This window comes from Pseudarthrobacter sp. TE3704, from assembly GCF_056279405.1.
Map to the genome: position 1 here is coordinate 115,343 of NZ_JBWCCJ010000007.1, position 115,343 is coordinate 230,685.

A 115,343-nucleotide genomic window follows, 5' to 3' on the forward strand; every position below is an offset into this window, starting at 1 on the left:
CTTTATTAAATGAAAGCCTGGGTCGAGCATACGCGTGGAATACAAGGCTCTCAAGGTCTTTTATTGAACTTTAGTAGACCAGCTGGATAGCGGGTTTCGGATGGGAGTCGGTCCAACTAAGACCTCTTCTGGGTGACGACGGCGCGCTTCCACTGGCTTAGGCAAAATTTAAGCTGGCTGTCGAACTTTGACCAAGTCAAGTGCGACATCGACGATCATGTCCTCCTGTCCTCCTACCAGGCCGCGCTCACCGAGCGCGACGATGACATCTCGGGTGTCGAGCCCGTAGCGGGAAGCCGCCGCTTCGGCATGACGCAGGAAACTGGAGTACACACCTGCATAGCCCAACGTTGATGTTTCTCGGTTCACCTGGAGCGGGACCGTCTGGAGCGGGCGCACCAGGTCATCGGCTGCGTCCTGCAGCTTGAACAGGTCGGCGCCATGCTCGTAACCGTAGAGGTTAGCCACGGCGACGAAGGGTTCGATCGGCGCGTTTCCGGCCCCTGCCCCGTGTCCGGCAAGCGCAGCATCTACGCGATATGCGCCTGCGTCGACAGCAGCCAAGGAGTTCGCCACCGACAGGGAAAGATTTTCGTGCGCGTGAATTCCGATTTGGGTCTCCGGACGAAGTGCCTGCCGCAGAGCATCGACGCGGGCGGTCACATCTCTCGGAGTGAGACGTCCACAGGAGTCGGCGATGAAGATGCACTCGGCGCCCGCGGCTTCCATGATTTTGGCATTCTGCGCGAGCTGCTCCGGGTCGATGGCGTGGGACATCATAAGGAAGCCTGAGGTGTCGAGGCCGAGCCGGCGGGCGTGCTCAAGGTGCTGGATCGCAACGTCCCCCTCGGAACCCAGCACCGATACCCGGATCGAAGTAATGCCGCAGTCGCGTGCGGCGTTAATGTCGTCGATCCGGCCGATGCCGGGCATCACGACAGTGGTGAGGCGCGCCCGCTTCACGACCGATGCCGCGGCTTCGATCCATGCCCGGTCGGTCGAGCCGCTGACTCCATAGGTGAGGCTGGATCCGCCAATGCCGTCCCCGTGGCCAACTTCGATGGCATCGACGCCTGCTTCATCGAGTGCTGCGGCGATCGCCGCGACCTTCTCGACCGGGAGTCGATGGCGAAGGGCGTGCATGCCGTCACGCAGAGATACGTCCTGGATGTAGATACGGGTCATCGCGCCGTGACCTCCTTCTGCGCGTCCGCGACGCGCGCTAGCTCTTCTGCAACCTGCACGGCCGCAGATGTCATGATGTCTAGGTTTCCGGCGAATGCCGGTAAATAGTCAGCGGCCCCTTCGACCTCGAGATAGACCGAGACCCGGACGAGGGCCTCGGGAAGATCGGGAGCGAGTGTTTCTAGTTCACTGACGTCCTCGATCCGCTCGAACTGGACAGACTGCTTCAGGCGGTAGCCGGGGACGTATGCAGTCACAGTTTCGACCATACGTTCGACAGCGGCGGTAATCTCCGCTTCGTGACCGGGAGCGACCAGCGCCAGGACGGTGTCGCGCATCAGCACTGGCGGCTTGGCCGGATTCAGGACAATGATCGCCTTGCTCCGCCCGGCTCCGCCGACATCCCTGAGAGCGCGCGCAGTGGTATCCGTGAACTCGTCGATATTCGCGCGGGTACCAGGTCCAGCTGAACGAGAAGAAATCGAAGCGACAATCTCGGCGTAGTACACCGTGGTGACCGAGCTGATTGCGGCGACGACGGGAACCGTGGCTTGACCTCCGCAGGTGACCATGTTGACGTTCTTGGCGCCTAGGTGCTCCTGGAGATTGACGGGGGGCACGACGAACGGGCCGATGGCAGCCGGAGTGAGGTCAATCATTGTGATTCCGAATTCAGCAAGTGCCGTCGCGTTCTCAGCGTGCGCCTTAGCTGAGGTGGCATCGAAGACGAACTCGATCTCATCAAAGCCGTTCATGGCGATTAGTCCTGCCACTCCGGTATCAATGGCGGTCACTCCCAGGTTTCGCGCCCGCGCCAAGCCATCCGAGGCCGGGTCGACGCCGACCAAGGCGATGAGTTCCAACGACCCGCCTCCGCTGAGCAGTTTGATCATGAGGTCGGAACCGATGTTGCCGGAGCCGAGTATGGCGACTTTGTGCGTACTCACGCAGCTTTTCCTTTCGTGAAGCGGCCGGAGTCGACCGCGGATGTGATCAAAGCACCGAGCCGATTGGCCGCATCGACCATCTCGTCGCGCTCGAGGCTTGAGAAACTAAGACGTGCGTGGTTCGGCTCGGCACGGTCCGGGTAGAACGGCCCGCCCGGAACGTAGGCCACCCGACCGTGAGGGATCGCTTCCTCCAGCAGGAAGCGAGCCGCGTCAAATCCCTCGGGCAGCGTCAGCCACGTGAACAATCCCCCGGAAGGCCGGGTGTAGGTGACGCCTGGAGGCATTGCCGAGTCGAAGACGTTGAGCAACAGATCCCGCTTGGCGCTGTACTGGACGTTTACACGTGCCACGTGCGCGTCGAGGTCGTAGCGATCGAGGAACTCGGACGCCACCGCCATGTTGATGGTGCTGGTCTGAGTGTCTGCTGCCAGCTTGAGAAGTCCGAGGTTCTGGATGAGCTCTGGAGTGGCCACCGCCCAGCCCAGACGCAGCCCTGGTGTGAGAATCTTGGAGAAGCTGCCGAGATAGATGACGCGGCCGTCCGTATCCATGCTTTTGATAGTGGGCACCGCGTCGCCCTCATAGCGTAGGTCCCGGTAAGGCGAGTCCTCAACTACGATCACGTCATGCTTCTGTGCGACTTCGAGCAGTCGGCGACGCCGCTCGAGCGTCATGGTGATACCGGTGGGGTTGTGAAAGTCCGGCACGGTGTAGATGAACTTAGCGCGGGGGTTCGCGGTGAGCATCGCATCGAGGGCGTCCGTGCACATGCCGTCCTCATCCATGTCCACCGCGGCGTACGTGGGCTTCATAGGCGCGAAAGCGATCATTGCGCCAAGGAACGTCGGGTTCTCAGTAATGACCACATCGCCGTCGTCCAGGAGCAGTTTTGCCACGAGGTCGAGGCCTTGTTGAGCGCCCTGAAGGACGAGCACTTCTTCCATGTTGGTCGGTGTGCCGTCCGCAGCCATCCGAGCAGCAATCTGTCCGCGCAGCTTCGGCAGCCCATCGGAGACCGTGTACTGGAAGGCACCCGCGTTGCCCGGAACGGCGAGATCTGCATAGATCGCGCCAATCTCATGGATTGGAAAAGTCGTCGGATCCGGGTATCCGCCACCGAAGGAAACGATGTCGGGGTCATTTGCGTATCGCAACAGATCGCGTATTGCTGAAGGTTTGACGCGTTCCATTCGTGCGGCCAGGTTGTAGTTCAAAGCGCGGCTCCTCTCTCGGACGGCGATGCCGTCGCTTGCGTATGCCTCATTGCGTCGCCCTCGGTTGATACCAGATAGCGGTCGGGACGAAAAGATCACGCGGAAACTTCCTGACGCTCCCGCTGCGGAGCAAGCCTCCGGTCTCCCTCAAGCTCTGCTCACACGCAGCCTACAACCTTATTTTTATAGGGTCAATGAATTTATCACTTACATTTTATAAGTCAGTCATCGGGCACTGCCTGATAAAATAGTAACCTCGCTGTGCTGTCTCGCCGATTGCCGGGCGCCATGCAGTGATCTAGCGTAGAGTCCTGTTTCGGCCGCCCTGGCCGAAAAGTCGTTCGTGGAGGACAAGAATGGACCATATGAGCAACGGCCTCGATGACTTGCACCCGCGCGGGACGTTCCGGAACATCGGCACCAATCTCTCAACTCCCTCTGCCCGCGTACAGATCGATCAGGTCGACCTGGAGATCCTTGAGCTCCTCACTGCCGATGGTCGTCTGCCCCAGAAGAAGCTGGCCGAACGCCTAGGCATGTCTGCACCCGCAGTAGCCGATCGCCTCTCTCGATTGGCGCAGAAAGGGGTCCTTGCCGGCTACTCGGCCGTTGTCAACTGGGATGCTCTCGGGTTAGTCACCGTCGTTTATATCTCCGTCAAGCTCTCGATGAAGATCGATCGCGGACCGATCATGAGTTGCCTCGCAGCGAGCCGAGGAGTCGAAGAGGTCACGCTCGTCACAGGCGGGTTCGACCTGCTTGTGCGCATGCGAGTCCGGGACAACATCCATCTTCGCGAGATCCTGATGGACAGCATCTGGCAGATGGAGGGGATCGACACCACAGTGACAATGATCAGCATGGGGCAGCCGCCGGGACTGGACCCTAACCGGCGACTGCTTGACGAGGTTCGACGCGAGCTGCAGGAGAGATCCGAATCAGGCGAGTGAGCCGTCTGATCGCGACCACAGAGGATTCTTGGTTTGACCGGCGGCTCTCCGTATACCGGAAAGCTTCACATTTCCGCAAAGACATTCCACGACACAGGCGTGAAGACCCTCGACCTATCCTAAGGTACTAAACAGCCGGTTGCGCCTCACCGGATCACCCGTTGAAGAACGATATCTCGTCCCGTTCTTGGATCAAGCACCCTCGCCAGCGGGAGTCCCGCGAACTTCGTCGCCCAGTAGATGCCGCCCTTTTCAGGTCGGACAACAACTTACTTCGAAGATCCAAGTCCTTATTGTCAAGGAAAAAGATTTGAGATTGTCAGTCTTTCCCTAGGTAACATCTCGGACATTCCTCAAATTTTGAACCCTGTTGAGGTTGGTGGACAAGGCGTCCTTTGGCCGACCATACCTCCATCTCAGGAGTACGGCGAAAAGGGTGTGAGCCACGCCAGTACGGCAAGTGGCAGTCCCCTAAATTTAGGATGGCCTAACCAGGTACACGCTCAGCGGTCCGTCCCGGGAGTTTTTCCAACTCTCCCATCACCGCAAGGCGCGGGTGATTCCGAGGGCGATGGCATGGACTGTAGGAGCGAAATGTTCAGCCTGGCTTTGTCCCGTCGCTCCCGTTACAGACACGGCTGCTGTAATCAAGCCCCGTGAGTCAAAGACAGGCGAGGCTACGCAAAACAAGCCCTCCCGTGATTCCTCCAAGTCATACGCCACACTGGTTTTTCTGACTTTGCGTGTTTCGGCATTCAGTTCCGCACGACTTGTCATCGTATGGGGTGTCAGGGGCTGGAGTGGTTCGGAAAGAAGTTCCTCGAGAGACACAGGGCCACTGAATGCCAGAATCGCCTTACCCAGTGCCGTCGCGTGAAGCGATCCCCTACCTCCCATTCGTGAGTGGGGAACTTTGAGTGTCCGCGAGCCGATCTTCTCAAGGTAGACGATTGCGTTGCCTTCACGGACGGCGAAATTGGCAGTCAGTCGTGTCACCTCATTGAGCGTGTGCAGGAAAGGCGAGGCGGCCTCTCTCAGGGTGGCATGGGTCGGAGCCAACGTGCCGAGCTCGAACAGTCTTACGCCTAACCGCACACCACCTGGTCCCCTCTCGAGGGCTCCCCAATCCAGCAGCTCAAGGACGAGGCGGTGCGTTGTGGATCGGGATACTCCCGATTGTTGGGCAAGTTCTCTAACGCTCATCTCGGGACGTTCGAATGAGAAGGCCTCCAAAATGGCAAGTGCCTTTCCCAGCGATGTTTCGGTGTCCTGCTCAGTGGGACGCTGCATGAGTAAGCACTATATCGGGTGTCCATAATCAAGTGAAGAAAGAGGAGAAAGTATGCAATCACCAACAAGGGACAGCTATAAATTACTGGGCGCCGAAGAATTGCGGCTGACAGTAACTAACGCGCTCGTTAAGGCTGGAGCGACAGTAAGCGATGCTCAGGTTCAAGCCAACCAGCTCGTCGACGCTGAGCTTAGGGGGCATGCTTCCCATGGAATCCGGCGGGTACCGGTGCTCTGTGACCGCCTTCACGCTGGCCTCATTGTCTCCGGAGCGTCCCCGGACACAACCTGGGTCTCGGAATCCGTGCTCGATGTGGATGGAAATCTGGGGTTCGGTCCTGTTTCGGCGCATGCAGCGATAGACGAGCTTCTACCTCGCGCTGCCAGCACAGGGGTCGCCCTTGCCGCCATCCGGCGCAGTCATCACATCGGGATGCTGGCGCCCTACGTAGAGCGGATGGCGAGTGCTGGCTTTGTGAGCATGGTTATGACTACCAGCGAAGGGTTGGTCCATCCGTGGGGTGGGGCAGGGGCTCTAGTTGGCACGAATCCCATAGGCATCGGCGTCCCCTCCGGAGACACTCCCCTGATTTTGGACATGTCGACGGCGGCTGTGTCCATGGGCAAGATCCTGGACTACAAAGCAAAAGGACTGGAAATACCGCACGGTTGGGCCGTGGACCGGAACGGCCGTCCAACAACGGATGCAGCCGCTGCCTCCGAAGGTGCCATCTCGCCGTTTGGTGGGGCGAAAGGTTATGCCCTTGGGATTGCCGTGGAAGCCATTGTAGGGCTGCTCACCAGAACAGCGTTCGGAACGGAAGTAACCGGAACCTTGGACGCAACTCAGCCCACAACCAAGGGTGATTTGTTCCTTGTGATCTCAACTGACGTTTTGAGAGCCGGCGAGTCTGCTCAGGCCCTTGCCCGCTATTTTGAGCAAATCCGTGGCAGCGGCGTCGATTCCGGCGTGGTCAGCATCCCGGGGGACAGAGCCCGTCGGACACGAACCGAGCGTCTGGAAGCCGGCGTCCCGGTAGATGGTGCACTTTGGGCAACGATTCAGGCCGCCTGTCAGGACTGAAGCTTGGTTCATCCAAGCCGAGAATAGAAAAGGACCAAAATGCAAAACAACATCGGAACGATGCGGCTGCCCGGAAACGTGCTCTTCGGCAATGGGGCCAGTGCGGCAATCGCTGAGACTTTGAAAGAGTTCGGTCAACGAGTCTTCATCGTGGTCGACCCGTTTCTGGCTACTACGGACGCTTTCCAGGAAGTAAAGGCAGCGATAACTGCCGGCGGAACGGCAACTCGCGTATACACGGACATCCAGCCTGAGCTTCCTGTTGACACCCTGACGGCGGCGGCTCGAACCGCGGCCGAATTCGAGCCGGACGTTATCCTCGGCTACGGCGGTGGAAGCGCCCTCGACGCCTCTAAACTTGTGGCGTTGCTTCTGTCCTACCCCGGGCCGCTTAGCAACTACTATGGCGAAAACGCGGTTCCAGGGCCCGTGTTGCCGCTGGTGGCGGTACCTACAACGGCCGGAACAGGTTCAGAAGTTACACCTGTTGCCGTCATCTCGGACCCGGAACGAGAGCTCAAGGTGGGGATTTCAAGTCCCCATCTGGTTCCGTCAGCCGCGATTGTTGACCCACAACTGACCTTCGGGGCGCCGGCCTCCGTCACTGCTCATTCGGGTGTGGACGCGTTGGTGCACGCGATAGAGTCCTACACGGCCGCACCCTTTGTACATGATTGGTCAAAGACCCTGCCCGTTTTTGTGGGCCGTAACCTACTGTCGTCACCATACTCTCTGGAAGCAGTGCGGAAGATCGGCGGGTCGTTGGTAACTGCCGTCACCACCCCGGGAGATGACCTGGCGCGGGCTGACATGGCATATGGAAGCCTGCTAGCGGGAATGGCCTTCGGCGCCACGGGCACGCACTTGTCCCATGCTCTGCAGTATCCCATAGGGGCTTTGACCAAAACGCCGCACGGACTCGGGACCGGCATGATGCTTCCCTTCGTCCTCCAGGCGTGTGCACCTGGAATCCCCAGCGAACTCTCAACCATTGGGGATGCGATGGGCACAGGATGCTCGGGCAGCGCAGAAGACCGTGCGGCTGCAGCCATCGACGCAGTTGAGCGCATCTGTCTGCAGATCGGGTTGCCCAAATCCCTCAGGGAAATCGGAATCGCCCGGGAGGACCTGCCAAGGATCGCGGAGCTGGCCGCGAGCGTAAAGCGCCTCGTTTCGATTGCGCCCGTAGCCGCGGATGTCAATTTCCTCCAAAGGATTCTTGAGGCAGCCTTCGAAGGCAACCGGAATCAGCTGAGCTAACACCAACATTAGACAAAGGAAATGAACTTGACCTACTTCACAGATTTGTACATTGGCGGGGAGTGGCGCCCGGGCAGCGAAGGTCGACGCTTCCCTGTTATCGATCCATCTGACGGGAGCGAAATCGCCCTATTCGCGGCGGCCAGTGAGTCTGACTGCCTTGCCGCAGTCGCAGCCGCTGAAGGCGCGCAGGAAGAATGGGGCGCTACTTCCCCCCGCCAGCGATCGGAAATACTCCGACGCGCATATGAAATTCTGTCCGAGGAACGCGAGCGTTTCGCGGAGATCATGGTCCGGGAAAATGGAAAGGCTTTCCCTGATGCTCTTGCCGAAGCAGACTATGCCAAGGAGTTCTTCCGATGGTTTGCAGAAGAGGCTGTACGGATCCCTGGCGAGTACAGGCTTTCTCCGTCAGGGGATAAGAACATAGTGGTTACCCGCCAGCCGATTGGAGTATCACTTCTAATTACTCCATGGAATTTTCCCGCCGCAATGGCAACGCGCAAACTCGCACCAGCTCTAGCCGCCGGATGTACAACCATCCTCAAGCCGGCCCGTGAAACCCCTCTGACAGCTGCGTACGTGGTCGATGTTTTGCAGCGGGCGGGGGTACCCAACGGCGTCGTCAACTTGGTAACGCCCATACCCACTGGCCCGCTCATCAAGAAAATGCTGGACCATCACGCCGTCCGAAAAGTGTCCTTCACAGGTTCGACAGAGGTGGGCCGGGAGCTTCTTCGCGGGGCAGCAGAAACGGTGGTGAGTGCCTCCATGGAACTAGGCGGGAACGCTCCAGTAATTGTTCTTCCCGGCGCTGACATCGATCTGACAATCAAGGGATCGATCCTCGCGAAAATGCGCAATGGCGGATCGGCATGTACGGCGGCAAATCGTTTTTATGTCCACAGCAGCCTGCACGGAGATTTTGTAGCCCGGATGAAGTCAGCCCTAGCCGACTTTCAAGTGGGACCAGGCCTCGATCGTTCGAACACCCTGGGTGCGCTGGTTTCGGTGGCCGAACGGGACAAAGTCGCCGCGCTCGTCCAGACTGCGCAGGATGAAGGTGCCAGTGTAGAACTTGGTGGCAACAGCATTGGCGGGGGTGCCTACTACCAACCGACACTCCTTGTAGATGTACAGCACGGGAGCACAATAAATCGGACTGAAATCTTCGGCCCCGTGACTGCCGTCACAGCCTATGAGGACGTCAATGAAGCCATACGCATGGCCAACGACACAGAATTCGGTCTAATGGCGTATGTTTTTGGTCCAGACGCGGAAGCGCGCCGCACTTCCCTCAAACTTGATGCCGGCATGGTGGCCGTGAACCGAGGAGTTCTGAGTGACCCGGCCGCACCATTCGGCGGAATGAAGCAAAGCGGGCTCGGTCGTGAAGGCAGTTCCGAGGGAATTCTTGAATTTCTCGAAGAGAAATATATCGCCCTCAACGTTGACTAGATAGACCAGGAAAAACTCAAGGTCAGGGGACGGGTAGCACCATGCCCGTCCCCTGGGCTCAAAAGGCTGCCAGTCCAAGGGACGCAACTTTCGAAAACCAGAACGCCCGGTCATAGTCCCGTCAGGTCCCCAGATACACGTTCGAGGCTAAGTTTGAGCCCGTTCAAGGACGGTAGTTGCCTACCGGCACCATGGTTACCCACGGATTCCCGGTCGCCGAGGCCCCGCGGATGAATGCCAAGAAGAGCCGGGGATTCAGACGTGCCGTTTTGGGTCCAGTCCCCCGAACCTTGGGCGCTGCTGCCTACATGGAGGCGGTGAGCAGATCTTAGCCGTCTAGCTGGGGACTACTTCTAAAAATTGGGAGGAGACGAGCCTATTTTTATTCGGTAACTGACCGACGCAGCCTAACGTTGTGTATCGTTGACGGGGTTGAGGGTAGACAATCTAAGGTGTCTCGTGGCCGGAAGGAAGCTAAATGCAACGCTCGCCAATGCGTAACCTAAAGGAGCGCATAAGAACACCCAGCCCGGCTGTGGAACTCGATGACATCGATATTACGTTGCTGACGGAACTGGCTAAGGATGCAAGAATTCCCCAGCGCGCACTGGCGGCAACACTGGGCCTCTCGGCTCCATCGGTAGCTGACCGGATAGCACGATTGAAGTCCCGGGGCGTTATTCGTGGCTTTCAGGTCAATATTGATTGGGATGCGATCGGTTATTCAACTGTTGCCTACCTGACTATTGTTGCCGCTGCTGGTCAGGAGATAAACGCGGTAATCGGATATTTGGATCAGGTCCGCGGCGTCGAGGAGATTACAAGCCTCACGGGCGCAACAGACTTAATCGTTAAGATACGAGCCCGTGGCTTCGAGGATTTGCGCGCTCTTCTTGCGGAACACATTTGGGATATCGACGGAGTACTTCGCACGGAGACGTCTATAGCTCTGATAAGGATCGAACCGCAGGATTCAATGGTTAAAATGATTGAGCATCTTCGTCCAACACTCGAATAGCCAAGTGAAGAAGTGAATCCAATTCTCAAGGGGCGGGGTACCAGCCAGGCCGTTTGGGGATGCGACAGAAGCCGACTAAGCCAGATTGTCGTAACTGATTCCCATACGATGCCCTATACGCGCCTTCTCGGCATCGGAGATAGGTTTAGGAGGCGGACGCATCTTTTAGGGCAGATTGGACCGCCGCGGCGAGCAGTGCTGTATCTGTTGTGACAGCTACCAGTTGAAAACCCCTTCCGACAAGCTTGCGCGCATTAGTGGCGGACCCCCCAAACCCTCCAATAACGATTCCTGCATCGCTAGCGGCAGTGCGTGCCTTCGTGAGCGCTGACCCTTCGCCAGTGTCATCAAGTATCTCAGTTACTGTCGTGCCTGCATCGATGGACAGGTCCATGGTTCCGACAAAGATGCCGTCGATGCCATCCACTTCGGCTATCTCAGAAACAGCATTTAGACCCGCCACGGATTCGATCATCACGATGCAGTTGACCGATTCGTTCGTCCGGTACATCTCGTCCTTTAGGCCTCCATATGGAACGTGCCGGGGACCCCAGCTTCGGGATCCCCGTGGAGGGTACCTACAGGCACTTGCTGCTTCTCGAGCCTGCAAGGCAGACTCTATTTGCGGCACGATGACCCCTGCCGCCCCGCCATCCAATGCCGCCCCAATTAGTTCGGGCCTGTTGTGGGCCACCCGTATATAGGCCGGAACCTTTACGGCGCGGGCCTGGTCCAGCATCGACAGTATGGCAGCACGGTCCGCATTGCCATGTTGCTCGTCGATCCCCAGCCACCTATAGCCGGCATCAATCATATAGCGAGCGGAGTCGGGGTCAGAGGACATGATCCAGCCGCCAAGGGCCGGTTCCATTTCAGCCTTGAGAAAGTTGTTCATCCTGAGAAATCCTCCTAAATTGAAAGTGCAGTGGCGTGCGCTCCATGTCTTTCCTGGGGAGGAGGGCTCGCAGACGCGTCCTTGACCGAAAAATGCTTTCTTCTTGCGAGGAGATCCTAAGGGGATCTTGAACCGGATGTGCGGCAACCGTCGAACCGGGCTCGCCTTGTTGACGGACCTCGATTAAGCAAGGGTCGAATTGCAGTACCGGCGCTGCAAAGGAGTGTTCGCGAATCTTCTGAATACTCTGCTACAGCTCCCTTGGAGCTTACATTCATAAAGTCCTTTTGCAAAAAAGCTATTTATAAGAAGCCGGACCGTACTTTGGATCCCCGCGTGGTTCCATTTGTCCACCCGGCACCCCCGCCCGCGGCGCGAAATCCCGAGGAGCCGCAGCCAACCAGCACCTCGGGCCGAGAGTTGAGGGCGTGTTCGCCGCGGGTGGCCTAAGGCTGGGGCGATCGTGCCTCTCTTATTGCCGAGGCAAGGGGAGTTGCCCCGGGCACACCTCCACGACCGCCCCGCGAAGACCCGCTCGATCAGGGCCTGAAGGGACGTTACGAGACCAGACTTTCGGTCGCATGTTCCCGGCGAGGACGCCCACGCCGCCCGCCCAAAAAACCGTGCGATCGCAGGCATAAGACATCCAAGCCCTTTTAACATTGACCGCCCGACCACTTGACCATCATAATATTAGCCAGAAGCAAAGAAATACCCTTATTTAGAAAGGCTATTGTCTTGATCTGGCTAGCTTTCGTGAAGGATGAGCGTTCACCCGGCAAGTTTGGTTCCGGGGCTAGCCAGAATCTTGTTCGCGGTTGTATAGCTGATTGTTCCCTACCCGTGAGATACGGAATGTCATTGGCGAACTGCTGCCGTGGAGAACGGCGAATGCGGTATCAGGCAGCAACTAACCGGGAGGATGAGCAGCGCCGGGGGCAGTGCCCCGTCGACGGCATCCTAATTAGTCAAGGCGCTCAGCAGGGCCTTGACCTTGCTGGCCTGCCGGAACAACAACTTGTTGATAGTGCTACCCGCCTCGCCAAAGCTTTTGCCTTCTTTCCAAAAGGACCCATCACACCGTGCACCTTAATATGAAGCGGAGACCTACTCAATGAAGCCCAGGCGCCTGTATCGCCGATCGCCAGTGCCATTCGTTGTGGCGCCAACGGGAACACACTGCCCGAAATCCGGCAGTTGGCAATCACCGACTGACCCCCAAATTTGCACAACCGTGTATGAAGGGCAGATTATGCCGGCAGCGGAAGGACAGTCTATTAACTGGCAATTCGCTGGCGACCCCGTTGTAGTAGCGACACTGGCTTGGTAGCGGGCTAGGGACTGGCCGATAATTGTGATTCTGTCAACCTATAAGCAGGGACTCACTTTGCTTGCTGACGAGGACCACTCGCGCTGCAGCTTTAGCGGGTTGCCTTCCACAGGTCTAGGTCAGACCATCCCACGGGAAAACCCATGCTCACCTCGGGCGATAGGAGTTCGGAGCCGTCCGGCGCTTGAAGTTTGAGATCAAGCTTTCTTACTTGTGTCTTGAAGGTCAAATGCCAGTTGGTGCCACTCATGTGAGATCCGAGCATGTACGCCAAAACGGCCGCGTATATGTAGAGCCTGCGGTTTGCTTTGGGGGTTCTCGTGAAGCCGGGCTCGAGCAAGTGCTCTAACAGCGTGCCCTCGGTGTCGTGCTTGCCGAGGGAGAGTGATCTTTTGAAAGCTCGGTTGAAGAGCCGCGAGCCGTGGGCACACGCGTTTCGAAAGTCCACCATCATACGCACCACAGCGCCGAAACGGCTCGGATGGCTAAACCCGAACATGCGGGCCACCTCACGCGCATCCGGGGTCTGCATGAGTTCATAGAGGAACGGAAGACTCCCGAAGCTCAAAACTTCGGTGACGGCCCAGATGGGCACATCCTGCTCTGGATACTTCAACAGGTGGTGTTTAAGGAAGTCTTCATCCTCTGCAGCGGACGTAACAGCTTCCCGCCACGTCGTAGACCATGCTTGGAACTTCGTTTTCTCGCCGGCGGGTCTATCGCAGCTTTGCGCATCGAGAAACTGCTTAGAGGCATGAGCTGCAACGTCCTTCGAAGCAAGCGTGTGGGCTATAGCTGCCCTCAGCCGGACTTCGAATTCCAGCAGACCCTCCTGGCAGACTCGGGCAAGCTTGAAGTCAAATGCTTCTAGCTTCATGACATGCTCAATGCTCGCGCCAGAGATGTAATCGTCCGAGCGATACTGATGCAGCCGTTCGCTAATTTGGTCCGCCGGGAGCAGACGACGGAAGACGTATCTGTACGCGCCAGAGCGGAAGTAGCCAACGCGGGTGAGGAAGTTCAGCGCAGCATCGCGGTCAGGAACGGCGAGGCCACGGTCTTCGAGTTGTTGAAGCAGCTCGTCGCGCTCTTTGAATTCCTTCGTATACTCCACGCTTCACCGTTTGTCGCACAATGAAAATCGCCCCCTTGAGCCGAGGCTCAGAGGGGGGCGATGTCTGATGAATAAAATCTAGCACAATCAACGTGCGTTACGAGTAGGGCGCAGTCTCCTGGAAGCGAACACCGACCGTGCAATCGCTAAATCAGGTCATCCAATCCCTTGCCACACTCAGTTCTCACGCCACCGTCAGCAGTGAAGGAACCGGTACATCTCGTAGCTACTTCTACTTGTCCCACTCAACCGCGGATAACGGATGTTCGGCCAAGTCGCCAACGGGTTATGCCAGAGAGCGGAAACCGTAAGCGTACCCGGTTTGTCGGCGGTCGCTTTGCCGTAGAGCCGACCGAACGGGGGAGCGGGCAGCGCGGGCAACTTGCGGGCGCCGGTCTGCCGTCCTCATCGAGTAAGCGAATTCGACCCGGCGGTCGGCGTTGGCGTTGGCGTCAGAATAACTCGAAGTTTAGTTTTATTGACACTGGCTCATGATGTTCTCAGATCCAACCCGGACAGTAAGAGGCGCTGGAAACTGAGGTGCGGTAGCCCGGGAATCATCGAATAGTTTTCAAGAAACGGGGGCATGATGGAACTCGCCGGGCGAAAGGCCCGGCGATACCACTTCTGCGGCTCAGCAGGTGTTTGAGAACCAGACCGGAACTCTACCGACAGGTGAGTCCTCCCTTGTCAGCACACCCCGACGTCAGGTTTGGGTGTGCCCTTTATGGACGAACGTCAGGGCCAGCGCAGGTTTCTTCGGACTTCCGCATTCGGGTCCTACCGCGGGAAACGCCGTACAGAGTGCTCCCGGATGTCCAACAATTTACGTTCCCCCATTCCAGTCCGGATCCATGCCACACCGAGCGCCGGCGCGATTTCCTCCACGGCGCCCTGCCACTCGACGTTTCCTCGATGATCGAGCATCTCAACCTGATCTCCCAGGGCCAGCAGTTCCAGGAACTCAACTTCCACGTGTGACAACCCACTTTGCAATCTAAAGTTCCTTCCGTACACAGGGCCCGCTTTAGCCGGCTGTGGCGGCCTTGAGCGGGACGGGTACCAGTTCCTGGAGTTCATGGGTTACTGGGTGATTCGGATACTGATTAGTTCCTCTTCGTATTTGTAGTGGAGCCCAATCCAAGGCGAAGCAGTTAACTCGAACTCCCGCGAGAGTATCGATAATTCTTCATCGTTCCTGGTGTCACTCATCGTCTCAGCAGACACTTCGTTGCCTTCCGTCAGGGGAGTGAAACCTCGGCTGGAACTCCCTTGGTTGGTGTTGGTTCTATGATCCGAGGTCGCTGCGCTTCCCGACTGGCGATGTTCGTTGAACGAGCATCAGACGGCTTTTCCACGTCACTGTCCCGGATCTCCTTCGTGCCGCGAAACCACGGCGGGGCAGGAAACAGCAACGCGATGCCCGTCATCACAATGACTGACCAGGGGACATGGACCCAGAGCCGGATGCCGCCCCCGCACAAGTCCGGATCGAACTTCCTATCAACGGCCCGCTGCAGGGCCCGGTCGTCATCGGGAGACCATTGCTGGTCCGCTTTGGGCCGGCGCGCAGGATCGCGATTTTTCAGAGCTGCAGCGAACGACGTTTAAGGGCGGGTGGGTTGCGGCAGCTGACGCCTCAGCTCTTAACCAGTTGCAGCTGGTGTGATTGGATCCAAACTTCGTAGCCGTCCTGTTTGCCGAGCAATACGCTGTCGACACCCTCGGATGATAGCCAGAGCATTGTTGAATCAGGGGTAGCTGACTCCACAGTTCCGTTTCGGATGAAGACCCCATATCGGCGGATCTCCACGGTGGCGGAGGGCAAGCGGTACCAATCGTCAACTCTGAATCTCGTCACCGTGATTCCCGTTTTTGTGTGTGTCTGCGGCAATGTGATCATCAAGGCGGACAAAGGCCGCTTGTTTGCCTGACTCTGGCCTCCAGGCGCCGCGCGCGTGTGAAAAACGGTCTGAGCGGGCTAGCTACTTGGTGAATGCGCTGCGGCCGGTGATGGCTCTACCCACGACCAGGGTGTTGATCTCTTTTGTTCCCTCGTAGGTGTAGATCGCTTCGGCATCGGCGAAGAACCGGCCGACATCGTTTGAGAGGAGGATGCCGTTTCCTCCGGCAATTTCTCTGGCCGAGGCTACGGTTTCGCGCATACGAGAGCACGTCCAGGCCTTCGCCATCGCGGAGTCCTGGTCCCGGTAGACGCCCTCGTCCTGCTGCTGGGAGAGCCGGACGACCATGCCGAGAGAAGCGATGGTGTTGCCGAGCATGCTGACGAGTTTGTCTTGGACCATCTGGAACCCGGAGATGGGTCTTCCGAACTGTTCGCGGTCCGTGGCGTACTTCAGTGCTGCTTCGTATGCTCCTGCCTGCACGCCGGCGGCGAACCATGCAACCCCGGAGCGCATGGAGCGGAGCAGGTCGGCAACGTCGGCGAAGGAATTGATGCGCGCCAGCCTGAACTCTTCAGTTACTTCAACGTTGTCCAACGAGATGTCTGAGTTCTGGACCATGCGCAGCGACATCTTGCCGCCGATGTTTTTCATGGTGACGCCAGGTGCGTCTGTTTTCACGAGGAAGGCTTTGATTTGGCCGTCGGCGACATCGCGGGCAAGGACTGCGAGGTAGTCAGCGAATGCAGCGTTTCCGATCCAGCGTTTTTCCCCGTTGATGACCCAGGTGTTCCCGTTTCTGCGGGCGGATGTTGTTAGTCCGCCGGCGATATCGGAGCCGTGCTCTGGCTCAGTGAGGGCAAAAACGCCGGTCATTTCAAAGGAATCGATGAGCGGCAACCAGGTCTTGGCCTGGTCCTCGCTGCCGCCGCGCAGCACGGTTGTCCGGAAGAGCCCGGACTGGCCGTTGTAGTACGTTGCCAGCGAGGCGTCCGTGCGGGCCAGTTCGAAGTTGCGGAAGCCTTCGTAGAGGGACCGTGGTTTGCTGCCGTCGGAGGTGAGGGACGCCGGGGTGATGAGGTCCAGCGCTGCCAGGGGCTTGATGAGGTGGGCCGGGAACTCGCCCCGCTCCCAGTAGTCGGCCAGCAGGGGCTTGGCTTCCGTTTCGAGGAAGCCACGAAGTTTGAGGAGTTCTCCTTGCTCGGCATCGGTGAGCAGCGCTTCATAGTTCATGGGATCGCAGTCGCCGTAAAGGCGGGTCCGGGGAGTTGTTTTCTCGGACTGCGCGGTTTCGTGGGTGGCTGCGGTCATCGTGTTTCCTTCTGCATTCGTGTGGCTTGGGGTTAGGGCTGGGCCGGCGGGAGGACGCGGAGCTCGCGCCGGAGTAGCTTTCCGACAGGGCTGCGGGGCAGTTCTTCCCTTCGTTCAATCTGGCGCGGGAGTTTGAACCTGGCCAGATGAGGGCGGAGGTATTCCTGGAGCTCCTTGAGTTCAACGTTGGACTCGGAGACGATCACGGCGGTAATGACTTCACCCCACAACGGGTCGGGTCGGCCAATCACCGCGGCGTCCAAAATTCCGGGGTACCCGGCGATCAGGTGTTCAATTTCTGCCGGGTCAACGTTCTCCCCGCCGGTAATGATGATTTCCTTCGAGCGGCCGGTGATGCAGAGATCACCGTCGGCATCAATCAGGCCCCTGTCACCGGTAATAAGCCAGCCATCGACGAAGGCTGCCTCGGTTGCTTTGGCGTCCCGCCAGTAGGACGATGCGGTATGTGGTCCGCGGACCAGGATTTCACCGGTTTCCCCTGGCGGGAGGTCGGTTCCGTCCGCGGAGACAATGCGGACGTCCGTCAGCAGGGCCGGCGTCCCGGATGATTCTGCTTTGCCCGAGGCGTCGGTCCGCCGCCTGAAGCTGATGGAGGGCCCGGCCTCGGTCATTCCATAGGAAGCCAGCACGGGGACGTTCCGCGCAGACCAGAGGGCGACGAGTTCCGGTGGCATGGGTGCCCCGCCTCCGAGGATCCAGCGAAGGCTCGAGGTATCCGCGTCGGCGAAGCCGGGAGTTTGAGCCATCAGGGTAAGCATTGAGGGAACGGCGAACATGGTGGTGATTCCGTATTCACTGATCTGTTCGAGGCAGCGGGATGCGTCGAACTTGCTGTCAATGATTACGCTGCCGCCCTTGTGCAGGGTCGCGACGGCAATCGTGTTCAGTGCGGCAATGTGGGAAAGCGGGGTGTTCACCAGTGTCACGTCGTCGCTGGCGATGTCCAACCCCAGAAGGGTGTTGACACCGTTGAAGAACAGCGCGCTGTGGGTGAGGAGGACGCCCTTGGGGTGCCCAGCGGTGCCTGAGGTGTAGATGATGATGGCGGGGCTGTCAGCCTCCGGCTGGATTTCTCCGACTTCCGCAGCGGTCTTGACCGGGATGGATGGAAGCCCGTGGCGGGATTGGGCTTCGAGTTGGATAATGCTGACCTCGGTGTCCGTTCCGACGGCTCCAAGAGCCGTCGGAACGGAGCGCTCCGATACCAGGATGGTTGTTGCGGAGAGATCGCGGAGGATGAACTTCACATCCGCGGCGGGAGCCGCGATTCCTATCGGGGTAAAGACCGCTCCGATACGTGAACATGCATAGAGCGCCGTGAGTATTTCCGGGCGGTTCTCGCTGACGCAGACCACTCTGTCGCCTCGCCGGACGCCTTGGGACGTCAGGAACGCGGCTGCCGCATGGATCCGTTCGAGCAGTTCCCCGTAGGTGATGCGCGCCCCGTCGTGGATGATGGCGGTGCGCAGGGGCTGTCGGAGCGCCCGGCGCTCCACCAGCTCCCCGTATCTCAGCCCGGGGAACTGGCCCGTTTCCTGCCCCTGCAGGGCAGGGCCGTCGGAAGCTCCGGCAATACTCACAAGTGTCTCCATTGACTAGATAGGGTAGTGGCGTTCTTCAGTTGAAACGGTAATCCACCGCAGTTCGGTGAATTCTTCCAGGGAAGCTGCGGAACCGAACCGCCCGAAGCCGCTGGACTTTACTCCGCCGAAAGGCATCTGTGCCTCATCGTGGACGGTGGCTCCGTTGATGTGGCAAATACCGGACTGGATGCGACGCGCCAGCCCCAGTCCGCGGCTGACGTCGCTGGTGAACAGGGCCGCGGCCAGGCCGTACTCCGAGTCATTTGCAACTTCAATGGCTTCGTCGGCGCCGTCAACCTCAATGATCGGCGCCAACGGGCCGAAGGATTCCTCGGTGTAGATCCTGGCAGCCTTGGTAACACCCGTGAGGACCGTGGCGGGAAAGTACAGTCCATCGGCTTCGCCGCCTGTGAGGACTGTTGCACCCTTCTCGACAGCGTCGCGAACCAGAGCGGTGACGTGTTCGACGGATGCCTCGTGGACCAACGGGCCGAGTTGAGTCGCCGGGTCTGAGGGATCGCCTACGACCAGCTTGGCGGCCCGCTCAGCCAGCAACTGGCTGAACTCCGCTGCGACGGCCTTGTCCACGATGATGCGTTCGGTGGACATGCAAATCTGGCCCTGGTTCATGAACGCCCCGAAGGAGGCGGCCGCGGCTGCGGCCTCAAGGTCAGCGTCTTTGAGCACGATGAACGGGGCTTTGCCGCCCAGTTCCATGACGGAACGCTTCAGGTTCCTCCCGGCCTTTTCGGCGATGATCCGGCCAACCTTCGTGGACCCGGTGAAGTTGATAACCCGGACCGCTTTATGGGTGACCAGAGCGTCGACGACCTCGGCGGCGTCTTCGGGTGCGTTGGTGATCAGGTTGGCGACGCCGGCAGGAAGACCGGCATCGATCAGGCATTCGATAATCGCGGAGTGCGTCGCCGGAGTCTCTTCGGAGGCCTTCAGTACCACGGTGTTCCCGAAAGCCAACGGCATAGCCACAGCGCGCACTCCAAGGATCAGCGGCGCGTTCCACGGGGCGATACCGACAACGACGCCGACCGGTTCACGTACAGCCGTCGCGGAGAGCCCGGGCACGTCTGAGGGGATGACCTGGCCGACCGTGGAGTAGACCTGGGCGGCGGCTTCGCGGAGCATGTTGGCGGCGAGCATGGCGTTGAAGTGGCACCAGGCAGCTGCAGCCCCCATTTCCTTGCCCATGACGGCGGCAATGTCGTGGCTGCGTTCGGTCAGCAGCGTTGCAGCTGCCTCCAGAATCTTTCGGCGCTGGGCCGGCGGGGTGGCCGCCCATACCGGAGCTGCGGCAGCTGCAGCGTCGACGGCACGCTCTGCATCAGCTCGTCCGGCCGCCGCGACGGTAGCCACCGTCGCCCCGGTCAAACGCTGGATCTTGTCGAAGTAGCGTCCGCTGGCGGGATCGGCGGCCTCGCCGGCGATCCTGAGGGGAACTCTGACAATGTCTGTCGCTGTGGTCATCACGGACTCCTTACTCTGCGGTCGCGGTGGTGTAGGTGCCCAGGCCGGGCCGGTACGTCTTCTCGTCCAGGAACTGCGTCATGCCCTGTTCCCTGGCGTCGGTGTCGAAGAGGATGGCCTGATCGTGCTTGGCGTACAGGAAGTCCTCAGCAGTTTCCCAAGACATGAGCCGGGAGTGCCGGAAGCCCATCTTGGTACCGCGTACGACCCACTGGCTGAGGCTGGTCAGCTGCTTCGCCAGCGCGATGGTGCGTTCGCGCAGCTGATCGGCCGGGACGGCCTCGTTAACCAGCCGCATCTGGGAGGCCCGGCGGCCATCGAACTGTTCGCCGGTCATGATGTAGTACATCGCGTCCCTGGTCGGGATGGTCTCGGCCAGGGCCCGGGTCACCAGGTTACCGGGAGTGACGCCCCAGTTCACTTCGGAAAGGCCGAAGGTTGCATCTTCGGCGGCGATGGCCAGGTCGCAGGAGACCAGGGGCACGAATGCACCACCGAAGCACCAGCCGCTGACCATGGCGATGGTCGGCTTGGGGTAGCTGAGCAGTTTGCGGTACTGCCAGTTCGTCCCCTCGGTGCGGACCTTGTTCTGTATTGAACGGGGCTTGCCGTCCGTTTCGCGGAAATACTCCTTCAGGTCCATCCCGGCGGACCAGGACTCTTCGGTTCCGGTCAGGACCAGGACTGCGCACCGGTCATCCGTTTCGAGGTATTCGAGCGTGGCGTACATTTCACGGTTCAGCGTCGGATTCATCGCATTGCGCTTTTCCGGGCGGTTGAAGCGGATCCAGGCGATGCGGTTCTCGTCGAACTCGACCAGAACGGTGTTGCCCCAGGGCTCCTCGGGGGTGGTGTTTTCAACTGTCATGACAATCCTTCAGCGGAATGGGTGGGGTGGATGTGGTCCCGGCGTCGGCCCATCACAGGATGGGGCGAGCTCCGGGAGGAGTATCAGTGTTTCTGATACAAGTGGTATCAGGCATTCTGATAAGCTGTCAACCATGTCTGCAGAAGTTTCCGGCGCCGGCCGTCACGGGGAGCACATTACTGACGAACCGCACGCCCGTGTGACCTATCTGGTGAAGCGCCTGGAGTCCGCGGTCCGGCGGGACCTGGACGCGATCATGCAGGAACAGGGGCTGACCACCCCGCAATACGCCGCCCTAAGCATCCTGCGAAGAAGTCCGGGCCTTTCATCGGCCCAGCTGGCCCGCCGGTCTTTCGTCACAGCTCAGTCGATGCAGGTAATGGTCGCCGCTTTCGAGCGCAGTGGTTTCATCGAGCGGCGTGCTGATGCGGGGCATCAGCGGATTCTGCGTAACTTCCTCACGGCCGCGGGCGAAGCTGTCCTTGCACGCAGCGAGGAAGCCGCCGACCGAATCGAGAAGCAGATGCTCGCCGGGCTCAGCGACGCCCAGATCAGGCGCCTGCGCGAAACCATGGAGGCCTGCGTCCAGAACCTTCTGGCCGACGGGCCTGAACCGCTGCGGTAGGCGTGCTGCGGCGGCTACCCTGCCCTATACCGCCCGGCTCCCTGCCTGCCGGTGCAGACGGGGGCTGATGGTGGAGGCGGCGTGACTGCCGGCGAGGGCGTGGGAGAGTCCGCGCGCCGCCATCTGCACGAGGAGTTTCATCTCTTTCAGATCCCTGGCCCCTGGTGAACTCAGGAGTGAAACCGCAGCGATACCCACTTCCGGCGGACCGAATACGGGGGCCGCGCAGGAAACTGAACCCGGGGTCAGTTCATTTTCTGACGTGGCCACGCCGTCGCTCCTGATGCGGTCCAGTTCCAGACGAAGGACCTCCGGGTCGGTATGTGTATTCGTTGTGTAACGGGCCAAGGGTGAAGCCAGCACGGCGTCCCGGATCTCAGGTTCGGCGTATGCCAGCAAGACCTTTCCGGAGGAGCTTGCGTGAAGAGGCAGCCTGCCCCCGGCCCGGCCGGCCGCGGGCACACCACGGGTTCCGGCGATCCGCTCTATCAAAAGAGCATCAGTGCCGTCCATGACGGCGATGAGCACATGCGCCTTCGTCGTTTCCCAGAGGCTTTGGAGGAATGGCATGGCCGCCTCCCTCAGGCCATAGCTGCGGTTGGACCTTGCCGCGATCTCCCAGAGCCTGACTCCGATGGCATAGCCGCCGCCGGATGTGCGCTCGAGACCGCCCCAGGTGACCATGTCCTGGATGAGGCGATGGACCGTGCTGGTGGGCAGGGCAGTGAAACGTGCGATGTCGGACATCGACAGCACCGTGCGCTCTCCGGCGAAGGCGTCCAGAACGAGAAAAATTTTCGCGGACACCGACTGCCCGGGAGTTGAGCTGTTGCCCGCCATTGGACGCTCCTTGGATGTCAGAGGATCTTATTCACCTCTTGCAGTTTAGTTTCCCACTGAGTGGGCATGCGTGTCACCCGTCACATCAGAGGCTCTTATATTGAAGTCAACGGCGTGATGCCGGCCCTCAAACATCTCACAGGAGTGAACAGTGACCAGGACAATGATGTCAGCCCGTATGCACGAGGTCGGAGCGCCGATGGTGCTGGAGGAGGTACCCCTTCCCGAGCCCGGCCCGGCGGATGTGCGGGTATCTGTGCAGGCCTGCAACATCGTGCCGAACCTCGCGAACATTCTCGCGAACTGGACGACCTGGTTTCCCCAGAACCCCCTTCCGGCCCTGCCGGCCATTTTCGGCCTCGACCCGGCGGGCGTCGTCGAAGCGGTAGGTTCCGACGTCCACGGGTTCGCGCCGGGGGACCGGGTGTACGTCAACCCGGGTCGCTATTGCGGTGGATGCCTGGCCTGCCGCCGCGGAGACCATATCAACTGCACCAGCTACGCGTTCTCCGGCTACTTTGGCTTCACGCCGACGGCTACCAAAATGTTGGACCGCTACCCTTACGGTGGACTGGCCGAGTACATGATCGCCCCGCAGTATGCGCTTGTTAAACTGCCGGATTCGGTCAGCTTCGAACACGCTGCCCGCTTCGGCTACCTTGGCACCGCGTACTCCGCCCTGCGTAAAGCCAACGTCGGGACCGACACCACCGTGCTCATCAACGGCATCAGCGGAACCCTCGGCCTCGGCGCCGCCCTGTACGCACTCGCCCTCGGCGCCACACAAATCCTGGGCACCGGTCGTGACCACGCCCTGCTCGAAAGGGTCCGCGCCCTGGCCCCCGAACGGATCCAGACGTTCTCCAGCCTCGACGGACCGATCGATGAATGGGTACACAGCGTCACGGACGGCGGAGTCGACGTCCACATCAGCACCCTTGGCCCCGGCACACCCCACGAGCCCTTCATCCAGGGCATGAAATCCCTGCGCCGCGGCGGAAAGGCCGTCAACATCGGAGCCACCGCAGGGGACGTCCCCATTGACGTCCACCACATGATGGACCAGCAGCAGCAGCTGATCGGCTCCGTCTGGTTCACCGCAGGGGAGGGCCAGGACATGGCAGCCATGGCTGCCAACGGCATGGTCGACTTGTCCATCCTCGAAAACGTGGTCTACCCGCTCGCGAAGGTCAACGACGCAATCAACGGCATCGAGAACCGCCACGGCGGCTTCAGCAACTACATCATCAGCCCGAACGAAAAGTAGGACACTGCCATGACCACCAACGAGCTGCAGCTGGATCCCGCCCGCACGGCACTGGTAAACGTGCACTGGCAACAGGACATCGTCACCGCCCACGGGGCGTTCGCTCCCTTCTTCGCCGAGGCCGTCCAACGGCACGGCGTCATCGACAGGACCCGCGCCCTGGTGGAAGCCGCCAGGAAATCCGGCGTGCCGGTCATCTGGGCGCGCGCCGCCTTCCAGGCCGGCTACCCCGAACTCGTCATGAACACCGGGCTCAGCCACGCCATCAAGGACCTGAACGCCCTCGTGGAAGGAAGCCCCGGAGCGCAGATCATTGAGGAGCTGGCTCCACTGGATTCTGAACCGGTGGTCAGCCACCCCGGCACTTCCGCGTTCCCGGTCACGCCCTTGGATTCGATCCTGCGCCGCCTCGGCATCGAGACGGTGCTCTTCACCGGTGTGGCCACCAACATCACGGTCGAAGGAACGGCCCGGGATGCCGTGAATCTCGGATATCGTGCGGTCATCGTCTCGGATGCCTGCGCTGCGGCAACGGATGCCGCCCATGAGGCCACCCTTGAGACCTTTTCGCTGCTGGGGCAAACAGCCACAGTCGAGGAAATCCGGGCCGCGCTGCAGGGCGTCGCGGCACAACCAGTTGGCTCGGCCTCTTAGCCCGCCCCTTCACCCCTGCCGTGTTCTACCGTGCGGTCCCCGGCTGGGGACCGCACACACATCCGCTGCTTCACACCGTCGAAGGAAGAACATGCCCAAAAATCGAATCAGGTCCTCAGCGCTGACGCTTGGGGCCTCCACCGCACTGATCCTCTCCCTGGCCGCCTGCGCAGGTTCCTCTCCCGGCCAGTCAGACCAAGGCCTTGACGGCGCCGGCCAGCAGGCGTTGGCGCAGGCGAAGGACTTTGTCGAAAAGTCCCAGTCGAAAGTCACAGAGGCGACTCTGGCCTCCGACTCACCTGCCATCGCCAAGGACATCTCCATCGTCGTCATCCCCTGCACCTACGCGGCAGAAGGGTGCAAGCGGGTGGCCGACTCCGTACAGGAGGCCGGCAAGACGCTGGGCTGGGACACCCGCATGATCGACCCGGCCGGGGACCCTGAAAAGATGCGTCAGGCCATCCGCACAGCCATGCAGCTCAAAGTCGACGGCATCGTGCTCGGGGCAATTCCGGAAATCCTGGTCAAGGACGATGTTGCCCTCGCCCGGGCCGCCGGGATCAAGGTCGTCAACGCCATGGAACCCAATTCCAAGGAATTCGCTGATGCGCAAACAGGCACGGACAACGTCCAGGCCGGCCGCATGAACGCCGCCCTGCTCACCGTTGAAACCGCGGGCCTCGGCCGCGTCGTCACCATCAATGATCCCCAGTTCCCTGCCGTCATCGGCTGGCATAAAGGCTTCACGGAAGGACTAAAGGAATTCTGCCCCTCCTGCACCATCGTCAAGGAAATGGAATTCCAGTTGTCCGGACTGCAGACCACCCTGCCCCAGGAGTTCCAGGCCACACTGACGGCCAACCCCGACATTAACGCGATCTGGGCAGCCTACGATCCTGTTGTCACCGCGATCACCCCCGTCATCGAACGCTCGTCCAATCCCGACATCAAGATCGTGTCCCACAACGCGGACCCGTCCTCCCTGAAAGACCTGCAGGCAGGCGACAAACCGGTCTCCGGCTCCGTCGGGTACTCCATCGAATGGATCGCCTACAGCGCAGTAGATCAAATGAACCGCTTGTTCAGCGGTTCCCTTGCAGACGCCGAACGCCAGCGGACGGTGCCGAACAAGCTGATCACCCCCTCGAATGTCACTACGGTGCCATGGGATGGCGACGCGGACTGGAAAAACGCGTTCCTCACCGCCTGGAAATCGGCCAAGTAGCAGCCGGCCCCGGATCCAGGACACCAAGATGATCAACTACGCCGTCGCATGCGAGGACCTGAGTATCTCCTTTGTCGCCACTAAAGCACTCAAGTCGGTGACCACCGGCTTCGAACGCGGAAAGATCACCGCACTGCTGGGCATGAACGGTTCCGGCAAATCGACGCTGATCAAGGTCCTCGCGGGAATATACCGACCCGATCCCGGATCCCGGATCACCATCGCGGGCTCCCCGATCGCGGGGCACCTGACACCGAAGCGCGCCCACGCCTTGGGGCTGCGGTTCCTCCACCAGGAAGTCGGGCTGGTGGAGCCCTTGACCATATCGGACAACTTCGCCATGGTCGGGCGCTTCAGAGCCCCCTTCGCACTGGGTCCCATCGCCCAGCGGGAACAGGACGAATATGTCGCCCAGGTCCTGCAACGTTTCGACCTGCCGGTTCACCCGCAAACCAAAGTCGCTGACCTCAGCCCGACCCTACGGACCATGGTCGGGATGGCCCGGGCGTTCCAGCACGACGGCGAAGACGAGGACGTGTTCGCCAGGAACGTTCTGGTCCTAGATGAACCCACGGCATCACTTCCCGCCGATGAAGTCCACGCAGTCATGGCCACCGTTGAGCGACTGCGCGACCACGGGGGCACGGTCATCTACGTCAGCCACCGCACAGAAGAAGTCAAGCGGCTGGCAGACAACCTCATCGTCCTTCGGGACGGGGAACTCGTGGTGGAAGAGGCGGTAGCACACCTGCAGATCCCCGACATCGTCTCCAGGGTCGTAGGACAAACCATCGCAGCCAAAGAACCACGCCGGACCGACCTCAGCGGAACACCCGTCGTGCTTGAGGCCAACAACCTCCAAGGAACCACGCTCCAGGACGTGAGCCTGCAAATCCGGGCAGGTGAAATCCTCGGCGTGGCAGGGCTCGTCGGGTGCGGGCGGAGCGAGCTAATCCGCCTGCTCTCCGGCGCGCAACGCCCACACCAGGGAACAATGCAGCTCAACGGCCAGCCGTACCAGCCCACGCACCCGGGAACCGCGGTGAAACGGGGTGTCGTCTCGGTGCCACAGGACCGCCGGGCCGAAGGATGCATTCTCGGCATGGCAACCAACGACAACCTGACCATGGGCAGCCTGGACACCTTCTTCAAAGGCGGACTCCTGCGCCTGAAATCCGAATCCCTTTCGGCCCAGGGTCTTGCCGAAACCTACCAGGTCAAGACCGGGGACATCCGGTCGCCCATCAGCACCCTCTCGGGCGGTAACCAACAGAAGGTTGTTATCGCCAGAGCAGCCAGCCGGGCAACGGAAGTGCTCCTGCTCGACGAGCCCACGCAAGGCGTCGACGCCCTGGCCAAGCAGGAAATATGGAACATCATCCGCGGATTCGCAGCAACTGGAAAAGCCGTCGTCGTCGCATCGACCGACTTTGATGAGTTCGTTGGCCTGTGCGACCGCGTCATCGTCCTGGACCGCGGAGCCATTGCCGCCTCCGCCGCCGGCCCCGACGAAATCACCGAAAAACAGCTTGCCCTCCTCTGTGCCGGCGCGGACCAATGACGTCCCGCAGCCAGTCACCCTCCACGAAAAGGATCACCACAGCAATGGTTTCCACCATCACGAAAGCCCGGCCGAAGCCGGGCCCGGCTCGTACCCGACCAGGGCCGGCCGCATTTCTCACCCGCTACGGCGTTATCGTGTTCCTGGTTCTCCTCTTCACCATTTTTGCGCTGCTGATGCCCCGGACCTTTCCGACGTCAGGGAACCTCGTGGCAATCGTCGCCGACCAGTCCATACCCATCATCCTGGCCCTGGCGGCCATCCTTCCCCTGGCCGCAGGGGAATTTGACCTCTCCATCGCAGCGGTCCTGGGCTTTTCCTCAATTCTCTCCATCGCCCTATCGAACGCCGGGCTGCCCCTGCCGCTGGTACTGGCAGGAACTCTCGTTTTCGGCCTGCTGGTCGGAGCCGTGAACGCCTTCTTCGTCGTCAAAATCGGCATCAATGCCTTCATCGGAACCTTGGCAATGGCCACCATTCTTGCCGGCCTGAACCTGCTGCTTACCCGCGGATCACTGATGACCCTTGAATCGGACGAGTTCGCCAGGCTCACATCCGTGCCCGGCTCCCGGATCCAGATCGTCATCGCGTACGCCCTCGTTCTCGTGCTCGCCGTCTGGTATCTGCTGGAGCGCACACCTTTCGGCCGATACCTGCGGGCCACGGGCATGGGTCGCCCGGCAGCCCGCCTCAGTGGCGTGCGAACCGAGCGCTACCTCACATCCTCGTTCGTGCTGGCAGCGCTGCTTGCCTCCTTTGCCGGATTCCTGCTGGCATCCCGGTCCGGAAGTGCACCGCCCACCTTGGGGCCGGAGTTCCTCTTGCCGGCCTACGCCGCCGCATTCCTGGGGGCGGCCACCATACGCCCGGGCTTCTTCAACGTATGGGGCACAGTCGTCGGCGCATTTCTCCTGGCCGTGGGCAGCAACGGCCTGACTCTGATGGGCGCCCAGACCTGGGTGGCGAATGTCTTCAACGGGGTGGCCCTGCTCGCAGCAGTGTCGGCCTCCGTGATCGTGGCCCGCAGAGGAGTCAACGGCAGGGCATAACCGGCCAAGGCGTTCCGGATGTGCGAGGCCCCTGCACATCACGAAAAATGATGGGTCAGCTGCATGGGTAAGCGGTCCCCGGGCTAATGCCTTGGGACCGCTTACTTGCGGGCTTTGGGCAGTCCGGGCAGTCCCCGGGGACGTCCGGGCGGCCCCCGGGAATGTGCTCCGGCAGCGGAGTCGGAGAATCCCGCTCGCGCCAACACGCTGCAGATAGTCGGCTTCACCGGAGGATTGGCCAGGAGAAACACCGCCCGGTTCGTATGTAACGGGCGTGGCCGGGAGCGTGTCGCGTAGCCTCTCCAAGGGTTCACGTCCCCGTCGGCAAACCCGTCAATTAAGGCACCCAGCAGGGCCGGACGACCGGCCCCTGCTGGGCAACTGAAGCCGGCCCTGCTGGGTCCGCTGGAAGGTGTCCCTTGTCAGGGGGACTGCAGGCCGCTGGCACGGTAGGCGCGTGCAGCCAGCGGGCCGGATAAGAAGCCAAAGAGGGCTGAGGCCAAGGCATCGTTAAGAGCCGTGCGCGATATCGTCGCAGAGAACGCAGTGTAATGCTGGACGGGGTGGGGGAGTGGGCCAATGACCGCTGCCTCGGGGACGAGCATCAGTTCACTTAGCTGATGGATGGCGATATCAGCCCGTCCGTCGATGAGAGCGTAGGCGGTGGGGCCCTGGTCAACAATGGTGCACCGGGAATTCACCTGGTCCGCTATGCCCAGGTCCCGAAGCAGGCGTGCAAAGTAGATGCCGCTCGGTCCGTGCCGCGAATAAGCGACAGAGCGTGCGGTGGTCAGGGCGCCGATGAGCCCGTCAACTGAGCCGATATCGGGGCGGCGGGCTTCCGGGGGAACCGCCACTCCTATTCCCGACTTCGCGACCGCCTTACACGATGGCAGGTCGAAGATGTCAGTGACAGCAGAGGCCTCCAGCGACCCTGTTGTTCCTACGAAGATCCCTGGCCGCGCGCCTGCTTCAATCCGCTGCAGGAGCAGACCCGTCGGCTCAAAGAGAACATCCACGGTTGTTCCGGTCGCCCGCATGAAGGCCGGCAGGACGTGCTCTTCCACGGCCTTTTTTAGGGCCACCGCACAGAACAGCGATAAGGCGGAGCCGGACACAAGGTCCGGCACCGCCCTATCGGCCGATGAGCTGGTGACGGTCATCTCAGATGTGCACCGGGGCGAGGACGATGTCAAAGCGCGTGCGGGCCCAGGACTGGTTGTCCAGGTCGCGGCCGTCAGGGGTGGGGGTGCCGGCGGGCTGTGTTTCGAATTTCTTGATCAACGAGTCTTTGACGCCGAACACTGAGTCACCAATTTCGATCTGAGGATCTCCCTCGACGAAGATGTGCGTCACCAGGGGCCGCAGGCCGTCAGCGGTGACCATGAAATGCAGGTGCGAAGCGCGTACGGGGGAGCGGCCCACGGCTGCCAGCATTTTACCGACAGGCCCGTCGTGGGGGATGGGGTAGGGGGTAGGAGTGAGGCCCCAGAAGGCGTACTTCCCGTCCTGATCAGCATTCAGGTGTGCGCGGCCTGCCACACGCTGATCGGCGTACTGGACGTCGTAGAACCCGTCTTCGTCGGCTTCCCAGACTTCAATGCGGGCGCCGGGGACCGGGCGCCCCTCGGTGTCCGTAACGGTGCCTTCTACCCAGCATGGCTGGCCGTTGGCACCTCCGGCGATGTCTCCGCCGATGGGGATTTCCGGGGCGTCTGCGACAAAGAATGGGCCGAAGACCGTAGCTTCGGTTGCATCCTTGTATGCCTGGTTGTTCATGGCGATGGTCTGCATGGACGCTCCGAATACGTCGGAGAGGAGTACGAATTCCTGGCGTTTGTCATCGGTGATGTGCCCGGCCGCGGTGAGAAACTCGATGGCTGCATTCCATTCCTCCTCTGCGAGGCGCACTTCGCGGAGAAAATTGTGCAGGTGCCTGGTCAGGGACTGCATGAGCTGCTTCAGGCGCTGGTCCTCGGCCTTGCTGAAGGATGCGGCGACGGTGTCCACGAGTTGTTGCTCGACGGCAACCTGCTCGGCGGAGATCTGCTGTGTTGACGACTGGATACTCATGAGGGGTTCCTTAAAGTCCGGGGGTGGTGCCCGAGTAGGCGGAGCGGAGGAGTTCCTCGAGGTTTTCCTCCGTGACCGGGCGCGGATTGGAGGCGGGGATTGCCGGCAGGATCAGCCGGACCGCTTCGGGAATGTTTTCTTCGGCCAAGCCGTGGTCTTTCAGGGCCTTGGGTGCGCTAAGGGTCTGGCGCAGGGTGTTGAGTCCGTTGAGGGCGTTGTCGGTTCCGAAGGCGGCGGCGATTCTTGCCTCCGCATCCGCCGCGCAGGGTGCGTTGAATGCCAGGACGTAGGGCAGGACGGTGGCGTGTGTTTGGGCGTGGGGCATGTTGTAGGCCCCGCCCAGGACGTGGCAGATTTTGTGGTGCATCCCTGAGCCGGCGGAAGCAAAGGCAACCGCGGAAAGGTACGCCCCGTACAGGGCCTGTTCGCGGCCCAAGAGGCTTGACGGGTCATCCTTGGTCAGCGGAAGGCCCTGGTTCAGCGCGCGGATTCCCTCCGCGGCCAGCGCCTGATTAATCGGGTCAGCACGTGGAGCCCACATCGAATCAACACAGTGGGCCAATGCGTTCAGGCCTGAAGCGACGGACAGGTCCACGGGGAGAGACAGCGTCAGGGCTGCGTCATAAATCACCGTGAGAGGCAGGACCCTGTCGTCCACACCCGTGGTTTTTCGGGATGCTTCGGTCAGTCCCCAGACGTTGGTGGCTTCGGATCCGGCATAGGTTGTCGGGACGGCGATGATGGGCAGCCCGGTGGTCATGGCAATGGCTTTGGCCAAGCCCGTGGTTGAGCCGCCGCCGACGCAGACGAGTACGTCAATGCCTAGCTGTTCGGCTGCAGAACGTGCCTTTTCTGCCTTCTCGATGGGTACGTGGGGTGCGACGTCGTCGTAGAAGGACGCGACGTCGATTCCGGCGGCCACGTCGGCAGCGATCTGTGCCTCGAATTCGGCGGCGATCACCATGACACGCCTGGATCCCAGCCGCGAGACCTCTGCGGCGAGGTTTTCAGCTGCTTTGCCGGAACCGAACAGCACCCGCTGTCCCAGGGTCACATGTTCAAAAGCAGGCATCAGACCAACGCCTCCCTCGCTGCGAGCTCCGCGTCATGACCATAGAGCCAGCCGTTGCTGAGCAGCGGATCGCCTTGGGACAGGGCGTCGTCGCGCTCTCGTTGAGCTGGGCCGTCGGGCAGGTGGTTGATGTGTTTGCGGGCGCGGCTGAGCTGCTGGATTTTTGTCGTCCGGCTGATGCGCACCTGCTCATAGGTCCGAAGGGCGCGGGCCGGGTCCTCTGGGTCGTCAGCCAGGCACTGTGCCAGGGCAGCTCCGTCTTCGATGGCCTGGGCAGCGCCCTGGGCGAAGAAAGGGAACATGGGATGGGCGGCGTCACCGAGCAGGGTGAGCCGGCCATAAGACCACTGCGTCAACGGTTCGCGGTCCAGGAGTGCCCAGCGTCCCGGAGTGCCGGCCGCCCGGATAAGCTCCGTGAGCCGGCCATCCCAGCCGTCAAATTCGGCAAGCAGTTCATCGACCGTCGATTTCGTGCTCCATGATTCCGCAGTGAAGTCCCCGGCGGGACCGAAAGCCACAATATTGACGGCGCTGCCCCCCGATATCGGGTAGTGCACCAAATGGTGGTCCGGACCGATCCACAACGTCTGGGCAGCCCGACGTGCAAATTCAGGCGCATCCTCCATGGGCACGATCGCCCGGTACGCGCACATGCCCGAATATTCTGCCGGTCCGGTGTCAGCAATCGCGTTCCTCACCACCGAGTGGACTCCATCGGCGCCGATAAGGATGTCTGCATCGGCGGTGGTGCCGTCATCAAAGGTGAGCTTCGCGCCGTTCTCGTGCGGGCGAACTTCTACACAGCGTTTGCCCAGACGCAACCACTCGGAAGGGACCGCGGCTTTGACCGCATCCAGCAGATCTGCGCGGTGGGCGACATAGGTGCGTTCGCCGTACAGTTCCTCGCACCTGCCTGTGAGCTGCTCTGCAGAGAGGACTGCGCCGTCCTGCCAGCGACGGAACTCCCATCCCACATCCAGGGGCACGGCAGTCTCCAGGAACGCATCAATGTGACCGAGCCGACGTATCAGACGAACAGCGTTGGGAGAGACAACCAGGCCGGCTCCAACAGCACCCAACTCCGGGGCCTGTTCGTAAACTGTCGCGGTCAGACCGGCACGGTGCAGGAAACCGGCTGCCGCCAGCCCGCCAATCCCGCCGCCCAGAATGACGATGCGGGGACCTCCCGGCTCCGCTGTCCTCTTCGTTTCAGTACTCATGTTTATCGCCTTCCGGGGGGAGTGTCATATCGCCAACACTCGGTGCTGTGAGGTTGGGGTTAATCCATAGTCCGTGCCCCTAACTGGCGTGCGATGATGATGTTCATTCAACGAACAATTAATCGCTGTTGCCACCCCGCCTGGAGGTCTAATGCCGCTCAATACCGAACCCGGACGCAGCGTAGCCTCGCGCCTCAGCGCCCTGCTTTTTGCCTTCAGGTCGGGCGGTGCCAGCCTGACTCTCGCCGATCTCACCCGACGCACTGGAATGCCCCACGCCACCGTGCGGCGGCTCGTACTGGAGTTACTTTCGGAAGGCCTGCTGGAGCGCACTGACGAGGGTAAGTACGTCATCGGTATCCGGGTCTGGGAACTGGGCACACTTGCCCCCCGCACTCTTCCCCTCCGCACCGTCGCCTTACCGTTTATGGAGGATCTCCACGCTGCCCTGCAGCAACACGTCCAACTGGCGGTGCTCGAAGGCGTCGAAGCGGTCGTTGTGGAGCGAATGTCCACATCCAAGGCACTCGGGCTGGTATCCCAAGTTGGCGGCCGGCTGCCGCTGCACAGTTCCGGCGTCGGTAAGGTCCTTTTAGCCCACGGTGGTGAGAGCCTCTTCCAACAAGTCACCGCCGAGGGCCTGAAGGCATACACACCAACCACCATCACCGACCCCGAGCAGCTTCGAACCGACTTGGGCGAATACAGGCGGAAAGGATTTGCGCTGGTAAATCAGGAGACGAGCCGGGACGCCCAATCCGTGGCGACGGCCATTTTCGGTACCTCCGGGGAGTGCGTGGCCGCGCTCTCCGTTGTAGTTGCAGCCGGAACCGTGAACCTAAACTCAGTTGTGCCCGCAGTTGTGGCCGCCGGTAGAGGGATATCCCGCGGACTTGGAGCGGCAATACCCCGGCGCACCCAGTAGCAAGTCCCAACAAACAAAGTCCTGCACAACGCTTGTCCCCGGCGGTGGGCGGCCGAACCGGGCTTCTCGTTCAAACGTGGATTATTTCGGTTGTTCGGACGGCCAGGGAAGGGGCCGTGTGTCAGCTTCGGGTGTGCCATAAACAGGACTGACTATCCGCGCGTGATTTAGGTACTGAACTTGGCGGGCTCGCGTCCGGCTACCAGTAGGCCAGCCCCACATTCACAACTTTAACCAGGCCTGACTTGCGCAATGATTCAGACACGAAGACGTTCAGCCGTTGGTAGTTAACCTCAGGACGTGCAGGGTGAGGTAAAGCTCTTCCTCTCTGCGAATTGACAATCCTGTCGCTTGGGAAATGACCTTGCCGACGTGTACCGCGCAAGAGTGTTCGTTAGGGTGGGCAGTTTTCGCAGCGTTCCAGAGAAATTCTGAAGCGTCTTCGTGCTGGGACGCGGCCTGCAGCCGGGTTATCAGGAACCGAAGGTGTGTGGCGAATCGAGCAACGCTGACTGAGGTAGGGTCCAGGTCCACATCAAAGGTGTCGCGAACAATTTGCAAGGAGTCATGCAGTACCTTTGCGAGCTTGAACGTCGTAGGCATCTCGGTAGTGCTGAATCGTGCGTTGACGATATGAAGGGCAAGAGCAGCAGCCTCCTCATCAGGCAGTTCAACTTTGGTCCGGCAACGGATTAGCTGAAGCACCTCACGTGCGATTCCGGTCTCTGTAGGAAATGCGTAAGGCATCTCTGCCACGAGCGGGATGTCCAGCTCGTACCCGCTGCGAACACGTTCGATAGCCGTGGTGATGTGGTCCGCTATCCCGATGACGAAGGAGTCGGAGATGTCGGCATCGAGGCGGTCGCGGACGAGTTGCGTAATCAGATCAGCAGTTTCCAAATGCTCGCTGGGCAGCTCGGCAAGCAACGCAGCGAACCGCTCGGTCCCTTCGCCATCCATTGGCCTGAAGGTGCGATCTACGTCAGCCGCGGCGATCCGTGGCTTCCGACTGGCATTAAAGCCGATCCCTCTGCCCATTAGGACGTAGTCGCGCCCCGCATCGTCCTTGGCCTCAGCGACGTTGTTGTTGTACGCCCGGACGATCGTAAATTCGGCCAGGCCTGGCCTGTTCGATTCAGGCATGGAGGGAAGCCCCGCGGCTTGTTATGACACCGCGATACCAATCGAAGCTAAGCTTCTTGCGGCGTTCGAGGGTACCGTTGCCGTGGTCGTCCTGGTCGACCCATATGAACCCATACCGCTTCGTCATCTCTGAGGTCGATGAAGAAATTGAGTCGATAGGGCTCCAGGCCGTATATCCGATGACGTTGACTCCATCGTCGAGGGCTTGAAGTACTGCCCGTAGGTGGTCTCCGATGAACTCGATGCGGTATGTGTCGTGGATTGCACCTGTTTCGTCCGGTTCCTCATTGAAGCCGCAGCCGTTCTCCAGAATAAAGATTGGTTGGTTGAACAAGCGCTGCAATTCGTTCAGGGTGATCCGCAGTCCAACAGGGTCAATCTGCCAGCCCCAGTCGTTGGCGGGCAGGTGCGGATTCTTTATCACTGAGTGCACATTTGCGCTCGTAATCTCGAGTCCTTCCGTGCTGGCGGCAGCGATTGCAGAGTTGTAGTAGGACATTCCGACGAAATCGCAAGGATGGGAAGCGATGAGCCGAAGATCCTCCTCGGTAGCCTCCAGATCGATGCCATTTTGGGAAAAGTATCGCGTCGCATAGAACGGATAAGTCCCTAGGTTGAGCACGTCGAGGTAAAGGAGGTTTCGAAGCCGGTCCTCCTGAACAGCCGCGAGGACGTCTTCCGGCTTACTGGACGCCGCGTAGGTGGTGAAGTAGGCGACCATGCTGCCAAAGCGAACATCGAGCTGCTGTTGCTTGGACCATTCGATCACTTTGGCGGAGGCGACGAATTGATGGTGCAGCGCTCGGAACATCGTCTGCTCGAACGCGTCGTCCCCTGTCCGCAGCAGCCCGAGGGTCTTCTCGGGTGCCTTCACGCTCATATTGATCTCGTTGAACGGAACCCAATGCTTGACGCGGTCGCCATACCTCTCCAGGAGGGATGTTGCGTAGGTGACGTAGAGGTCGATGAGTCTGCGGTTGGCCCATCCTCCGTACTTCTCGATGAGGACCATGGGGAAGTCGAAATGACTTATTGTCATGACCGGCGCCATGCCGCGTGTGATGATGGCTTCGATGAGCCTGTCGTAATAGACCAGTGCTTCCTGATTGATTTTCCCGTCCCCGTTGGGCATTACTCGGGCCCAGGAGAACGAGAATCGGAACGTCGTACTGCCCAGTTCGGCAAGGAGATCGAGGTCGGCTTCGAAGCGGTGGTAGAAGTCGATGCCCCTTCGCTTCGGGAATTCGTGCGGCTCTGCGGTCTTTGCATGATCGAGGTACTCCCGATCGAAGCGAACAGTCCTCGTGGGCTCACCTGGAGCCGGCTTAGTCAGCGGGGCGCAATCCGCAACGGTGAGCGATTTGCCGTCAGCGTCCCATGCGCCTTCGGCCTGAGCCGCAGAGAGCGCTCCGCCGATGAGGAAATCGGGCGGAAACAATGTCGATGTCATGCTGACCGACTCCCTACCTGGAACAGGACCGTACCTGCGGTGACGTTACCGCGGGCTTCTTCGGTGACAGGTGCTTTAGCTGGTTTGACGACTACGATCGGGGTGACTGTGCTGAAGCCCGCCTCCTCGATCAGACGAAGGTTGACATCGAGCAGACGCTGACCCGCGGTAACGGTCTGCCCCTTTTCGACCAGCACCGTGAAGGGTGCCCCGTTCATCTTTACGGTGTCGATTCCGACATGGATAAGCAGTTCGATACCGTCCGTCGTACGGATCCCAACAGCGTGACGTGTTTTTGCGACCATTACCACTTCACCGCTGACCGGGCTGACCACGGCTCCGTCGTGCGGAAGGATCGCAATACCATTTCCCAGCACTCCGCCGGAGAAGAGTTTGTCAGGGACCTCGGTGAGCGGGACTACGTCACCCGCCATGGGGCTGAGGACTGTTCCGGCGGCAGCTGGAGGGGCAGCAGTCGGGGAGTCTGTGTCTGTAGTTTGCGTCGGCTCGAAGACGGCGGAACTCGTCTCCGCGAACGTCCGCTCCAACGCGGTGCGCCCAAATGTCTTGCCGTAGGCCAGGGTCAGGGCGAAAGCAAGGGCAGTTCCGCCCAGCAGAACCGCGACGGTTACGACGAGGGCGGCATCGCCTTGGAGTATGCCTGTACTAAGGATGCCGGGCAGGGCAACGGCAGTTGCGGCGGTGTTGAGCAGTCCGAGGACGAGGCCGACTGCTGCGGCGGAAACGCAGGAGACAAAGAAAGGGAATTTATAGCGCAGGTTGTAGCCGTAGATGACCGGTTCGGTGATGCCAAACAGTGCGGTGGACGCGGCCGCCGCAGCACCGGAGCGTTCGTTTCCGCGAACCAGAAGTGCAAGAGCGAGGCCAGAACCGGCCTGGGCGAGGTTGGCGGCAAAGGCTCCAACGAGCAGTGCTGTTGCGCCGGTGGCCGCAACCTCTTGTACCTGGATCGGCACGAACGAGTAGTGGAGCCCGAAGATGACGAGGATGGGCCGCACACCGCTCAGTACCGCTTGTGCCAGCCAGCCGGCCGAAGCGAAAAGCCATCCAACGCCGCCTGCGATAAGTTGCCCGACGTAGTGCCCGATAGGTCCAATGATGACGAAGAGCAGAGGAATCATCACCATCAGCGCGATCGCGGGGACGAAGACGATGCGGATTGCTTCAGGGATAATCCTCGTGAGCAGGTCAGTGACGTGCTTCAGTACCCAGACGGCAAGGATGATGGGAATGACCGTCGAGGAGTACGTGACAAGCAGGATAGGCAGTCCGAGAACAGTAGTACTGGTCGCTCCGGCTTCCTTCGCTTCCGCGACCAGAGCAACCCACGTGGGATGGAGAAGGACTGCAGCCAGGAGCATAGCGAGGTAGGGGTTCGCTCCGAACTTTTTTGCGGCACTAGAGGCCAGCAAAATAGGCAGAAAGTAGAAGACGCTGTCTCCCACTGCCGACAGGATCGCGAAGAGAGTGGTATCCGCCGCGATCATCCCGGTGGATTGGAGCACTGCGACCCCGGCGCGGACCATACCAGCAGCGATCAGCGCCGGCAGGATCGGCGTGAAAACGCTGGCTATCAGCGCGATGAACCGTGAGATGACGTTGGGACGTTTACCCTTCGAGCTCGTTCCCCCGGTTGAAGAGGACTGAAACGTTGAGGAGGTCGTACGCTGCAGCACCTCGCTAATGTCCCGGTAGAAGGCATCTACCTTTCCGCCGACGACGACCTGCGTCTGCCCGCCGGAGTGTTGGGCCCTGAATACCTCGGGGATCCGGTCAAGTGCGGCAATATTCGCTTTCTGCGGATCGTGCAGCTCGAAACGCAGGCGGGTGGCGCAGTGGGTGAGCTGAGCGACGTTCTGGGGTCCACCCACCTCCTCAAGAATCTGCGAAGCGATGCTCGTCGTCGTTGAAGACTTCATTGTGCTCCTTCAGAGCTTTGCTAAGGCAACAAAAAAGACCTGAGACATGGTGCCGACAATGGTCAGCATCTGTCTCAGGTCTCGCCTAGTCGAACTAGTGACAATCCTGGTGCTTCGGGTGTGTCCAACTGCTCGACACTGTTTGGTAGCCTGCAACTGGCATGCAAGCTACGTAACAAAGTATCGGTGCCTCATGCCTACGGTCAAATCGTGAACCTGTTGTCTGGGGGTGGACCAGGCACGGGACGTGTCTTCCCGATAAGGGCACACCCTGCCAGTGCCCCTGCTTTTGCGGATCTAGCCCAGAGTGCTGCTACATATACATGTCGGTGCTGTTGCCATTCGTGTTTGGCCTGTACGTGTCATGGCCGGTTAAAAAGCGGATTCGGTCCTGGTTGCCTGAATCATGGTTGCCGTGGAGAGGATGTGCTGTTCCATCTCTGCCTTGGCACTTTCTGCGTCGCCCATTTCAAGCGCCTTGATGATCCGGGCGTGGTCTTCATTGCGTTCGACGATGGAGGACCCGACCGGGTGGGGGGCGCCGGTGGTGTTGATGAGGAAGTCGCTAAGGTCCCACATGCGGCGGCTCATGTTGCTCATGACTCTTGAATGGGCCATACGATGAATGATTTCGTGGAAGTTCCGGTTTTGGACTCGATACTGTCGGGCACGAATGTCTGGGTCCGGTTCGGTATTTAGACGGTCCATTCTGCGGGCGGCCAAGTATAGCTCATCCAGGTGGTCGTCTGTCCGCCGTTGGGCCGCAGCTGCCGCGATCACGGATTCGAACCCGGCGAACATTCTGAAAAAGTCTTCTACTTCTTCGAGTGAATACTCGGTGACGACACATCCTATTTGGGGGAGGATTTCGACCAAGCCGTCTGCAGAAAGCAAGCGGAGCGCTTCCATGACAGGCTGTTTGCTTACACCGAATTCAGCCCGTATGGACTCGACAGAAAGCTTGGTTCCTGCTGCATATTCGCCTTCGAGCAATCTGCTTTGCACGGCCTCGTATATGCGCCCGAGGAGCCGTCCTCCACCTGCAGAGGAGCGTTGGTTGAGGGGAGCTTGCGGCGGTGTCATGAAACTAGTGTTGCGCATATGGCTCCTCTCCTCAACAACTAGAACGCTAGCATATTCTTTGGGTGCGCCCGGCCGATATTTTGCGGGCCGGGCGCACAAGACTCTTAGGTCAGCTTGGCGTCAGACGGCCTGGGAGGCGGGAGTGCTGGTCATTATGTCGGCGACGCTGGCAATCTCCGCGAGTAGGCCGAGGGATTCGATACTCGCTTGGTGGGCCCCAAGGGTAGCGGCGGAGGAGGCATCCTCTGTGATGATGACGCGATAGCCCGCATCAGAGGCGGCGCGCGCTGTGCCCTCCAGTGATGCGTTGGTGGCTACGCCGGCAAATACGAGAGTGTCGATGCCACGTTCTTCCAGCACAGCCGTTAGTTCGGGCACGAAACCACCAATGCGCTGGTGCGTGATGACCACATCTTCGGCTGCTGGTGCAAGTTCGGGAATGATGTCAGCTAGCGCATTTCCGTCCTTGAGGCAACCGGACTGCTCAACGACCTTGAGCAGGGGAGAGTTCGCGTTGAGGTCACTGAAGTCGGGCCTGAAGGCCACCCGGGTGTAGATCACGGTCATGCCGTTCTTCCTGGCGGAGGCCAACAGTTCGCCGATCTTGCCGATGATGTTCCTGCTGACGATCTGTTCGTGGAAGAAGGGAGCGAATGCTCCATCCCCCGACACGATGTCTCCCTGGCAATGCACCGCAATGACTGCCGTGCGCTCTGGGCTGAGTTCCATTATGGTCTTCCGTTTCTTGCTAGTGGGATCGGGGCCTCGGGCGTTAGTGCCCCCGGCCACGAGAATCATTCTTAGGAGCCGGGGACAACCACGACATTCGTGAAGCCGCCTCGGCGCTTATCCACCGAATCCAATGCCTCATTCACTTCCGAAAGGGGGAAGACTTCGTGTTCAAAGACCGAAAGGTCCAAGGTGCCGGCGTGCGCCATTTCTGCCATATCTTGGCCTTCTGCGACGCTGAACCAGAGTGAGCCGATAACGCTGATCTGGAAGCACATAAGCTTAAACATCTCCAGCGGGAGCGGCTCTGACATGCCTCCGATGTCGACCATGCGGCCGCCACGGCGCAGTGCCTCGATGCCGGCGAGCGTGATTTCGTGCGGAGCGCCGGGGCCAACAGCGTCAATGAAGATGTCGGCGCCGAGGCCGTCGGTGTTTTCCCGAACCCATTCCTCTACGGGCTTGTCCCCGTGGGAGAGGACGTGGACCCGTTTTGGATCGATGAGGCGGACCCGCTCGAGGAGTTCGCGGTCACGTGCCATCGCGAAGACCTTTGTGGCGCCCATGGCCAGGGCATTCAGAACGGCCCCGAGCCCAAGGGTTCCCGTGCCACCGTTGATGAGAACGGACGTGCCGGCCCCTGTTCCGGCTTTGCGGAGAGCGGAGTAGGACGTCCCCAGGTATCCGAAGCGGCAAGCGGCTTCGAAAGAGATTGACTCAGGCAGTATGACCAGCCCGTCTGCGGGGGCCTTCATGTACTCACAGAAACCACCGTGTGGGTAGTCCTCAAAAATCTCCTGAGAGCCTGCCCCAAAGCCGAAGTAGCCCTGGAATGTGTAGGCGGGGTCGTTGATGCGTTCCCCTCGCCGTGAAGCATGGGAATCGCCGGAGTCACGACCCGGGTTGACGTAAACACGGTCACCGGGCTTTACGTTGCGGACCTGAGATCCGACCTTGCTCACCACGCCGGCAGCATCTAAGCCATAAATAGCGGGCAGGGCGGGCAGGGGAAGGTATGGAAACCATTCGGGGTAGGAGGTGATGACATTCCGCAGGTTAGGCACAACGTTGCACGCCTTCACCTCAACGATTACATCCCTGGGACCCGGTTCGGGGACGTCCACCTGGTCGATCTGGAAAGGCTTACCTACTTCGTGAAGTCGTGCGGCCTGCATCAAGCTCATCATCGCGCTCCTTGCAAATGGAATTCAAAAGTGCCTCGATAGCTGGCATGCGGCGATCGATAGTGACGGGAGTCACGTGGCGTGAGCAACGTTACATGCAAGCGTGCAAGCCTGCAAGTGCTGGGCCGCAAACCGCTGGAAAGGCCGGAGGGGCGCCGGTGGAAAAAGGCGAGAGGTCCCTGGGTGCGTGGACTTGGGTTCGCTAACTCTCGATGGCACTCACAGTGTGGGCGCTGCTTGCAGCCAGGGGATACCGGAAATAAAAGGGTCTCCACGACGCACGGAGGCTTGAAGCCGCGAAAACCCGAGGGCCGGGAGCAGGAATCAGCCGCGCATCGTCCCATTCAACGGTACGAATCGTTGCCCAAGGTGGAGGCAGGCTTCAGAATCCAAGCCGGGGGCGCCACTGTTTTTCGTCAGATGAACGAAGACGAGAAATGAAAATCTGCAAGACCAGAGTGGAAACACTTTACAAACCGGCTAGCATGCTAGTAGCTTGGACGTAGTGATGGGCCTCACGTTTTGAAGCGTGGGTTCCTAGTCCTGATAGAGAACGACCTCTATCAGCGCGGACGGAGCTGTCCGATGAACTTAGAAGGTGTGATGAAAACTCAGTTGGAATTCGATACCGACGTGCTCATTGTGGGCACAGGACCGACCGGGGCCACAGCGGCGCTGGCGCTAGCCACCGAGGGCATTCGTGTTCACATGATTTCGCGATGGAACTGGCTCGCGAATACACCTCGTGCGCACATTACCAACCAGCGTGCAGTCGAAGTCCTGCGGGATCTTGGGGTGGAAGAGGAAGCCGCAAAATACGCGGTGCCGTGGGAGGACATGGGTGACACCCTGTTCACGACCAGCTTGGCGGGTCAGGAGATTGCCCGGCTCCGCACCTGGGGTACCGGGGATGAACGGTACGGGGACTATTTGAAGGCAAGCCCCTGCACCATGCTCGACGTTCCGCAGCCGCTGATGGAACCTATCCTGCTGAAGAACGCGGGGGAGCGGGGGGCGCAGGTCACCTTTAACACGGAGTACCTTTCCCATGTTCAGGACGCCGACGGCGTCAATGTCACCTTCAGGAACCACGTCACCGGCCAGGACTACACGCTACGGGCCAGGTACCTGATCGGCGCCGATGGTGCCCGCTCCCAGATCGCTGAAGACATCGGACTGCCGTTCCATGGTCAGGTTGCCCGTGCCGGTACCGCATATGTGCTGTTCAAGGCTGACTTGAGCAAATACGTCGCGCACCGTCCCAGCATTCTGCATTGGATCATGAACCCGGTCGCCGGCTTTGGCGAGATCGGAATGGGCTTGCTGCGCGCCGTCCGGCCCTGGGATGAATGGATCGCCGGGTGGGGATTCAACATGGCAGACGGCGAACCCGATTTCAGCGAAGACGTCATCCTCGAGAAAATCCGCACCCTGGTCGGCGACCCCGAACTCGAAGTCGAGGTCCAGACGAAGTCCACCTGGTACGTGAACCAGCAGCACGCCGAGCACTTCTCCTCCGGGCGCGTCTTCTGCGGAGGAGACGCAGTCCACCGGCATCCGCCGAGCAGTGGGCTGGGTTCAAATACCTGCATGCAGGACGCGTTCAACCTGGCATGGAAACTCGCCTACGTCATCAAGGGCTACGCCGGGGAGAGCCTGCTCGACTCATATTCTCTGGAGCGCGCACCCGTCGGCAAACAGATCGTTGCCCGGGCAAACCAGTCCCGCAAGGACTACGGCCCCCTGAACGACACGTTCCGTGTCCCGGGCCAGGAACACAGCATTGAAGCCGGGCTGGCACGACTGCACGCGCCAACACCCGAAGGCGTTGAGCTGCGTCAAAAGCTGCAGGAGGCCTTGGAAGGGAAGAACTACGAGTTCAACGCCCACGGCGTTGAACTGAACCAGCGCTACGAATCCGACGCCGTGATTCCTGATCCTGAGGCCGGCGAAGAGCAGTGGGCAAGGGATCCCCAGCTTTACGTCCAGCCCACAACCCGGCCCGGCGCGAAAATTCCGCACGCATGGCTTGTGGACCGTGAGGGCCACCGGACATCGACCCTCGACGTCACCGGCCACGGCAAGTTCAGCCTTGTCACCGGCCTCGCCGGACGCGCCTGGGAAACAGCAGCCGCCGAACTTGATGCACCGTACCTGCGCACCGTCGTTGTCGGCGAAAAAGGCGCCGAAGACCCCTACGGCGCCTGGCACAAAGTCCGGGAAATCCACGAAGCAGGCGCCCTCCTCGTGCGCCCCGACGGCTACATCGCCTGGCGCCAGTCCGCACCCGTCTGGGACGTCGAGACAGCCCGCGCCGAACTTCGCTCGGCACTGGACGCCGTCCTGGGCAACACCAAACAGAACACCCCCGAAACCGCAGGAGAAACCCGTGAATTCACGCCCGTACACTAGCGTCTGGTCCGACCTTGCACAGGTCGAATTCAGCCAGGGCTTCATCCAGGCCGGCCCCTACCGCACCCGATACCTGCACGCCGGCGACAGCTCCAAGCCCACACTGTTGATGCTTCACGGAATCACCGGCCATGCCGAGGCCTATGTGCGGAACCTGCAGGCCCACGCGGAGCACTTCAACGTCTATGCCATCGACTTCATCGGCCACGGATACAGCAGCAAGCCTGACCACCCGCTGGAAATCAAGCACTACATTGAGCAGGTCAACCACTTTCTGGACGCGATCGGGGCCGAGAAAGCCTACTTCTCCGGTGAATCCCTAGGCGGATGGGTCACGGCCCGTTTCGCCATCGACTTCCCTGAGAGGGTCGAACGTATCGTCCTGAACACCATGGGCGGCACCATGGCGAACCCGGTTGTGATGGAACGCCTTTTCACGTTGTCCATGGAAGCGGCAAAGGACCCGTCCTGGGAGCGGGTAAAAACCCGGCTCGAGTGGCTCATGGCTGACCCGGCCATGGTTACGGACGACCTTATTCGTACCCGTCAGGCGATCTTCCAGCAGCCGGACTGGCTCAAGGCGTGTGAAGCAAACATGGCCCTTCAGGATCCGGAAACCCGGCGCCGGAACATGCTCACCGACGAGGATCTCCGTTCCATCCAGGCCCCCGCCCTGGTTGTGTGGACCACCAAGGACCCCTCCGGTCCGGTTGATGAAGGCCGCCGCATCGCGGGGCTGATCCCCAACGGCCGGCTGGCTGTTATCGAAAACGCCGGTCACTGGCCCCAGTACGAGCAGACCGAGATTTTCAACAAGATCCAGCTGGATTTCCTGCTCGGCCTCGACGAAGGCGCGGGCACGGAACTGACCTCTGCACAAGTTCAAGGCTAGGAGAGTGCCATGACCGTTGCTCTGCTTGCCATGTCCCACAGCCCTCTCCTCGAACACGGGGATCCCGGGCCGGAAGTGAAGGCCGAAGTAGAGGCCGCATTCGACGCTGCCCGCAGTTTCGTCCACGATTACGACCCCGACGTGGTCATCAATCTCGGTCCTGACCATTACAACGGCTTCTTCTATCAGCTGATGCCGGCGTTCTGTGTCGGTTATGACGCCGTCAGCATTGGTGACTACGGAAGCCAGGCGGGGCCGCTTAACGTCCCCAAGGACATCGCCGAAGGCCTGGCCGAGTTCGTGATCGGTCAAGGCATTGATATTGCCGTTTCCCTGAAGATGGAGGTCGACCACGGTGCCGTCCAGCCCATGGAGCTCATGTACGGCGACATTACTGCCAAGCCGTTCGTTCCGGTCTTCATCAACTCTGTCGCGCCGCCCTTCACGCCCCTCCAGCGTGTCCGGCTGCTCGGTGAGGCCATTGGTCAGTATCTGAAGACTCTTGACCAGAAAGTGCTGCTCATTGCTTCCGGCGGGCTTTCCCACGACCCGCCGGTGCCCAGGTTGGCCACCGCCACCGAAGCCCAACGCCGGATGTTGATCGGAGCGGATGGCCAGCAGACGCCCGAGGCGCGCGCAGCCCGGCAGCAAAGGGTCTACGACACGGCGGATGCGTTCGCCCGTGGCGAAGCAAACATCAAGGACCTCGCACCCGAGTGGGACCAGCAGCTGATGAAGATTCTCGCCTCCGGGGACCTTTCGCCCATCGACGCCTGGACACCAGAGGAGATGACCGAAATCGCGGGGAACTCCTCCCACGAAGTCCGAACCTGGATCGCGGCATATGCAGCTTTGGGAGCCGTCGGTCCCTACACGGTGCAGTACAGCTATTACCGCCCCATCCGCGAGTACATTGCAGGGTTCGGTGTTACAACCGCCACCCTGGACCACAGCTAGCGCAGCGCCGGACCCCGGACGAAAAAGCTGCACGATTGAGAGTGACGTAATGACAAATCAAACCAGCGGTGCCAATGACGGCGCAGCGGTATCGGTCAGTTCACCGAACCTGAGGACCGTGGCCAACACCCTGTTAGGGGCATTGAATACCGCACGCCCCTGTGAGCCCGTCCGGGATGTGCTCGGCGGAGATCTTGACGCAGCGTATGACGTGCAGGAGCTCCTGATTCAGAGCCGGGTCAGTACCCGCAACCGGAGGGTTGGCCGGAAGGTCGGACTGACTGCACCTGCGGTGCAGCGTCAGCTCGGCGTGGACCAGCCCGACTTTGGCGTGCTGCTCTCGGAGATGCAGCGCGGCGAAGACGAAGAAATCCCGTACTCGCAGCTGATCGCGCCCCGCATCGAGGCGGAGATTGCGTTCGTGATGGGCAGGGATGTTGAAGCCACGGATCGCGGCTCGGTTCTCTCGGCTGTGGATTTCGTCGTTCCATCCCTTGAAATCGTGGACAGCCGCATCGCGAACTGGGACATCGGGATCGTGGACACGGTCGCAGATAATGCCTCGAGCGCCTACTTCGTCCTGGGCGACGGCAAGGCGACGCTCAATGACTACGCACCTGCAGCGGCGGAAATGGTTATGACCATCAACGGCCAACAGGTATCCCAGGGAACCGGGGCGGACTGCCTTGGCGATCCCATCAACGCCCTGCTGTGGGTCGCGGAAACAGCCGCGGCACTGGGCCGTCCCCTCCGCGCCGGCGAAGTGGTACTTTCCGGCGCGCTCGGCCCCATGGCCCCCCTCAAGGCCGGCGACGTCGTCGAAGCCCGCATCAGCGGCCTGGGCACCGTCACCGCTACAGCATCTAAGGAGCTCTCATGAGCGCAAAAGCAGCCATCATCGGCTCAGGAAACATTGGCACCGACCTCATGTTCAAGATCATGAGGCTCAGCGACAAGCTCGACATGGGCGTCATGGTCGGCATCGATCCCGCATCCGACGGCCTTGCCCGGGCAGCCCGGCTGGGCATTGCCACCACCGCCGAAGGCGTGGAAGGCCTCATCGCCATGCCGGAATTCCAGGACATTGAAGTCGTCTTCGACGCAACGTCCGCCGGAGCCCACCGCCATAACGCAGAGGCCCTGGCACCCTACGGGAAAAAACTCGTCGACCTCACCCCTGCCGCCATCGGCCCCTACGTCGTGCCCTCGGTAAATCTTGAGCAGCACCGGGACGCTGGCAACGTCAACATGGTCACCTGCGGCGGACAGGCAACCATCCCCGTCATCGCGGCCATTGCCAGCGCCGCGCCTGTGCACTACGGCGAAATCGTCGCTTCCATCTCATCAAAATCCGCAGGACCTGGAACCCGGGCCAACATCGATGAATTTACTGAAACGACCTCCGACGCAATCGTCCGGGTGGGAGGGGCCGCCAGTGGCAAGGCCATCATCGTCCTGAACCCGGCCGAACCGCCAATGATCATGCGCGACACCGTCCTGTGCCTGGTCGACCGGCTCACCCAGGCCGAACAGGACAAGGTGGCCGCTGCCGTGCAGGAACGGGTCAACGAGGTCGCCGGCTATGTCCCCGGCTACCGGCTTAAGCAGGCCGTGCAGTTCCAGGACGAAGGGGCCGAAGTCAAAGGCCTCATCCCCGAAGGCCGCGGAACCGGAGAATACACGCGCGTCAGCGTCTTCCTCGAAGTCGAAGGCGCCGCGCACTACCTCCCGGAGTACGCCGGGAACCTGGACATCATGACCTCTGCCGCGCTCCGCGTCGCCGAGCAGCTGGTCTCAACAAAACAGGAAGTAGCATCATGAGCCAGACACCCGCCCGCGTCTTCATCCAGGACGTCACCCTGCGCGACGGCATGCACGCCGTGCGCCACCGCCTCAGCCCCGACAATGTCGCCAAGATCGCCGGCGCCCTGGACGCCGCCGGCGTCGACGCCATCGAGGTCGCCCACGGCGACGGCCTTGCAGGCAGCAGCCTCACCTACGGCGCTGGAAGCAACACCGACTGGGAATGGATCGAAGCCGCCGCCTCAGTGGTCAAAAAGGCACGGCTCACCACGCTGCTGCTGCCCGGAATCGGCACCCTGCACGAACTGCGCCAGGCCTACGACCTGGGCGTCCGGTCCGTACGCGTCGCCACCCACTGCACCGAAGCGGACGTCTCAGCCCAGCACATCGCCTACGCCCGCGAACTGGGCATGGATGTCTCCGGCTTCCTCATGATGTCGCACATGTCCGAGCCCGAAAAGCTCGCCCAGCAGGCCAAGCTCATGGAATCCTACGGTGCTCACTGCGTGTACGTCACCGACTCCGGCGGAGGCCTGACCATGGAAGGTGTCCGGCAGCGCGTCCGCGCCTACCGTGACATCCTGAACCCGGAAACCGAGATCGGCATCCACGCCCACCAAAACCTGTCCCTCGCGGTCGCCAACTCCGTCGTCGCCGTCGAAGAAGGCGCCTACCGCGTCGACGCCTCCCTCGCAGGCCACGGCGCAGGCGCCGGCAACACCCCCGTAGAGCCCTTCGTCGCCGTCGCCACCCTGCACGGCTGGGAACACGGTGCCGATCTCTTCGCACTTCAGGACGCCGCAGAAGACCTCGTCCGGCCACTGCACGACCGCCCCGTCCAGGTCGACCGCGAAACCCTCACCCTGGGCTACGCCGGTGTCTACTCCAGCTTCCTCCGCCACGCAGAACGCGCCTCCGCCCGCTACGGACTGGACACCCGCGACATCCTCGTCGAAGTCGGCAAACGCCAACTCGTCGGCGGCCAGGAAGACATGATCACCGACGTCGCCCTGGACCTGCAGCACGCCGCTGCGAAGCACCAACAACCCCTTCCCGTCCGCTAGCTCCACCTCCTCCAAGGAATCAGACATGTCAACGAAGACAGCCCCGAACGCAGAGGGCCGCACCGGCCCCATGAAGGTTGCGATGGCAAGCTTCATCGGCACCACCGTCGAGTACTACGACTTCTTCATTTATGGGACAGCAGCAGCGCTGGTCTTCCCCAAGCTGTTCTTCCCCGAAGCCGGCCCGCTGATGGGCACGCTGCTGTCCTTTGCCACCTTCGGCGTGGGGTTCCTCGCCCGTCCCCTTGGAGGTATCGTCTTCGGCCACTTCGGTGACCGGGTCGGGCGGAAGAAGATGCTCATCATCTCCCTGGTGGGCATGGGCGCCGCAACGTTCCTGATGGGCCTGTTGCCCGGTTATGCACAGATTGGCATCGTCGCACCCATTCTGCTGACCGTCCTGCGCCTCTTCCAGGGGTTCTGTGTCGGTGGTGAATGGGGAGGCGCGACACTCATGGCCGTCGAACACGCTCCCAAGGGCAAGAAGGGCTTCTATGGAGCGTTCCCCCAGATGGGCGCCCCGGCAGGCGTAGCCCTCGCCACTGTCTCCTTCCTCGGCGCCACCCAGCTGCCCGGCGACCAGTTCCTCGCCTGGGGCTGGCGGCTGCCGTTCCTGGTCAGCGCAGTCCTGGTCGTTGTCGGCCTGGTCATCCGCCTCACCATCGCTGAAAGCCCCGCCTTCGCCGCGGCCCGCGAGAAGAAGGAGCTGGTGAAGCTCCCCATCAAGGAAGCCTTCCGACGGCACCCCAAGGAAATTTTCCTCGTCGCCGGCACCTACCTCAGCCAGGGCGTTTTTGCCTACATCACCATGGCCTACCTGGTCAGCTACGGCACCGCCGTCGCCGGGATTGACCGCACCACCGTCCTGATGGGCGTCTTCATCGCAGGCATCGTCGCCGTCGTCCTCTACCCGATCTTCGGCTCACTCTCGGACCGGTACGGCCGCAAGACCATGTACCTGACCGGCGCCGTAGCCATGGGTGTCACCATCGGCCCCGCCTTCATGCTCATCAACACTGGTGTGGCAGCCAACTTCATCCTGGCCGTGGTAATGGTCTTCGGCGTCGCCATGGCACCGGCCGCCGGCGTGACCGGCTCCCTGTTCTCCATGGTCTTCTCCCGGGAAGTCCGCTACACCGGAGCCTCAGTCGGCTACACCATCTCGCAGATCGCCGGCTCCGCGTTCGCCCCGACGATTGCCACAGCACTGTTCGCTGCAACCAAATCCAGCGACTCCATCGTCATCTACCTGCTCGTCGTCTCTGCCATCTCCATCATCTCTGTTGCACTCCTGCCCGGTGGCTGGGGGCGCAAGGAAGCAGCCCGCCAAAACGGCGAAGAACTGGCAGAAACGCAACGAAGCGCGGCAAACACCCCTGCCGAAGCCTAACCAAACCCTGTGAACAGCAGGGGGCGGCCGGCACATCCCGGCCGCCCCTGCTGCCACCAGCCCAGGCATCCTCTTCAATGGGGCAGAAGTTCCCTATTCCGGTTTCGACCACAGGACATGCTGTCCCCGGTCACGCCTGAAAGGCCATGCGAATGACACGCACCGATTTCCCGCACCCTGATTTCGGACCAGACGAACTTCCGACCATTGAGTGGCAGGACACCACACCCGCGAAGCGTCCACATGCTGTCCGGGACTGGCATCTGCTGGTCGGCGCCGTAGTGGAGGTCCGACTGGACGGACGGGTTGTCCGTACAGGGCCGGTAGAGGACATCACCGCATCAGGAGACATCGTCTGGATAGCTGCAGACGGCTTCGACGGCAGAACCCTGATTGACAAACGAGAGGGATACAAACTTGCGATCGTTCAAGCACTGCCTTAATCCTCCGCGGACAGCGACGGCAAAAACAACTGCTGTCCTGCCATCCTGCGCGACACCTTGGCAGCAAAGTGGCACCTGCGGCTTCCGCCAAGCTGCCCTAAGAGGTAGTGCTTTAGACAGCCATAGTCAGGATCCAGCATGTGCTCCGGTCGAGAGTGCGGTCAACTATGGCCAATCAGCCGACGCGGTACCGGAAAGAGGTTTTCCATCCGGACAAATCACCTCCGCCGCCTGGGAAGGCTGGTGGCAGGCGGACCCCGGGGGGGCTGCCTAACGGACGCCGGAACGACGCGTCACATGACGGGCTTGCGTTCATCGGCTTCGACGCCATGACCCCAGTGGTCACTCAATCGTTCCGGACTTGCATAAGTCACCACGACGCGCAGCTGCGGCACCGGTCGAAACCGTCGTTCCAGTCTGCCTTTGCAATCCAGGTGTCAGGATGCTGGACATATGGCGGCTCTTGTAACCGAGAGGCTCCACGGTCCGGCTTCGGCCCAATGGCATTCCCACAACACCTGGGGAGGGTCAGTGACACGTCAAGCCTTTCTGACGATCCCTGAAAGAGAAATAAATCGATGCCGTGCCTGGGCAGTAATTTCTGCTTGCCTCGGCTGGATGAAAGAGAGTTAAACGTGGCACGTATTGGCGTTGTGGCCGAGTTGGGTCACGAGAGGCGGGTGGCGGCGACGCCCACCACCGTCAAGCAGTTGTTGGGGTTGGGCTTCGAGGTTGTGGTGGAGAAGGGTGCGGGGGAGTCCTCGTCCTTCAGAGATGACATGTACGCCGAAGCCGGTGCACTGATCGTCGGCGCCGATGAGGCATGGGGCAGTGAGGTGGTGCTTCGGATCAACCCGCCTACTGAGGAGGAGATCAACCGGCTGGCCGAGGGTGCGACGCTGATCGGGATGCTGACCCCTGGTCTGCGGCCGGAGCTGGTGGAGGCGTTGGCGGCACGCCCCATTACAGCTTTGGCTCTGGATGCGGTGCCGCGGATCTCGCGGGCGCAGTCGATGGATGTGCTCAGTTCGATGGCGAACATTGCAGGATACCGTGCCGTGATCGAGGCGGCCCACGAGTTCGGCCGCTTCTTCACCGGCCAGGTGACCGCTGCGGGCAAGGTCCCGCCTGCCAAGGTCCTGGTCGCCGGCGCCGGCGTTGCCGGGTTGGCCGCGATCGGCGCCGCGTCCAGCCTGGGCGCAATTGTCCGGGCGACCGACCCGCGGCCAGAGGTCGCCGACCAGGTGAAGTCCATTGGCGGTACCTACCTCAAGGTTGAGGTGGAGGAGGAGATGAAGACTTCCGACGGGTACGCGAAGGCCACCTCTGAGGCGTATAACGCCCGGGCTGCTGAGATTTATTCGGAGCAGGCAGCCGATGTGGACATCATCATCACCACGGCCCTGATCCCTGGACGTCCCGCGCCGAAACTGCTCACCGCCGAAGACGTGGCCGGCATGAAGTCCGGCAGCGTGATCGTGGACATGGCCGCCGGCCAGGGCGGGAACGTCGAAGGCTCCGTCGCCGGAGAACGGATAGTTACGGATAACGGTGTGGTGATCCTGGGCTACACGGATCTTCCGGCCCGGCTCCCGGCCCAGGCCTCCCAGCTGTACGGGACAAACTTGGTGAACCTGCTCAAGCTCCTGACCCCGGACAAAGACGGTCAGCTGCGGCTCGACTTTGCGGATGTGGTGCAGCGCTCCGTGACGGTGGTGCGCGAGGGTGAGAAGACCTGGCCCCCGCCCCCGGTCCAGGTCTCAGCCGCACCCGCAGCCACGACCCAGGTCCCGGCCGCCGAAAGCACCGCCCCGAAGAAAAAGGAAGGCCTCAGCCCGGCCGGCAAGGCCGGGCTCTTCGCCGCGGGCATCGCGGTGCTGTTCGGGATCAACGCGGTCGCCCCGGCGCCACTGCCGCAGCACTTCACGGTGCTGATGCTCTCCATCGTGGTCGGCTTCTACGTCATCGGGAAAGTCCATCACGCCCTGCACACCCCGCTGATGTCCGTCACGAACGCGATCTCCGGGATCATCGTCGTCGGAGCGCTGCTACAGGTCACCTCCGACAACATCGTCATGCAGGTCCTCGCCGCCGTCGCGGTCCTGCTCGCCAGCATCAACATCTTCGGCGGCTTCGCCGTCACCCGGCGCATGCTTGCCATGTTCTCGGCCGGAAAGGCACGTTCATGACCGCCGCCACCGAAGCAGCAGGAATTCTATCGAGGAGCTTTACCGTGTCTGACACCGTCTCCGGTCCGCTGACCGCCGACTCCATCGCAGGGGCGGCCTACATCGTCGCGGCCCTGCTGTTTATCCTCAGTCTCGCCGGGCTCAGCAAGCACGAGAAAGCCCGCGCCGGGGTCGTCTACGGCATCACCGGCATGATCATCGCCCTCGCCGCCACCATCTGGCTGACACTCCAGGACGCCTGGGGCACCGGCCACGCCCTCACCGGCCTGGGCCTGCTCGTCGCCGCAGTGGCCGTCGGCGGGGCCATCGGACTCTGGCGCGCCCGGGTGGTCGAAATGACCGGCATGCCCGAGCTCATCGCCCTGCTGCACAGCTTCGTGGGCCTCGCCGCGGTCCTGGTGGGCTGGAACGGACACCTCGAAGCCCCCGCGTTGTCTTCGGACCTGATGGCGATCCACCACGCCGAGGTCTTCATCGGCGTGTTCATCGGCGCCGTGACCTTCACCGGCTCAATCGTGGCGTTCCTGAAACTCTCAGCCCGGATGAAATCCTCACCCCTGATGCTGCCGGGCAAAAACGGGATCAACCTCGGGGCGCTGGCCGCGTTCATCGCCCTGACCGTCTGGTACGTCAACGACTCCCAGCTCTGGCTCCTCATCGTCGTCACCATCCTGGCCCTGGGGCTGGGCTGGCACCTCGTGGCCTCCATTGGTGGCGGCGACATGCCCGTCGTCGTGTCCATGCTCAACAGCTACTCCGGCTGGGCCGCCGCCGCGGCCGGCTTCCTGCTCAACAACGACCTGCTCATCATCACCGGCGCCCTCGTCGGCTCCTCCGGCGCCTACCTGTCCTACATCATGTGCAAGGCCATGAACCGGTCCTTCATCTCCGTGATCGCCGGCGGCTTCGGCATCGCCGCCCCCACCAGCAAAGGAGACACCGACCAAGGCGAACACCGCGAAATCACAGCCGAAGCGACAGCGGAAATGCTCACCAACGCCTCAAGCGTGGTCATCACCCCCGGCTACGGCATGGCCGTCGCCCAGGCCCAGTACCCCGTGGCCGAACTTGCCCACCAGCTCCGCGAGAAGGGCGTGAATGTCAGGTTCGGGATCCACCCCGTCGCCGGGCGCCTTCCCGGGCACATGAACGTCCTCCTCGCCGAAGCCAAAGTCCCCTACGACATCGTCCTGGAAATGGACGAAATCAACGACGACCTGGGGGACACCTCCGTGGTCCTGGTCATCGGAGCGAACGACACCGTCAACCCCGCCGCCGCCGAAGACCCAAGCAGCCCCATCGCCGGCATGCCAGTCCTCAAAGTCTGGGAAGCCGAGAACGTCATTGTGTTCAAACGCTCCATGGCCGCCGGCTACGCAGGAGTCCAAAACCCGCTCTTCTTCAGGGACAACTCCCAAATGCTCTTCGGCGACGCCAAAACCCGCGTCGAAGACATCCTCCGCGCGTTCTAACCGATGGCGCCCGCGTAGCCTTTCTGCTGGTCGATATAACACACCCGGGCGGCGCTAGTCGGGGTTACACAACCAAATCCGTGTACCGAGGCAGACGACAGAAGTGAAAAGAGACGAGACCATGCCCAATCGCCGGGTTCCTCCCAAGTACCCTCTGCCGAAGACTCTCCGACGCTATATGCCGGATCGGACTCCCTGCGCGGAAGAACCACCGGTACCCCGTCAGGCCCTGAACATTGACGAACTGACTGCATCCCCCTGGATTGGTCTTCACTACAGGCACGAATTCTTACTCCACTACAGGCACGAGCTGTTGGAGGGGACTGCCCCGGCTTTTGTTGACTAAGGGTCTTAGGCCGCTTTGAGCGCGGTCCGGTTGATTGTTTCATATTCGATTGGCGTGAGTTTTCCCAGCCGTCTTTGCCGTCGCCGGCGGTGGTAGGTTCTTTCGATCCAGGTTGTGATGGCCAGTCGGAGGTCCTGTCTGGTGATCCACCGCTGACGGTCCAGGACGTTCTTCTGCCGCAGCGAGAAGAACGATTCCATCGCGGCGTTGCCCGCGCACGCACCGGCCCTGCCCATCGAGCCGATTAGCCCGTGGTGACGGAGTGATTCGACGAATCGGCGTGACCGGAACTGGGACCCGCGATCCGAGTGGACCACGGTTGCTGCCAGGCGGCGTGCCCGCACCGCATTCTCCAGTGCGGTGACGGCCAGTGAGGACTTCATCCGGGAGTCCATCGAGTACGACGATCCTTAAGGAGTAGATGTGGCGGTTTCAAGGAGGCAGCGCAACACCTTTTATCGGAGGGCGTCGTGACGACGTCGTGGAAAGATAGGAGCATCGCGTATTCGATGCTCCTGCAGGGTGCTTCTGCGCAGGGAACGGCGAGACGGTTCCGCGTCAACACGGGAGCGGTCGTCCAATGGGCCAGACTTGCGGGCATGGTGATCCGAATGGGAGCCCGAGGCGGCGTCATCTCCAACCTCGCAGCACCCTTCGGCGGCATCAAGCAGTACGGCCTCGGGCGCGAAGGCGCCCTCGAAGGCATCGAGGAATACCTCTACACCCAGTACATCGCCATCGCCGACCCCTACGCCGGGTAAAAGAAGCCTGCGCAGTGGGCCATTTCCCTTGCAGCCACTGCGCAGGCTGACTGTAGAGACCTTGCTTGTGATGTCCGTTTCTTCCATACTGGAGCCATGCGTACCGCTGAATGGAACACTTCGTCATCTGTGCTAGAGCGTGCCGCCCAAGTTCTTGGTGCCTTTAGGAGCGAGGACCGCTCCCTGGGGGTTTCGGAAATAGCCCGTAGAACGGGGCTGGCGAAGTCCACCGTTGCCCGTCTGACATCCGAGCTTCTGCGACTGCAGTTTCTGGAGCGGCAGGGCTCCTCCTATCGACTCGGCATCACCTTGTTCGAATTGGGTCAGATGGTAGTGACACCCAAGGAGCTCCGCCGGCGCGCCATGGGGATTATGGTCGACCTGCGCAATGCGACGGGACAGACCGTTCATCTTGCCGTCCTGGACGGGACTGAGGTGGTTTACATAGAAATCCTGCGGGGAAGGGGGGCGCCCCCGTTGCCCTCCCGGGTCGGCGGCCGCATGCCCGCTCACGCGACGGCCGTCGGCAAAGCAATGCTTGCCTTTTCGCCCCCGGCTGTTTTGGACGAGATTCTTGCTACGGGTCTGCAAAAAGTCGCCCCGGGAACCATCACCGATGAAGAAGCGCTGCAGAAGGAACTCGTCGAAGTAGCAGCCATCGGGCTAGCCCACGAGAATAACGAATCAGCGCCTGGCAGCTCGTGCGTCGCCAGTCCTGTCCTGGACTCCGGCGGAGCGCTGGTCGCATCCCTTTCGGTATCCGGATTTGTAGGGCTTCTGGACGTCGACCGGGTTGGGCCTGCTGTCCGAACAGCAGCCTTGGCCCTTGGCCGCCAGCTTCCCCGCAACAGTGCGCTAACCGAAGACTGAAATCTGGAGATGGCAGCTCTCGATTTCTTGGGACTTCGGTAGCGATATTTGCATCGTTCCGAATAGGGCGACTTAGGCACAGAGAATATCTCCTGCAACGTACCGGTGATTGGAACGCCTGCTGGCGGCTTCTGATTCTTTCGCTCACTATGGGACGAGCGTCACACTGCCGTGACGATCAACTCTAGGAATGAAGAGAAGCACCATGACCACAATGCGAGCAGCACGGCTGCATCAGGTAGGCGGCAAGTTTGAAGTGGATGAAGTACCGATTCCGGTTCCAGATGACTACGACGTCATCATTAGGGTTGAGTCGGCGAATCTGGTTCAGAATCTGCGCAATGTCATCACTACCTACCCGTCTCTCAAATCGTTCCTTCCGTTGCCCGAGCTGCCCGCTATCTTCGGCATGGACACAGCAGGCACTATCAGCCAGGTCGGGGCACGCGTACGCAACCTGAAGGTGGGCGACCGTGTCTACCTCAACCCCGGCCGGCATTCGGTGGACTCGTGGGCCTCCCGTACAGGTGACCCCCTGAGCGACACCGCATACACTTTCCAGGGATATTTCGGCTTCGGCCCCGAGTCGAAGGAGATCCACAAGGATTACCCCCACGGCGGGATGTGCCAATACGTCAAAGGGCCAGCGTCGGGAATTATCCGGATACCGGACAACGTCCCGCTGGACCATGCGTCCCGCTTCGGATACCTGGGCACCGCATACTCGGGTTTGCGCAAGGGCGACGTCCGGGCCGGCACTAATCTCCTCATCCAAGGTGTTACCGGCACGCTCGGCCTAAGCGCTGTGCTGCTGGCCCTGGCGATGGGGGCGACGCAGATTTTCGGCGTCGCGCGCAACAGGGCCCTGCTCGAACGAATTCGCCAGATCGCTCCGGATCGCATCAAGGTGATGGCGTACGGCGACGGCGACGTGGGCGACTGGGTCCGGCAGAACACCGACGGACTGGGCGCAGACGTCTGCCTTGACGCCCTCGGCGACAAAGCTACGGCTGATGTGAGCATGGCGGGGATATGGGCACTGCGCCGGGGCGGCAGGATGGTGAGCATAGGAGCGATGCCGGAGGACCTGCCTATTCCGATGTACAGGCTGATGACGCTGCAGATCAGCCTGCTGACTTCGCTGTGGTTCAGCGTGGCCGAAGGAGAGGAAATGGCGCGGATGGCCGCCGCCGGAACCCTTGACCTCAGCCATTTCGAGGCCTGGCACTATAGCCTCGAGGAGGCCAACCAAGCCATCGACGCTGCCACCGATCGCGCCGGCGGCTTCACCTCCATCATCATCAAGCCGAACAACTAGGCAGGGAGTTTCATGGTCGCTATAAACCCTGCAACGACGGCCCTTTTGGTGGTCCACCTGCAACACGACATCGTGTCGCCAGGAACTGCCTTTGGGCAAATGTTCAACCCTGAAGTCCAGGCCCGTGACGTACTCACCCAATGCCGGAAGGCCATGCAATCTTTGCGTGATGCCGGCGGCCTGGTTGTGCCGCTTCGGATAGCCTTCACGGACAACTACTCGGACTTAAACCGCGCGCTTCCGCTTCTACAGATGGTCGCTAAGGCGGGTTGCCTCAAGGAGCGAAGCGAAGGCAGTACGCTCGTCCCTGAGGTGGACGTTCACGATGCCGATGAAGTGGTCACCCACCAATTGCCGGGTCCATTCAGCCGTTCAAGGCTGCAGGAAATCCTGTCGTCCCGAGGCATAGAGAATGTTGTCGTGTGTGGCGTGGCAACCAATGCATCGGTGGAAGCCGCTGTGCGCCAATCTGCGGACTTGGGATACAGCACCTACGTCCTCTCCGATGCCACCTCGGCCGCGGATAATGACTCCCATGAGGCGTCGCTCGCATCGATGGGATTGTTCTCCCAGGTCATAACCCTTGAAGAGTTCACTGCCGCTCTGCCCAGCCATGCGGCCTAAACAGCAGCGTCAAACGAGGATGTCGAAGTGATGGCGCGGGTCGTCCCGCTCGCCCTGCTGGGGGGCCCGCGCCACTAATTTCGACGACAATGTCGGCAGAGACTGGCGGCAGGGGGGAGGACGACGGCAGCTTGTTCCGACAACGGTCGATTGCGGTCCTCCACGAGTGCGTGTTGGAGTGGACGCCGCCGCCCCTTATGCGGGTCAACTCATCAGCTGGCGGGTTCCAGTTGCGCTACTTCGCTCGTACTCAGGGATCCGATAGCGGGAACCAGATCGGCCGTGCTCTGCATCATGTGATAGCGCATTCGGGCCTCCGCGGGTTCTGCAAGCCCGTCATACGTCCTTTCAAACAGGGCGCGCGCTTCCGGTAAGGGCCAGCCGGAAGGCAACAGCGCCAACGGGAGGTCCGGATGGGCTTCCCCAATCTCCCGCCAGTCCCGCAGAGTCTCTATCCGTAGTCTCAATGCCATGGTCGGCGAAACGGCATCGTCTTCAATGGCATCAACTATGTCAGCCGCACGCTTGATAAAGGATTCCAGGCGCGGCCTGAGTTCCTCCAGTCCGAAGGCGCCTGCAGGGTTGCCCTCCGGGCCGAAATCGACGTGAGGGGCGCCGCTGAAAACCGTCATACGGTTGATACCCGCGTTCATCAACGCCCGCCGGGACTCCTCGTCCAGCGCCCACGGCCGGACCCAGACCCCGTCGTAGAGCAAACCGAATCCGAACTGCCGAAGCAATTGCCTGACCTGGTGGCGAAGGTGACGCTGCTCCTCACTCACCGAAAATGTGATGACGGTCCAATGCCCGTCCCAGTCCCGGTACTCGCGGCCAAAATCTACGATCTGTTTAAGGCGGCGTTGCTGACGGCGGCGGGCTGGCTCAGTCAACGTGTAGTACGTGGCCCGGCCTCGCCGGGAAGGTTCGAGAAAGCCCTGACGCGCTACGCGGCTCAGGGCGTTCCGGGCCGCCGTTTCGCTGAGGCCAAAGTCGCCCAGCACATCAACGAAGAACGTCGACGGGATATCGTCCTCAACTCCAAGGAAATAGGTACCAAGGAGCGTCAGCAGGAACTGCTGGGAGCCGTGGACGGGTTTGAGATTGCTCATAGCTAAGTCTTTCGCATAGACGGGACCATTGCCCACCCAATTACTCGTCAATTTTCTTGACGACGGTTACGCATCGTGCGAAGCTTAGTTGTGCGGAAAGCGGAGAAGCTCCGCTGAAGGGGCCTAGAAGGGCCCGGCAACTAGGAGGCATCGGTGGCTCAACAGGAAGCCGTGAACGAGTTCAACCCTCATTACGAGGAGACATTCGACAATTCGCACGTGTACTACGAGGAGATGCGCGCCAAGTGCCCCGTGGCACACAGCGAGTCGTTCGGCGGCTTTTGGGCGCTCTTCAAATACGAAGACATCATCCGCGTTCAAACGGAGCATGAAAGCTTCAGCACCGCCGAAAAAAATGTCGTCCCGCCGGCCACCCGAAACCAGGGCAAACGACCCCCGCTTCACTTTGATCCGCCGGAACATGAGACCTACCGCCGGCCCGTCACTCCAGTTTTCGCCAAGAGCCGCATGGCCGTTCTTGAGCCCGAGCTTCGTCGCTTTGCCGACGAGCTGATCGATCCCCTGATTGCCGCCGGCTACTTCGATTACACACTCGACTTCGCCGAATACTTTGCTGCTCGGGCTTTTGGGTTGATCCTGAAGTTGCCTCTGGACATGATGCTGCGGTCACGTGAGGTCCAAGTGCAGTACTACCGGGCCCAAATGGCAATGGATAAACCAAAGGTCGTCGAATGGAGCGACCGACTCTATGAAGTGGCCAAAGAGATCGTCTTTGCTCGCAAGCAGAACCTGCTCAATCCGGATAAGGATCTGATTTCCGCGCTCCTCCTCGCCGGTGAAAGAGGCGAGGCAATCCCTGATGACATGGTTGTCGCCAGCATCCGCCAGTTCCTCTCAGCGTCTCAGGCCGCCCCGGGCGCAGTTCTGGGAAGTATCGCAACCCATCTGGCACGTGATCCTGAGCTTCAGCAGCGCCTCCGTGAAAACCCGGATCGGATTCCCGACGCTGTGGAGGAGTTTCTGCGCCTCTACTCGCCTTACCGGGTCTTTGCCCGCACAGCCACACACGATGTAAGAATCCGGGACCGTAAGATCCCAGCCGGGGAGCCGATCGCGATGATTTTCCCCTCCGCGAACCGGGACGAGGACGTCTTTGAGGACCCGCACGAGTTCAACATGGACCGTAAGCCCAATAAGCACATCGCATTCGGCAGGGGTCCGCACCGTTGCCCGGCGGCCTCCCTTGCGAGACTGGAGCTGTGTATCGGCGTGGAGGCGCTGCTGCGTAAGACGAAATCATTTGAGTTGGCTGGGGACGTCAAAATGACCGACTGGCTCGAGTTCGGCCCGTCCTCAACGCCACTGAGAGCCGTACAGGCATAATCACGTTTCACAAAGCCGGCTGGGCAGCACGGGGAAGGTGCCGCCCAGTTCACGGCGGTCTTGGACGAATAAAGTGCGGCCGTAGATTGAAGGCCTTGTTGTACGAAGTCCGGGCCCTCCAGCGCCCGGCGTACTTAGCGGCTTTGACTCAAGGTAGGGTGGCAGCCGGAGTCCAGAGGGGTTCACCCTGGAACTGCAACGACAATCTTCCCGGTAGTTTCACCATTGATCATTGCCCGGAACCCCTCGTGGATGCGGGAGAGCGGGAGCACCCGGTCAATACGGGGCCGGGTCCCGGATGTCTCCAGTAGTCCCAGCATGGCCTCGGTCTCCTGCTTTGTTGCACCAGTGGAACCGAGGATCCTTAGCTGCTGGTAGAAAATCCGGCCAAGCTCGGCCTCAGGATTCACTCCACTGGTCGCTCCTGCGACGACAACCGCGCCGCCAGGACGCAGGCACCGCAGCGAATGCGCCCAAGTCGCCTCACCGACAGTCTCGATTACGGCATCCACGCGTTCAGGCAGGCGGGCACCTGGTTCAAAAACCTCATGGGCGCCTAGCTCCAACGCGAACCGGCGCTTGGACTCGGTTCGGCTGGTTGCGTAAACAATCGCCCCCGCAGCGGCTGCGAGTCCAATGGCCGCGGAGGCCACGCCGCCGCCCGCTCCTTGTACAAGCACACGGTCGCCGGCTGAAATACGTGCTTGGGTAAACAGCATGCGGTATGCCGTGGACCAGGCGACCGGGAGGCAAGCTGCCTCTTCGAAGCTCAAAGAGGACGGCTTGTCGATGAGGCAACGGTCGGGGACTAACAGATATTCTGCGAATGCTCCGTCAATCGTTTCCGAGAGCAGAGCCCGGTTCGGATCGAGCGTTTCGTCCCCGCCTCCGGCTACGGCGTCGCCAATGATTGGATAAACCAATACTTCGCGTCCGTCATCAGTGACCCCTGCGGCGTCTCCGCCCAGAATGATTGGCAGGTTATCCGGGTTGTGTCCTACGCCCCGGAGTGTCCAGATGTCGTGCATGTTCAGGGACGAAGCCCTGACCCGGATTCGGGTCCAGCCGGGGCCGGCGGAGGGGATCGGAACTTCCATCAACTTCAGGCAGGAGAGCGGATCGGCCGCGTTCTGGGCAGTTGCTACGGCAGCTAACATTGCGGTCCTTCGATGGGGCGCTGTGGTTCCTTGTTTTGGACGTCCTTGAAGAGGTCTCGTTCTTTCAGGGCCAACCAGGCTCCTCACCGCTCGTTGGCCGGGTTTTGGATCAATGGCTGTCGGCTCCGGCTTACACCCGGTGAGCGGTCATTTCGGCGATTCTGTTTACGTGGTCCAGCATTATGAGACCGGCCCGTTCAGAATCTCGGCTCTCGAATGCGTCAACTATGTCCCAGTGTTCAGTATGTTGCTTCGGTGCCAGTGCACGAACCCCGTCCTGACCCTGCAGGGAACTCAGCAGAAAATCGCTCAGGTCCCACAACCGCTGCCCTTGGATCGTCAGAAGTCTGGAGTTGGCCATGGCGTGTACCATGGCGTGAAACTCCCGGTTGCTGCGCCGGAACTCGGGGAGCTGATCGGTTGGATTAGCGTGAAGTTGACGGCTTTCTGAGGCGTGCAAAAAGGCCCGGAGCTGGCTGATTTGTTCATCAGTTGCGTTCACGGCCGCCGCTTCGGCAGCGGCGCGTTCATAGCCGGCCAGGACCCGGTAGAACAGCGCAAACTCCTTGGGGGAGTAGGCGGCCACAATGGAACCGATTTGGGGTTTGATATCCAGCAGCCCATCCGCTGACAACGCCCTGAACGCCTCCCGGACGGGTTGCTTGCTGACACCAAATTCCTGGGCCAAAGTCTCGATCGGTAGCCGTTGTCCCGGTTGATAGACGCCGTGAAGCAGCCTGTCCTTAATGACGGCGTAGATCCTGCCGGACAAGGTGCCTGCGGTCGAGGCGAACTCGCTTGCGTCTGTCATCTTGTTACCGCCGCTGGTTTCTCGTTGAAATGAACGACCGTCAGTCTATATGGCACCTCGGCCCCGCAACGTACTGATTTCCTCCGCGCTAAATCCCAGCAGCTCAGTAAGAACGACATCGGTGTGGGCGCCAAGTTTGGGCGGTGCCTGGTCAAAGCCTACGGTGGCTCCCGAGAACACGATTGGCACGCCGGGGCCGTAGACCGGATCCGCGTTCGGGTAGAGGGGATGCGTTAGTGGCGCAGTTTCGCCGCGCCGCACCGTTACGGGGTCTGATACTGCGGTCTTTGGCGTCCGTACCTCACCCGCCGGGACGCCTGCTGCCTGAAGCGCAGCGATGGCATCGGCAGTGGACATGGATGAGGTCCACTCTTCGATCAAAGCGTCAAGTTCGCGGGAGTTCCGGACCCGGTCGTCGCGGCTGGCGAAGCGGGGATCATTGATGAGCTCGATTTGTCCCATTGCGGAGAAAAGGCCACGGGAGAAAGCATCAAGGGGAGCGCAGATGACCACAAAGCCGTCCATGGTCCGGTAGTTCCCGAAGGGTGCCAACCGGGGCATGCTGCTGCCTGTGCGGGTCGGGATGTTCAGCGCCTCCATGGTCGCCCAAGGTTCCACGGCAACCAGGGAGGTGAGGGCTCCGAGCATTGACACATCAACATGCTGACCGATGCCCGTGCGCTTGGCCTGGTGCAGGGCCGACAGTATGCCGATAACTCCGAACAGTGGTGCTGCGAGATCCGCGATCGGGAATCCGATTCGAACGGGCGGATCGTCCGGTTCTCCGGTTGAGAGCATGGCTCCGCTCAGGCCCTGGATGATGGAGTCCATTGCTTTGCCGCCACCGGGGGTGGTTTCCGAGCCAAAGCCGCTGATCGAGCAATAGACGATTCGGGGATTGATCTTCCGGATGACGTCGTAGCCAAGCCCCAGTTTTTCCATGGTTCCGAAACTGAAGTTTTGCACCAGAACGTCTGCTTTAGCGGCCAGCTGCCGGAAAATGGCCTGCCCTTCCGGGGATTTGAGGTTGAGCGTGACGGCTTCCTTGTTGCGGAGCCGACTCAGCGCGGCCAGGGACACGTCATCTGGGTGCTGTCGTCCCAAGTTCACCCCATCGCGTCCGTAGTAGGGGGAATTCTCGCGCGCCGCGTCACCACCCTGGGGATTTTCCACCTTGATCACGCGGGCGCCGAGGCCTGCGAGAAGCAGGGTCGCGTACGGACCGGACAAGGCGAGGGTTACATCGAGTACTACGACGTCCTCCAGGGGCTTGGGCGGTGCGCTGGACTTGGGGGTCTCGGGGGCCGGAGCGACCTTCGTTTGTTCCATGTTGTTCCTCTTAGATCATGAGCGGTCCGGGGTATGCTCCCAGCCGGATAAGTAGGGCGGGCGGGCCCGGGGTCGGGACGGTCAGTTACTTCCGGGGCAGGATCCGCTGTTCAATGAATTCGCCCATTGCTGCGTTTTGTCCTTCGGCGTCCCATAGCCGCTCATCGACTGTGTTGGCGTGGAGAACATGGACGGGGATACCTGCTGCTTCGAGCGCCAGGCGGGAGAAATTGGCCGCTGTCGCCTGTGCGCGGTCGCCGTCCGAAATAAGGAGTACTGCCCCGTCAATCCTGAAATCCTTGGCCTTTTTGACGACGTAGTCATTCATCCAGCCGGGAAGATGGAGCTGTTCGTTCACCGTGAGGTGCCGGGCAGCCAAAGCCCTCAGCGGATCGTCTTTGAAGTATCGGCGGTATCCGTCGGCGACGAAGTCGGTGTACATAGACCATACGAAGACTGCGCCGTACTTCTCCTCGAAGGCACGGTAGAAGTCCGTGTCGAACCACAGGCCATTGTTCAGCCACATAAGTCGGACGTTTTCGTCTGGGCAGATGGCGACACCTTCCTCGATCCGCTTCTTCACCTCGTCGCGGTAGGTGCGCAGGTGGTCCACGGACCACTGTGACCCGCGGTGCCATGTGGGTGTCATGACGTTGGGGAGTTGGTCCTTGAGCGAAACGGGAAGCTTATCTGCGCCGGCAATCAGATCTGCGGTTTCCCGGATCACCTCACCAAGCTCGTTCGACAGGTGCATCTGCCGGGTGAGCTCGTCGTAGTCAAAGACTTTGCCGGTAAGGGTTTCCAGGACCCGGATCAGTCCTTCGAGCTGCTCAACCTGGTGGTCCAGCCGTTCAGTGCCGAAGAATTCTTCCCAGTTGTATTGGTTCTCATCCCACCAGTTGTCTCCGAGTTTCACCACTGAGCTGCAGTCGATGGGGTAGTGGGGCACGTCGTATGCCTGCGCCCACTGCTCGAAGATTCTCTGGCTGAAGTCGCCCCGGAAGCGGCTCAGTAGAAGCAGGGGCTTGGGAAGTCCCCCGTAGGGCGCGACGTCCGCGTCATTGTCCAGGGTGCTGAAGAGAGGCAGGCTTACGTAGCGTGCCAATCGTTCGTGGTAGCCCAGGCGGTCTGCAAGCCCGAAGTAGCGGGGTGAGAGTTTTTTGGCGGCGATAATTGCGGAGTACCAGACAGTCGAGACGACCGGGATGTCCATGACGTGCGCGATTTCGTGGGGAGCTGCGCCGTCGGCGATGATGTATGGCTCGCCGTTCTGCATCGCACGGGTGCGGAAGTCACCGAACCATGCTTTCTGCTTGTCTGCTGCCAGCTTGCTGGATTGGAGGCGCTGTGTGGCTGGGGCCTGCAGGGCCTTGGTGGTTGAAGGGTTGTTCACTGCATCTCCTGGGTGAAGGCCGGCGCGGTTCCAGATTCGATCTGCCGCAGGAATTTGGTGACTTCGTTGCGCTGTGCCTGATGATCGGGTGAGAAGTACGGCTGGTATTTCAGGTAGAGGGAAGGTATTCCAGCCTCGTCGAGCAGCCGCTTTTGGCCGGGGTAATCCCATCCGAAGGTGTCGTCGTTCTCCTCGAGGTAGAAGATCACTGCATCCACCGCGGCTTCTTTGGCGATTTGTATGAACCTGGCATCCTGGTCTGATTGCGGATAGGAGCGTGGGCTGGCGCTGAACTGCTGGTACTTTCGGGTGAGTGCTTCCAGGTCGCTGTCCTGGTGCGTTTCGACGGAATACTCAAATGATCTTTCACCTGAGAAGTGGTCATCGGCCACGACGACGGCTCCGAGGCCCTCAAGGAGTTCGTAGAATTCGGTGGAGTCGTGCTGGGTTCCCTTGACCATTAGTCGTGGCCCCGGGATGCCGGGCGCTGCCTGCGAATTTTCAAGGACTGTGTCCAGCAGGGCGTTGTACTTGAACCGGTCAAGGAAGCCTGATGTCCGGATGAGACGAAGCATGTCGGTTCCGGAAATTCTGGGGGGGAACTCGCGGCGTAGGGAGTTGATCCGCTCAAGACGTACCCTTGAGGCGTTGACTGCTTCTATCCCGCGTCGTACGTCGTCTGGCCCGAGGGGAGCAGCAGCGATTTCGGTCAGCTTGTTCTTGAGGGAGTCGATTTGCTTGCGGTCGTATCGTCCGGAGATCCAGAACGGCGTTTGCAGCAGATCGAAGAGATGGATTTCCGGAAGGCGGAGTTCCGGCTGCCATTTTTTTGCTTCCAGAAGATAGTAGTAGAGCTGCAGGTAGCCCTCGGAGCTTCTGGGGATGACGAGCAGGTCAAGGAAGTCAAAGTCTCCAGCAAGGGCGCGGGAGAATATTGATCGTATGTGTCCGTCGTGGAACGGCTCCATGTAGATGTCCCCGGCCTCGGTGCCCTTGTTTGGGTCGCCTTTGATTTCGACGGGGAAGAGACCGGCCGCGACGATGAGTTCGACGGGGACGTTGTTGGATAGGTAGCCGACAACTTTTCCGTTGTTGGATTTGTGTTCCCGGGCAGCGCGCTCCGGGTTTTCATAGTGATCGGCAACGTCTTCAAGTGCCCGCGACGTGGTGTCGGTATGCGACATGGTGCTCCTTTGAGTAAAATCTGTGATTTCTGCTGCGGCCTCTCAGGCCACCAGGACCCGGTCCCCGTCCCAGGTGAAGGTAGTGGGGAAGCCCGACTCGCGGGTGATGGTCTTGACGTACTCGGCGACCGCTTGCCCCTCAGGGGTGCGGCCAACCAGACGCGGGCTGGCGTCCGGTCCGATGACGCAGGGGAGAAACCCGGGTGTGATATCGCCGTTGTTTCCTATGGTTACTGCGGCGATAAAGGCATGTTTCGCTTCCGGGTGGAAGGGGTATTTTTCGTAGCCCGGACTTGGTTCGAAGTTGAATAGTTTTCTGCGGCGTTTGGCCCAGGCGAGTGCGTCGGGGTCGTTGTTGTTGGAGACGTTCAGGGCCGGCGTTGTAGTCACGAAGTTCCCCAGGCCGTGAAATATCGGTTTCCCTTTGTATAACTCGATGCCTTGAAGGACGTGGGCGTGGTGTCCGATAACGATGTCCGCCCCGGCGTCGACGGCGGCGTGTGCAACTTGCTTTTCGTAGTCAGCGATTGTTGCAGGTGTGTGGACAAGACCCTTGTGGAGCGCGACTACGACAACGTCAACCAGCTCACGGAGCTGGCGGATATCCTGCTCCATGGCTTCCAGGGAGGCAGGTTCTGCAAACGTAAAAGCCTCCGGAGGGCTTCCGGGACTGGCGTAGTCCAGCTCGTAATGCGACAGGATGCGGACGAACGCGCACCCTGCCTTACCTGCCGAAGCCCAGGTTTCCCTGGTCCCCACGCAGTTGTAGCTCAGCACTCCGACCTTCCGTCCCCCCCTCGCAATGATGGCCGGACGGCGGGCGTGGTCGATGTTGAGCCCGGCGCCGGTCGTCAGAATTCCCTGAGATTCCAGCGCCTCCACGGTGTCTTCAATTCCCGTTTGCCCGCGGTCATAAATATGATTTCCCGCCAGCGTGCAGATATCGAAACCAGCTGCTCCTACGGCATCAAGATTTGCAGGGTCGATGAGGGGCGCAGGTGAGGCGAAGACGGCCTGCGCCCCGGTCAGGGTATGCGGGACTTCCACATGCCCCACGGCCACATCGGCCATGGAAAGGGTCTCGCGGGTGTTGTCGAAATGCCGCTGGATGTCGGGCCCGTCAAGGACGAGGTCCCCGACAAGCATTACGTCGATGGATGTTCTGGTCATTGCGTCTCTCCGTCGAGCCGAACCTGTTTCTCAAAAGCTGCTGTAATGCTAACATTACAGTGTGATGTGAGCAACACATTTCCAGCGAACGATAAGGACTTCAAAGATGAACATGTCCGCTAGCGCCCGAGCTGATCAGAGCTTTGTACGCAAATGGGAACGTTTCTGTCTCGGCAGGGAGGACATCGCCGTCACCCTAGGTATTACGCCCGTTTCAGGTGACAGCGAATCTGTTGTCCTCCGCCTGGCCCTGCGGCCGGCCATTTCCCAGCCTGCCGGCATGTTCTCCGCCGCTTCCTTGTTCGGTCTTGCCGACATCGCAGGGACCTTCCTGGCCATGGAGCAGATGCTGCCGGAACAATTTCCTCTTGCCGTCCAGTCCAACGTTCATCTGCTGGGTAACGTCCGGAGCGGCACCGCGGAAGCCAAAGCGCGGCTGATCAAGGCGGGGAAGACCCTTATTCTGACTGATACGACGGTGACGTCCTTGGATGATGGCCGGCTTCTGGCTTCCGTGCAGACGACGTACCTCAACCCGTCCTGATGGAGTCCGTGACCTTACTGACGTTGGTGTCGCTCCTGGACAATTTCGGAACGCATTCTGCCTCCGACTCTCTGTCCCGCTGGGGACAGGAGTCCGACCCAGGCGATGAGCAGGCTCAGGAGAAGAATTGCGACCAAGACAATGAAGGTACCTGAGATTGCCAGCCGGTGAGTGTCAAGGACGGGAGTGCCCGGTTCACTGAGTTGGAGTAGGAAAAAATAGGCGGCAATACCCAGACTGGCACCCACCGCCGTGCCCAGTCGTTGTCCGGTCTGGACAACAGATCCAGCCACACCAGCGAAGGCGGCGTCGGTGTCACGCATGGCGACGGCCAGGCTCGGGGCAGCGACTGCACCTCCTCCTGTTCCTGCCAGCGCAAGCGATCCGGTGATGAAGATCCAGCGAAGATCATGAGGCGCCAACACTGCCGATATTGCCACCAGCGCGTATCCGAGCATCATGACGGAGACGCCGGCGACGATGAGCGCTGGTCCGAATTTATCGATGCGCCGGCCGATGGCGGCGGATGTCACAGCCGACGTGAGAGCGAAGGGAACTGTGGCAATACCGGCGGACACGGGATCGACCCCGGTCTCCTGCAGGAACATCATGACAACGATAAATCCTGCCGCCATGGCCACATTGAATAGCGATGCGACGAGAATTCCGCGGCGGAAAGTGGGCAGTTGAAGCATCTTCATGGGCACCAGGGGCTGCCTACCGGATGCCGAGTACGACTTTTCCCATCTGATGAAGCTGTATGCGGCGAGGAAGCCGACTGCCACGCAGATCCATCGCAAGGGGCTATCCTCTGGGGCTCCGGTCGTCAGTATGACGGGCAACATGAAAGCGACGATGGTGGCCCCGAGTAAGAAAAGACCCAGCGGGTCCATTGTCGCTTTCCTGGGCCTCGGTGTACCCCTGGGGACGAGCAGCAGTGTGACTATCAGGCCAAGCGCTCCGATCGGAACATTGGCCCAGAACAACAGGCGCCAGTTGTCGGCGTTTCCGCCTCCGAGAGCGAGAATTGCCCCGCCCAGGGCCGGGCCAACACCTGTGGCCACGCCCACCAGGGCCCCGAACGCACCGTAGGCGCGGCCACGTTCAGGGCCCGTGAAGTGGTCCTGGATCAGTCCTATGATCTGGGGTGACTGGAGTCCCGCTCCCACCCCTTGGGCGAGCCGGGACAGGACCAGAACTTCAAGCGTGGGTGACACGGCGCATGCCAGACTCGACAGCGTGTAGAGCGCCATTCCGAAAAGGAGCAGGCCGCGGCGTGAGCGGACATCGCCCAGTCGTCCTGCCGGAATGAGCGTCAATCCGAATGCGAGGATGTAGCCGGACACGATCAGCTGCAGTTGTGTTGGGGTGGCTCCTGTTGATTCTCTGACGTCGGGAATCGCTACGTTGAACTTGCTCATGTCGGCGAGGGACAACACGGTAAACGCGACTGCGACTACAAAGCCTGCGAGGCTTAGCCGTTGCTTTTTGCTTGTATCTGGTGTTGTCATGGCTGCCCCCGCGCTTCGGCGCCACGCCCGCTCGGCTCGCGCTCTGACGAATCGTGTTCTCTATGTCGGCTGATTGCTGCTGGCTGTGCCAATGTGACGGGCCAGGAAGGCCTTGAGCCGGTCGGACTGGGGGTTTTGGAAGAAGGCATCGGGCTTTCCTTCTTCAACTATCTTGCCGCCGGCCATGAAGATGCAGCGGTCAGCGACATCGCGGGCAAAGTCCATTTCATGGGTCACAACGATCATTGTCGTTCCCCTCTCAGCCAGCCTGCGCATGACGCCAAGGACGTCGCCGACCAGTTCAGGGTCCAGGGAACTGGTCGGCTCGTCGAAGAGGAGGACGCGGGGACGCGTTGCAATCGCTCGCGCGATGGCTACTCGTTGCTGCTGGCCGCCCGAGAGCTGCTTGGGATAGGAGTTGGCCTTGTCGCCCAGCCCCATCTCGTGCAGCAGGTAAAGAGCACGTTCCCTTGCTGCATCCTTTGGCTGGTGGTGAACGGTGACGGCGGCTTCGGTGATGTTCCGCAGTACTGTCCAGTGCGGAAACAGGTTGAACTGCTGGAAGACCATTCCGAGCTTTGCCCGCTGGGCGGAGATGTTCCGCTCAGAACGCTCTCGCAGTTGGCCGTGGTGTTCTTCGTAGCCGAGCATCTCGTCGTCGAGGTAAACTGCTCCGCCGTCGATGGTTTCAAGCATGTGGATGCATCGAGCGAGCGTCGATTTTCCCGATCCCGACGGGCCGAGGATCGCCAGTACTTCTCCTTCGTGCAGGTCCAGGTTTACGCCTTCCAAGACTGGAGTACCACCGAATGACTTCTTGAGGTTCCGTACCTGCAACACGGTTTTGCCTGTCGATGTGGTCACTGTTCAAGGGCTTTCGCTAGTTGGAGCTTCTGGGCGGTGCGGGTGGGGGAGGTCTGGGCGTGGCCTTGACCGAATTTCTCCTCGACCCTTCTTTGAACCACAGTCAGGATCGAGACCACGGCCAAGTACCAGACGACGGAAACAATAATCAGCGGAACTATTTTGTAGTTCAGGTTGTAGATCAGTTGGGTGGAAAGGAGCAGGTCGGTCATTCCAATGACGCTTACAAGGGAGGTTCCCTTCAGGAGCCCGATAACCTGGCTCCCGGTGGGAGGAATGATGACACGCATGGCCTGCGGAAGGGTGACCTTGCGGAACGCCTGCGCGGACGTGAAGCCCATGGCCTTCGCGGCGTCGAGTTGACCGCGGTCAACGGAAATGATTCCGGCCCGGATAATTTCGGACATGTATGCCGCCTCATGCAGGGTCAGCCCGATCACAGCGGCCATCAAGGGCGTCATGACGGTGTTCGTGGGAAGCGAAAAGATCGGCGCGGCGAAAGGCACGCCAAGCTCGATTCGGGGGACGAGGTAAGCCAGGTTGAACCAGAATATGAGCTGCACCAGCGGTGGCACGCCGCGGAATACGCCGACAAAGACTTTGCAGAACCAACGGGCGGTCCGGGACCCGCTCAGCTGGCCTGCCGCTATGAACGTTCCCAACACAGAGCCCAGGACCATCCCCACGAACGTGAGCAGGAGCGTGACGCCTACACCCATCAGAACGGTCGGGTAGAACAGGTACTCGGCTACCACGTTCCACTCGAATTTTTCGTTCGTCACCATAAAAACGAGTAACTGCACTGCGATCAGCAGCACGATGACAGTGGTTGCGAGCCGGGCTGGGCGGAAACGCTTTTTTGCAGCGGCCACATCATCCAGGGAGGACGGTGGCGGGACGTGTTCGGTTTTAGTAGTCATCACCGTTTAGCCCTTTTCAGCCGCTTGCGGTTCTCGCTTTGTTTCGGGGTTTATGGAGGGGGCATCGACTTTAACCCGGTCAAGCTTCCATTTGTCGACGACCGAATCGTAGGATCCGTTGGCGAAGATCCGCTCGAAGGCCTTGAGCATCACGCCACCCAGGCCAGAGTTGATCGGAGTGATCAGTGACTGATACTTGGTTGAGGAGCCCTGCTCGGCTCCCTGGATCACATAGTCATACTTGTCCGGCGTTGCGGTCATGGCGTCGACGGCGGACGTTTCGGGCATGGCAGCCACGTCCGCTTGACCGGAAGCCAGGGCCAGGATGGTGGCAGAGGTGTCTTTCAAGGGCATGGTTTCGGCCTTCGGCCGTCCTGTGCTTTCACACCATTGGTTGAGCTTTGCGACTTCACCTTCGATGATGTTCCCTACGCCGTGAGCGACTTTCTTCCCGCATACGTCCTGAATGCCACCGATTTTCTTGCCGTCAGCAGTGGGGAAAAGATAACTGACGTCATTCTTTAGCCAGGCAACCATGTCGTATTTGGCTTCGCGGTCGGCGGTCGCGGCGATGGGTCCGTTGTAGGCGTCGTAGCGCGCTGTATCCAGGCCAGTGAGGATAGCAGGAAGCGCTGCGGCCGGCTGAAAGCTGATCTTGACTCCGAGTTCCTTACCCAAGGCATCCCACAGATCCGGGTCAATTCCCGTCACTTTGCCGTCAGCCGCGACGTTCCTGTAGGGCGGGTGAGCGTCTGCAGCAACAATGAGTTCGCCGGCGTCCCTGATCTTTTGGGGCAACTCGTTGTAGAGCGTATCGGAGCCGGCCGACGGAGCCTGGGTGCTGCTCGGAGTGGCGCCTGACGCGCAGGAGGTCAGCAGCAGTGCAGAGGCGGCTACTGCGGCGGCAGAGAGATTCGTTCGAAATTTCACAGTACACGTCCTTGTGCGAGTTGAACTTACGACAGGCTAGAATACTAACATTACAGTGATGTGCGTTACAACCGAATGTGCATAGTGGAAGGGAGTTGCATGGAACTTCGGTGGAAAATTACGGCTGCGCGGGTTGGGGCGCTCCATGTTCCTCGGGCCGTGCTGTCAGAGGATGCCGATAACAGCCTCACGGTGGCGCCGATCATCATGTGGATCCTTCAATCAGAGGAAGGGATCGTCGTGTTCGACACAGGAACCCCTCCGCCGGGCAGCCCCGGCGTTCTTCGCCATGGGCTGGCCCTCGAGCGGGCGCCAAGGGAGTCACCTGAATCCGCCTTGGAGATTCTGGGTATCAATCCTTTGGACGTTCGCATCGTAGTCATTTCACACCTGCATTGGGACCACTCCTCGAACATCCCACTTTTCGCGGGTGCCCGCGTCATCATCCAGGAACGCGAATTACTCGCAGCCTTCCAGCCACCTGAAGGTCAACAGCGGGCTTACGATTCCCCCGCAATTGGTCTCGCACCATCCTGGGCCGATGCGACTCATCAATTCGAAGTGATCAACGGCGATCTCAAGTTGCTTCCCGGCCTCACGGTGCTGCATCTACCTGGCCATACTCCGGGGAGCCAGGGCATACTCGTGGACACCGTCGGTGGAAGTTTCATTCTTGCAGGCGATCTGGTTCCGGTGGCGTCCAATCTGGAATGCGACCCCCCGATCCTGCCTGGGGTGGTGTCGTCGCCTTCGGACGCCAGGTCTAGTCTCCGGCGCATCGCCAAACTTCCTGCAACAGTTCTTGGATCTCATGACCAGACCATTTTTGCTTCCGCTGCTAACGGCTTGGTCACAGTGGACTGAGTCTTATTGCCTGCGCAAGTCGCTAATTCATTAGGACTTCAGACCCGCTTGGACCTTACCTGCCAGAGAGCACACTTAGGACTAATTAAGTTTCGCTAAACGGTCACGGTCGGCCGCCGCACTTTCAGCAAGCTCGACACGGGCCGGTAACCTATCGTCCGCGATGGGATGAACTGGACTATGTGTTCCAAGGCTTCAGAGCCCATGCCTTTATCACGCATGAATATAGCGTTCCGCCCAGATCGTTTCAACATAAAGGGGGAAGGCCCGAGGCGATCGCCGTAGAGGTCATGTCTGTCTCTCAGGCCTCGTCATGACTATCCGCGCTGGAGGGTGTTGGGGAGGCCCTTCCATCTCCCTTACCTAAAACAATTTTGACCTCTTCGGCGAACTTGGTGACTTCACGAACGTTGAAAACCGATCGGCTTCAAGGGCTGCGTATTGTTTCGGGCCGCTTCCCAGGACGGAAGGCCATTGGTCTCATGGCCACGGCCGCGCTGCTCTCCGGTTCCCTTGAATCTTTGTCCATAGAGTTGAACGCTGGCGGATAAGGGACCAAGGCCCTTGGCCGGCAAGTTCATTGCGAGCAGTTCGGTGCTTGTCATGGAACGGAACTCGCCTGCACGATCTGCTGAGTATTCGGCTAGCTAGCAGACTGCGGAAGCGGTGGTTTGCAAGCTCAGCCAAGCCATCGTATACGTTTACGAATGCCTGCCGAGCCGTGGTGGGCGGCCAGTCTTCGGGAAGTAGTTCGGCTGGAAGCAGCGGGTCATGGTCAATGCAATTCAAGCAGCCCACTCCCGGCCAGCCGGCTGATGAGGGTTTCTGGCTCCAACTGTCGTCACATCAAATTCCTGCAAGAGCCTGAGCAGAAATACTGATGGGATAGACCGGTCCTGCCCTAAGAAGTAGGTCCCGATGAGGGTGATGAGCAAGTCTTCGGACCCAGAACCCCCCGCCAACGTTAGGATCTCCGGACCGCGACGGTCCAAGCAATAGTGGATCCAGAGTCGTTCATTGACCCGCGCACGTAATTCGAGTTCATCATTTTCCTCATCACCCGCCGTCCCACCCGTGTTGTTTCTCGCGCTGAACCAGCACAGCCATACTGGCCGGGCGTCGGGATTACCGCACTGCGTTAATCCCGACTCTTGCAGGCAGCGACATGTGCCTACCCTCGAGCCCAGGCGCGGCAAATCTTGGTGCCTCTGCCTGAGTTGCCTTGATGGCCTTACGCCTCCTGTGGCCTCCAACGCGAAAAATAGCGCTGAACGAATACAAGGAGCGCATCTACGGCTACGGCGAATACAACAGCGACGAGAATGGCCGCCCAGACGATATTCACATCGAAACTGTTCTGCCCCAAAATCATCAGATAGCCAAGACCTGAACTCGCCCCGGTGAATTCGGCCACGATAGCGGCCTGTACCGCGAATCCAAAGGTTATTCGGGCTGAGGTGCCCACCCAGAGGACAGCTGCTGGGAGGCGCACATCTTTGATGATGTCCCATCGGGTGGCACCTATGATGCGGGCATGGTTGTTTACGTCCGGATCGACATCTGCAACACCGGCTGCGGTGCTAATGACTATCACGAAGACGATGACAAAAGCGACGTAAAACATCCGTGAGCTGATTGAGTAGCCGAGGGCGACCGCGAAAAATGGATAAAAGACCAGACGCGGAAATCCCTGCCAAAAGGTTGTGAACGGGCTAATTACCTTACCAAACCACTCGACGGTGCCGGCGACCGTGCCGACCGTTACTCCGATAGCCAGAGCGATGAAGTATCCGACCAGGGTGACGAGCATCGTCGTCGCCGAGTGCGCCAGAATGGAACCATCATTAGCCCACGTGACGAGATTGGCCCATATTTTTAGCGGCGTTCCAACAACGAAGGCGTTGATGACTCCAGAGCTCGCAAGTATCTGCCAGCTCGAAATCAGCAAAATCACAAAGAGTACTTGCAGTAGTCCAATCGACAACCGCCGGGCTCGCGGATGCGCTGTGCTTAGAAAATGCGCCACTGTGAGAATCTCCGTTCGACCAGGGCTAGAGTCCGGTCCGCGAGAAGGGATAAGAGGGCCAAGGTGATGCCAGCGGCCAAGAGCATGTTGGGGTCGCCCACTATCGCACCTCCGCGCAAATAGGAGCCAAGGCCCTGCGCGCCGGCCAAGTACTCCGCCATCGCGGCACCAAGGATTGACCAAACTACTGCGAGCTTTAGGCTGGTCATCAGCCAGGCAGTGACGGCGGGAACGTAAACCGTTGTTGCCAACTGCAGCCGGCTGGCGCCGAGCACCCGTGCGTTTTCTCGAAAGACCGGGTCGATCGATGACAGCCCGTTAAAGATATTCAGGTAGACGATAAGGAAGATAATCGTCACTACGAAGACCACTGACGAAGCCGGACCAATACCGAACCACAGGATGAATAGCGGTGCGAGGGCAATACGCGGCAGAGCATTGCCGATTGAAAGAAACGGCGAAACAAAAGTTCGCATGAAAGCAAAGGGCCATGTCAGGACAACCGCGATGCACGCCGCCAGGCCTCCGACCAGGAAACCCAGTAGAGCGCTGGTCGTCGTACTCACGACATTCACCCAGAAGGCCGGATCAGCCCACCATTCGCCGAATCTTGCGACGACACCGGCAGGCGAACCGATAAGCGACTGCATTCCTGGCAGAGACGAAAGGTACTGCCAGCCAATCAGCAGACCAACCCAGATTGAAACTTGGCCTAAAAACACCAACCCTCGGGCTTTGGTTGGCCGCCGCGCAGTAGGAACATCAAGATCGTTTGTGGCGCTGAGAACCTCTTGAGTGGTCATGGTTGATGGCCAGGTGAGGAGTCGCCACCGGACCCAGCAAGGGCGACCTGCTCTCGAAGGTCCGACCAGAGCTGTTCGTGCATATGGGTGAACTCCGGTGCGAACCGAATTTCCATTAGATTCCGCGGACGGGGGATAGCAACTTCCCTGTCCGTGAGGAGCCTCCCTGGTCCAGCCGTTAGCGTGACAACGCGGTCAGAAAGGCCAATGGCTTCCTCAAGGTCATGCGTCACAAAGAGGACTGTCTGCTTCGACTCCTCCCAGAGCCCGAGCAGGTCGTTCTCCATGATGTTCCGGGTCTGAGCATCTAGGGCGCTGAATGGTTCATCCATGAGGAGGACTTTGGGCCTCAACACAAGCGAAGCTGCGACTGCGACACGCTTGCGCATCCCGCCCGACAGCTGGTGGGGGTATGAGTCGGCGAACTTGCTAAGGCCTACTCGCGCCAACCACTCCTGGCCCTCCTGATGGGCTTCACTCTTGCCAACGCCGCGATAACGCAAGCCCAAGGCTACATTTTGAACCGCAGTCTTCCATGGCAAGAGGGCGTCCCTTTGGAAGACAAAGCCCACATCCTTATTGAGCTTTCCACGGATGCCTGACTGTTCCCCAAAGACATAGGCCTCCCCACTGTGCGGGGGTCGCAGGCCAGCAATCATATAGAGAATTGTTGATTTTCCGCACCCCGATGGTCCCACAATTGATACAAACTCGCCGGAGGCCACCTTCAAGTTCACGCCGTCTACGACTACCCGCGGCACTCCTTTGGAAGTGAACGCCTGGGTGACATTCCGCAGTTCCACTGCTGGGGGTATGGGTGCCAGCTTCTCAGGTGTCGACAAGAGCGCGTCCGTTCGGTCTTGTGCTGCGGCGGAACTCACTTGTCAACTCCCGCCGGGACGGGCAGGCCAAGGGAGTTGAAAGCGGACAATACATAACGATTGTCGAACAGGTCCTGTGGCAACGTATAGCCGCTCGGCAGACCCGCAACGAGTTGAGCACCCGCCACGGTCTGTTCGAGCTCCTCTGTTGAGAACCCACCTGTTGCTCGGATCACACCTGACTTCGACATGTTCCACTGAAGGTCCCAAGTCTCTGATGCAGAGGCGACAAAGTCGGCGGGCATTGTTCCGAGCACATCTGCTGGCGACCCCGCATTCTTGAGCTTTTCCAAGTCGGAGACGAGCCCTGTAACAACGTCCTGAGTGAACTCGGGATACTTACTTGTGAAGGACGGCGTGGCGGCAAGGACTGCACTTAGTTGGTTAGCGACTGGCGATGCCACGTCGTCCTGAGGGTTGGCCACAAGATACCCAACCTTTGTCTTTATTGCCTTTGCAGCATTTGATGGGTTGGTCGCGGCTATATCCGCTCGATTGGATTCAAGCACTGCTTGCGTTTCGGATCCGCTGCCTAGTGGGACGTGCTCCATGTCCGACCACTTCAAGCCCGCCCCTTCGGCGGTGAGTTTGGCAGCGACCTCTGAAATCGAACCGATCCGGGTGAACGCCCACCGATCCTCCCCGAACTTTGAAACGTCGGTTCCTCGTCCCGCCTCGTGTGCGGTGGCCGCGATCACTTGCTGCGCGGGACCGTTGTACATATTCATCAAGGGTTCGATCTGCCCACCCTGAGCTGCGACGGACATAACTATTGACCCTGAAACTACAGCCGCGTCAATGGAACCACCCTGGAGGGCCGCCACCAGGTTGGTCCCATTCGGAATGACCTGGATAGACAGCTTGACGTTATCCTCCTTTAGCTGTTTGCCTAAGGCTCCGGACGGCCCGATGGCACTATAGAACCCGCTAAAAGCAACATCCGGAGCAACGACTCCCACGCGGAATTCCGCTGGCTTGGCGCCGTCAGACGATCCATCGGACGAAGCAGGCTCAGCTGAACAGCCCGATAGGGCAAGGACAGTTGCTGACGTAGTGACAAGCGCCAGAGATAGCACCTTGTTCAGTTTCACGATTTCTCCCTCCGTTCGCATCGTTGCGAACTGTGTGTTAATGATGTCAAAGTATGTGACGTGCGTCAAGGATTATGCGCATCAATGGTTCGCTCTGACCGACTCATGCGTAAATAATGAAGCCCCCTCGGTTGAAGAACGCGAGGAGTGACAGGGAGACCGCCGACCTAACGCGGAACCCATGGCCGCAACCGGGCGACCAACAGGGTTCTATTGCCCAAGATCGAGGAACGGATGGGTGCCTTTAATTGCCGGGCCAGCGCCCATAGGTCCCAAGCAAGGCTCCCGGCCCTGGGCAGCGCCACCCGGTGACTGCTGCGCTCCGTCCCATGTCTGCCCGACCAACAGAGACTCTGTCCGCCCATCGCATGCGTCGCAAAAAAAGGAGTAACGATCCTAAACCGGCTAATCGGATGCCACCCGGCCGAATCAATCAATGGGCAGCTCTGCTGGCCAGCACCGGTTGGCGGGTCGTCAGCGGGAACATCAGATGCCGCCGCTGAGCAGAATGCAAGGGGCCGTTGACGCACCACGAGCGTCCTTTGCCCACCGAGTAGCGAGCCGTCTTAGATGAGCATTAGGTGGCAGGGCAACCGCTTCTGCCCGCTACTTTAGAAGTCTGGGGCACGGGCTAATTACAGTCATAATGATCCCAAGAGTGTGCGGACTCCATCGAGGGAATCAATGGAAAGTAGCGACTTGGCTGTGGCTTGCCCTGCTCCAGGGTCTGAAGCGTTTCGTGATAGACCGAAACAGGCTACAAATTTGTCCACTAAGGCTTCGGTTGAAATGGGGGCAGAAGGGTGGCCTTTTGGCCTCTCAACCCGCCGACGGAGGGTTGACCCGTCGAGCAGGTGCACTTCGATGGTGCCTACGGACATGTCGCCGGCGGCGGCCATCCCGGGATCCGAGACAAATTCAACTCGTCGGGCCAGTCCCAATACTCTTTCGTCTGACAATCGAGAGGCTGAGAAGGAGGACAACTCGACGTCTCCATAAACGAGTGCAGTTGCCACAGTGAACATAAGGCTAAATTTGGCATCGATTGCTGTGGTGGGCGCTATTTTCGACTCACGCGGATTGGCGAGCATTTGGTTGGCAGGGGAGCCAATGAGGCGCACATGATCAATCTGATCCAAAGTGAGCTCATTGCGTAGAGAGATGGCCCCCTCAATAAAGGAATGCGTGCCCCTACAACTCGGCCAGGGCTTGAAGCTGACGCGTTTTCCGGCATATTCCGAGCCCAGACCATCAGTCAGGGCCCGAGGGTTGAAGGTGCCTCCCGCCATGGTGGCAAAGAATCCAGACTTCCCTTCCAGGGGAAAATCGAAGCCTCTGATGCCTGCTTCGGCGAGTTGAGCAGATCGAACAGCCGCCTGGGCGGGGAATGAGTCGCGGATTGCGCGTATGACTGACGCGGGATTGAACTTTATTTCGCCGCTGGCTGTCGCCTGCATTACTGCTAGCGACAGCGCGTCGATCGTTTGTCGGGGGCTCAAGTTCAGGAGATTTGCGCACCCAGCCGTGGCACCTATGGTTCCGAGGAGAGGCGGTGGGTACCAGCCTCGATTGTTGATCTCTGTTCCTGCCGCCAGTCCGAGGCGGCACGTAACATCGCATCCCACCGCAAGCGCCGCTATCAGGGCTTTGCCGGACGAGTTGAGGCGTTCAGCGAGGGCGAGAACAGCGGGGATGACCTGAGCGTTTGGGTGCACAGGTGCCTCATCGAAAGCATCCTCAAAGTCGACCGCATGCGCCATGGCCCCGTTGACTAACGCAGCATTTGCAACTGGGACACGTATGTTGAATCCGATGATCGTGCTGTCCTGACGTCCTTCCTCGGCAGCAATCAAAGCAGCGAATTCTTCAATTCCTTCCCCCATGCCGCTAGCCGCCAAGGTGACGCCGACCGCGTCCAGAAGGGAGCGCTTGGTAGCCTCAACCACGTCGGAAGGCAGATCTTCGAAGGTCGTCGTACTTATGAAGTCGGCCATGCGTTGGGAAATGGACAAATCGGTGGTCATCTTTTTTCTCCAATGTTTGCGGCGCTCACGGGATAAGAGGCTGAGGGCGGCGCACTTGCGGTCATTTGATAAATCCGTGTGGCATTGGCACGGAAAATGGCGTCCTGTTCCGCTAGAGAGAGCCCCGCTGAGAGGCTCTCGTAGGTCCGGTAGAGCTCGCTAAAGGACCCCCAGATACCATCGACCGGAAAGTTGCTGGCCAGGAGGGTTCGCTCGGCGCCAAACAGTTCGAAGGTCCGCTCGAACCAGGGCCGGAAGCCAGCAGGGTCAAAACTGTGAAGTGTCATGGCTAGCCCAGAAATTTTGCATGATACGTTCTCGCCACCGTCAGCAAGGGCTCGCATTCCTTGGGACCAGTCACGGAAGTGCATCGCGTCGTCGGCGACTAGTGGGCGTCCCGTATGCTCGATGACGATCTGCAAATCGGGAAACTTTTTTAGTTCCCGGGCGAAGGTCACCATCTCTGGTGGGGTTACGCACAGGTCATAAACGAGGTTGCGCTCAGACAGCATCTTCATCAAGCGTTTGCCGAACGTTGAGCCATAGTCAAACCGCTGGTGAAGCCGCAGGCCAACGAACTCGGGGTGTTTGACCTGAGCGTCGAGTTGCTGAACGATGTCTGACCAAGCCTGACTAATATCTAGGGTGCCGATTAGGACGGTAGGGCATTCGGCGTTGGATAAGAAAGATGCGAGATATTCCGTTTCCGCCATGCTGTGCATGCGGGCTGCAGCAGCGACGTGGACGTAACCGCGGAGCAGGAAAGGCTCCGACTCGGCCAATAATGTAGCCGGATCAAACTTCCTTACCATTTTCGAGAAATCACCGAATTCTGGAAATGAGTCCGGCTTGGCCCTATCGAGGAAAGGGTACCAAGCCAAGTTGGATGGATCCCAATGGTGGATATGAGCATCGACTATTTCCCGTCGGATGCGGACCACCTCAGGGCCGGGACCGAGCATTGCAAGACTCGCTTTCGTTGAAATTGGGGGCCGAAGATGCCTAGAAACAGCAAGAACCGGTCCTGCACCCACAGCAGGCGGGGTCGTAACCGGGCCGAGCGAGGGTATCCGCTCAGTAATTTTGGTGGGGGCAGGGGGTGACGTAGGTCCCCCCTGCCCAAAATCGGCCGTCCCTTCGAGATAGAAGCCATACCAGATGGGCAGGCGGCAGTGACGGGGCGCCCGGCTTCAAGGATGGCACGCTGGCCCCATTAGGCATTGAATGCGGTACGGGCACCCGGAACAACCCAAGGAAATTGTGCCAACTGCCCCATAGACGACAGAGTTACGTACGCAGTTGCCATATTATCGCCCCCAAAGCAGATGTTGGTGGTCAAAGGATCGGGCAGAGGGAAGAATTCCATACTTCTACCGTCCGGTGAGAAGCGCAGGATTCCACCTGGCTGTATTGCCGCCACGCAAATGAATCCTTCGCTGTCAACGGCCAAGGAATCAAGCTTTTGATCGAGTGGGGCCCTTCCAAGGCAGCGTCCAACAGGGCCCAGTAGGCCCTCTCCAGTCGCCAGGATCCCAGGCTCAATTACATCCAGGGCCCATAGTCGACCGGTGTCGGTCTCGGCAACGTAAACTGTCTGGCCATCGGGGGAGATGCCAACTCCGTTGGCATGGAAAAAGTTGCGGGAGATCTCCCTTATGAGCGAACCGTCTGCAGCGGCGTAGTACAGAAAGCTCTTGTCCCGGGTTTCTTCGGTACTCTTCCCCGAGTCCGTGAAGTAGAATCCTCCCCCGGCATCGAAGACGATGTCATTTGGGCTGGCTAGGCGGCGGCCATTGCATTCGCTATAGATCACAGTGACTGTACCCGTCGCGAGGTCGACTCGTTCGATTCGCCCACCCCCCTGGTACTTTGGCGGGGTATCGCCCTTTGGCATCGGACGGCCGTCAACCTCGGTCCAATCGAACCCTCCTCCATTGCAAACATAGAGCGCCCCGTCAGGACCAATGGCAGACCCATTCGGACCCCCGCCACAAGCCGCCAGCAGCTGAGAGTGTCCCGTGGCGTCGATGTGTCTGATCGTGCCGCTCTCCATTTCGCTCACAAGGAACGAACCGTCGTCTAATGCCACTGGGCCCTCCGGAAATCGAAGGCCTGAGGCAATTGTCGTCACCTTATTCACTAGGACGGGCTCGGGCAGAGGGTCCACGGCGTCAGGCGTTGAGGTAGCAAGCTTCATGGTCCAATTATTCGCAGACCACATAACGAACGTCAAGGGGTTTGCGATACAGATTAGTGTTCACTGGAGGAGATCCAAGTGACTGTCGCCGGGCTATCCTCCTGGCACTCAAGCCGTAACCAATTCGCACATATGGTCCAGACGAAGATCATGCTTACGAGTCTTCCGAAGGACTCGGTCACCTTTCGACCGGTGGAAATGCTGCGTCGTGGGTAGCTTCGGAGGGGTTTGTTTTGGGACCCCCTAAACGGTGCCCTTGCCAAGTAGCTCACCGGTTTGAACATGCTGTGTTCATACTTGGGTTTCGAAACACTCCTGGGCCACGTGGCACGCTTTTTGGAGCTGCCTTTTTGCCCATAAATATGCCGCGAATGGTGAGAACAGAAAATCGGCAACCAGGACAACGGATATGACTGTCAGCCACGATCGGTGGGGTTGTCAGCGATGGTCGAAAAGTGAGCCATTTCGCGGCCATCACAACGGCTCACTTTTCGACCATCACCGACAGGGGTCCTGACACAGACGCAAGGCACCTAAACGGCCGGAATGTTTTGCCTCTGACTAGGGACGCGTTGCGGTTACAGAGGGCAAGACTTAGGCTCGAGCCAGCTTGGTATTTCAGATGGGCCAGCTCGGTGACTGCTCGGAAAGGCATCCTAGGTAGGGCTCGGCATGCACACCCTTGTATCCCCACTGCGGGGTCAGGGGACTCAATAACATTCTGCACAGACGCCGTGCTCCTCCTAACGTCCGGTGTCGGCGAGGCTTGCCGGGCGACTGGCCGTGAGAGCCCAGATAGTTCTACACATTGCAAGAGGGCGCTGGCCGGTCATAGGGACTGACCCGCCTCTTCACGGTTACAGCTGTTTGTGGTTCGGGTTTAGTCGGGTTTTTTCTGCTCCATCAGCCGGATGTCTCACAGGATGGGTCAGCACTATCAATACGTTCACGACTGCTAGGCCCACGCAGGTTTCTAGAGCTCGATCTGCCAAAAGTGGTCCAAGGGGTTGCGGATTATTGAGGAACATCATGCCGATGGTGAGGGGCGTTAGAAAGAGCATCGCTAGACCGTAATTGCGCGCTACCATCAGCTCTGTTCCAGCCGTGAGGAGAGCGAGCACGACTATCAGCACGGCGACGTCCGGCGACGGGAGGAGGATCAACGCAGTGACTCCAAGACCAAGGAATGTCCCGACCAGTCGGTGAACGGCCCTTGTTAGTTGCCCGGCGGTAGTTGAGCCCGCAACGGGAACAATAGCAGAGACCATTGCCCAGTAGGGGTGTGCGAGGCCTCCTCCCAGGCTCAGCAGCCCGGCGGCGGCGGCGGCAATGGAGCAGACATAGGCGTGAACACTAATCACGGGCAACGGCAAACGCGGCAAAGTGACGGGGTCAGCGCGGTGAGGGCTGGAATGACCGCTCCGGCGCCCGCCAAGCCCGATGGCGCCACCTGCAAGGGTTACCAGCAAACTTATAGCTGCCGAGTCAAGGTCTGCTGTCGCTGATTGCGCTTGGGCATTCACAAAGCCGCGCGACTGGAGGCAACTCTGACCGTCCTGCCGGGCTCGTTCGACTAGATACTAACCTTATGTGCGCTGCTTCTGCTTCATTTAGAGAGTCAGCGCAGGGAGCTTGACGCGACCTATTACGTAGGCGGGAGGTCGAGGGCGACGTCGGTGATCATGTCTTCCTGGCCGCCGACGAGTTGGCGTTTGCCGACTTCGACGAGGATGTCGCGGGTGTCCAGTCCGTAGCGGGCGGAGGCGTGTTCTGCGTGGCGGAGGAAGCTGGAGTAGACACCGGCGTAGCCCAGGGTGAGGGTTTCGCGGTCGACCTGGACGGGGCGGTCGTGCAGTGGCCGGACGAGGTCTTCTGCCGCGTCCTGAAGTGCGAAGAGGTCCGCGCCGTGTTCCCAGCCGTGCAGGGTGGCGACGGCGACGAAGGGCTCTACGGGGGTGTTGCCGGCGCCTGCGCCGTGGCCTGCGAGGGAGGCGTCGACGCGGTAGGCGCCTTCTTCGACGGCGACGACGGAGTTGGCGACCGCGAGGGACAGGTTTTGGTGGGCGTGGATGCCGATCTCGGTTTCCGGGTTCAGGATGTCACGGTAGGCGCGGACGCGCTGCCGGACACCTTCCATGGTCAGGCTCCACCGGAGTCGGTGACGTAGACGCAGTGAGCACCGTAGGATTCCATGAGCTTGGCCTGCTGGGCCAGCTTTTCGGGTTCGGAGATGTGCACATCATGAGGAAATAGCGGGTTGCTGTGTCATTGAAACTGCACTCTGTCTTGAAGCAAACGCTGGGAGCGGGTTACGTCCTGCTGACGTAACCCGCTGTCAGGGGCAGAAGGGTATTCGCCACAATCCTCAGGCTCGGAAGCGTTGAATTAACCGTGATAGCTCCGCCTTCGTTGGCGATGTGTGGATCCCAGACGCCCGACGACGTAGGGGAGCAGGGAGGCTCTATTTCAGCACGGCAGTGGTGACGCCGAAGCCAGCGATGTACTCCTTGATTGGCTTGTAGAACTCGAAAGTCACCTCGTATTCGCCGCATGCTCGCAGCGCTGAGTAGGCTGCCACCCAAGTGCGCACCTCGTGGGAGGAGTGCCCAGCAACGGCGTCCATTTCGTTGGCGGTGTAGCCGTCGAAATCCTCGATCCGGCCTGACCTGCAGACATCCAGGAATTCCCGGTCCCAAGCGGGGTTGAGCTCCATGATGTCGGCTTCACCTTTGGCAAAAGCCTTTGCAGTAGCGATGGTGCGGGCTTGTCGGGCTGCCCGCGCCTCCGGGGTGGGGTTGCGCCCATCAGTAAGGAAACGCCGCTGTTCAGCTGTAGCGGTGGCGATTTGGGGGACAGGGGGGTCATGCGAGAGGCCGCCGGAACCGATGAATAGTACCTTTTTGTCGGTGTTCCTGAAGTAGTCACCAACAGCTGTGCCGAATTGGCGGACCCTGCGCATTTTTACGAAGGGGCGGGCCACTGAATTGACGAAGATCGGGATGACCGGTTTCGCCGCTGGGTCGCCGTTGTAGATGATTTCCATCGGCTGCACGGCTCCGTGGTCGACCTCCATTTGCCGGGAAATGGCAACATCAATGTCTTGATCAATGATGAACTGGGCGAGTTCTTCGGCAATCTCGCTGGGCACATCGAGGTTTCCACTGAATGAGTCGAAATCCCCGGTGCCTTTTGCCTGGTACCCAACGCAGAAGGGGGGCATGAGGTCGTAGAAAAATCCGTTGTAGTGGTCGGGCCCAAAATTGATCACCAAGTCCGGATCGAAATCCTGGACGAAAGCGCGGGCTTGGTCGAAAGCGGCCTCGACGCCAGCCTTCACATCGGCCGACGGATTGGCGTGCTCCAGCAGGGGGCTGTGCGACATGCAAAGCAGTGCCTGAGTCATGGTATTTGTCTTCTCCTTCGTGTTGCCTGGGATAAATCAATGGCCGGGGCCGGCGAAGCCCGTTGAGGGATGAGGGCGGGAGGCGTCAGTATCCTGCATTCGGGTCGATCCGTCCGTTGAGGGGCAGACCAAATGCGAACTGACGCACGTTTTCGCTGACTCTTTCGGCGTAGTGAGGACCCCTCATCTCCATCGTGTCTGCCGTGTGCGGTGTTATCAGTGCCCTCGGTTCGCACCAAAGCGGGTGCCCTTCCGGGAGGGGCTCAGGATCTGTGACGTCAAGGCCAGCGCCCAGAATCGCGCCCGCTTTGAGGACGAGCACAAGGGCATCCGTATCGACCAGTTCACCGCGGCTAACGTTCACCAGGATGGCGTTTGGCCTTAACAGCGCCAGTTCTGGCGCGCCGATCATTCCCCTAGATTCCTGCGTGAGTGCTGCGGCGAGGATTACGACGTCGGCGGTCCGAAGGGCGGAGTGCAGACCTGTGGCGTCGATTGTACGGTCGGCGGTGTCGACAGCTTTCGGGATTCGGCGAACGACGGTTACACGCGTCGAAAAGGAATTCATCAGCCGTATGATTTCCTGCGCAATCCCGCCCCCGCCGATCACCAGAACATCCGCACCATGCAGCGAGATTCCTGCTGCTGTGCCCCACGAGTTGGCGTATACCCTCCGTGGAAGATGCCGTAGTAGCGCGAGTGTAAGGGCCAGTGCGTGTTCAGCGACGGGTTTTGCGTAACATCCCTTTGCACTGGTCCAAACGATTTGAGGATTCTTGAGAATGAGGGGCAGGAAAGCCTCAACCCCCGCCCGTGCGAGTTGTACCCATTTGACGCCCGGCGCAGCGTGTAGCACTGTTTCGAGCTCATGGGGGTTCACGTCGAATCCGGCGATTACGCCGTCGGCCTGCGCTGGGTTGGTTATGACGAGTCCGCCGCCCGCGATGACGGCCTCAGCGATGATCCCTGGCCCGGAGACCAGCACCAGCTCCGGTTTGCGCTGGAGTGTCGTTGCCAGCGTGCCGGGGTCGACCCGCATCAGGTAGTCCTCCTGGCAGGATGTCATGGCAGGGGGGCGGTGATGTTTTCGTGTTTGGTTTCGGCATCACCGTGCGTCGTCTGGTCCGGTCCGTGGCTCAGCCCGGCGAGGTCGGACCTGCGAATTGCAAGGGCGGCGATGAGTGAGACGAGGCCCGTGGCTGCGATGTAGATACCGACGATGAGTGCCGACTCGTACCGCTGGATGAGGTAGGTGGCGAGGAAGGGTGCCGGCCCTCCACCAAGAATGGCACCCAGAGCGTACGCCATTGAGGCTCCTGAATAGCGGGCGCGCGTGGGGAAGAGGGACACGAACAGGGCGGACTGCGGGCCCATCGTCAGCCCCAGTCCGGTAATGAGCAAGCCCGCGGCGAGGTACATCAGCACGAGCTGGCCTGTGCTCACCAACAGCATGAAGGGAATTCCTGCCAGCACCTGGACTACAAACCCGGCGATGAACAGTTTCCGTGCCCCAATGCGGTCTGTCAGACTGCCGGCTATCAAAATCGTCACTACCCAGAAGAGGGAACCGATGGTCTGCATCAGCAGAACGTCTGAACGGTTCATACCGAGAGTGTTCGTTGCATAGGACAGGATGAAGGAGATGAACATGTATCCTGCCATGTTCGTTCCCAAGAACGTCAGGGCGCCGATTGCCAGCCTTCTCTTGTGGATCTTGAACACTTCGAGAATAGGAGCCGTGTCATTCTGTGTCTGGCCTTTCATCTCCGCGAAGGCGGGACTTTCGTCGATTTTGGCGCGGATGTAGTAGCCAATGGCAACCAGGATGATGCTTACGAAGAATGGGATGCGCCAGCCCCAAGCGAGGAACTGTTCTTCTGTTGTACCCAGTGCGATCAACAGGAAGCTTCCAGTGGCCAGGATCAGCCCGGCGGGCGTCCCGATTTGAACGGATGCACCCCAGAAGCCTCGTTTGTTTGCGGGAGCGTGTTCTACAGCCATGAGTGCCGCTCCTGCCCATTCACCGCCGGCGCTGAATCCTTGGAGGAAGCGCAGGATCACCAACGCCACCGGTGCCCAAAATCCGATCTGGGAGTAGGTCGGGAGCAGGCCAACGAGGAAGGTTGAGACACCCATCATTCCCAGCGTGAAGACAAGCATTTTTTTTCGGCCGAGAATGTCACCGAAGTGTCCGACGATAACGCTTCCGACTGGCCGCGCCAGGAAGGTCACGCCTATTGTCGCCATTGACGTCAGCAGAGCCGTCGCTGGGTCTAATGCACTGAAGAACTGGCTGCTGAAGACCAGGGCAGCAGCCGTGGCGTAGACAAACCAGTCGTACCATTCGATCGTTGTTCCGATCGCGCTTGCGGCGAATACTCGTTGCCGCTTCGCATAGGAAGTTTGGGACATGGGGGTTTTCCTTTCGGAAGAGTGTGTTTGCACGACCGGTGCAGTTCAGCGTTGGACTGCACCGGTTGTTGCAGATGGGTGCGCTTCGTTGCGCGGTGGTGTTTATCGGACTTCAGTTGTAGGGGTGGCGGGGTGCCCTCCAAGGAGGAAGTCCAAGTGGATACGGTTGAAGGTCTCAGTGTCTTCGTATTGGGGCCAGTGTCCGCAGTTGTCCATGACGGCCAGCCGTGCGCGGGGCATCAGAGAGGCAATGCGCCTGCCCTCGTCGACAGGACCTGACGGGTCCTTGGTGGTCCAGAGGACCAGGGCTTCGGCTTTGATGGAGCGCAGATCGTCGTCGCTGAACAGGTTTCGCGCGCGGGTTTCGGGATCCTGCAGTGCCATGTTCATTTCGCAGGCCATAAGCCAGTCGGGCTGCTCGAATATCGCTTGGCGGGTACGAATAAGGTCGTCTGTGACCATGGAGGGGTCTGCCATCAGCCATTCCAGTCGCGTCTGGACGCGTTCCCAGCTTGGGTCCTTGGCTGCCTCCATTGACAGCGTGTAGAGCCGCTCCATGACGACCGGATTTGCCATGGTGCCGCCCATGGTGTTGAGCACAATGCGCTCGACTTTCTCGGGGTGGAGCTGCGCGAAGCGAGCGGTGACCCAGCCGCCTAAGGATTCTCCGGTGAAATAGGCTTTGTCGTAATTGAGCGCCTTCATCACTTCGAGCACGTGATCGATATAGTGCTGGATCTCCAGCGGGTGGTCAGGCTTGCTGGAGTATCCGTGGCCGATGAAGTCGATCGCATAGCAGTTGAAGTGCTCAGCGTGGGCCGCAAGGTTCCGGGCGTATGCCTCGGCATGACCGGTGATGCCGTGCAGCATGAGCAGCAGCGGCTTGTCGTCAGAGCCGGCGTGCAGGTATCGGGTTCGGTAGGGACCTGCTTGCAGGAATCCCTGGCTGAACTCTGTTTGGGCCAGGTCACTCCAAACGGAGCTATAAGAGGTGGTCACGAAGGTACTCCATTCAGCTGTGTTGCGTCGAGGAAGATGGGCTGCAGTTTCGGCGTCGAGTCCTCTGATGCCTTTCGTGCCTTGGGCGGCAGCGAGCCTGCAGAGTTGTCAAGGACGTTGTCCAGGGCGCTGGCTAGCAAAGTCTGCGCTTCAGCACTGTCGTAGACGTCGGCGTTGTGGCGCCAGGCGATATAGCCATCGGGACGGACCAGCAGTGCTCCCGCCTCTTCGATTTCCCGCATTCGTGCCCAATCGCCGTAGAGGTCCTGTGCTCCCTGGTCACCTATGGTGACGAGGCTGAGGAAGGGCAGGTCGAGGGAGTCAACGGCGGTCTTCCAGGCAGTGCCGGATAGGCCGGTGACGAGACTGAAGCGGCCATGCCCTACGACGTCGAGGGTTGACTTTCGGTGGCCATCTTCACGTGTGAGCCACACGTGGGGAAGCTTGGCCCCCGGGCGGGTAGTGGCCTGAAGGTGCAGTTGCGGGTCTCGTTCCCAGAGTTCTTCGGACTCTGCCTGGCTGGGGTCCGGCAGAACGGCGTTCGATTCATAACGCTGGTTGAGTTCGACCCCTTGGGCGTTGAACTCAAAGTTCTTTAGGTCCAAGGCTTTTACGAGTGCGGCGCGTGCAGCGGCGCCCTCGGAGGTAGGGGCGGTGAGCCTGGCTACTCCGGCGGCAACAGGGTCGGGCCCCTCAGCTGCGAAGGCTGCCCGAAGGGGGGCGTAGTCGAAGCGGGACTGATTAGCACGTGCCACAATCTGCTCTCCGACGGGCGCCCGTTCCGTGGTGTAACTATCCAGAAGGCGCGCCCCTGCCCAGCCTTGGATGACGTAGGCCAACTTCCATGCAAGGTTGAAAGAGTCCTGGACACAGGTGTTCGACCCGAGGCCGGAGGACGGTGGGTGACGGTGGACGGCGTCACCAGCGCAGTAGACCCGTCCACGGCCGTAAGTGGTTGCCCGCGCCTGATTGACGTACCACGGTGACACCCACTCAATTTCAGCCTCGAGATCCGGGACGCCGACCATGGTTCGAATCTGCTCAAGGGCGCGGTCGTGGTCAAGGTCGGGGGCGCCCGCGCTCATGTCGAACCCCCACCCGGCCATCCACTGGTCCCAAGGTCGAACGGCACGAAGAACGCCCAGCCCCATCTCGCCGTATCCAAGAGCCGGTTGCAGGACGTAGTGAAGAACGGCCGGCCTGTGTGCGACAAGGTGGCTCAGATCGGCATTGAACCGCGCGTAGATTTGGCCGGCACGTGCGTGCTCTCCAACGATTTCAAGCCCTATTTCCTGGGCGATCTTTGACTTGGCGCCGTCAGCGCCAATGAGGTACTTCGCCCGGCGGGTCCACTCATGCCCGCTAAGGGAGTCCCGCAGTCGAACAGTGACGCCCTCATCGTCTTCCTCATGACCGCAGTATTCGGTATTGAACGAAAACTGCGCGCCGCGTGCGGCAGCCGCTTCTACGAGAATCGACTCAACCTCCGGTTGTCCCAGGTCGACGATGGGACACGGGCTCCCCGATAGGTAGTCGGAGCGGCGGGAATCTGCGGTTCCCCAAGTGCGCAGTCGAGCGACTTCTGTACCGGTCAGGCCTGTACTGAACGTCGTATCTCCAATGAGCTCCCAAGGGGTGGCTCGTTCAAGCATCTGGTCCTCGACTGCGAGGTCCCGAAAAACCTCGTTAGCGCGCTGGTTGATGACGTGCGCGCGCGGGGTGTTGGCCACCCAGTTCCAACGGTTGATCACGTGTACCCGCACGCCGTAAGTGGCAAGTGCCAGGGCTGCAGTACTTCCCGTTGGGCCTGTTCCTACGACGATGACGTCGGTGTCTGTCTTGTCGTTCATTACGCTCCAAAAATGAATTCTGACCTGTTCCTGTCAGTACGGATATAACAAGTGAAGCCGGTCACAGCCTTCGCCGTCCAAGACCGTTTTCCGATGCGGGCGATAGGATACCCCTATCAGTGCAGGCGCACTGGGCCATGGCAGCCTGAGCGTAGGGTGAAACCGGAATGCTGGGAGCAGACTGTTTAGACTTTCGATAGGAAAGAGTAATGGGTCAGGTCGGCACCCCTGGTGAGCGAACCAAGCGGGAAACGTAAGGGGTCATCGCGCAGCCGGGACGTTTAGCACCGGGTAGGACGACAACAGCGACCCGCCACAGACGGTGCCTTCTGCTCAGGTCCTGACCTACAAGGAACAGCCGACCGCCGCGCTCCATTTCGTGAAAGTGCTGGAAGCCCTGCAATTTCAACAAGTACATCACGTACATCACGCAGGAATGAGGGTAGACAGTATGGACGTCAGACAGCTGAAATACTTCCTGGCTGTTGTGGATCACAAGGGGTTCACGAAGGCCGCGGATCAGTTGCTTATAGCCCAGCCTTCACTTTCAGAGACGATCAAGGGGCTCGAGCGTGAGTTAGGTGTTTCACTTTTCCACAGGATTGGCCGTGGAGTGGTCCTCAGCGAGGCTGGCCAGGAACTGGTCGGACCGGCGCGAGTGGTGCTAAGGAATCTTGAGGCGGCACGATCGGCCGTGGGCGACCTGAGAGGTGTCCGAACCGGCCGGTTGGACGTGGTGGCCATGCCGTCCCCGGCAGTTGAGCCACTCACGTCCATGATTGCCAGATTTGCGCAGGCGCACCCGTCCGTGACTATCAGTGTCGAGGCTGCCTTCACGCCTGAGGCGGTTGCTGACGGAGTGCGCAATGGGGCTGCCGAAATTGGAATTCTGGGTGCAGGCCGTCCATTCCGGTCAGCCGAAGTCGATGTCATGCACCTTGAGCAGCAACCCCTGGTACTGATAATCAACCCTCAGGCAGACACATTCGGGGCAGATCGTCAGGTCGTGGCGCGGGAGGACCTTGACGGGCACCGCGTCGTGGTCTCGAAGCGGGGGTCGCTGATGCGGTGGCTCGTAGATGACATTCTCGCCGGGGGAGTACGCGCGGAGGTCGTTGTGGAGGTGGCACATCGAACATCTGTCCTGCCGCTAGTCCTGGCTGGCGTTGGTCATGCAATTATGCCCACCTCGTGGACGCCGACGGCTCGACAGCTCGGTTTGCGCGTTGTTGGCATCGAGCCCCCGTCCGTGCTGCATGTAGCCCTCCTCAGCCGACAGGCCGATCTGACCCCGGCGGCTCTCGCATTCCTTGCAGTCGCCGCCGAGTACGCATCAGACCGTCACCAGGGCCCAGTTGAATTCGACGGTGGTAGGCCCACCACGTAAAGCCCCCCGCCACGGCTTTCACCCTTCGGCGTATCGGACTCCAGCCTGGACGTGATCACTTTGGACGCTTACATACTCTCCGATATCCTGTCCGATCTGCCTCAGGAGTTCCGCTGACAGCTTTGGGTCCTTTGACGGGTCCTGCCATGTGTACTCGGCCAGTTGGTAAACCCCAGTAACTGGAAGGTCGGCCCACCGCTCCTTTGCGAGCCGGGAGCGCCCAACGACGGCGACCACTGGCCGCACACCCGAGCGGCGGGCAACCACGGCCGGTAGTTTCCCACACAGGGTCTGCTCATCGAGGCTTCCCTCGCCCGTAATAACAAGATCGCAGCCCTCGACTCGGGCATCGAAATCGAGCAAATCAAGAAAGAATTCCGCCCCTGATACCTGTTGGGCCCCAAGCAGCAGACAGGCGTAACCAACACCCCCGGCGCTGCCGGCACCCTCGCGCGACGCCAGCTCGGCGGCTTCGGTGAACCCTGCACTGGGGAGAAGAGAGACTAAGTGCGCCAACCCGGCGTCGAGCGCGGCGACTTGCTCAGGTGAGGCGCCCTTCTGGGGCCCAAAGACTGCAGCTGCACCATCGGGACCCAGCAATGAGATGGTCACATCACTGGCAAAAGTTAGCTCCACGCCCTGCAGAGCGGGTAAATACTCGCGCCGGATGGATGCGATACGTGCCAAGTTCGCTCCACTGCCGCGCAAACTCGTGCCCTGCGCATCTAAAAACGTGAAGCCCAGCGCTGCCAGCATCCCCATGCCCCCGTCCGTGCTCGCGCTGCCGCCCAAGGCAAGTACTATTTTGGCCGGATGCAGACCCAAGGCGAATCGCAGTGCTTCACCGAAGCCTTGGCTGGACGCCTCCATGGGCTGGAACGTCTCATCCGTCAAACGTCCCAACCCGCATGTGTTTGCAACCTCCACCACTGCGGTGGTGCCGTCGAACGCGAGGCTAGAAGTGCCCAGCTGGCTTGTCGGGCCGGCCGCTGTGAATGTGTGGCGTGTGAAGCCTGCCCAGACGGCGGCATCCACGCTGCCGTCGCCTCCATCGGCCAGGGGAAGTATCTCGCATTGGACAGGCGTCACCGACACGGTGGAACGAATTCCGTTTGCCAGGGCGTCGGCGACCTCCGTAGCAGTGAGGCTGCCCTTAAATTTATCCGGGGCAATAAGAATCCGCGCGATCTTGGGAGATTCAGTGATGTTGTACATATCAGAAGGCCTCGAGTAGGCCGCCGCCGAGTCGGAGGGCGGGGATGGGGTTTGAGGGAGGTTAGCTCAAGTGCACTGGCGGGCGGACGTCCGACTTAGTCATTAACGGAGCGGTGCGTTATCCAACTCTCTACTTATCCTCTGGGTTCAGTAAAAGCACCAAGAGGATAAGTACCTGGACCATTCGCTCGCCTACAGCCGTTTCGGCCGAAACCTGGGAAAGGGCACCTACTAAGAATGTACTGTCGTACCCAGTCCCAGGCTTAACGAGGTCTTCAGAGAGTGGCAAAGGAGTGGCTAAGCGCCTTGATGATCGCCTCGGTCACGTCGTCGGTCGTCGCTTCGCCGCCGACGTCGCGGGTTAGGTAACCCGAGCCGGTCGCCGCCTCGACCGCGGCCTCAACCCGGCGGGCTTCCTCATGCAGGCCGAAGTGGTCCAGCATCAGGGCGGCGGAGGCGATGGCGCCGATCGGGTTGCTGATGCCCTGGCCGGCGATGTCCGGGGCGGAGCCATGCACCGGCTCGAACATGGACGGGAAGCGGCGCTCCGGGTTCAGGTTGGCGCTGGCGGCCAGGCCCAGGCTGCCGGCAAGCGCCGAACCGAGGTCCGAGAGGATGTCGGCGTTCAGGTTGGAGGCCACCACGACGGACAGGTCCTCGGGCTTGAGGATGAACTTGGCGCTCATGGCGTCGACGAGGACGCTTTCGGTCTGCACGTCCGGGTAGTCCAGGGCCACGCGGTTGAAGACTTCGTCCCAGAGGACCATGCCGTACTGCTGGGCGTTGGACTTGGTGACGGAGGAAACCTTCTTCACGGTTCGGGTTCGGGCCAGGTCGAAGGCGAATCGCATGATCCTCTCGCAGCCCTTTTCGGTGAACAGCGCGGTCTGCAGGGCGACCTCGTTGCCGGGGCCGCGGCCGCTCAGGTTCCGTCCACCCAGGCCGGCGTACTCGCCTTCGCTGTTTTCGCGGACCACTACCCAGTCGAGCTCGGTGTTGTCAGCCTTGCGGAGCGGGGACTGAATCCCGGGGAGGAACTTCACGGGGCGGATGTTGGCCCACTGGTCGAAGTTCTGGGTGATGTTCAGGCGCAGGCCCCAGAGGCTGATGTGGTCCGGGACGTTTTCCCAGCCGACGGCTCCGAAGTAGATGGCATCAAAGTCCTTCAGGGCTTCCAGGCCCTTGGGGTCCATCATCTGCCCGGTCTTCTCGTAGTAGCCGCAACCCCAGGGGAACTCGGTCCAGTCGAAGGCGAACTTGCCGTTAGAGTTCGCGGCAAGGGCGTCCAGGACGCGGCGTCCTGCGGAAACAACCTCTTTGCCCACGCCGTCGGCGGGGATAGAGGCGATGTGGAAATTCTGGGTAGCCGTCATGTGGCTTGTCTCCTGTCAGTGTTACTTTCGCGCAAGCGCATTGGAGCGCCGCACTGTTGTTCCTTCACAAGTAGACGATCGACGACCTTTCTGCGTCCAAGACGGAATTCCGATGCGGTTCATAGGCAGTGCCTACCGAAAAGACAACGGAAGACCGCCTCCGCGAAACGCTGTAACAGCGGTTGCCCGCGTCATGACCGTTACGGCGAGGATGGCTGCGCAGTACCGGAAGACTTACGGGGATGGCCTAAACGCCTAGGCCGTGTCCCAAGGTACGAGGGAGATATTGACGTCGTCTTGGGCGATCGGTCGCAGGGATGGGCGACATAACCGGCTTCCGTGGGGCCTTTTGACCTGCTTTCCTTCCTTGGACATTTCCGTGTACCTGGCGCTGGCCGAGCAGTTCTGACAACCGGAGTCCGGGGAGAAACGCCGAGAACATTGACAAGAAACAGCCCCTTTTTCAGGCACTCCCCCGCCTGTTTTGAAGAGCCGATAATGAAGATTTCGTCAACCTGGCTGAGCTCGACAAACTCGTAGCGGTGACCCTGTTGCATCCGCTGTTGGGGCCAATTCGGGCGATCCACGGCAGACTAATTTGGGAGCCGTAAGGGTAGCTCCCCTAACAGCAGTAGCGGTGGATAAGCCATGGAAATTTTCCCGCTTGTGGACGCTGGAACTGGGATCGCGGTCGACCGCAAATCAAGTCCCGCACTTCTGATGACCCCACCCTATGCGCCACCTGTCAGCTTGAGGTGCGGTCCAATCTAAGTCCGCAGCGGACCGTCCACGATCCGCAGAAGTGGCTGAACATCCCAAACCTCATGATCTCGAAGTCCTGCCGCCCGTCTGCCCGCACGCGCCGGTGTCCAGAACCAGGCTGGCAGACGGATGCCTGGACGGTCATTCCAGTCCGGTGGTGCCGTGCCGGTGAGCGCCTGAATCAGGACGGTTACTGCTGTGGGGAGCGTGCGTGCCATAGATTGGGCGAGCTGGGTCCTCCAGTTCAGGTCGGCATTGGTGATTGGTGCTGGTGCACGGGCTGACGCCGGGTGCCCCCGCACCGCCGATTCTGGTGGGACGGCGACTCCGAGGTTCCCCTAAACGAGTTCCAGAGCCATGGTGAAGCTGACGAGTTCGGTATCGATGGCCGCGTCGCGCAGTAGCCAAAGGTTGCGGAGGCTAGGGCGACATAGTAGGCGGGTAGTCCGTGCCGCTATCCCATAGGCGATCGATCTGCTCCTTAAAGTGCTTGAACCACTCCTTGTCATCTCTGTCCAGAAGGAAGATCGGCGCCCGTTCGGATTTCCCTTTAAACTCGTACATCTGGACCATGATCAACGCGTCCGGCAAGTCGACGTCCATGGCATTGATTCCGATATGTGGCACGAAGTCAATAGTGCGGATTTTGACGGCGCCTTTGCCTGCTTCCAACTCTTGGGCGAGCCGCAGCGCATTCTCGATGTCGGCCTTGATGCCCTGGGCATCCTTGGTGGGATGAGTCTCGGCAATTATCCCTAACAGACGCTCATTACTGGGGTTTGGTAAGAGTATTTGAACTGAACCGCGGTGTTCCAGGATGCGCGTGAGGTGTTCGTGCATGTTCGTTATCGTGCGTCGCATCGTTGCAACCGTGTAGAAGTAGCTGTGTGAGACGTTGGATTGAGCATCCAAATATCTTTGCGGGAACTTGGACGAAAAGAGGTCTGTCCTTTCCCGTTTCCACGTTTTAACCTCGTCCACGACATCTGCACGATTTCTGAATTGGGATACCGCGAGCAAGCCAAGCAGTGCAACGATGATGGGGATTAGTTCCTCGTATCGCTTGCTCGTCAAGCCTGCGAACGTGAAATAAGCGGCAGCCACGATCAGGGCCCAGAAATCGATGCGCTTGAGGAATTTTTTAAGTCCTTGTAGTGCCCAAATGCGAACTGCCCTCAACGCGATACCCTCATCCTGAGTTCCTGCTCCAAGCGACTAAGGAGCCCCTTCTTCTGCTCATAGCTGAGTGCGGGACGCTCGTATGTACTCGGCCGGATTTCATCCGATGCGTACATTGTGGCCCGTTCCGACACCGGGGGAGATGTGAGCAATAGAGTCGCAACGAATGACCTTTCCCCTATGTGCGTTTCGTGGGGAACATCGGCGGGAACCTCGTGGAACCCACTCCCGGAAACATTAGTCGTCAGAACCGGCCGAAGAAACGCTTTGCCGTGCGCGGTGAAAGTATCTTTGTCGACTAGGTAGTCGATGTCAGCACTGTGGTATTCAGTGGTTCCGCTCACCCCGGGACCTGACGTCTCATAGAGAGTCTCGGAATAGGTCCCAACCAAGATGCGGCTGCAGAGGTGCCAAACATGAGTATGAATCGGGGCGTCGTCAGGCCGCCTAACCCTCCCAGTGTCCGGCCAAACATGGAGGCGCAGTTGTCCAAGGTCGTGATGATCGCCCACATGAAACACCGCAAAGCCGTTGGGGTGCCACCTGCTGTCCAACGAAAGCAGGTCCGTAAACGAATTGGCGAGTAAGCGATCCGCCGTGCGTTCCAGAGCAATGCGCGCCAATGCGCAAAATGCCTCATAGTCCGCATGTTCACGTATGTGTTGCATCTGCGCCCCTATTCGCTCTACTTCGAAAAGCCCTACGAATAATAGCGTCCCGGGTTGAGCTGCCGGAGTCCGGCTCGGCAGGTCGTCAGCGAAACACCGATTAGTCATGGAACAGGAGCCCTCGCAGCTACTTCTACTCTCGTACTCAAAACGGCGATAACCGACGTTCTGTAAGGCTGGGGGAGTGGCATGCGAATTTGCTTCCTTAGGCTGAGGGCCGAGCGGTGGAGCAAGTCCCAGCAGTACAAGAAGACGCGAAGGACCAGCATATGGAGCGCCTTCGCGGTAAGCGTCATCTGTCTCCGTTCATCGCTGATACAGGATTGAAAAGGCGACCTTGACGCTCTCTCAAGGCTCCTCCCCCGACCACTTCGAAGAGCCGATAGTGGTGATTCCTTAAGCGTGTCGCTCTTCCATCGCATGAGGGCTGGACCGGCGGGGGAGGGGCTTCACTCAAGTTTGGCGTGTCGAAGATACTGGTAAACCGTCTCGCGGCTGATTCCATAATCACGGGCAAGGAGTGCTTTCGGTACGCCGCTGTCGGCGCGGTGGACCAGTTCCGCGGCGCGTTCCGGCGTGAGCGTTTTTTTGCGTCCCTTGTAGGCGCCTCGTTGCTTCGCTAGGGCGATGCCTTCTCTTTGGCGTTCTCTAATAAGGGAGCGTTCGAACTCGGCGAAGGCCCCCATGACCGAGAGCATGAGGTTGGCCATGGGGGAGTCCTCGCCGGTGAAGACCAAGCTCTCTTTAACGAATTCCACCCGGACGCCCTTACGCGTGAGGCCCTGGACCAGAGCACGTAAGTCATCGAGATTCCGTGCCAGCCGATCCATACTGTGCACAATCACGGTGTCCCCATCTCGGGCGAATCGCAGCAGTTCCGTAAGCTGTGGCCTAGCGGTGTCCCTGCCTGAGGCTTTGTCTGTGAAGACCCGGTCCAGAACCTGGCTTTCGAGTTGGCGCTTCTCGTTTTGGTCCAGCGCGCTCACCCTGACATACCCGATCCGCTGCCCAGCCATACCGTCCTCCCCCTTCGTTGGTGGGATTGATTCTTGGGCTGCCTGCGTATTTGGTCAAGGCTCCCCAGCGCGGGCAGCAGGGACAGGACGTTCCGAAGCCACTCTTGATGAAACCTTGAGCCCTTCGCTGCTTCTTGAGAATAGTTCGCAATAATGAGTTTAAGGTTTTGGCGCCGCTACCAATTTGGCGGGTCAGATTGTCTGTGCCACTAGGTACGGTCAGACCATCACAGTGTAGACGTTACCCACTAGGAGGATTCTTTGGCTCAACTCGCGACTGCGTTCCAGACGGCTCAATCAAATATCGAACCGAGTGACGACGATTGGGACAACGCGCCAGCTGCGCACGATGAGGTCGGCCAACTCCTTGCAGCACACGATGACCTGAAGGAATGGGGCGTGAATCCGATACTCATCGGCTCGTATGGTCGACGCGTATCAATCAGACGGGTATACGACGTCGATATGTTCTGCCGGCTTGATGCGTATCCGGAGGGTCTTGAGCCTTCGAAGATCCTTGATGCTGTCTACGCTGCACTCTCCGCTGAATACAAGGAAGAGGCGATCGAACGCTTCGACAGGTCCGTCACCGTCAAAATCCCCGACGCCGACGGGCTGTATGTTGACGTAGTTCCGGCCCGCCCAGTTGGTGAGTCGTGGGAGATTCCCACCAAAAGCGGGGATTGGGTCCTTACGAATCCGATTGAAATGACGAGACTCAAAGAGCAGATGAATGACGCACACGACGGGAAGTATGTCCCTTGCGTGAAGCTTCTTCGCCAGGTTCGGCGAAACTTGATGGGCAGGACCAAGCTGGGTGGCTTTACCGTCGAGATGGCGTTCTACACAGCCTGCGATGAAGGCCAGGTCTCCGGCACCTCTATGGCTGAATATTTGGCATCGGCGATGGAGGGCGTGTCGGATGTCTTGAGCCGGATGGCTGAAGGGTTTGTTCTACCAGACCCTTCAATGCCGGGGGAGATTCTTGAGTTCGACGAAGAGTCCGAACTCAGCCACGCCGCCGAAGTGTTTGCTGCTGCATCCGTAGAAGCTAGAGCGGCTTTCGACACGGATGACTCGGAGGCCGGCCAGGCAGCGCTCAAACTGCAAAAGATTTTTGGCAGTAATGACGATTACGAGAACGTCTTTCCCATGCCTGCTGGCTTCGATAGCAGCGGAAACAAGCGGGCCGGCTTGGAAAACAGCTCGGCTGGTAGCCGCAGCACGACGGCAGGAGACATGCGGTTTGGATGAGCCCAAGGGCATCCAGCTGTGGGAAGAACAGTTGGCATACGTCCGTGAGGACTTCGTAAGCCGGCTTGTCGGGCGTGGGTTGACCCTTATGGTCGACACCTCAAAAGGGGCACCTAGAGATTTCCGACTTCAGGGCAGACGTGTCGAGGTGAATCTGACTGCTGGATTTCCATATGTCCCCCCGGAGGTTCGCCTCAAGGGCGAGCTGCGCCGAGCATCCTGGCATTTGGAATCCAATGGCAAACTCTGTCTCTACAACAGTGAGGACCGAAACCACCAGCCGTGGCGGGATGTTGATTCCTTCCTCGAGCGAATTGATGAGTGGTTCGATAATAGCGACAAAGGCTGGCCCGACGACCCGCCAGCATTGGATATTGAAACTTACGTAGAACTTCCGCTTGACAGGCGCTTCCTCATCTACCCAGGGTTGCAGGAAATGCCGGACGGATACGTTCGCCTCAAGTCGGGGGAGACCAAGATTCACTTTCTCGGTCCAGGTAAGGTGCCGAAAAACACGAAGAAGGGTCTCCTGAATGGGTATGTCGCAACCTTAGGAGAGCTAGAAACACCTCCCAGGTCATGGAGTGATTTGCTAAACAAACTCCCGGCAAAGGCGTTGGTCCTCAATGCACTTCGTCGTGGTCGCTTGGACGCCTTGCTCTTGCGTTATGCCAGGCAACAGCAGCAGGGGCTCCTCGCTATCACAGTCAACGATTTTGGTCAGGGGCCACAGCCGCGTCTTCTGCTCTCTGCGTCGGCGGATCAGTCGGTCATGGCGCTGCGCTCCGGCTCGACTTCAGAACTACTGCAGAGTAAGAACGTGTGTGTAGTCGGCGGAGGTGCCCTCGGATCCCACATTTCTGATGCTCTTGTCCGTGCAGGTTTGGGGAATTTGACCATCCGTGACTTTGACGTCCTAATGCCCGGAAACTTGACGCGCCACTCAATAGATGACCTGGAGCTTTGCGGCGCCTTTAAATCGGACGCTTTGAAGAATGACCTAGAACGAAAGCCATATTGCAGAGGCCAGATACGGTCTGTATCCACAGCTCTAAGAGACCCGGCGGATGCGATGAAACTCGTCAAAGAGTTTGACCTCGTAGTAGATGCGACAGCAGATGGGGGAGTGACGCTGATGCTTGAGGACGCCGCCGCGGCAACTCGAAAGAGGATAGTTACGGCGTGCTTACAGAACGAAGGCGCAACGCTTCGAGTAGATATTGCGCCCCCTTTCGGCGACGCAGCTCCCCTGCCTCGGACGATAAATCGTCCTCCGCGTGGTCCTCAAACCTTTGAGTCTGGATGCGGTGAACCAGTATCCACCACTCCGCCTTTCGCTGTATCGGAAGCAGCTGCAATGGCTACTCGGCACATCGTCGGGCTTCTAACGGGTCATCCTGTATCACCAAACGGAGAGACACGCGATTTCGGTTGAAAACTTTCATACATTTGACTGATCAGGCCCGTGACTCACTCCGCGCAGCTGCCCGTTCCTCTCTGAAGCGCGAGCACGGTGGAATATTGGTCGGCTATCGAAGTGCCCGAGCAATTTACGTCTACGATGCTCTACCTGTCCCGGACGAGGCATCCGATGCTTGCAACTACACCCGACGTTCTCATCCCGCGGAACAGATATTAGCCCCCTACCTCAGAACAGGGTGCGAATCCTTGATTGGGTATGTTGGGGAGTGGCATACCCACCCTCGCCCCATTCCACCAAGCGCTACTGACCGGCGATCCATGCGGCTAATAAGTCAAAGCAATAAGCAGATGGCTGCACTGATTGTGGCGGCACTCGATCCAGGATCAGATCAGGTCTACTTCTTTGGGCTATTGAGCCAGCCTCGCCGACGGCTCGTCGGCGGCTATTCTGACGTCTTGATACATCATTCGAGCGCCTCTGAACCGGAAGGCTAAAACACTTGCCCAGCAACATTCAGACTCCTGATCTCCGAGCAGCCACCGACGCCGAAGCGCAACGACTTCAGGAAAGCGTTATGTACTCGGCGCAGGGACAGTTCGAGGCGAGCAAAGTCTGGCGTTTGTGGAACTGGTTGCTAGGCGGCTTTACTGCTGCGGCCAGCGGACTAGCAGGCGTGCTCACTTTTGCATCGGACGGACTGCAGACACTTTCCGGCTGTTTGGCGCTTGCCGCCGCCGTTACTGCTGCCACCGATACAACAATCAAGCCGGACAAGAGAGCAGAACGAGCCCAAACCAGCGCCAATGAGTATCTTTCCATACAAGCGGCCGTGCGAAAATTTCAAGCGCTCGACGTGCCGACAAGAGATTTTCATGACCTGCGTCAATTGCTTGATGATTACTCGGCACGCATTGACGCTATCAATATGGCGTCGGACCCGATCCCACGATTTGCTTACAAGAAAGCAAGTGAAAACCTTTCCAAAGGCGGACAGAATTATGCCGTCGATATTCAAGCTCGCGAGAAGGCTGATTAGCAGCGGATGAGATGCTCGGCATACGGCTACACGACCTCGGTCGCCGCTCAGGCCACGTCTGGCGCTCGGGCGCGACCTTGAGCAGGGCGGCGTTTGGCGCCGACGGATGCTACGCTAAAAAGGGCTTTAGTGGAAGCTTCAACTGCCTAGCTTGACATAACGTCGGCTATCGGCGGTCATCTCATGTGGCCACCAGGGGCGAAGTGGGGGAGTATCGTCACCGCAGCACGCTCGCCGGGCCGGCCTAGTAAGCCGCTTCGTCTCGACGGTGATCACAGCCTCTAGAGTGTCCTCTCGCCGTGCCTCTAGCACGTATAGGCAATGGGAGTCCTTTCCAGAGTGAAGCCCTAGATGTGAATATTGCTCATGGGTAGGAAGAGAAGTTCGTCTGTGGCAAAAAGGCAGTCCGCCCGACTTCGTCGCCTAACTGCTCAGGTCGTTCGGCGTGCAAGGCTCTGGACCGCCGTCCTAGCTACCGTAGCCGGGGCGATAGTAGTTGCGATATCCGCCTATTTGGGCCTGCACCAGCTTCTTCCCAGCGGTAACGATCCAATCCAACCCAAGGATCTCACCCAATTCGCCTTAACTATCGTCGCCGGCATTGGCGGTGTCGTCGCGCTGGTCGTCGCCTACCGCCGCCAGCAGGGTATAGAACAGAGCCGCTTCGTCGAGCGGTTCGGTGCTGCAGCGAGCCAACTCGGCCATTCCGATGTGGCGGTCCGTCTCGCTGGCGTTTATGCCATGGCCGGTGTCGCGGACGAAGCATTCGCTTCGGCGCGGCAACAGTGTGTTGACGTTCTATGCGGCTACCTGCGCCTGCCGTACTCTCCAGCTTTAGGCGCCAACCACCTGAGTGAACTCCAGCACAACGTCCCCGGCCGTGAAGGAGAGGGGGTGACTCACCGGTTCCTGTACCGGCAGAACGACAAGGAAGTCAGGCAGACCATCGTCCGGGTCATCGCAGCGCACTTGCAGGAGGATGCAGCGGAGTCGTGGTCAGCATGCACTTTCGACTTTCAGGGCGCAGCGCTGGAAGCTGCCGACTTCAGCGGGGCGATCTTCAATGGTCGTCGGACTTCCTTTATCGACACGGTCTTTAGCGGAGAGCGGACCCACTTCAGTGGGGCCACATTCGGTGGGGGGCGCACGTTGTTCCACAGGGCAACCTTCGGCGGCGAGCAGACCTCTTTTGGGGGTGCGGTGTTCGCCGCGGGGAAAACTTACTTCAGCGGGGCGACCTTCAGTTCCGAGCGTGTTTGGTTCGGTGGAGCCAGGTTCAGTGGGGGGCCAACCTACTTCAGTGGGGCTATTTTCACCGGGGAACGTACCGCGTTCCGCGGGGCGATGTTCAGCGGGGGTCCAATCTACTTCAGCGGGGCGACATTCAACGCCGAGCGCACTTGGTTCGACGGGGCGACGTTCACCGGGGAGAGCACATGGTTCGACAGGGTGACCTTCAGCGGGGCCCGCACCTTGTTCAGCGCGGCGAGGTTCAACGCAGAGCGTACTTGGTTCGTTGGAGCTTCATTTCAGGGGGAGAGCATTTGGTTCGACAGGGCGACGTTCGGCGGCGGGCACACGTCTTTTGACAGGGCGACGTTCGCAGGAGGGCGGACCTCGTTTGAGGAAACGACGTTCAGCGGCAAAAGAACCTCATTCGACAGGGCCACCTTGAGCGGCGACCGTATTTCCTTTGCCAGGGCGAGATTCAGCGCGGACCGCTGCTCATTCGACCAGGCGACGTTCAGCGGGAAACAGACATCGTTCCGCAGCTCCGAGTTCACAGCGGGCACGGTGTCCTTCCGGGGCCCAAAAAAATGGAACCCTGCTCCTCAATTTGATTGGGATGACGACATGCCTCCCGGGCAACGAATGCCGAAGCCCGAAAACGTCGTGCCGCCAACCTGGCCACCCAAAGTTCGAGCCTAATCAGCCAGAAGACGCCGCTAACGCTCCGAATAGGGAGGCCTCCTCTTACCGGCTCGGTGCGACCTCGCGAAGGGATAGGGAATGAAGAGCTCCTCACAGCGTCCCTGGGCAGATACATCCGACCTGGCATCGTCTGCTTGAAGGCCTAGCCCGGGATCGGCAGCCTCCAGACATCCAGGTCCCGCACCGGGAACAAGGGGGTGTTGCAGTACGTTGCAGGTCTCGTCAGTAAGAACACCAGGCAAAACGTAGGAATGAGAATCACCACGTGGCAACCGATTACGACGAAGTCCGTTCTGACGTCAAGGAATCCCAGGACAATTCTCTGGAGGCATTGCAGTCAGCCAACGCTCCCGATGCCCGCAGCGTCGTCACCGAACTGGACGAAGCCGATGCGCTCGATGAAGGACTGATCCCCGGCGGAGAAATTGTCTCCGAAGAGCTTATCGTTCAGGTCGTTCCTCAGGCGGCGGATGAGTTCACCTGCTATTCCTGTTTCCTGGTCCGGCACCGGTCCCAGATTGCGCGCGAGAGCAACGGCCACGCATACTGCATCGAGTGTGAAGGCTAAGCGGAATCCCTGAAGGCCGGGAGTCGCTCCGGGCGGCCAACCAGGCTAGCGGCTCCCGGCCTTGGAGTTCCCGTTCGTCTGCACTGATCCTCCCAGCAAACCCTCAGCTTGTGGTGGGCATAATGTCACCGGAGCTTCGGTCAACCGCTATTTGACCGGAGCTTCGCCAATTACAAGCGGTTCCTTAGTGCCCCTGGGCCGCCTCGAACAATGGACAAATAAGGCGCCATAATCCAACCCCCCGGAAGCCCCTCTCACCGCCAGCTTTACATAATCACAATTATCGGCTCTTTGAAATGAGTGGGGGAGTCCCCTAAAAGGGTTGCCTTCGGGCTGGTTACGGTCGTCGACGCGGAGGGATTTGTCGGGGTTACGCCGACGTGGGCGATGATGTCGGCCGCCACGTCGGGGGTTACGCCGAGGTGGCGATGATGTCGGCCGCCACGTCTTGCACCCTTATGTCTGGGACGCCAGCGTGGCGACGGTGGCACGCGCCCCTTTGCTGTGCAGGCTTTCGAGGGCGCTGGTGTAGGCGTGGACAAACGTTGGGTCGTCGACGAGGTCCCCGAAAATTTCACGGTCAGAAATAAACGCCAACTTATCCTGATGCTGTTGGGCGGCAGCGGCCATGAGCCGGTCCTTGAGGCGGTCCACCACTTCAATTGGCTGGCCCTGTTCGTCCGTGCCTTCGTCGTAGCGTGCCCAGCTGGCGACGATTGCAGCGGACCTGTGGATCTCTCCCCCGCTGGCAAGGTTGGAGCGGACCACAGGGAGCAGCCACTTCGGAATCCGGTCAGAGGATTCGGCGCACAGCCGCGCCAGCGTGTCACGGATGTGTGCATTTGAGAAGCGTTCGATCAGGGTCCGCCTGTACACGCCGAGGTCGATCCCGGGCACGGGATGCAGGGTTGGAGTGGCTTCCTTTTCCATGTAGTCGAGCAGGAACTTGGCGAAGGTGGGGTCTTGGCACACCTCGTGTGCGTAGCGATAGCCGGCGAGATAGCCGAAGTAGCACAGTCCCTGATGGCTGGCGTTGAGCAGGCGCAGCTTCATCAGTTCGTAGGGTTCGACGTCATCGACGAGCTGGACGCCGGCGTCTTCAAACGGTGGGCGGCCGAAGGTGAAGAAATCTTCCAGGACCCATTGTTCGAACGGTTCGCACACGACGGGCCAGCCGTCCTCGACGCCGTACTCGGCCGCGGTTGCTTCACGGTCTTCGGTTGTGGTCACCGGGGTGATCCGGTCGACCATGCTGTTCGGGAACCGGACGTTGTCCATCACCCACGCCCCAAGTTCTGCATCCTTGAGTGACGCGAACGCCGTGAACATCTTCCGGGCGACGTCTCCATTTCCCTGGATGTTGTCACAGGACATCACGGTGAACGGTTGAACGCCACGCTTCCGCCGACGGCTGAGCGCTTCGGTAACGAGTCCAAATACGGTGCGGGGCGGGGCGTCGGGTTTCAGGTCGTGGACGACATCGGGGTTGTCTACGTCGAATTCGCCGGTGACGTGGTGGAAGTTGTAGCCGCCTTCGGTTACGGTCAGGGACACGATCCGGGTTTCTGGTGAGGCGAGCTTTTCGATGACGGCTTCAGGGTCGTCGGGTGCGAAGAGGTATTCAATGATGGAGCCGATGACCCTCCGGTCCCGGGTTCCGTCAGGGTGTTTCACGGTCAGGGCGTAGAGGCAGTCCTGGTTGTCCATGACTGCCTTCATCCTGGCATCCCCGGGCAGGACGCCGACCCCGCAGATCGCCCAATCCATGGCCTTTCCGGCGTTCATAAGCCTGTCCAGGTACATCGCCTGGTGGGCCCGGTGGAAACCGCCGACACCGAAATGCACGATGCCCGTCCTCAGCTTGGAGCGGTCGTAAGTGGGTGTGGCGATGGGCGCGGGGAGGTCGTTGAGAGCAGCGGATGTCAGCGTCGTCATGTGAAGCTACCTTTCAGCGTGGGTGGGTGTTCTCCTGTGAAGCGAATGTCCCGTTCGATCCGTCCTCGCTGGGCGGTGATTAGGGTGCGGACGATCTCGAGTGGGTTCGGCGTGAGTCTCCTAGCGAACCCCAGTGGTTGCAGAGCCGGTAGCGGGATCGGGGAGGCCGGCCTCCGGCAGCAGTCGGCAGCCAGCCTGCCGTCGCGGCTTTAGGGGCCGCGGTGGCTATTGGGGTCCGTACTGGGACCACTTGTCCAGGTGGTGTTCCCCGTCAATCCGTCGCACCGTGCCGGACCGGGAACGCATCACGATGGACTGCGTGGTGATTTTCGACTTTTCGTATCTGACGCCCCGGAGCAAGTCTCCATCGGTGATGCCGGTCGCAGCGAAATAGCAGTTGTCACTGCGGACGAGGTCGCTTGTGGTCAGGATTTTGGAGAGGTCGTGGCCTGCGTCGGTGGCCTTGGTGCTTTCCTCCTCGTTCATGGGCGCGAGCCGGCCCTGAATGACTCCGCCGAGGGTCTTCACGGCGCAGGCGGTGACGATTCCTTCAGGTGTGCCGCCGGTTCCCATCATGGCGTCGACGCCGGTACCTGGCACGCACGCGGCAATTGCTGCGGCAACGTCCCCGTCGAGAATGAATTTGGTCCGGGCCCCTGCGGCGCGTATCTGCTCGATGAGGCCGGCGTGCCGTTCCCGTTCCAAAACGGCGACGGTGAGTTGGTTGACCTTCACGCCCTTGGCCTTGGCGATCAGGTGCAGGTTCTGCCGGACGGGCAGGCGCAGGTCAACAAAGTCCGCGGCCTCTGCGCCGGTGACCAGCTTCTCCATGTAGAACACGGCGGACGGATCGAACATTGCGCCCCGTTCGGTGACGGCCAGGACGGCGAGGGCATTGTTCATGCCCAGCGCGGCCAGCCTGGTCCCGTCGATCGGATCAACCGCAACATCACAGGCTGCACCGCTGCCGTCCCCGACGTTCTCGCCGTTGTAGAGCATCGGGGCTTCGTCCTTCTCCCCCTCGCCAATGACGACAGTGCCGTTGAACCTGACGGTCGACAGGAAGGAGCGCATGGCGTCCACGGCTGCCCCGTCAGCGGCGTTTTTGTCCCCCATGCCGACCCATTGGCCTGCACCAATGGCGGCCGCTTCGGTAACGCGCACCAGTTCGAGTCCGAGGTTGCGGTCCGGTTCGGACTGCGAGGCCGCGGCCCGCGCGGGTATTTCGACAGGGGTGGCTGAGTCCTTTGGCATGGCTGCCTAGAAGGTCTTGCCGGTGGAACCGAGCTGCTGCGCGGCCTCGACGATTCGGCTGGCGAGGCCGGCTTCGGCGGAGGCGCCCCAGACGCGGGGGTCGTAGAGTTTCTTGTTGCCCACCTCGCCCTCAATCTTCAGCACGCCGTCGTAGTTTTTGAACATGTGGTCCGCCACCGGGCGGGTGTAGGCGTACTGGGTGTCCGTGTCGATGTTCATTTTGATGACACCGAAGGAGACGGCGTCGGCGATGTCCTGATCTGAGGAGCCTGACCCGCCGTGGAACACGAGGTCAAACGGGCTCTCCTTGCCGATCTTCGCGCCAACCTGAACCTGGATGTCCTTCAGAATTTCCGGGCGGAGCTTCACGCCGCCGGGCTTGTACACACCGTGGACGTTGCCGAAGGTCAGAGCGGTGATGTAGCGGCCATTTTCGCCTGCACCCAGGGCTTCGACGGTGGCGAGGGCGTCCTCGACGGTGGTGTACAGCTTGTCGTTGATGGCGTTTTCAACGCCGTCCTCTTCACCGCCGACGATACCGATTTCGACCTCGAGGATGATTTTTGCTGCGGCCGCACGCTCGAGCAGTTCGCGGGCGATCCGCAGGTTCTCGGGGAGCGTTTCGTGGGAGCCGTCCCACATGTGCGAGTTGAAGATCGGGTTGCGTCCGGCCTTGACCTCAGCCTCGGAGGCAGCGAGCAGCGGAAGGACAAAGCCGTCCAGCTTGTCCTTGGGGCAGTGATCCGTGTGCAGGGCGATGTTGACGTTGTAGTTCTTGGCTACCTGGCGGGCGAAGGCTGCGAAGCCGAGGGAACCGGCAACCATGTCCTTGGTGGAGGCACCGGACCAGTACGCGGCACCACCGGTGGAAACCTGGACGATGCCGTCGGACTCAGCCTCGGCGAAACCGCGCAGAGCGGCATTCAGCGTCTGTGAGGACGTGACGTTCACGGCCGGGTACGCGAAGCCGCCTGCCTTCGCGCGGTCGATCATTTCGGAGTAGATCTCCGGGGTTGCGATGGGCATGCTGACTCCTGTGCTGTGCAATGGGACGGGCGGCGGCGCCACCGGATATTCCGGGCTATGCGGGGTTTGCCCCTACGGGCCGCCTTTCTTCGAAGTACAGCTTATGTGACTCCGGACACAAAGCCAAGCGCGTACAAGGTTATCCACGCAATTCCAAGTCTAAAGGCCGTCTGTAGGGCATGCTGGAGAATAGATTGCGGCGGCCCGCCCGGTGGCATGCCGACCGCTTGTCCCGCCTGCTTGGAAGGAAACACCCATGGCCACGGCTCCCGAAGAGGATGCAGTCGCACGTGCTGCTTTCGCTGACCAGCGCCATCAGCAGATCCTGCTCAAGCTTCGTGCTGAGCAGAGGGTGGATACGGCGGAACTGGCCGCGTACTTTGGCGTCAGCGGTGAGAGTATCCGCAAGGACCTGATTCATCTGGAGCGTCACGGGCAGCTCAAAAGGGTGCACGGGGGCGCCATCCCGGCAGACACGTTGTCCTTCGAACCTGCGGTCTCGGCGCGCACCGGTTTCTCCACGGAAAAGGCCAGGATCGCCCGGGCGGCCCTGGAATACCTTCCTGCCCAGGGCTCGGTCCTGATCGATGCAGGGTCAACGACTGAAAAACTAGCCGAGGCCTTTCCTGGTGACCGGGAGCTGACCGTTTACACCAATACACTGCCGATTGCCCTGACCTTGGTTAACCGGCCGATGCTGAGCGTTTTTTCCCTGGGCGGCCGGTTGAGGAGCCGCACGCTGGCCGAAGTAGATGAGTGGGCCCTGCGGTCGCTGGCTGAAATCAACGTGGACGTCGCGTTTCTCGGTACCAACGGCATCAGCCTTGAGCGGGGACTGACTACCCCGGACGCGCCCGAGGCGCACGTGAAGCGCGCGATGCTCAGCAGCGCCCGGCGCCGGATATTCCTCTGTGACCACAGCAAGATCGGGGCGGTCAGCACGAGCCAGCACGCCACCCTGGCCGACATTGATGTGCTGATCACTGACGCCGGAATCGCGAAGTCGGATCTCGCGGCACTGCGCGATGCCGGAGTAAAAGTCGAGTGCGTTTGAAGCAGTACGTGACCTCCGGGCAAGCCGCCGGAGGTCACGTTACTGTCATGTTTAGCTGACGCGGGTTGCTTCAGCCAGGGCCAGGTATTTCGCATACCTGTCGTCCAGGACGGGTTTCCATTCGGGGTCCGGCTCGTGGGTTCGAACCACGCGTACGGCCGCGCTGACCGCTTCGTCCTTGTCTTTGTAGAGCCCTACCCCGATACCGGCCAGCAACGCCGCGCCGCGGGCGCCGGCTTCCTGGGCGTCAGTGATTTCGATCGGCACGCCCAGGGCGTTTGCCATCAGCTGGGACCAGTTCTCGTTGCGGGCTCCCCCGCCGCAGAGCCGCGCAGCCGAGGTAAGGGCGAACCGCTCACGCAAGGCGTCCACATGCCACCGGTGGTTGTAGACAATGCCTTCAAGCACTGCCCTCATCAGGTCACCCTGGCCGTGGTCCCCACGCAGGCCGGCCAGAACTCCACCCGTTCCACCGAACCCGGCAGGGGCTCCGAAAAGGTACGGGAGGAACAGTGGGGACTCGATGAATGCGGACTGCTCGCTCAGGCGGGCTTCCCGGACCGCGGTGTTGTAGTCCGGGCGCCCCTCCCCCGCTGCCCGCATGGTGCGGACAGCCCATTCAAAGTTCGACGCGCTGCTGGGCGATGTGGACATGTGAAGCCACTGGCCCGGCTCCAGGAACGTCCGCGCTTGCCAGCGTGTATCGATGACCGGTTCATCGGAGACGATCTGGTTAATGCTGAACGTGCCCATGATGATGCTCAAGTCACCGACGTCAGCGGCACCAATGCCCAGTGCGGCGGTGTCCACGTCGTGGGCGCCGGTGACAACCGGCGTTCCGGCGGCCAGTCCCGTCAGTTCCGCGGCCCGCGCGGTGACGGCCCCGGCGGTCTGGGCACTGTCCAGGATCGGCGGAAGCAGCTGCACATAGTCCTGCAGCCCGTAGATCTCCAGTGCCTCGTCCGACCATCGTTGGGACCGAAGGTCGGTGAAGGAGGCGCTGGCTTCGGTGGGGTCGGTCGCGATGTCGCCGGTGAGCTGGAGTCTGAGCCAGTCCTTGCAGAACAACAGCCAGCGGGAGCGGCGCAAGGCCTCGGGTTCGTTGCGTTCCAGCCACGACAGCAGGGCCGAGGGGCTGTAGGGTGCCGGGACCTGGCCGGTGGCTGCCAGCGCCCTTCGTCCTCCGTCACCGGCTGCCAGGCGTTTGGCGTCCTCGGTTGCGCGGGCGTCCGTGGCGAGGATGGCGTTGCGCACCGGTGCGCCCTCAGCGTCGATGAGGTACATGCCGTCGTTATGCCCGCACAGCCCGACGGCACGAATTTGTTCGGGCCTGACCCCGGCAGCCTGGACGCACTCCCGGATGGCCTGGGCGGTGCGTTCCCACGCCAGATCCATGTCGCGTTCCTGCCACCGTGGATGCGGTGACAGGGCCGGTATGGAGGTCGACGCGACTGCCGCCTCCAGACCATCGAGGGTGAACAGGACCGCCTTGGTGAAGGTTTGTCCGGCGTCGATGCCCAGGAGGAATTCGCCCTCCTGACCCCTGGCAGGCCCTAGGCCCATCCGAGCTCCTTTGCGTTGACGGCGCGCGCGATTTTGCCCGTGCGGGCGAATTCGGTGATGGCTTCGGAGACCAGCTTCGCGGAGGTGCGGTTGGTGTCCTCGGTGTCGCCGCCGTAGTGGGTGGTGATCGTCACGTTGTCGAGCGTACGCCAGCGGCTGTCTTCGGGTAGCGGTTCCTCATCGAAGACGTCCAGTCCGGCCCCGGAAATCGCACCTTCCTGAAGGATGTTGAAGAGTGCGTCGTAGTCCACGAGGCGGCTTCGGGAGCCATTGATGAAGTAGGCGTCGGGCTTCATGAGGCGGAACTGGCGTTCGCCGATGAACCGCTCGGTTTCGGGGGTGAGGCGGGCTTGGACGAGGACGAAGTCGCTTTCGCGGAAGACGTCGTCCAGGGTGTCCACTCGGCGTACTCCGCACTCGTTCAGGAGTTCGTCGCTGGCGTAGGGGTCGAAGGTGAGGATGTCCGGTTTGAAGCCTGCGAGGCGTTCGCTGGTGATCCGACCGACGTGTCCGAAGCCGACCATGCCGATCTTCCGGCCGGCGATTTCGATCCGGGCGCCGGGGAAGTCCTTGCGCCAGCCGCCGGCTTTGACGCTGGCGTCGGCGCGGGCGATGTTGCGGGCTTCGGAGAGCATGAGCCCGATGGCGAGTTCGGCGACAGCGCCGGCGTTGCGGCCCAGTGCCGGTACGACGCCGATGCCGCGCCGGGTTGCCTCTTCGAGGTCGATGTTTTCCAGGCCGGTGCGTGCGACGGCGATGAGCTTCAGGTTCGGTGCCTTGCCGATCAGTTCGGCAGTGATCGGGGCGAAGTGCAGGCCGAGGGCTTCGACGTCGTGGACGGCGTCCAAAAGCGCGGCGGGGGCCTCGACGGCGTTGACGCCCTGGAACTCAGTGACTTGCTGAAGTGCGTGCTGTTCGGCTTTGGTGCCCTCCCAGTCGATGTAGCTGGTGGGGATGCCGCTGTCGTTGAGGTATTCGGCGTAGCTGTCGGTGGGGATGAACTTGTCGCCGATGATCAGGGCGCGGAAGGACTCACTCATAGCAGGTTCAGGCTTTCTCTATAAGGGTGGGAAGGATTTGGACTTTTCGGCTGCCGCCGGCCTTGAAGAGATCGAAGGCCTCGGCGGTGCGTTCTAGGGGGTGCCGGTGGCTGATGAAGACTTCTGCCGGGATGATGCCGGTGGCGAAGAGTTCGGCGGCGCGTTCATAGCTGTGCAGGACGGCCATGGATCCGGTGATGGTGATTTCCTGGTTGTAAATCCGGTATGGCTCGATGGTGACTTTGGCGTTCTCGTCGGCGACTCCGAACTGCAGGTATGTTCCACCTTTGGTGACCCGTGAAAGGGCATCCTGGATGGCTGCTGCGTTGCCGGTGGCATCGATGACAACGTCCCAGCCGCCGGGCCGGTCGATCTGGTCGGCGCTGCCGGAGACTCCATTGCAGCCCAGGATGGCCGCGGTTCCGGCCCTGTCCGGGTTGGTGTCGAGCACGTCGACGGTGGCGGCTCCGGTGAGCTTTGCCAGCTGCAGCATCATCAGCCCCATCGTCCCGGCACCGTAGATCAGGACGTGACTGCCGAGCCGGGAGCGAAGGACGTCGTAGCCGCGGATGGCGCATGAGAGCGGTTCAATCAGTGCCGCATCCTCCAGCCGCAGGTGCTCCGGGAGCCTGACGCAGTTCGCGGCCGGGACGGCCACATATTCGGCCATTGCTCCAGGTTCAGAGATCCCAATGGCTGACCATGAGTCGCAGAGGTTGGATCTGCCGACCCGGCAGTACCGGCATGCGTGGCACGGCAGGTTGGGGTCCGCGGCGACCTTTGAGCCGACCGGAAAGCCGGTGACCTCGGCGCCGACGGCAACGACCTTTCCTGAAAATTCATGTCCCGGGATAATGGGCAGTGAGGGGGCGAAGTGGCCGTCGAGGATGTGCAGGTCGGTCCCGCAGATTCCCACGGCGGCGACTTCGATGACGATGTCTTTGGGCCCGGGTGTTGGATCGTTGACGGTGGTGACTTCGATGGTGCCGGGAGCTGTAATGACAGCTGCTCTCATTTGACGGCTCCGAGGGACAGGCCCTGGACGAGCTTGTCCTGGGCGGCGAACCCGGCGAAAAGGACGGGCAGGGAGATCACGACTGCGGCGGCGCAGACCTTGGCTAGGAACAGGCCCTGGCTGGAGACGAAACCGGTGAGGAACACCGGTGCGGTGCCGGAGACAACGCCGGTGAGGACCCGTGCCAGCAGCAGCTCGTTCCAGCTGAAGATGAAGCAGATCAGGGCCGTCGCTGCGATGCCCGGCATGGCCACGGGGGCTACGACCTTGCGCAGGATCAGGATCAGGTTGGCTCCATCGATCTGTGCGGCCTCAAGCATCTCTTCCGGGACTTCTGCAAGGAAGGACCGCATCATCCACACCGCGATGGGAAGGTTCATCGAGGTGTACATCAGGATCAGGAACCACATCTGGTCCAAGGCCCCCGCCGTCTTGGCGAAGAGGAACAGCGGCAGGATGGCGGCGACGACCGGCATCATCTTGGTTGAGAGGAAGAAGAACATCACGTCGGTCCACTTTTTGACCGGCTTGATGGACAGGGCGTAGGCGGCCGGGATGGCCAGCAGGAGAACCAGGACCGTGGACAGGACGGAGGCGGTCATGGAGTTGATCAGCGGCGGCCAGGGGCTGACGCCGGAGCTGGCGCCGAAGAACTGCTCGTAAGCGTCCAGGGTCAGGTCAGCGGCGATCGAGGGCGGGTTGGTGGCGGCGTCGGTCTCGGAGTGGAACGAGGTCAGGATCATCCACATGACTGGCGCGGCGAACAGTAGCGCCAGCAGCCAGGCCACGATGCCGGCCCCGGTGCTCCTGCGGGTCGGGTCCATGCGGCTCTTGCCCCGTCGGCGGTTGGAGCGGAAGGTGGTGCGGGGTGCGTCAGATGCCAGGGCGGTCATCGTCCTGCCTCCTTCTTGAAGAGCGAGAAAACGGTGCGGAGGGCGAAGGTGGCCACAATGATCGTGCCGATGACGACCACGACGCCGGCCGCTGATGCCAGGCCGTATTCATTGGCGAAGTAGAACGTCTGGTAGATGGCGTAGGGCAGGTTCGCCGTGCCCAGGCCACCGGAGGTGAGGGTGAAGACGGCGTCGAAGTTCTGCACGATGTAGATCGCGCCGAGCAGGCCGCCGAGTTCGATGTACTGGCGCAGGTGCGGCAGCGTGAGGTGGGTGAAGATGTGCCACGGGCTGGCACCGTCCATCTGCGCTGCTTCCACGGTGTCCATGGGCCGGGACTGCAGACCGGCGAGCAGGATGAGCATCATGAACGGGGTCCACTGCCAGACCAGGGACACGATTACGGCCGTCAGCGGTGCCTGCGAGAGCAAGTCCGGCTGGGGCGGGGTGTCGCTGCCGAACAGGGACCAGATCCAGGTCAGGGTGCCGTTGATCAACCCGTAGGTGGGGTTGAGGATTGCGTGCTTCCAGACCAGCGCAGCTGCGACCGGGACGACGAGGAAGGGCGCGATGAGCAGGGTGCGGGCAAGGCCGCGGCCGATGAACTTCTTGTCCAGCAGCAGGGCAAGTCCCAGCCCGATGAGGAGGCTGGCGAGGACGACCGAGACGGTCAGGACGATTGTGGTGAAGATGGCCTGGCGGAGGTCTGCGTTGGTCAGGACCTCAACGTAGTTATCGAAGCCTGCGAAGCCGGTTTCGTTCGGGTTCAGGGCGTTCCAGTTCAGGAACGAGATGACCAGTGTCGCGACGAACGGAAGCTGGGTGACGATGATCAGGAAGATCAGGGCCGGCAGCAGCGGCGCACGCCGAGCCCAGGCCAATGCACGTTCACGTGCCTTGGCGTCTCTGGTAGGTTTGGGGGCCCGGTTCCCGGAACGGGTGTCGAGCGCTGTTGCGGAACTCATGATGGTCTCCTGCGGTTCCGTGCCCCGCTGTCGCGGGGCACGGAACGGTTGGTGGGGTTGTTATTTGTTCTTGTACTTGTCGCCGACTTTTTGGGCGGCTTCCTGGCCCTTGGCCAGTGCGTCAGCGACGGTCCCCTGGCCTGCGATGGCCGAGCTCACGCCCTGTGAAACGGTCGTTCCGAGATCAGCGAATTCGGGGATGCCCACGAACTGCACGCCGATGGCCGGACGTTCCTGGACACCGGGGTTCTTCGGGTCGGTGTTCTGGATGGCGGTGCGCTCTGCTTCGAAGAATGGAGCAGCCTTCTGGAAATCGGCGTTCTCATAGGTGGAGGTGCGCTTGCCGGACGGTACCTTGGCCCAGCCGAGCTTTTCGGCGACGAGCTCTTCGTACTTCTTGGAGCTGGCCCAGGCGATGAACTTTCCGGCCGCGTCCTGCTTCTTCGATGCAGCCTGGACGCCCCAGGACCA

Annotated in this window: 98 protein-coding genes and 1 pseudogene (1 of these 99 cut by a window edge); 37 read left to right on the top strand and 62 right to left on the bottom strand. The window is 60.4% G+C overall.

Translation table 11 applies throughout. The annotated features are described in order from the left end of the window. Positions 1-168 precede the first annotated feature (168 nt). Genes dmpG (ACZ9BC_RS18135) through ACZ9BC_RS18145 form a run of 3 tightly spaced genes read right to left on the bottom strand, consistent with a single transcriptional unit; the run spans position 169 to position 3,349 of the window. A complete protein-coding gene (gene dmpG, locus ACZ9BC_RS18135; protein ID WP_476247138.1) occupies positions 169-1,185 on the bottom strand; it encodes a 4-hydroxy-2-oxovalerate aldolase in 1,017 nt (338 codons plus the stop codon). Then, entirely contained in the window at positions 1,182-2,132 is a 951-nt protein-coding gene (locus ACZ9BC_RS18140) for an acetaldehyde dehydrogenase (acetylating) (RefSeq protein WP_476247139.1), read from the bottom strand. The genes dmpG (ACZ9BC_RS18135) and ACZ9BC_RS18140 overlap by 4 nt, the downstream gene beginning before the upstream one ends. Continuing rightward, the gene (locus ACZ9BC_RS18145) at positions 2,129-3,349 is read right to left on the bottom strand and encodes an aminotransferase-like domain-containing protein (RefSeq protein WP_476247140.1); all 1,221 of its coding nucleotides are present in this window, start codon (positions 3,347-3,349) and stop codon (positions 2,129-2,131) included. Before ACZ9BC_RS18145 ends, ACZ9BC_RS18140 begins: the two co-directional genes overlap by 4 nt. Positions 3,350-3,714: 365 nt before the next feature. On the opposite strand from ACZ9BC_RS18145, the gene ACZ9BC_RS18150 reads away from it, so the two are divergent. Beyond that, positions 3,715-4,299 carry an Lrp/AsnC family transcriptional regulator gene (locus ACZ9BC_RS18150; RefSeq protein ID WP_285251179.1) on the top strand — a complete coding sequence of 195 codons (585 nt, stop codon included), beginning with the start codon at positions 3,715-3,717 and terminating at the stop codon, positions 4,297-4,299. Positions 4,300-4,839: 540 nt separating this feature from the next. Here the strand turns inward: ACZ9BC_RS18150 and ACZ9BC_RS18155 are convergent. Next, on the bottom strand, positions 4,840-5,589 hold the full coding sequence (locus tag ACZ9BC_RS18155; RefSeq protein ID WP_285251178.1) for an IclR family transcriptional regulator: 750 nt from the start codon (positions 5,587-5,589) through the stop codon (positions 4,840-4,842). A 52-nt stretch (positions 5,590-5,641) separates the two neighbouring features. On the opposite strand from ACZ9BC_RS18155, the gene ACZ9BC_RS18160 reads away from it, so the two are divergent. The 4 genes from ACZ9BC_RS18160 (at position 5,642) to ACZ9BC_RS18175 (ending at position 10,409) form a co-directional block, all read left to right on the top strand. Then, a complete protein-coding gene (locus tag ACZ9BC_RS18160) occupies positions 5,642-6,673 on the top strand; it encodes an Ldh family oxidoreductase (RefSeq protein ID WP_476247141.1) in 1,032 nt (343 codons plus the stop codon). A gap of 60 nt (positions 6,674-6,733) precedes the next feature. Continuing rightward, on the top strand, positions 6,734-7,933 hold the full coding sequence (locus ACZ9BC_RS18165; protein ID WP_476247142.1) for an iron-containing alcohol dehydrogenase: 1,200 nt from the start codon (positions 6,734-6,736) through the stop codon (positions 7,931-7,933). Positions 7,934-7,960: 27 nt separating this feature from the next. Next, a complete protein-coding gene (locus ACZ9BC_RS18170; RefSeq protein WP_476247143.1) occupies positions 7,961-9,391 on the top strand; it encodes an NAD-dependent succinate-semialdehyde dehydrogenase in 1,431 nt (476 codons plus the stop codon). A gap of 478 nt (positions 9,392-9,869) precedes the next feature. Then, positions 9,870-10,409, top strand: a complete 540-nt coding sequence (locus ACZ9BC_RS18175) for an Lrp/AsnC family transcriptional regulator (RefSeq protein ID WP_476247144.1) — start codon at positions 9,870-9,872, stop codon at positions 10,407-10,409. A gap of 145 nt (positions 10,410-10,554) precedes the next feature. Here ACZ9BC_RS18175 and ACZ9BC_RS18180 read toward each other — a convergent pair whose 3' ends face one another. The 7 genes from ACZ9BC_RS18180 to ACZ9BC_RS18210 all read right to left on the bottom strand — a co-directional run bounded on the left by ACZ9BC_RS18180 (position 10,555) and on the right by ACZ9BC_RS18210 (position 20,917). Further along, complete coding sequence (locus ACZ9BC_RS18180; RefSeq protein ID WP_476247145.1) at positions 10,555-11,304, bottom strand: HpcH/HpaI aldolase family protein; 750 nt, start codon at positions 11,302-11,304, stop codon at positions 10,555-10,557. A 1,421-nt stretch (positions 11,305-12,725) separates the two neighbouring features. Then, positions 12,726-13,748, bottom strand: a complete 1,023-nt coding sequence (locus ACZ9BC_RS18185; protein ID WP_476247146.1) for an Abi family protein — start codon at positions 13,746-13,748, stop codon at positions 12,726-12,728. A 780-nt stretch (positions 13,749-14,528) separates the two neighbouring features. Then, positions 14,529-14,723, bottom strand: a complete 195-nt coding sequence (locus ACZ9BC_RS18190) for a hypothetical protein (protein ID WP_476247147.1) — start codon at positions 14,721-14,723, stop codon at positions 14,529-14,531. 1,010 nt (positions 14,724-15,733) lie between these two features. Next, positions 15,734-16,963, bottom strand: a complete 1,230-nt coding sequence (locus ACZ9BC_RS18195; RefSeq protein WP_476247148.1) for an acyl-CoA dehydrogenase family protein — start codon at positions 16,961-16,963, stop codon at positions 15,734-15,736. A 32-nt stretch (positions 16,964-16,995) separates the two neighbouring features. Beyond that, positions 16,996-18,564 carry a class I adenylate-forming enzyme family protein gene (locus ACZ9BC_RS18200; protein WP_476247149.1) on the bottom strand — a complete coding sequence of 523 codons (1,569 nt, stop codon included), beginning with the start codon at positions 18,562-18,564 and terminating at the stop codon, positions 16,996-16,998. 15 nt (positions 18,565-18,579) lie between these two features. Next, positions 18,580-20,049 carry an aldehyde dehydrogenase gene (locus tag ACZ9BC_RS18205; protein WP_476247150.1) on the bottom strand — a complete coding sequence of 490 codons (1,470 nt, stop codon included), beginning with the start codon at positions 20,047-20,049 and terminating at the stop codon, positions 18,580-18,582. 10 nt (positions 20,050-20,059) lie between these two features. Next, the gene (locus ACZ9BC_RS18210; RefSeq protein WP_476247151.1) at positions 20,060-20,917 is read right to left on the bottom strand and encodes a p-hydroxycinnamoyl CoA hydratase/lyase; all 858 of its coding nucleotides are present in this window, start codon (positions 20,915-20,917) and stop codon (positions 20,060-20,062) included. Between the two features lie 133 nt (positions 20,918-21,050). On the opposite strand from ACZ9BC_RS18210, the gene ACZ9BC_RS18215 reads away from it, so the two are divergent. Beyond that, a complete protein-coding gene (locus ACZ9BC_RS18215) occupies positions 21,051-21,542 on the top strand; it encodes a MarR family winged helix-turn-helix transcriptional regulator (protein WP_476247152.1) in 492 nt (163 codons plus the stop codon). A 24-nt stretch (positions 21,543-21,566) separates the two neighbouring features. Here ACZ9BC_RS18215 and ACZ9BC_RS18220 read toward each other — a convergent pair whose 3' ends face one another. Continuing rightward, complete coding sequence (locus ACZ9BC_RS18220; RefSeq protein ID WP_476247153.1) at positions 21,567-22,382, bottom strand: IclR family transcriptional regulator; 816 nt, start codon at positions 22,380-22,382, stop codon at positions 21,567-21,569. A 151-nt stretch (positions 22,383-22,533) separates the two neighbouring features. Between ACZ9BC_RS18220 and ACZ9BC_RS18225 the strand changes: the two genes are divergently transcribed. The 5 genes from ACZ9BC_RS18225 to ACZ9BC_RS18245 all read left to right on the top strand — a co-directional run bounded on the left by ACZ9BC_RS18225 (position 22,534) and on the right by ACZ9BC_RS18245 (position 28,138). Then, positions 22,534-23,649 carry an alcohol dehydrogenase catalytic domain-containing protein gene (locus tag ACZ9BC_RS18225; RefSeq protein WP_476247154.1) on the top strand — a complete coding sequence of 372 codons (1,116 nt, stop codon included), beginning with the start codon at positions 22,534-22,536 and terminating at the stop codon, positions 23,647-23,649. Between the two features lie 9 nt (positions 23,650-23,658). Next, complete coding sequence (locus ACZ9BC_RS18230) at positions 23,659-24,303, top strand: cysteine hydrolase family protein (RefSeq protein ID WP_476247155.1); 645 nt, start codon at positions 23,659-23,661, stop codon at positions 24,301-24,303. Positions 24,304-24,394: 91 nt separating this feature from the next. Then, positions 24,395-25,528: a sugar ABC transporter substrate-binding protein gene (locus ACZ9BC_RS18235; RefSeq protein ID WP_476247156.1), complete on the top strand. Its 1,134-nt coding sequence runs from the start codon at positions 24,395-24,397 to the stop codon at positions 25,526-25,528. A gap of 28 nt (positions 25,529-25,556) precedes the next feature. Further along, positions 25,557-27,089 (top strand): sugar ABC transporter ATP-binding protein, encoded by a 1,533-nt coding sequence (locus ACZ9BC_RS18240; protein WP_476247157.1) that lies wholly within the window; start codon positions 25,557-25,559, stop codon positions 27,087-27,089. Between the two features lie 44 nt (positions 27,090-27,133). Next, a complete protein-coding gene (locus ACZ9BC_RS18245; protein ID WP_476247158.1) occupies positions 27,134-28,138 on the top strand; it encodes an ABC transporter permease in 1,005 nt (334 codons plus the stop codon). A 422-nt stretch (positions 28,139-28,560) separates the two neighbouring features. Here the strand turns inward: ACZ9BC_RS18245 and ACZ9BC_RS18250 are convergent, their stop codons facing one another. Genes ACZ9BC_RS18250 through ACZ9BC_RS18265 form a run of 4 tightly spaced genes read right to left on the bottom strand, consistent with a single transcriptional unit; the run spans position 28,561 to position 32,503 of the window. Then, complete coding sequence (locus ACZ9BC_RS18250; RefSeq protein ID WP_476247159.1) at positions 28,561-29,301, bottom strand: molybdate ABC transporter substrate-binding protein; 741 nt, start codon at positions 29,299-29,301, stop codon at positions 28,561-28,563. Between the two features lies 1 nt (position 29,302). After that, a complete protein-coding gene (locus tag ACZ9BC_RS18255) occupies positions 29,303-30,211 on the bottom strand; it encodes a dioxygenase family protein (protein ID WP_476247160.1) in 909 nt (302 codons plus the stop codon). A 10-nt stretch (positions 30,212-30,221) separates the two neighbouring features. Further along, positions 30,222-31,283, bottom strand: coding sequence for a maleylacetate reductase (locus ACZ9BC_RS18260; RefSeq protein WP_476247161.1), 1,062 nt, complete (start codon positions 31,281-31,283; stop codon positions 30,222-30,224). Continuing rightward, the gene (locus ACZ9BC_RS18265; RefSeq protein WP_476247162.1) at positions 31,283-32,503 is read right to left on the bottom strand and encodes an FAD-dependent monooxygenase; all 1,221 of its coding nucleotides are present in this window, start codon (positions 32,501-32,503) and stop codon (positions 31,283-31,285) included. The genes ACZ9BC_RS18260 and ACZ9BC_RS18265 overlap by 1 nt, the downstream gene beginning before the upstream one ends. A 151-nt stretch (positions 32,504-32,654) precedes the next feature. On the opposite strand from ACZ9BC_RS18265, the gene ACZ9BC_RS18270 reads away from it, so the two are divergent. Continuing rightward, positions 32,655-33,428: an IclR family transcriptional regulator gene (locus ACZ9BC_RS18270; protein WP_476247163.1), complete on the top strand. Its 774-nt coding sequence runs from the start codon at positions 32,655-32,657 to the stop codon at positions 33,426-33,428. Positions 33,429-33,701: 273 nt separating this feature from the next. Here the strand turns inward: ACZ9BC_RS18270 and ACZ9BC_RS18275 are convergent, their stop codons facing one another. From ACZ9BC_RS18275 to ACZ9BC_RS18300, 6 genes are all read right to left on the bottom strand, one after another. Continuing rightward, a complete protein-coding gene (locus tag ACZ9BC_RS18275; RefSeq protein WP_476247164.1) occupies positions 33,702-34,571 on the bottom strand; it encodes a PRD domain-containing protein in 870 nt (289 codons plus the stop codon). Then, positions 34,564-36,021: a glycoside hydrolase family 1 protein gene (locus tag ACZ9BC_RS18280; protein WP_476247165.1), complete on the bottom strand. Its 1,458-nt coding sequence runs from the start codon at positions 36,019-36,021 to the stop codon at positions 34,564-34,566. Before ACZ9BC_RS18280 ends, ACZ9BC_RS18275 begins: the two co-directional genes overlap by 8 nt. After that, entirely contained in the window at positions 36,018-37,961 is a 1,944-nt protein-coding gene (locus tag ACZ9BC_RS18285; RefSeq protein ID WP_476247166.1) for a glucose PTS transporter subunit IIA, read from the bottom strand. The genes ACZ9BC_RS18280 and ACZ9BC_RS18285 overlap by 4 nt, the downstream gene beginning before the upstream one ends. A gap of 372 nt (positions 37,962-38,333) precedes the next feature. Then, the gene (locus ACZ9BC_RS18290) at positions 38,334-39,044 is read right to left on the bottom strand and encodes a GntR family transcriptional regulator (RefSeq protein WP_476247167.1); all 711 of its coding nucleotides are present in this window, start codon (positions 39,042-39,044) and stop codon (positions 38,334-38,336) included. Between the two features lie 120 nt (positions 39,045-39,164). After that, positions 39,165-39,773, bottom strand: coding sequence for a cysteine hydrolase family protein (locus ACZ9BC_RS18295; RefSeq protein ID WP_476247168.1), 609 nt, complete (start codon positions 39,771-39,773; stop codon positions 39,165-39,167). 71 nt (positions 39,774-39,844) lie between these two features. Next, entirely contained in the window at positions 39,845-40,957 is a 1,113-nt protein-coding gene (locus ACZ9BC_RS18300; RefSeq protein ID WP_476247169.1) for an alcohol dehydrogenase catalytic domain-containing protein, read from the bottom strand. 603 nt (positions 40,958-41,560) lie between these two features. Between ACZ9BC_RS18300 and ACZ9BC_RS18305 the strand changes: the two genes are divergently transcribed. The 10 genes from ACZ9BC_RS18305 (at position 41,561) to pntB (ending at position 53,579) form a co-directional block, all read left to right on the top strand. Further along, positions 41,561-43,369 (top strand): FAD-dependent oxidoreductase, encoded by a 1,809-nt coding sequence (locus ACZ9BC_RS18305; RefSeq protein WP_476247170.1) that lies wholly within the window; start codon positions 41,561-41,563, stop codon positions 43,367-43,369. Continuing rightward, complete coding sequence (locus tag ACZ9BC_RS18310; RefSeq protein WP_476247171.1) at positions 43,347-44,261, top strand: alpha/beta fold hydrolase; 915 nt, start codon at positions 43,347-43,349, stop codon at positions 44,259-44,261. Before ACZ9BC_RS18305 ends, ACZ9BC_RS18310 begins: the two co-directional genes overlap by 23 nt. A gap of 9 nt (positions 44,262-44,270) precedes the next feature. Then, complete coding sequence (locus tag ACZ9BC_RS18315; RefSeq protein WP_476247172.1) at positions 44,271-45,218, top strand: 3-carboxyethylcatechol 2,3-dioxygenase; 948 nt, start codon at positions 44,271-44,273, stop codon at positions 45,216-45,218. 49 nt (positions 45,219-45,267) lie between these two features. Next, complete coding sequence (locus ACZ9BC_RS18320) at positions 45,268-46,098, top strand: 2-keto-4-pentenoate hydratase (protein WP_476247173.1); 831 nt, start codon at positions 45,268-45,270, stop codon at positions 46,096-46,098. After that, positions 46,095-47,039: an acetaldehyde dehydrogenase (acetylating) gene (locus ACZ9BC_RS18325; protein ID WP_476247174.1), complete on the top strand. Its 945-nt coding sequence runs from the start codon at positions 46,095-46,097 to the stop codon at positions 47,037-47,039. The genes ACZ9BC_RS18320 and ACZ9BC_RS18325 overlap by 4 nt, the downstream gene beginning before the upstream one ends. Beyond that, a complete protein-coding gene (gene dmpG, locus ACZ9BC_RS18330; protein WP_476247175.1) occupies positions 47,036-48,085 on the top strand; it encodes a 4-hydroxy-2-oxovalerate aldolase in 1,050 nt (349 codons plus the stop codon). Before ACZ9BC_RS18325 ends, dmpG (ACZ9BC_RS18330) begins: the two co-directional genes overlap by 4 nt. Positions 48,086-48,110: 25 nt before the next feature. Beyond that, a complete protein-coding gene (locus ACZ9BC_RS18335; RefSeq protein WP_476247176.1) occupies positions 48,111-49,475 on the top strand; it encodes an MFS transporter in 1,365 nt (454 codons plus the stop codon). Between the two features lie 152 nt (positions 49,476-49,627). Further along, a complete protein-coding gene (locus tag ACZ9BC_RS18340) occupies positions 49,628-49,918 on the top strand; it encodes a hypothetical protein (protein WP_476247177.1) in 291 nt (96 codons plus the stop codon). Between the two features lie 635 nt (positions 49,919-50,553). Then, complete coding sequence (locus ACZ9BC_RS18345) at positions 50,554-52,107, top strand: Re/Si-specific NAD(P)(+) transhydrogenase subunit alpha (protein WP_476247178.1); 1,554 nt, start codon at positions 50,554-50,556, stop codon at positions 52,105-52,107. Beyond that, on the top strand, positions 52,104-53,579 hold the full coding sequence (gene pntB / locus ACZ9BC_RS18350) for a Re/Si-specific NAD(P)(+) transhydrogenase subunit beta (protein ID WP_476247179.1): 1,476 nt from the start codon (positions 52,104-52,106) through the stop codon (positions 53,577-53,579). The genes ACZ9BC_RS18345 and pntB overlap by 4 nt, the downstream gene beginning before the upstream one ends. A 351-nt stretch (positions 53,580-53,930) precedes the next feature. Here pntB and ACZ9BC_RS18355 read toward each other — a convergent pair. Then, positions 53,931-54,354, bottom strand: a pseudogene (locus tag ACZ9BC_RS18355) (DDE-type integrase/transposase/recombinase); the annotation flags it as partial. Positions 54,355-54,524: 170 nt separating this feature from the next. On the opposite strand from ACZ9BC_RS18355, the gene ACZ9BC_RS18360 reads away from it, so the two are divergent. The 4 genes from ACZ9BC_RS18360 (at position 54,525) to ACZ9BC_RS18375 (ending at position 57,498) form a co-directional block, all read left to right on the top strand. After that, on the top strand, positions 54,525-54,686 hold the full coding sequence (locus tag ACZ9BC_RS18360; RefSeq protein WP_476247267.1) for a hypothetical protein: 162 nt from the start codon (positions 54,525-54,527) through the stop codon (positions 54,684-54,686). Between the two features lie 96 nt (positions 54,687-54,782). Further along, positions 54,783-55,556, top strand: coding sequence for an IclR family transcriptional regulator (locus ACZ9BC_RS18365; RefSeq protein ID WP_476247180.1), 774 nt, complete (start codon positions 54,783-54,785; stop codon positions 55,554-55,556). Between the two features lie 205 nt (positions 55,557-55,761). Then, on the top strand, positions 55,762-56,874 hold the full coding sequence (locus tag ACZ9BC_RS18370; RefSeq protein WP_476247181.1) for an alcohol dehydrogenase catalytic domain-containing protein: 1,113 nt from the start codon (positions 55,762-55,764) through the stop codon (positions 56,872-56,874). A gap of 12 nt (positions 56,875-56,886) precedes the next feature. Next, positions 56,887-57,498, top strand: coding sequence for a cysteine hydrolase family protein (locus tag ACZ9BC_RS18375; protein ID WP_476247182.1), 612 nt, complete (start codon positions 56,887-56,889; stop codon positions 57,496-57,498). Positions 57,499-57,710: 212 nt separating this feature from the next. On the opposite strand, the gene ACZ9BC_RS18380 is transcribed toward ACZ9BC_RS18375, so the two are convergent. Further along, positions 57,711-58,607 carry a PaaX family transcriptional regulator gene (locus ACZ9BC_RS18380; protein WP_476247183.1) on the bottom strand — a complete coding sequence of 299 codons (897 nt, stop codon included), beginning with the start codon at positions 58,605-58,607 and terminating at the stop codon, positions 57,711-57,713. Between the two features lie 153 nt (positions 58,608-58,760). Between ACZ9BC_RS18380 and ACZ9BC_RS18385 the strand changes: the two genes are divergently transcribed. Further along, the gene (locus ACZ9BC_RS18385) at positions 58,761-59,951 is read left to right on the top strand and encodes a cytochrome P450 (RefSeq protein WP_476247184.1); all 1,191 of its coding nucleotides are present in this window, start codon (positions 58,761-58,763) and stop codon (positions 59,949-59,951) included. A gap of 182 nt (positions 59,952-60,133) precedes the next feature. Here ACZ9BC_RS18385 and ACZ9BC_RS18390 read toward each other — a convergent pair whose 3' ends face one another. From ACZ9BC_RS18390 to ACZ9BC_RS18415, 6 genes are all read right to left on the bottom strand, one after another. Beyond that, positions 60,134-61,108: a zinc-binding dehydrogenase gene (locus ACZ9BC_RS18390; protein WP_476247185.1), complete on the bottom strand. Its 975-nt coding sequence runs from the start codon at positions 61,106-61,108 to the stop codon at positions 60,134-60,136. A gap of 130 nt (positions 61,109-61,238) precedes the next feature. Then, complete coding sequence (locus ACZ9BC_RS18395; RefSeq protein ID WP_476247186.1) at positions 61,239-61,919, bottom strand: GntR family transcriptional regulator; 681 nt, start codon at positions 61,917-61,919, stop codon at positions 61,239-61,241. A gap of 45 nt (positions 61,920-61,964) precedes the next feature. Further along, complete coding sequence (locus tag ACZ9BC_RS18400; RefSeq protein WP_476247187.1) at positions 61,965-63,248, bottom strand: CaiB/BaiF CoA transferase family protein; 1,284 nt, start codon at positions 63,246-63,248, stop codon at positions 61,965-61,967. An 85-nt stretch (positions 63,249-63,333) separates the two neighbouring features. Next, complete coding sequence (locus ACZ9BC_RS18405) at positions 63,334-64,641, bottom strand: 2-hydroxyacyl-CoA dehydratase (RefSeq protein WP_476247188.1); 1,308 nt, start codon at positions 64,639-64,641, stop codon at positions 63,334-63,336. Beyond that, positions 64,638-65,825: a 2-hydroxyacyl-CoA dehydratase subunit D gene (locus ACZ9BC_RS18410; RefSeq protein ID WP_476247189.1), complete on the bottom strand. Its 1,188-nt coding sequence runs from the start codon at positions 65,823-65,825 to the stop codon at positions 64,638-64,640. Before ACZ9BC_RS18410 ends, ACZ9BC_RS18405 begins: the two co-directional genes overlap by 4 nt. Before the next feature lie 42 nt (positions 65,826-65,867). Then, entirely contained in the window at positions 65,868-66,995 is a 1,128-nt protein-coding gene (locus tag ACZ9BC_RS18415; RefSeq protein ID WP_476247190.1) for a CapA family protein, read from the bottom strand. A 106-nt stretch (positions 66,996-67,101) separates the two neighbouring features. Here ACZ9BC_RS18415 and ACZ9BC_RS18420 point away from each other — a divergent pair, with 106 nt between their 5' ends. After that, positions 67,102-67,539 carry a PaaI family thioesterase gene (locus tag ACZ9BC_RS18420; RefSeq protein WP_476247191.1) on the top strand — a complete coding sequence of 146 codons (438 nt, stop codon included), beginning with the start codon at positions 67,102-67,104 and terminating at the stop codon, positions 67,537-67,539. A gap of 14 nt (positions 67,540-67,553) precedes the next feature. On the opposite strand, the gene ACZ9BC_RS18425 is transcribed toward ACZ9BC_RS18420, so the two are convergent. The 4 genes from ACZ9BC_RS18425 to ACZ9BC_RS18440 all read right to left on the bottom strand — a co-directional run bounded on the left by ACZ9BC_RS18425 (position 67,554) and on the right by ACZ9BC_RS18440 (position 71,764). Beyond that, entirely contained in the window at positions 67,554-69,050 is a 1,497-nt protein-coding gene (locus tag ACZ9BC_RS18425) for an MFS transporter (RefSeq protein WP_476247192.1), read from the bottom strand. Between the two features lie 60 nt (positions 69,051-69,110). Further along, positions 69,111-69,842 carry an amino acid ABC transporter ATP-binding protein gene (locus ACZ9BC_RS18430; protein WP_476247193.1) on the bottom strand — a complete coding sequence of 244 codons (732 nt, stop codon included), beginning with the start codon at positions 69,840-69,842 and terminating at the stop codon, positions 69,111-69,113. Between the two features lie 68 nt (positions 69,843-69,910). Beyond that, positions 69,911-70,834 (bottom strand): amino acid ABC transporter permease, encoded by a 924-nt coding sequence (locus tag ACZ9BC_RS18435; protein WP_476247194.1) that lies wholly within the window; start codon positions 70,832-70,834, stop codon positions 69,911-69,913. A gap of 6 nt (positions 70,835-70,840) precedes the next feature. Next, complete coding sequence (locus ACZ9BC_RS18440) at positions 70,841-71,764, bottom strand: transporter substrate-binding domain-containing protein (protein WP_476247195.1); 924 nt, start codon at positions 71,762-71,764, stop codon at positions 70,841-70,843. Positions 71,765-71,863: 99 nt separating this feature from the next. On the opposite strand from ACZ9BC_RS18440, the gene ACZ9BC_RS18445 reads away from it, so the two are divergent. Continuing rightward, positions 71,864-72,628, top strand: coding sequence for an N-acyl homoserine lactonase family protein (locus ACZ9BC_RS18445; RefSeq protein ID WP_476247196.1), 765 nt, complete (start codon positions 71,864-71,866; stop codon positions 72,626-72,628). Positions 72,629-73,108: 480 nt separating this feature from the next. Here the strand turns inward: ACZ9BC_RS18445 and ACZ9BC_RS18450 are convergent, their stop codons facing one another. The 15 genes from ACZ9BC_RS18450 to ACZ9BC_RS18520 form a co-directional block, all read right to left on the bottom strand. Next, positions 73,109-73,426: a PaaX family transcriptional regulator C-terminal domain-containing protein gene (locus ACZ9BC_RS18450; protein ID WP_476247197.1), complete on the bottom strand. Its 318-nt coding sequence runs from the start codon at positions 73,424-73,426 to the stop codon at positions 73,109-73,111. A 433-nt stretch (positions 73,427-73,859) separates the two neighbouring features. Further along, positions 73,860-74,582 (bottom strand): ABC transporter permease, encoded by a 723-nt coding sequence (locus ACZ9BC_RS18455; protein ID WP_476247198.1) that lies wholly within the window; start codon positions 74,580-74,582, stop codon positions 73,860-73,862. Between the two features lie 56 nt (positions 74,583-74,638). Continuing rightward, positions 74,639-75,457 (bottom strand): ABC transporter permease, encoded by an 819-nt coding sequence (locus ACZ9BC_RS18460; protein ID WP_476247199.1) that lies wholly within the window; start codon positions 75,455-75,457, stop codon positions 74,639-74,641. Then, positions 75,454-76,338 carry an ABC transporter ATP-binding protein gene (locus ACZ9BC_RS18465; protein ID WP_476247200.1) on the bottom strand — a complete coding sequence of 295 codons (885 nt, stop codon included), beginning with the start codon at positions 76,336-76,338 and terminating at the stop codon, positions 75,454-75,456. The genes ACZ9BC_RS18460 and ACZ9BC_RS18465 overlap by 4 nt, the downstream gene beginning before the upstream one ends. Continuing rightward, on the bottom strand, positions 76,335-77,429 hold the full coding sequence (locus ACZ9BC_RS18470) for an ABC transporter substrate-binding protein (protein ID WP_476247201.1): 1,095 nt from the start codon (positions 77,427-77,429) through the stop codon (positions 76,335-76,337). Before ACZ9BC_RS18470 ends, ACZ9BC_RS18465 begins: the two co-directional genes overlap by 4 nt. Positions 77,430-78,070: 641 nt before the next feature. Beyond that, a complete protein-coding gene (locus ACZ9BC_RS18475) occupies positions 78,071-79,453 on the bottom strand; it encodes an MmgE/PrpD family protein (protein ID WP_476247202.1) in 1,383 nt (460 codons plus the stop codon). Beyond that, positions 79,450-80,415, bottom strand: coding sequence for an amidohydrolase family protein (locus ACZ9BC_RS18480; protein ID WP_476247203.1), 966 nt, complete (start codon positions 80,413-80,415; stop codon positions 79,450-79,452). The genes ACZ9BC_RS18475 and ACZ9BC_RS18480 overlap by 4 nt, the downstream gene beginning before the upstream one ends. 251 nt (positions 80,416-80,666) lie before the next feature. Continuing rightward, complete coding sequence (locus tag ACZ9BC_RS18485; protein ID WP_476247204.1) at positions 80,667-81,650, bottom strand: SMP-30/gluconolactonase/LRE family protein; 984 nt, start codon at positions 81,648-81,650, stop codon at positions 80,667-80,669. A gap of 857 nt (positions 81,651-82,507) precedes the next feature. Next, positions 82,508-83,173 (bottom strand): FUSC family protein, encoded by a 666-nt coding sequence (locus tag ACZ9BC_RS18490; protein WP_476247205.1) that lies wholly within the window; start codon positions 83,171-83,173, stop codon positions 82,508-82,510. 122 nt (positions 83,174-83,295) lie between these two features. Next, positions 83,296-83,787: a hypothetical protein gene (locus ACZ9BC_RS18495; protein WP_476247206.1), complete on the bottom strand. Its 492-nt coding sequence runs from the start codon at positions 83,785-83,787 to the stop codon at positions 83,296-83,298. Positions 83,788-84,111: 324 nt separating this feature from the next. After that, on the bottom strand, positions 84,112-85,053 hold the full coding sequence (locus tag ACZ9BC_RS18500; RefSeq protein WP_476247207.1) for a 3-carboxyethylcatechol 2,3-dioxygenase: 942 nt from the start codon (positions 85,051-85,053) through the stop codon (positions 84,112-84,114). An 85-nt stretch (positions 85,054-85,138) separates the two neighbouring features. Continuing rightward, the gene (locus ACZ9BC_RS18505) at positions 85,139-86,092 is read right to left on the bottom strand and encodes an NAD(P)-dependent oxidoreductase (protein ID WP_476247208.1); all 954 of its coding nucleotides are present in this window, start codon (positions 86,090-86,092) and stop codon (positions 85,139-85,141) included. Between the two features lie 23 nt (positions 86,093-86,115). Beyond that, the gene (locus tag ACZ9BC_RS18510) at positions 86,116-87,465 is read right to left on the bottom strand and encodes an MFS transporter (protein ID WP_476247209.1); all 1,350 of its coding nucleotides are present in this window, start codon (positions 87,463-87,465) and stop codon (positions 86,116-86,118) included. A 102-nt stretch (positions 87,466-87,567) separates the two neighbouring features. Beyond that, a complete protein-coding gene (locus tag ACZ9BC_RS18515) occupies positions 87,568-88,464 on the bottom strand; it encodes an alpha/beta fold hydrolase (RefSeq protein WP_476247210.1) in 897 nt (298 codons plus the stop codon). Continuing rightward, positions 88,461-90,314, bottom strand: a complete 1,854-nt coding sequence (locus ACZ9BC_RS18520; RefSeq protein ID WP_476247211.1) for an FAD-dependent monooxygenase — start codon at positions 90,312-90,314, stop codon at positions 88,461-88,463. The genes ACZ9BC_RS18515 and ACZ9BC_RS18520 overlap by 4 nt, the downstream gene beginning before the upstream one ends. 436 nt (positions 90,315-90,750) lie before the next feature. On the opposite strand from ACZ9BC_RS18520, the gene ACZ9BC_RS18525 reads away from it, so the two are divergent. Continuing rightward, complete coding sequence (locus ACZ9BC_RS18525) at positions 90,751-91,701, top strand: LysR family transcriptional regulator (protein ID WP_476247212.1); 951 nt, start codon at positions 90,751-90,753, stop codon at positions 91,699-91,701. A gap of 18 nt (positions 91,702-91,719) precedes the next feature. Here ACZ9BC_RS18525 and ACZ9BC_RS18530 read toward each other — a convergent pair whose 3' ends face one another. The 4 genes from ACZ9BC_RS18530 to ACZ9BC_RS18545 all read right to left on the bottom strand — a co-directional run bounded on the left by ACZ9BC_RS18530 (position 91,720) and on the right by ACZ9BC_RS18545 (position 97,914). Next, positions 91,720-92,916, bottom strand: a complete 1,197-nt coding sequence (locus ACZ9BC_RS18530) for a glycerate kinase (protein ID WP_476247213.1) — start codon at positions 92,914-92,916, stop codon at positions 91,720-91,722. A gap of 275 nt (positions 92,917-93,191) precedes the next feature. After that, positions 93,192-94,289: a tartrate dehydrogenase gene (locus ACZ9BC_RS18535; protein WP_476247214.1), complete on the bottom strand. Its 1,098-nt coding sequence runs from the start codon at positions 94,287-94,289 to the stop codon at positions 93,192-93,194. Between the two features lie 1,182 nt (positions 94,290-95,471). Next, the gene (locus ACZ9BC_RS18540; protein ID WP_476247215.1) at positions 95,472-96,230 is read right to left on the bottom strand and encodes a hypothetical protein; all 759 of its coding nucleotides are present in this window, start codon (positions 96,228-96,230) and stop codon (positions 95,472-95,474) included. A 1,117-nt stretch (positions 96,231-97,347) separates the two neighbouring features. Further along, positions 97,348-97,914, bottom strand: a complete 567-nt coding sequence (locus tag ACZ9BC_RS18545) for a recombinase family protein (RefSeq protein WP_476247216.1) — start codon at positions 97,912-97,914, stop codon at positions 97,348-97,350. A gap of 261 nt (positions 97,915-98,175) precedes the next feature. On the opposite strand from ACZ9BC_RS18545, the gene ACZ9BC_RS18550 reads away from it, so the two are divergent. The 6 genes from ACZ9BC_RS18550 to ACZ9BC_RS18575 all read left to right on the top strand — a co-directional run bounded on the left by ACZ9BC_RS18550 (position 98,176) and on the right by ACZ9BC_RS18575 (position 104,127). After that, positions 98,176-99,168 (top strand): SMODS domain-containing nucleotidyltransferase, encoded by a 993-nt coding sequence (locus ACZ9BC_RS18550; protein WP_476247217.1) that lies wholly within the window; start codon positions 98,176-98,178, stop codon positions 99,166-99,168. Then, entirely contained in the window at positions 99,161-100,603 is a 1,443-nt protein-coding gene (locus tag ACZ9BC_RS18555; protein WP_476247218.1) for a HesA/MoeB/ThiF family protein, read from the top strand. Before ACZ9BC_RS18550 ends, ACZ9BC_RS18555 begins: the two co-directional genes overlap by 8 nt. A gap of 14 nt (positions 100,604-100,617) precedes the next feature. Continuing rightward, positions 100,618-101,085 carry a Mov34/MPN/PAD-1 family protein gene (locus tag ACZ9BC_RS18560; protein WP_476247219.1) on the top strand — a complete coding sequence of 156 codons (468 nt, stop codon included), beginning with the start codon at positions 100,618-100,620 and terminating at the stop codon, positions 101,083-101,085. 5 nt (positions 101,086-101,090) lie between these two features. Continuing rightward, on the top strand, positions 101,091-101,627 hold the full coding sequence (locus tag ACZ9BC_RS18565) for an SLATT domain-containing protein (protein WP_476247220.1): 537 nt from the start codon (positions 101,091-101,093) through the stop codon (positions 101,625-101,627). A gap of 513 nt (positions 101,628-102,140) precedes the next feature. After that, positions 102,141-103,556, top strand: a complete 1,416-nt coding sequence (locus tag ACZ9BC_RS18570) for a pentapeptide repeat-containing protein (RefSeq protein WP_476247221.1) — start codon at positions 102,141-102,143, stop codon at positions 103,554-103,556. A 268-nt stretch (positions 103,557-103,824) separates the two neighbouring features. Further along, complete coding sequence (locus tag ACZ9BC_RS18575) at positions 103,825-104,127, top strand: DUF4193 domain-containing protein (protein ID WP_476247222.1); 303 nt, start codon at positions 103,825-103,827, stop codon at positions 104,125-104,127. 456 nt (positions 104,128-104,583) lie between these two features. Here the strand turns inward: ACZ9BC_RS18575 and ACZ9BC_RS18580 are convergent, their stop codons facing one another. From ACZ9BC_RS18580 to fbaA, 3 genes are all read right to left on the bottom strand, one after another. Continuing rightward, on the bottom strand, positions 104,584-106,062 hold the full coding sequence (locus ACZ9BC_RS18580) for a mannitol dehydrogenase family protein (RefSeq protein WP_476247223.1): 1,479 nt from the start codon (positions 106,060-106,062) through the stop codon (positions 104,584-104,586). 225 nt (positions 106,063-106,287) lie between these two features. Beyond that, positions 106,288-107,316 (bottom strand): class II fructose-bisphosphatase, encoded by a 1,029-nt coding sequence (gene glpX, locus ACZ9BC_RS18585; RefSeq protein ID WP_476247224.1) that lies wholly within the window; start codon positions 107,314-107,316, stop codon positions 106,288-106,290. A gap of 6 nt (positions 107,317-107,322) precedes the next feature. Then, entirely contained in the window at positions 107,323-108,342 is a 1,020-nt protein-coding gene (gene fbaA, locus ACZ9BC_RS18590; protein WP_476247225.1) for a class II fructose-bisphosphate aldolase, read from the bottom strand. 256 nt (positions 108,343-108,598) lie between these two features. Between fbaA and ACZ9BC_RS18595 the strand changes: the two genes are divergently transcribed. After that, entirely contained in the window at positions 108,599-109,396 is a 798-nt protein-coding gene (locus tag ACZ9BC_RS18595; protein WP_476247226.1) for a DeoR/GlpR family DNA-binding transcription regulator, read from the top strand. A gap of 51 nt (positions 109,397-109,447) precedes the next feature. On the opposite strand, the gene ACZ9BC_RS18600 is transcribed toward ACZ9BC_RS18595, so the two are convergent. The 6 genes in view from ACZ9BC_RS18600 to ACZ9BC_RS18625 are tightly spaced (at most 60 nt apart) and all read right to left on the bottom strand, a layout consistent with a single transcriptional unit that may run on beyond the window. Beyond that, positions 109,448-110,959, bottom strand: coding sequence for an FGGY-family carbohydrate kinase (locus ACZ9BC_RS18600; RefSeq protein WP_476247227.1), 1,512 nt, complete (start codon positions 110,957-110,959; stop codon positions 109,448-109,450). Then, positions 110,950-111,999, bottom strand: a complete 1,050-nt coding sequence (locus ACZ9BC_RS18605; RefSeq protein WP_476247228.1) for a 2-hydroxyacid dehydrogenase — start codon at positions 111,997-111,999, stop codon at positions 110,950-110,952. The genes ACZ9BC_RS18600 and ACZ9BC_RS18605 overlap by 10 nt, the downstream gene beginning before the upstream one ends. A gap of 7 nt (positions 112,000-112,006) precedes the next feature. Continuing rightward, a complete protein-coding gene (locus ACZ9BC_RS18610; protein ID WP_476247229.1) occupies positions 112,007-113,014 on the bottom strand; it encodes a zinc-dependent alcohol dehydrogenase family protein in 1,008 nt (335 codons plus the stop codon). After that, positions 113,011-113,907, bottom strand: a complete 897-nt coding sequence (locus ACZ9BC_RS18615; RefSeq protein ID WP_476247230.1) for a carbohydrate ABC transporter permease — start codon at positions 113,905-113,907, stop codon at positions 113,011-113,013. Before ACZ9BC_RS18615 ends, ACZ9BC_RS18610 begins: the two co-directional genes overlap by 4 nt. Continuing rightward, a complete protein-coding gene (locus ACZ9BC_RS18620; RefSeq protein ID WP_476247231.1) occupies positions 113,904-114,872 on the bottom strand; it encodes a carbohydrate ABC transporter permease in 969 nt (322 codons plus the stop codon). Before ACZ9BC_RS18620 ends, ACZ9BC_RS18615 begins: the two co-directional genes overlap by 4 nt. A gap of 60 nt (positions 114,873-114,932) precedes the next feature. After that, positions 114,933-115,343, bottom strand: partial view of an ABC transporter substrate-binding protein gene (locus ACZ9BC_RS18625; protein WP_476247266.1) — the 3' portion only. 819 nt of this gene lie beyond the right edge of the window; 411 of the gene's 1,230 nt are visible here — the last part of the coding sequence; its start codon lies off the right edge, out of view; its stop codon occupies positions 114,933-114,935.

What these genes read in the sequence shown, in the direction of transcription:
- ACZ9BC_RS18150 (WP_285251179.1), top strand. Translation starts at nt 3,715, where the DNA reads ATGAGCAACGGCCTCGATGACTTGCACCCGCGCGGGACGTTCCGGAAC.
- ACZ9BC_RS18320 (WP_476247173.1), top strand. Translation starts at nt 45,268, where the DNA reads ATGACAAATCAAACCAGCGGTGCCAATGACGGCGCAGCGGTATCGGTC.
- ACZ9BC_RS18360 (WP_476247267.1), top strand. Translation starts at nt 54,525, where the DNA reads ATGGTGATCCGAATGGGAGCCCGAGGCGGCGTCATCTCCAACCTCGCA.
- ACZ9BC_RS18620 (WP_476247231.1), bottom strand. Translation starts at nt 114,872, where the DNA reads ATGAGTTCCGCAACAGCGCTCGACACCCGTTCCGGGAACCGGGCCCCC.
- dmpG (WP_476247138.1), bottom strand. Translation starts at nt 1,185, where the DNA reads ATGACCCGTATCTACATCCAGGACGTATCTCTGCGTGACGGCATGCAC.
- ACZ9BC_RS18495 (WP_476247206.1), bottom strand. Translation starts at nt 83,787, where the DNA reads ATGGAAGGTGTCCGGCAGCGCGTCCGCGCCTACCGTGACATCCTGAAC.
- ACZ9BC_RS18335 (WP_476247176.1), top strand. Translation starts at nt 48,111, where the DNA reads ATGTCAACGAAGACAGCCCCGAACGCAGAGGGCCGCACCGGCCCCATG.
- ACZ9BC_RS18325 (WP_476247174.1), top strand. Translation starts at nt 46,095, where the DNA reads ATGAGCGCAAAAGCAGCCATCATCGGCTCAGGAAACATTGGCACCGAC.
- ACZ9BC_RS18365 (WP_476247180.1), top strand. Translation starts at nt 54,783, where the DNA reads ATGCGTACCGCTGAATGGAACACTTCGTCATCTGTGCTAGAGCGTGCC.
- ACZ9BC_RS18230 (WP_476247155.1), top strand. Translation starts at nt 23,659, where the DNA reads ATGACCACCAACGAGCTGCAGCTGGATCCCGCCCGCACGGCACTGGTA.
- ACZ9BC_RS18500 (WP_476247207.1), bottom strand. Translation starts at nt 85,053, where the DNA reads ATGACTCAGGCACTGCTTTGCATGTCGCACAGCCCCCTGCTGGAGCAC.
- ACZ9BC_RS18485 (WP_476247204.1), bottom strand. Translation starts at nt 81,650, where the DNA reads ATGAAGCTTGCTACCTCAACGCCTGACGCCGTGGACCCTCTGCCCGAG.
- ACZ9BC_RS18535 (WP_476247214.1), bottom strand. Translation starts at nt 94,289, where the DNA reads ATGACGGCTACCCAGAATTTCCACATCGCCTCTATCCCCGCCGACGGC.
- ACZ9BC_RS18245 (WP_476247158.1), top strand. Translation starts at nt 27,134, where the DNA reads ATGGTTTCCACCATCACGAAAGCCCGGCCGAAGCCGGGCCCGGCTCGT.
- ACZ9BC_RS18260 (WP_476247161.1), bottom strand. Translation starts at nt 31,283, where the DNA reads ATGCCTGCTTTTGAACATGTGACCCTGGGACAGCGGGTGCTGTTCGGT.
- dmpG (WP_476247175.1), top strand. Translation starts at nt 47,036, where the DNA reads ATGAGCCAGACACCCGCCCGCGTCTTCATCCAGGACGTCACCCTGCGC.
- ACZ9BC_RS18610 (WP_476247229.1), bottom strand. Translation starts at nt 113,014, where the DNA reads ATGAGAGCAGCTGTCATTACAGCTCCCGGCACCATCGAAGTCACCACC.
- ACZ9BC_RS18595 (WP_476247226.1), top strand. Translation starts at nt 108,599, where the DNA reads ATGGCCACGGCTCCCGAAGAGGATGCAGTCGCACGTGCTGCTTTCGCT.
- ACZ9BC_RS18315 (WP_476247172.1), top strand. Translation starts at nt 44,271, where the DNA reads ATGACCGTTGCTCTGCTTGCCATGTCCCACAGCCCTCTCCTCGAACAC.
- ACZ9BC_RS18300 (WP_476247169.1), bottom strand. Translation starts at nt 40,957, where the DNA reads ATGAGCTTGATGCAGGCCGCACGACTTCACGAAGTAGGTAAGCCTTTC.
- ACZ9BC_RS18220 (WP_476247153.1), bottom strand. Translation starts at nt 22,382, where the DNA reads ATGGCGGGCAACAGCTCAACTCCCGGGCAGTCGGTGTCCGCGAAAATT.
- ACZ9BC_RS18520 (WP_476247211.1), bottom strand. Translation starts at nt 90,314, where the DNA reads ATGAACGACAAGACAGACACCGACGTCATCGTCGTAGGAACAGGCCCA.
- ACZ9BC_RS18235 (WP_476247156.1), top strand. Translation starts at nt 24,395, where the DNA reads ATGCCCAAAAATCGAATCAGGTCCTCAGCGCTGACGCTTGGGGCCTCC.
- ACZ9BC_RS18530 (WP_476247213.1), bottom strand. Translation starts at nt 92,916, where the DNA reads ATGTACAACATCACTGAATCTCCCAAGATCGCGCGGATTCTTATTGCC.
- ACZ9BC_RS18165 (WP_476247142.1), top strand. Translation starts at nt 6,734, where the DNA reads ATGCGGCTGCCCGGAAACGTGCTCTTCGGCAATGGGGCCAGTGCGGCA.
- glpX (WP_476247224.1), bottom strand. Translation starts at nt 107,316, where the DNA reads ATGCCAAAGGACTCAGCCACCCCTGTCGAAATACCCGCGCGGGCCGCG.
- ACZ9BC_RS18280 (WP_476247165.1), bottom strand. Translation starts at nt 36,021, where the DNA reads ATGACATCGACATTGTTTCCGCCCGATTTCCTCATCGGCGGAGCGCTC.
- ACZ9BC_RS18460 (WP_476247199.1), bottom strand. Translation starts at nt 75,457, where the DNA reads ATGACCACTCAAGAGGTTCTCAGCGCCACAAACGATCTTGATGTTCCT.
- ACZ9BC_RS18525 (WP_476247212.1), top strand. Translation starts at nt 90,751, where the DNA reads ATGAGGGTAGACAGTATGGACGTCAGACAGCTGAAATACTTCCTGGCT.
- ACZ9BC_RS18445 (WP_476247196.1), top strand. Translation starts at nt 71,864, where the DNA reads ATGGAACTTCGGTGGAAAATTACGGCTGCGCGGGTTGGGGCGCTCCAT.
- ACZ9BC_RS18475 (WP_476247202.1), bottom strand. Translation starts at nt 79,453, where the DNA reads ATGACCACCGATTTGTCCATTTCCCAACGCATGGCCGACTTCATAAGT.
- ACZ9BC_RS18210 (WP_476247151.1), bottom strand. Translation starts at nt 20,917, where the DNA reads ATGACAGTTGAAAACACCACCCCCGAGGAGCCCTGGGGCAACACCGTT.
- ACZ9BC_RS18205 (WP_476247150.1), bottom strand. Translation starts at nt 20,049, where the DNA reads ATGACCACAGCGACAGACATTGTCAGAGTTCCCCTCAGGATCGCCGGC.
- ACZ9BC_RS18370 (WP_476247181.1), top strand. Translation starts at nt 55,762, where the DNA reads ATGACCACAATGCGAGCAGCACGGCTGCATCAGGTAGGCGGCAAGTTT.
- ACZ9BC_RS18545 (WP_476247216.1), bottom strand. Translation starts at nt 97,914, where the DNA reads ATGGCTGGGCAGCGGATCGGGTATGTCAGGGTGAGCGCGCTGGACCAA.
- ACZ9BC_RS18340 (WP_476247177.1), top strand. Translation starts at nt 49,628, where the DNA reads ATGACACGCACCGATTTCCCGCACCCTGATTTCGGACCAGACGAACTT.
- ACZ9BC_RS18400 (WP_476247187.1), bottom strand. Translation starts at nt 63,248, where the DNA reads ATGGAACAAACGAAGGTCGCTCCGGCCCCCGAGACCCCCAAGTCCAGC.
- ACZ9BC_RS18600 (WP_476247227.1), bottom strand. Translation starts at nt 110,959, where the DNA reads ATGGGCCTAGGGCCTGCCAGGGGTCAGGAGGGCGAATTCCTCCTGGGC.
- ACZ9BC_RS18615 (WP_476247230.1), bottom strand. Translation starts at nt 113,907, where the DNA reads ATGACCGCCCTGGCATCTGACGCACCCCGCACCACCTTCCGCTCCAAC.
- ACZ9BC_RS18295 (WP_476247168.1), bottom strand. Translation starts at nt 39,773, where the DNA reads ATGGAACTCAGCCCAGAGCGCACGGCAGTCATTGCGGTGCATTGCCAG.
- ACZ9BC_RS18285 (WP_476247166.1), bottom strand. Translation starts at nt 37,961, where the DNA reads ATGAAGTCTTCAACGACGACGAGCATCGCTTCGCAGATTCTTGAGGAG.
- ACZ9BC_RS18415 (WP_476247190.1), bottom strand. Translation starts at nt 66,995, where the DNA reads ATGACCAGAACATCCATCGACGTAATGCTTGTCGGGGACCTCGTCCTT.
- ACZ9BC_RS18480 (WP_476247203.1), bottom strand. Translation starts at nt 80,415, where the DNA reads ATGCTCGGTCCCGGCCCTGAGGTGGTCCGCATCCGACGGGAAATAGTC.
- ACZ9BC_RS18290 (WP_476247167.1), bottom strand. Translation starts at nt 39,044, where the DNA reads ATGACACCGCCGCAAGCTCCCCTCAACCAACGCTCCTCTGCAGGTGGA.
- ACZ9BC_RS18510 (WP_476247209.1), bottom strand. Translation starts at nt 87,465, where the DNA reads ATGTCCCAAACTTCCTATGCGAAGCGGCAACGAGTATTCGCCGCAAGC.
- ACZ9BC_RS18380 (WP_476247183.1), bottom strand. Translation starts at nt 58,607, where the DNA reads ATGAGCAATCTCAAACCCGTCCACGGCTCCCAGCAGTTCCTGCTGACG.
- ACZ9BC_RS18580 (WP_476247223.1), bottom strand. Translation starts at nt 106,062, where the DNA reads ATGACGACGCTGACATCCGCTGCTCTCAACGACCTCCCCGCGCCCATC.
- ACZ9BC_RS18375 (WP_476247182.1), top strand. Translation starts at nt 56,887, where the DNA reads ATGGTCGCTATAAACCCTGCAACGACGGCCCTTTTGGTGGTCCACCTG.
- ACZ9BC_RS18505 (WP_476247208.1), bottom strand. Translation starts at nt 86,092, where the DNA reads ATGCGGGTCGACCCCGGCACGCTGGCAACGACACTCCAGCGCAAACCG.
- ACZ9BC_RS18275 (WP_476247164.1), bottom strand. Translation starts at nt 34,571, where the DNA reads ATGCCTGAATCGAACAGGCCAGGCCTGGCCGAATTTACGATCGTCCGG.
- ACZ9BC_RS18420 (WP_476247191.1), top strand. Translation starts at nt 67,102, where the DNA reads ATGAACATGTCCGCTAGCGCCCGAGCTGATCAGAGCTTTGTACGCAAA.
- ACZ9BC_RS18410 (WP_476247189.1), bottom strand. Translation starts at nt 65,825, where the DNA reads ATGTCGCATACCGACACCACGTCGCGGGCACTTGAAGACGTTGCCGAT.
- ACZ9BC_RS18240 (WP_476247157.1), top strand. Translation starts at nt 25,557, where the DNA reads ATGATCAACTACGCCGTCGCATGCGAGGACCTGAGTATCTCCTTTGTC.
- ACZ9BC_RS18605 (WP_476247228.1), bottom strand. Translation starts at nt 111,999, where the DNA reads ATGAGTGAGTCCTTCCGCGCCCTGATCATCGGCGACAAGTTCATCCCC.
- ACZ9BC_RS18265 (WP_476247162.1), bottom strand. Translation starts at nt 32,503, where the DNA reads ATGAGTACTGAAACGAAGAGGACAGCGGAGCCGGGAGGTCCCCGCATC.
- pntB (WP_476247179.1), top strand. Translation starts at nt 52,104, where the DNA reads ATGACCGCCGCCACCGAAGCAGCAGGAATTCTATCGAGGAGCTTTACC.
- ACZ9BC_RS18195 (WP_476247148.1), bottom strand. Translation starts at nt 16,963, where the DNA reads ATGACCGCAGCCACCCACGAAACCGCGCAGTCCGAGAAAACAACTCCC.
- ACZ9BC_RS18160 (WP_476247141.1), top strand. Translation starts at nt 5,642, where the DNA reads ATGCAATCACCAACAAGGGACAGCTATAAATTACTGGGCGCCGAAGAA.
- ACZ9BC_RS18215 (WP_476247152.1), top strand. Translation starts at nt 21,051, where the DNA reads ATGTCTGCAGAAGTTTCCGGCGCCGGCCGTCACGGGGAGCACATTACT.
- ACZ9BC_RS18155 (WP_285251178.1), bottom strand. Translation starts at nt 5,589, where the DNA reads ATGCAGCGTCCCACTGAGCAGGACACCGAAACATCGCTGGGAAAGGCA.
- fbaA (WP_476247225.1), bottom strand. Translation starts at nt 108,342, where the DNA reads ATGCCCATCGCAACCCCGGAGATCTACTCCGAAATGATCGACCGCGCG.
- ACZ9BC_RS18305 (WP_476247170.1), top strand. Translation starts at nt 41,561, where the DNA reads ATGAAAACTCAGTTGGAATTCGATACCGACGTGCTCATTGTGGGCACA.
- ACZ9BC_RS18270 (WP_476247163.1), top strand. Translation starts at nt 32,655, where the DNA reads ATGCCGCTCAATACCGAACCCGGACGCAGCGTAGCCTCGCGCCTCAGC.
- ACZ9BC_RS18395 (WP_476247186.1), bottom strand. Translation starts at nt 61,919, where the DNA reads ATGACAGACGCAAGCGAGTTCGCCTCGACCGCAGGCACCTTGTCCGGC.
- ACZ9BC_RS18425 (WP_476247192.1), bottom strand. Translation starts at nt 69,050, where the DNA reads ATGACAACACCAGATACAAGCAAAAAGCAACGGCTAAGCCTCGCAGGC.
- ACZ9BC_RS18175 (WP_476247144.1), top strand. Translation starts at nt 9,870, where the DNA reads ATGCAACGCTCGCCAATGCGTAACCTAAAGGAGCGCATAAGAACACCC.
- ACZ9BC_RS18180 (WP_476247145.1), bottom strand. Translation starts at nt 11,304, where the DNA reads ATGAACAACTTTCTCAAGGCTGAAATGGAACCGGCCCTTGGCGGCTGG.
- ACZ9BC_RS18390 (WP_476247185.1), bottom strand. Translation starts at nt 61,108, where the DNA reads ATGTTAGCTGCCGTAGCAACTGCCCAGAACGCGGCCGATCCGCTCTCC.
- ACZ9BC_RS18255 (WP_476247160.1), bottom strand. Translation starts at nt 30,211, where the DNA reads ATGAGTATCCAGTCGTCAACACAGCAGATCTCCGCCGAGCAGGTTGCC.
- ACZ9BC_RS18435 (WP_476247194.1), bottom strand. Translation starts at nt 70,834, where the DNA reads ATGACTACTAAAACCGAACACGTCCCGCCACCGTCCTCCCTGGATGAT.
- ACZ9BC_RS18250 (WP_476247159.1), bottom strand. Translation starts at nt 29,301, where the DNA reads ATGACCGTCACCAGCTCATCGGCCGATAGGGCGGTGCCGGACCTTGTG.